Origin of the sequence: Chryseobacterium salviniae (assembly GCF_035819015.1) — a bacterium.
GTDB classification, from domain to species: Bacteria; Bacteroidota; Bacteroidia; order Flavobacteriales; family Weeksellaceae; genus Chryseobacterium; species Chryseobacterium salviniae.
Window position 1 is genome coordinate 1 of record NZ_JAYLAA010000044.1, and the last position, 115,343, is coordinate 115,343.

96 protein-coding genes and 1 pseudogene (1 of these 97 running past the window's edge) are annotated in these 115,343 nt (G+C 37.3%); 73 read left to right on the forward strand and 24 right to left on the reverse strand.

All coding sequences use genetic code 11. The features are described 5' to 3' along the window. Positions 1-128 precede the first annotated feature (128 nt). The 9 genes from SOP96_RS13600 to SOP96_RS13640 all read left to right on the forward strand — a co-directional run bounded on the left by SOP96_RS13600 (position 129) and on the right by SOP96_RS13640 (position 11,938). Positions 129-836, forward strand: a complete 708-nt coding sequence (locus SOP96_RS13600) for a carboxylesterase family protein (protein WP_326321478.1) — start codon at positions 129-131, stop codon at positions 834-836. A 211-nt stretch (positions 837-1,047) separates the two neighbouring features. Beyond that, entirely contained in the window at positions 1,048-3,378 is a 2,331-nt protein-coding gene (bglX, locus tag SOP96_RS13605) for a beta-glucosidase BglX (RefSeq protein ID WP_326321479.1), read from the forward strand. Positions 3,379-3,441: 63 nt separating this feature from the next. After that, positions 3,442-3,822: a hypothetical protein gene (locus SOP96_RS13610; RefSeq protein ID WP_326321480.1), complete on the forward strand. Its 381-nt coding sequence runs from the start codon at positions 3,442-3,444 to the stop codon at positions 3,820-3,822. 147 nt (positions 3,823-3,969) lie between these two features. After that, entirely contained in the window at positions 3,970-5,397 is a 1,428-nt protein-coding gene (purB, locus tag SOP96_RS13615) for an adenylosuccinate lyase (protein ID WP_123851412.1), read from the forward strand. Positions 5,398-5,517: 120 nt separating this feature from the next. Then, the gene (locus SOP96_RS13620; protein WP_326321481.1) at positions 5,518-6,477 is read left to right on the forward strand and encodes a WG repeat-containing protein; all 960 of its coding nucleotides are present in this window, start codon (positions 5,518-5,520) and stop codon (positions 6,475-6,477) included. A 110-nt stretch (positions 6,478-6,587) separates the two neighbouring features. Beyond that, positions 6,588-7,052 carry an IS200/IS605 family transposase gene (gene tnpA, locus SOP96_RS13625; protein WP_326321482.1) on the forward strand — a complete coding sequence of 155 codons (465 nt, stop codon included), beginning with the start codon at positions 6,588-6,590 and terminating at the stop codon, positions 7,050-7,052. Positions 7,053-7,337: 285 nt separating this feature from the next. After that, complete coding sequence (locus SOP96_RS13630) at positions 7,338-11,036, forward strand: phosphoribosylformylglycinamidine synthase (protein ID WP_326321483.1); 3,699 nt, start codon at positions 7,338-7,340, stop codon at positions 11,034-11,036. Positions 11,037-11,129: 93 nt separating this feature from the next. Beyond that, positions 11,130-11,510, forward strand: a complete 381-nt coding sequence (locus SOP96_RS13635) for a barstar family protein (RefSeq protein ID WP_326321484.1) — start codon at positions 11,130-11,132, stop codon at positions 11,508-11,510. Positions 11,511-11,605: 95 nt separating this feature from the next. Continuing rightward, positions 11,606-11,938, forward strand: coding sequence for a gamma-glutamylcyclotransferase family protein (locus SOP96_RS13640; RefSeq protein WP_326321485.1), 333 nt, complete (start codon positions 11,606-11,608; stop codon positions 11,936-11,938). 66 nt (positions 11,939-12,004) lie between these two features. Here the strand turns inward: SOP96_RS13640 and SOP96_RS13645 are convergent, their stop codons facing one another. After that, entirely contained in the window at positions 12,005-12,355 is a 351-nt protein-coding gene (locus SOP96_RS13645; RefSeq protein WP_326321486.1) for a diacylglycerol kinase, read from the reverse strand. A 197-nt stretch (positions 12,356-12,552) separates the two neighbouring features. On the opposite strand from SOP96_RS13645, the gene dnaN reads away from it, so the two are divergent. From dnaN to SOP96_RS13660, 3 genes are all read left to right on the forward strand, one after another. After that, on the forward strand, positions 12,553-13,683 hold the full coding sequence (dnaN, locus tag SOP96_RS13650; protein ID WP_029297223.1) for a DNA polymerase III subunit beta: 1,131 nt from the start codon (positions 12,553-12,555) through the stop codon (positions 13,681-13,683). A 586-nt stretch (positions 13,684-14,269) separates the two neighbouring features. Then, on the forward strand, positions 14,270-16,672 hold the full coding sequence (pheT, locus tag SOP96_RS13655) for a phenylalanine--tRNA ligase subunit beta (RefSeq protein ID WP_326321487.1): 2,403 nt from the start codon (positions 14,270-14,272) through the stop codon (positions 16,670-16,672). A gap of 286 nt (positions 16,673-16,958) precedes the next feature. Beyond that, positions 16,959-17,366 (forward strand): META domain-containing protein, encoded by a 408-nt coding sequence (locus SOP96_RS13660; RefSeq protein WP_326321488.1) that lies wholly within the window; start codon positions 16,959-16,961, stop codon positions 17,364-17,366. Between the two features lie 51 nt (positions 17,367-17,417). On the opposite strand, the gene SOP96_RS13665 is transcribed toward SOP96_RS13660, so the two are convergent. From SOP96_RS13665 to rplS, 7 genes are all read right to left on the reverse strand, one after another. Further along, positions 17,418-17,657, reverse strand: a complete 240-nt coding sequence (locus tag SOP96_RS13665) for a hypothetical protein (protein WP_089790842.1) — start codon at positions 17,655-17,657, stop codon at positions 17,418-17,420. 38 nt (positions 17,658-17,695) lie between these two features. Then, positions 17,696-19,012 (reverse strand): hypothetical protein, encoded by a 1,317-nt coding sequence (locus SOP96_RS13670; protein ID WP_326321489.1) that lies wholly within the window; start codon positions 19,010-19,012, stop codon positions 17,696-17,698. A gap of 73 nt (positions 19,013-19,085) precedes the next feature. After that, positions 19,086-19,976, reverse strand: coding sequence for a 3-hydroxybutyryl-CoA dehydrogenase (locus SOP96_RS13675; RefSeq protein WP_326321621.1), 891 nt, complete (start codon positions 19,974-19,976; stop codon positions 19,086-19,088). 30 nt (positions 19,977-20,006) lie between these two features. Beyond that, positions 20,007-20,414 (reverse strand): hypothetical protein, encoded by a 408-nt coding sequence (locus SOP96_RS13680; RefSeq protein ID WP_326321490.1) that lies wholly within the window; start codon positions 20,412-20,414, stop codon positions 20,007-20,009. A gap of 31 nt (positions 20,415-20,445) precedes the next feature. Next, entirely contained in the window at positions 20,446-21,324 is an 879-nt protein-coding gene (gene bla-A, locus SOP96_RS13685; protein WP_326321491.1) for a CGA/CIA family class A beta-lactamase, read from the reverse strand. A gap of 354 nt (positions 21,325-21,678) precedes the next feature. Continuing rightward, positions 21,679-23,400, reverse strand: a complete 1,722-nt coding sequence (locus tag SOP96_RS13690; protein WP_326321492.1) for a cellulase family glycosylhydrolase — start codon at positions 23,398-23,400, stop codon at positions 21,679-21,681. Positions 23,401-23,578: 178 nt separating this feature from the next. Next, positions 23,579-23,935: a 50S ribosomal protein L19 gene (rplS, locus tag SOP96_RS13695; RefSeq protein ID WP_007846341.1), complete on the reverse strand. Its 357-nt coding sequence runs from the start codon at positions 23,933-23,935 to the stop codon at positions 23,579-23,581. A 282-nt stretch (positions 23,936-24,217) separates the two neighbouring features. On the opposite strand from rplS, the gene SOP96_RS13700 reads away from it, so the two are divergent. After that, on the forward strand, positions 24,218-26,956 hold the full coding sequence (locus SOP96_RS13700; protein ID WP_326321493.1) for a fibronectin type III domain-containing protein: 2,739 nt from the start codon (positions 24,218-24,220) through the stop codon (positions 26,954-26,956). A 108-nt stretch (positions 26,957-27,064) separates the two neighbouring features. Here SOP96_RS13700 and SOP96_RS13705 read toward each other — a convergent pair whose 3' ends face one another. Next, positions 27,065-27,442, reverse strand: a complete 378-nt coding sequence (locus tag SOP96_RS13705; RefSeq protein WP_326321494.1) for a DoxX family protein — start codon at positions 27,440-27,442, stop codon at positions 27,065-27,067. 166 nt (positions 27,443-27,608) lie between these two features. Here SOP96_RS13705 and SOP96_RS13710 point away from each other — a divergent pair, with 166 nt between their 5' ends. Both SOP96_RS13710 and SOP96_RS13715 read left to right on the forward strand, forming a co-directional pair. After that, positions 27,609-28,310, forward strand: coding sequence for a CoA transferase subunit A (locus SOP96_RS13710; protein WP_326321495.1), 702 nt, complete (start codon positions 27,609-27,611; stop codon positions 28,308-28,310). Between the two features lie 129 nt (positions 28,311-28,439). Beyond that, positions 28,440-28,943, forward strand: a complete 504-nt coding sequence (locus tag SOP96_RS13715; protein WP_326321496.1) for a hypothetical protein — start codon at positions 28,440-28,442, stop codon at positions 28,941-28,943. Positions 28,944-29,127: 184 nt separating this feature from the next. On the opposite strand, the gene SOP96_RS13720 is transcribed toward SOP96_RS13715, so the two are convergent. Next, complete coding sequence (locus SOP96_RS13720) at positions 29,128-30,921, reverse strand: ABC transporter ATP-binding protein (RefSeq protein WP_326321497.1); 1,794 nt, start codon at positions 30,919-30,921, stop codon at positions 29,128-29,130. A 122-nt stretch (positions 30,922-31,043) separates the two neighbouring features. On the opposite strand from SOP96_RS13720, the gene SOP96_RS13725 reads away from it, so the two are divergent. Further along, the gene (locus SOP96_RS13725) at positions 31,044-31,697 is read left to right on the forward strand and encodes a CoA transferase subunit B (protein ID WP_326321498.1); all 654 of its coding nucleotides are present in this window, start codon (positions 31,044-31,046) and stop codon (positions 31,695-31,697) included. A gap of 114 nt (positions 31,698-31,811) precedes the next feature. Here the strand turns inward: SOP96_RS13725 and SOP96_RS13730 are convergent, their stop codons facing one another. Next, a complete protein-coding gene (locus SOP96_RS13730; RefSeq protein WP_326321499.1) occupies positions 31,812-32,615 on the reverse strand; it encodes a DUF4197 domain-containing protein in 804 nt (267 codons plus the stop codon). 99 nt (positions 32,616-32,714) lie between these two features. On the opposite strand from SOP96_RS13730, the gene SOP96_RS13735 reads away from it, so the two are divergent. From SOP96_RS13735 to gldG, 12 genes are all read left to right on the forward strand, one after another. Beyond that, the gene (locus SOP96_RS13735; protein WP_326321500.1) at positions 32,715-34,985 is read left to right on the forward strand and encodes a family 20 glycosylhydrolase; all 2,271 of its coding nucleotides are present in this window, start codon (positions 32,715-32,717) and stop codon (positions 34,983-34,985) included. An 81-nt stretch (positions 34,986-35,066) separates the two neighbouring features. Then, on the forward strand, positions 35,067-36,059 hold the full coding sequence (locus tag SOP96_RS13740; RefSeq protein ID WP_326321501.1) for an isoaspartyl peptidase/L-asparaginase family protein: 993 nt from the start codon (positions 35,067-35,069) through the stop codon (positions 36,057-36,059). Between the two features lie 85 nt (positions 36,060-36,144). After that, entirely contained in the window at positions 36,145-36,807 is a 663-nt protein-coding gene (locus SOP96_RS13745; protein ID WP_326321502.1) for a copper homeostasis protein CutC, read from the forward strand. Positions 36,808-36,922: 115 nt separating this feature from the next. Next, the gene (locus SOP96_RS13750) at positions 36,923-39,409 is read left to right on the forward strand and encodes a beta-mannosidase (RefSeq protein WP_326321503.1); all 2,487 of its coding nucleotides are present in this window, start codon (positions 36,923-36,925) and stop codon (positions 39,407-39,409) included. Positions 39,410-39,540: 131 nt separating this feature from the next. Next, a complete protein-coding gene (gene priA, locus SOP96_RS13755; protein ID WP_326321504.1) occupies positions 39,541-41,988 on the forward strand; it encodes a replication restart helicase PriA in 2,448 nt (815 codons plus the stop codon). Positions 41,989-42,147: 159 nt separating this feature from the next. After that, positions 42,148-43,620, forward strand: coding sequence for a D-alanyl-D-alanine carboxypeptidase/D-alanyl-D-alanine endopeptidase (gene dacB / locus SOP96_RS13760; protein WP_326321505.1), 1,473 nt, complete (start codon positions 42,148-42,150; stop codon positions 43,618-43,620). 85 nt (positions 43,621-43,705) lie between these two features. Then, positions 43,706-45,634 (forward strand): M1 family aminopeptidase, encoded by a 1,929-nt coding sequence (locus tag SOP96_RS13765; protein WP_326321506.1) that lies wholly within the window; start codon positions 43,706-43,708, stop codon positions 45,632-45,634. An 87-nt stretch (positions 45,635-45,721) separates the two neighbouring features. Continuing rightward, a complete protein-coding gene (kbl, locus tag SOP96_RS13770) occupies positions 45,722-46,918 on the forward strand; it encodes a glycine C-acetyltransferase (RefSeq protein ID WP_326321507.1) in 1,197 nt (398 codons plus the stop codon). A 62-nt stretch (positions 46,919-46,980) separates the two neighbouring features. Next, positions 46,981-47,418: a hypothetical protein gene (locus SOP96_RS13775; protein ID WP_326321508.1), complete on the forward strand. Its 438-nt coding sequence runs from the start codon at positions 46,981-46,983 to the stop codon at positions 47,416-47,418. Positions 47,419-47,544: 126 nt separating this feature from the next. Beyond that, complete coding sequence (locus SOP96_RS13780) at positions 47,545-48,093, forward strand: CopD family protein (RefSeq protein ID WP_326321509.1); 549 nt, start codon at positions 47,545-47,547, stop codon at positions 48,091-48,093. An 85-nt stretch (positions 48,094-48,178) separates the two neighbouring features. Next, positions 48,179-48,907, forward strand: a complete 729-nt coding sequence (locus SOP96_RS13785) for an ABC transporter permease (protein ID WP_326321510.1) — start codon at positions 48,179-48,181, stop codon at positions 48,905-48,907. 4 nt (positions 48,908-48,911) lie between these two features. After that, positions 48,912-50,582, forward strand: coding sequence for a gliding motility-associated ABC transporter substrate-binding protein GldG (gldG, locus tag SOP96_RS13790; RefSeq protein WP_326321511.1), 1,671 nt, complete (start codon positions 48,912-48,914; stop codon positions 50,580-50,582). Positions 50,583-50,936: 354 nt separating this feature from the next. On the opposite strand, the gene SOP96_RS13795 is transcribed toward gldG, so the two are convergent. The 5 genes from SOP96_RS13795 to SOP96_RS13815 all read right to left on the reverse strand — a co-directional run bounded on the left by SOP96_RS13795 (position 50,937) and on the right by SOP96_RS13815 (position 55,009). After that, entirely contained in the window at positions 50,937-51,176 is a 240-nt protein-coding gene (locus SOP96_RS13795) for a hypothetical protein (RefSeq protein WP_326321512.1), read from the reverse strand. A 240-nt stretch (positions 51,177-51,416) separates the two neighbouring features. Then, positions 51,417-52,079 (reverse strand): hypothetical protein, encoded by a 663-nt coding sequence (locus tag SOP96_RS13800; protein ID WP_051686407.1) that lies wholly within the window; start codon positions 52,077-52,079, stop codon positions 51,417-51,419. A 195-nt stretch (positions 52,080-52,274) separates the two neighbouring features. Continuing rightward, positions 52,275-52,820, reverse strand: a complete 546-nt coding sequence (locus SOP96_RS13805; RefSeq protein WP_326321513.1) for a hypothetical protein — start codon at positions 52,818-52,820, stop codon at positions 52,275-52,277. Positions 52,821-52,828: 8 nt separating this feature from the next. Further along, positions 52,829-54,010, reverse strand: a complete 1,182-nt coding sequence (locus SOP96_RS13810; RefSeq protein WP_326321514.1) for an ImmA/IrrE family metallo-endopeptidase — start codon at positions 54,008-54,010, stop codon at positions 52,829-52,831. Between the two features lie 84 nt (positions 54,011-54,094). Further along, positions 54,095-55,009 carry a helix-turn-helix domain-containing protein gene (locus tag SOP96_RS13815; protein ID WP_326321515.1) on the reverse strand — a complete coding sequence of 305 codons (915 nt, stop codon included), beginning with the start codon at positions 55,007-55,009 and terminating at the stop codon, positions 54,095-54,097. A gap of 366 nt (positions 55,010-55,375) precedes the next feature. Between SOP96_RS13815 and SOP96_RS13820 the strand changes: the two genes are divergently transcribed. The 20 genes from SOP96_RS13820 (at position 55,376) to SOP96_RS13915 (ending at position 74,649) form a co-directional block, all read left to right on the forward strand. After that, on the forward strand, positions 55,376-55,966 hold the full coding sequence (locus tag SOP96_RS13820; protein ID WP_326321516.1) for a Crp/Fnr family transcriptional regulator: 591 nt from the start codon (positions 55,376-55,378) through the stop codon (positions 55,964-55,966). A 72-nt stretch (positions 55,967-56,038) separates the two neighbouring features. Continuing rightward, the gene (locus tag SOP96_RS13825) at positions 56,039-56,443 is read left to right on the forward strand and encodes a VOC family protein (protein WP_326321517.1); all 405 of its coding nucleotides are present in this window, start codon (positions 56,039-56,041) and stop codon (positions 56,441-56,443) included. Positions 56,444-56,467: 24 nt separating this feature from the next. Then, entirely contained in the window at positions 56,468-56,992 is a 525-nt protein-coding gene (locus tag SOP96_RS13830; protein WP_326321518.1) for a DinB family protein, read from the forward strand. Between the two features lie 2 nt (positions 56,993-56,994). Further along, the gene (locus SOP96_RS13835) at positions 56,995-57,771 is read left to right on the forward strand and encodes an alpha/beta fold hydrolase (protein ID WP_326321519.1); all 777 of its coding nucleotides are present in this window, start codon (positions 56,995-56,997) and stop codon (positions 57,769-57,771) included. A gap of 113 nt (positions 57,772-57,884) precedes the next feature. Further along, entirely contained in the window at positions 57,885-58,316 is a 432-nt protein-coding gene (locus SOP96_RS13840; protein WP_326321520.1) for a VOC family protein, read from the forward strand. 62 nt (positions 58,317-58,378) lie between these two features. After that, a complete protein-coding gene (locus SOP96_RS13845; protein WP_326321521.1) occupies positions 58,379-58,792 on the forward strand; it encodes an SRPBCC family protein in 414 nt (137 codons plus the stop codon). Positions 58,793-58,809: 17 nt separating this feature from the next. Continuing rightward, positions 58,810-59,073, forward strand: a complete 264-nt coding sequence (locus SOP96_RS13850; protein ID WP_326321522.1) for a helix-hairpin-helix domain-containing protein — start codon at positions 58,810-58,812, stop codon at positions 59,071-59,073. A 194-nt stretch (positions 59,074-59,267) separates the two neighbouring features. Then, the gene (locus SOP96_RS13855) at positions 59,268-60,134 is read left to right on the forward strand and encodes a VOC family protein (protein WP_326321523.1); all 867 of its coding nucleotides are present in this window, start codon (positions 59,268-59,270) and stop codon (positions 60,132-60,134) included. Between the two features lie 400 nt (positions 60,135-60,534). Further along, positions 60,535-61,368, forward strand: a complete 834-nt coding sequence (locus tag SOP96_RS13860; RefSeq protein WP_326321524.1) for an SDR family oxidoreductase — start codon at positions 60,535-60,537, stop codon at positions 61,366-61,368. Positions 61,369-61,400: 32 nt separating this feature from the next. Beyond that, complete coding sequence (locus SOP96_RS13865; RefSeq protein ID WP_326321525.1) at positions 61,401-61,829, forward strand: SRPBCC domain-containing protein; 429 nt, start codon at positions 61,401-61,403, stop codon at positions 61,827-61,829. A gap of 20 nt (positions 61,830-61,849) precedes the next feature. Further along, complete coding sequence (locus SOP96_RS13870; RefSeq protein WP_326321526.1) at positions 61,850-62,311, forward strand: SRPBCC family protein; 462 nt, start codon at positions 61,850-61,852, stop codon at positions 62,309-62,311. Positions 62,312-62,324: 13 nt separating this feature from the next. Beyond that, positions 62,325-62,783: a DoxX family protein gene (locus SOP96_RS13875; protein ID WP_326321527.1), complete on the forward strand. Its 459-nt coding sequence runs from the start codon at positions 62,325-62,327 to the stop codon at positions 62,781-62,783. A gap of 103 nt (positions 62,784-62,886) precedes the next feature. Beyond that, a complete protein-coding gene (locus SOP96_RS13880; protein ID WP_326321528.1) occupies positions 62,887-64,890 on the forward strand; it encodes a S9 family peptidase in 2,004 nt (667 codons plus the stop codon). 271 nt (positions 64,891-65,161) lie between these two features. Continuing rightward, entirely contained in the window at positions 65,162-65,716 is a 555-nt protein-coding gene (locus tag SOP96_RS13885; protein ID WP_326321529.1) for an RNA polymerase sigma factor, read from the forward strand. 13 nt (positions 65,717-65,729) lie between these two features. Continuing rightward, a complete protein-coding gene (locus SOP96_RS13890) occupies positions 65,730-66,071 on the forward strand; it encodes a hypothetical protein (protein ID WP_326321530.1) in 342 nt (113 codons plus the stop codon). 82 nt (positions 66,072-66,153) lie between these two features. Continuing rightward, positions 66,154-66,423: a hypothetical protein gene (locus SOP96_RS13895; RefSeq protein ID WP_326321531.1), complete on the forward strand. Its 270-nt coding sequence runs from the start codon at positions 66,154-66,156 to the stop codon at positions 66,421-66,423. Between the two features lie 80 nt (positions 66,424-66,503). Next, positions 66,504-66,659 carry a hypothetical protein gene (locus tag SOP96_RS13900; protein ID WP_326321532.1) on the forward strand — a complete coding sequence of 52 codons (156 nt, stop codon included), beginning with the start codon at positions 66,504-66,506 and terminating at the stop codon, positions 66,657-66,659. A 613-nt stretch (positions 66,660-67,272) separates the two neighbouring features. Further along, entirely contained in the window at positions 67,273-67,923 is a 651-nt protein-coding gene (locus SOP96_RS13905; protein ID WP_326321533.1) for a DnaJ domain-containing protein, read from the forward strand. Positions 67,924-68,445: 522 nt separating this feature from the next. After that, positions 68,446-71,304 carry an aminomethyl-transferring glycine dehydrogenase gene (gene gcvP, locus SOP96_RS13910; protein ID WP_326321534.1) on the forward strand — a complete coding sequence of 953 codons (2,859 nt, stop codon included), beginning with the start codon at positions 68,446-68,448 and terminating at the stop codon, positions 71,302-71,304. Between the two features lie 342 nt (positions 71,305-71,646). Continuing rightward, positions 71,647-74,649: a LamG-like jellyroll fold domain-containing protein gene (locus tag SOP96_RS13915; RefSeq protein WP_326321535.1), complete on the forward strand. Its 3,003-nt coding sequence runs from the start codon at positions 71,647-71,649 to the stop codon at positions 74,647-74,649. A gap of 219 nt (positions 74,650-74,868) precedes the next feature. Here SOP96_RS13915 and SOP96_RS13920 read toward each other — a convergent pair whose 3' ends face one another. Together SOP96_RS13920 and SOP96_RS13925 are read right to left on the reverse strand one after the other, a co-directional pair. Then, positions 74,869-75,591, reverse strand: coding sequence for an AAA family ATPase (locus SOP96_RS13920; protein WP_326321536.1), 723 nt, complete (start codon positions 75,589-75,591; stop codon positions 74,869-74,871). Between the two features lie 774 nt (positions 75,592-76,365). Continuing rightward, positions 76,366-77,103, reverse strand: a complete 738-nt coding sequence (locus SOP96_RS13925; protein ID WP_326321537.1) for a DNA-formamidopyrimidine glycosylase family protein — start codon at positions 77,101-77,103, stop codon at positions 76,366-76,368. 131 nt (positions 77,104-77,234) lie between these two features. Between SOP96_RS13925 and SOP96_RS13930 the strand changes: the two genes are divergently transcribed. Both SOP96_RS13930 and SOP96_RS13935 read left to right on the forward strand, forming a co-directional pair. Then, positions 77,235-78,590, forward strand: a complete 1,356-nt coding sequence (locus SOP96_RS13930; protein WP_326321622.1) for a deoxyguanosinetriphosphate triphosphohydrolase — start codon at positions 77,235-77,237, stop codon at positions 78,588-78,590. 152 nt (positions 78,591-78,742) lie between these two features. Continuing rightward, complete coding sequence (locus SOP96_RS13935) at positions 78,743-79,696, forward strand: SPFH domain-containing protein (protein ID WP_326321538.1); 954 nt, start codon at positions 78,743-78,745, stop codon at positions 79,694-79,696. Between the two features lie 24 nt (positions 79,697-79,720). Here the strand turns inward: SOP96_RS13935 and SOP96_RS13940 are convergent, their stop codons facing one another. After that, complete coding sequence (locus SOP96_RS13940) at positions 79,721-80,068, reverse strand: DUF4377 domain-containing protein (protein ID WP_326321539.1); 348 nt, start codon at positions 80,066-80,068, stop codon at positions 79,721-79,723. A gap of 147 nt (positions 80,069-80,215) precedes the next feature. Here SOP96_RS13940 and SOP96_RS13945 point away from each other — a divergent pair, with 147 nt between their 5' ends. Continuing rightward, positions 80,216-82,237 carry a hypothetical protein gene (locus SOP96_RS13945; RefSeq protein ID WP_326321540.1) on the forward strand — a complete coding sequence of 674 codons (2,022 nt, stop codon included), beginning with the start codon at positions 80,216-80,218 and terminating at the stop codon, positions 82,235-82,237. A 189-nt stretch (positions 82,238-82,426) separates the two neighbouring features. On the opposite strand, the gene SOP96_RS13950 is transcribed toward SOP96_RS13945, so the two are convergent. After that, entirely contained in the window at positions 82,427-82,567 is a 141-nt protein-coding gene (locus SOP96_RS13950) for a hypothetical protein (RefSeq protein ID WP_326321541.1), read from the reverse strand. A gap of 68 nt (positions 82,568-82,635) precedes the next feature. Continuing rightward, the gene (gene metG, locus SOP96_RS13955) at positions 82,636-84,672 is read right to left on the reverse strand and encodes a methionine--tRNA ligase (RefSeq protein WP_326321542.1); all 2,037 of its coding nucleotides are present in this window, start codon (positions 84,670-84,672) and stop codon (positions 82,636-82,638) included. Positions 84,673-84,999: 327 nt separating this feature from the next. Between metG and SOP96_RS13960 the strand changes: the two genes are divergently transcribed. From SOP96_RS13960 to SOP96_RS14055, 20 genes and pseudogenes are all read left to right on the forward strand, one after another. After that, complete coding sequence (locus SOP96_RS13960) at positions 85,000-87,735, forward strand: SusC/RagA family TonB-linked outer membrane protein (RefSeq protein WP_326321543.1); 2,736 nt, start codon at positions 85,000-85,002, stop codon at positions 87,733-87,735. A gap of 6 nt (positions 87,736-87,741) precedes the next feature. After that, positions 87,742-89,334 (forward strand): RagB/SusD family nutrient uptake outer membrane protein, encoded by a 1,593-nt coding sequence (locus tag SOP96_RS13965; RefSeq protein ID WP_326321544.1) that lies wholly within the window; start codon positions 87,742-87,744, stop codon positions 89,332-89,334. A 17-nt stretch (positions 89,335-89,351) separates the two neighbouring features. Beyond that, complete coding sequence (locus tag SOP96_RS13970) at positions 89,352-90,461, forward strand: SusE domain-containing protein (RefSeq protein ID WP_326321545.1); 1,110 nt, start codon at positions 89,352-89,354, stop codon at positions 90,459-90,461. A gap of 84 nt (positions 90,462-90,545) precedes the next feature. Further along, positions 90,546-92,702, forward strand: coding sequence for a glycoside hydrolase family 97 protein (locus tag SOP96_RS13975; protein ID WP_326321546.1), 2,157 nt, complete (start codon positions 90,546-90,548; stop codon positions 92,700-92,702). Positions 92,703-92,793: 91 nt separating this feature from the next. Beyond that, positions 92,794-93,234 (forward strand): DoxX family protein, encoded by a 441-nt coding sequence (locus SOP96_RS13980; RefSeq protein ID WP_326321547.1) that lies wholly within the window; start codon positions 92,794-92,796, stop codon positions 93,232-93,234. Positions 93,235-93,237: 3 nt separating this feature from the next. Continuing rightward, positions 93,238-93,591 (forward strand): hypothetical protein, encoded by a 354-nt coding sequence (locus tag SOP96_RS13985; RefSeq protein ID WP_326321548.1) that lies wholly within the window; start codon positions 93,238-93,240, stop codon positions 93,589-93,591. A 21-nt stretch (positions 93,592-93,612) separates the two neighbouring features. After that, on the forward strand, positions 93,613-95,466 hold the full coding sequence (locus SOP96_RS13990) for a glycoside hydrolase family 13 protein (protein ID WP_326321549.1): 1,854 nt from the start codon (positions 93,613-93,615) through the stop codon (positions 95,464-95,466). Positions 95,467-95,563: 97 nt separating this feature from the next. Then, positions 95,564-96,076 carry a nuclear transport factor 2 family protein gene (locus tag SOP96_RS13995; protein ID WP_326321550.1) on the forward strand — a complete coding sequence of 171 codons (513 nt, stop codon included), beginning with the start codon at positions 95,564-95,566 and terminating at the stop codon, positions 96,074-96,076. Beyond that, complete coding sequence (locus SOP96_RS14000; protein WP_326321551.1) at positions 96,076-97,494, forward strand: MFS transporter; 1,419 nt, start codon at positions 96,076-96,078, stop codon at positions 97,492-97,494. Before SOP96_RS13995 ends, SOP96_RS14000 begins: the two co-directional genes overlap by 1 nt. Positions 97,495-97,670: 176 nt before the next feature. After that, a pseudogene (locus SOP96_RS14005) lies at positions 97,671-98,398 on the forward strand (pirin family protein). A gap of 254 nt (positions 98,399-98,652) precedes the next feature. Beyond that, the gene (locus tag SOP96_RS14010; protein WP_326321552.1) at positions 98,653-99,204 is read left to right on the forward strand and encodes an NADPH-dependent FMN reductase; all 552 of its coding nucleotides are present in this window, start codon (positions 98,653-98,655) and stop codon (positions 99,202-99,204) included. A gap of 267 nt (positions 99,205-99,471) precedes the next feature. Continuing rightward, positions 99,472-100,464 carry a phosphoribosylformylglycinamidine cyclo-ligase gene (purM, locus tag SOP96_RS14015; RefSeq protein ID WP_326321553.1) on the forward strand — a complete coding sequence of 331 codons (993 nt, stop codon included), beginning with the start codon at positions 99,472-99,474 and terminating at the stop codon, positions 100,462-100,464. Between the two features lie 214 nt (positions 100,465-100,678). Beyond that, positions 100,679-101,245, forward strand: a complete 567-nt coding sequence (gene purN, locus SOP96_RS14020) for a phosphoribosylglycinamide formyltransferase (protein WP_326321554.1) — start codon at positions 100,679-100,681, stop codon at positions 101,243-101,245. Between the two features lie 504 nt (positions 101,246-101,749). After that, the gene (purH, locus tag SOP96_RS14025) at positions 101,750-103,267 is read left to right on the forward strand and encodes a bifunctional phosphoribosylaminoimidazolecarboxamide formyltransferase/IMP cyclohydrolase (RefSeq protein WP_326321555.1); all 1,518 of its coding nucleotides are present in this window, start codon (positions 101,750-101,752) and stop codon (positions 103,265-103,267) included. Positions 103,268-103,383: 116 nt separating this feature from the next. Then, complete coding sequence (purD, locus tag SOP96_RS14030) at positions 103,384-104,622, forward strand: phosphoribosylamine--glycine ligase (RefSeq protein ID WP_326321556.1); 1,239 nt, start codon at positions 103,384-103,386, stop codon at positions 104,620-104,622. A 271-nt stretch (positions 104,623-104,893) separates the two neighbouring features. Further along, positions 104,894-106,423: a glutamine-hydrolyzing GMP synthase gene (gene guaA, locus SOP96_RS14035; protein ID WP_326321557.1), complete on the forward strand. Its 1,530-nt coding sequence runs from the start codon at positions 104,894-104,896 to the stop codon at positions 106,421-106,423. 923 nt (positions 106,424-107,346) lie between these two features. After that, positions 107,347-108,846, forward strand: coding sequence for a carbon-nitrogen hydrolase family protein (locus SOP96_RS14040; RefSeq protein WP_326321558.1), 1,500 nt, complete (start codon positions 107,347-107,349; stop codon positions 108,844-108,846). Positions 108,847-109,615: 769 nt separating this feature from the next. Further along, entirely contained in the window at positions 109,616-110,053 is a 438-nt protein-coding gene (locus SOP96_RS14045) for a transposase (protein ID WP_326321559.1), read from the forward strand. Position 110,054: 1 nt separating this feature from the next. Then, positions 110,055-110,390 carry a helix-turn-helix domain-containing protein gene (locus SOP96_RS14050; RefSeq protein ID WP_326321560.1) on the forward strand — a complete coding sequence of 112 codons (336 nt, stop codon included), beginning with the start codon at positions 110,055-110,057 and terminating at the stop codon, positions 110,388-110,390. Between the two features lie 212 nt (positions 110,391-110,602). Beyond that, positions 110,603-112,252, forward strand: coding sequence for an ABC1 kinase family protein (locus SOP96_RS14055; protein ID WP_326321561.1), 1,650 nt, complete (start codon positions 110,603-110,605; stop codon positions 112,250-112,252). Positions 112,253-112,262: 10 nt separating this feature from the next. Here SOP96_RS14055 and SOP96_RS14060 read toward each other — a convergent pair whose 3' ends face one another. Further along, positions 112,263-112,610, reverse strand: coding sequence for a winged helix-turn-helix transcriptional regulator (locus SOP96_RS14060; protein WP_326321562.1), 348 nt, complete (start codon positions 112,608-112,610; stop codon positions 112,263-112,265). 135 nt (positions 112,611-112,745) lie between these two features. On the opposite strand from SOP96_RS14060, the gene SOP96_RS14065 reads away from it, so the two are divergent. Next, positions 112,746-113,360: an NADPH-dependent F420 reductase gene (locus tag SOP96_RS14065; RefSeq protein ID WP_326321563.1), complete on the forward strand. Its 615-nt coding sequence runs from the start codon at positions 112,746-112,748 to the stop codon at positions 113,358-113,360. Positions 113,361-113,431: 71 nt separating this feature from the next. Continuing rightward, positions 113,432-114,784, forward strand: coding sequence for a DEAD/DEAH box helicase (locus tag SOP96_RS14070; RefSeq protein WP_326321564.1), 1,353 nt, complete (start codon positions 113,432-113,434; stop codon positions 114,782-114,784). 35 nt (positions 114,785-114,819) lie between these two features. Here SOP96_RS14070 and SOP96_RS14075 read toward each other — a convergent pair whose 3' ends face one another. Both SOP96_RS14075 and SOP96_RS14080 read right to left on the reverse strand, forming a co-directional pair. After that, positions 114,820-115,290, reverse strand: coding sequence for a hypothetical protein (locus SOP96_RS14075; RefSeq protein WP_326321565.1), 471 nt, complete (start codon positions 115,288-115,290; stop codon positions 114,820-114,822). Further along, positions 115,291-115,343 carry the end of a GDSL-type esterase/lipase family protein gene (locus tag SOP96_RS14080; RefSeq protein ID WP_326321566.1) on the reverse strand. 601 nt of this gene lie beyond the right edge of the window, so only the last 53 of its 654 coding nucleotides appear in the window; its start codon lies beyond the right edge, outside the window; the stop codon is at positions 115,291-115,293.

Genomic DNA, 115,343 nt, shown 5'->3' on the forward strand with positions numbered 1-115,343 from the left:
CCCCCCCCCCCCCCCCCCCCCCCCCCCCCCCCCCCCCCAAAAACTCAAAAATGAGCTCAGACAAATGCTCCAATCGGGGCTAATTAAAAACAACAGTTAAATTGGAGGATTTCAAATAAAAATTTCAGATGAAATATAAACTAAAATATGCTTTGTTGCTGCCGTTTTTATTTTCCATAACAGCAAAAGCCCAGGAAATAAAGGCGGAACTAAATAAAGAAATTGAAAGACAGGAAAAGATTTCCTACATTATAGATTATCCTCAGAATGCCAAAGCAAATGTTCCGTTAATCGTGTTTCTACATGGTTCCGGTGAAAGAGGCAATAATCTGGAAAAAGTAAAAGCACACAGTCCGTTTACCTATAAAAATCTGATTAAGGAACCTGTAGCAATTCTGGCTCCACAATGCCCCGAAAATACATGGTGGGATACCGTTACTGTATATGCTCTGATCAAAGAAATTCAGGCAAAATACAAGATCGACCCTTCCAGAATCTATCTTACCGGACTATCCATGGGAGGTTGGGGAACACTGAAATTGGCAATGGAACATCCCGAAATGTTTGCAGCAGTTGTTTCGGTTTGTGCGCCTACAGACAGAGTCATGTATGCCAATATCCATCAGTACAAAAATTTAAATATGAAAATCTTTCATGGCGGGATGGATGATGTCGTATTACCTGAAAATGCGTTTAATTTTTACCAAAAATTGCATCCTGTAAACCCCTCTGCAGAATTAACGATTTTCCCCAATGACAATCATAATTCCTGGGATTCCACCTACTCCAATCCAAAGTTGTACGAATGGATGCTGTCAAAAAGAAAAGAGAAATAATTTTAAGCAAATCTTTGCTGAGTTAAATCGAAGATTCGACGTAGTCAAAAGTCTTTGCGAACGAAATATGCAGGTCATCTTAAAAGAAAAATTTTGCGGACTTTGCGTTTTAAAATCAATTACTAGTAAAAATAAAAAAAGAAACTATAATTAAAGAAGATAGATGTATGAAATCGAAGATTCACGAATTCCTTAAAATAATGAAGAAGTTATGAGAAAAAAGTTAATTGTAATCGCCACATTGGCACTGGCTCCTGTATTTTCTGCACAGGAAATGATATCAAAGCCTGTTCAGTCGTATCAGACGGCTCAATATCAGTCGAAAAAGAAAGCTTTCGTAGACAATCTTTTGTCGAAAATGACCTTAGATGAAAAAATCGGACAGCTCAATCTGCCAAGTTCAGGTGATTTCACAACAGGTTTGGCGAAAAGCTCGGATATCGGTAAGAAAATTGAGCAGGGATTAGTCGGAGGACTATTCAACATAAAAGGAGCGGATAAAATTAAAGCCGTTCAGAAAGTAGCCGTTGAAAACAGCCGCCTTAAAATTCCATTAATATTCGGAATGGATGTCATCCACGGGTACGAAACCACTTTTCCTATTCCTTTAGGGCTTGCTTCTTCCTGGGATATGAATCTCGTTCAGCAATCTGCAAGAGTAGCTGCGAAAGAAGCCTCAGCAGACGGAATCAACTGGACGTTCTCTCCAATGGTGGACATTTCCCGCGAACCAAGATGGGGAAGAGTATCCGAAGGTTCCGGTGAAGATCCATATTTAGGAAGCGAAATTGCTAAAAATATGGTGTACGGATATCAGGGGAAAGACCTTTCCGCAGGAAATACGATTCTGGCTTGTGTAAAGCACTTTGCATTGTACGGAGCCGGTGAAGCGGGAAGGGATTATAATACCGTTGATATGAGCCACGTAAGAATGTTCAACGAATATTTCCCTCCTTACAAAGCCGCTGTTGATGCAGGAGTAGCTTCTGTAATGGCTTCCTTTAACGAAGTGGATGGTGTTCCGGCTACCGGAAACAGATGGCTTCAGACCGAAGTACTGAGAAACCAATGGAAATTCAAAGGATTTGTGGTAACCGACTATACCGGGATCAATGAAATGGTAGACCACGGAATGGGAGATCTTCAGCAGGTTTCCGCATTGGCTCTGAAAGCGGGTGTAGACATGGATATGGTTGGGGAAGGATTTTTAACAACCCTTAAAAAATCTTTATCTGAAGGAAAAGTTACCCAGTCTGAAATCGATATGGCAGCCAGAAGAATCCTGGAAGCTAAATATGATCTTGGTTTGTTCGATAATCCTTACAAACATGGAGATGCGAAATTAGCCGCTAAAGAAGTTTTCAGCCAGGAAAACAGAAATATTGCAAGAAATGCTGCCGCCCAGTCTATGGTTTTATTAAAAAATGAAAACCAGACATTGCCTTTAAAACAGACAGGAACTGTGGCCGTAATCGGGCCGTTGGTAAATAACGCCATCAATATGACCGGAACGTGGAGTGTTGCTGCAAAGCATGAAAAATCAGTAAACCTTGTTCAGGGACTTCAGTCAAATTACGGTAAAAACGTAAAATTCATTTCTGCAAAAGGTGCCAATATTGATGATGATGCCAAACTGGAAGAAATTTACGCTGCTCATGGTAAAAAAACAGACAGAGACAATCGTTCGAAAGAAGCTTTGTTGAAAGAAGCCGTTGACGTAGCCAACAAAGCCGATGTTATTGTTTTAGCAATTGGAGAATCTGCTGAAATGAGCGGTGAATCTTCTTCAAGAACGGAAATTACCATTCCGCAGTCTCAGGTAGACCTTTTAAATGAATTGAAAAAAACAGGAAAACCGATCGCCATGGTATTGTTCACAGGCCGTCCGTTGGCACTAACCAATGTTAAAGATGCTCCGGATGCTATTCTGAATGCTTGGTTCCCGGGCTCTGAAGCCGGAAATGCCCTTGCAGATGTTCTTTTCGGAAAAGCAAATCCTTCGGGAAAATTGCCGATGACATTCCCGAGAAGCTTAGGACAGGTGCCTATTTATTATAATGCCAAAAATACGGGAAGACCTTTGGATCAAAAGCTTGTCGACAAATGCGAATACCAGAGATTCCGTTCCAATTATATGGATGAGTGTAATACGCCGCTATATCCTTTCGGATATGGTTTGAGCTACACCAAATTCAACTATTCCGATATTACGGTTTCCAATGCTAATCCGAAAGGTAATCAAACCATTCAGGCTTCGGTAACGGTAACGAACTCCGGAAATTATGATGGGGCAGAAGTGGTGCAGCTTTATATCAGAGACATGGTGGGAAGCATTACAAGACCGGTAAAAGAATTAAAAGGTTTCCAGAAAATAATGCTTAAAAAAGGAGAATCTAAAAAGGTTACCTTCAGCATTACCCCGGAAAATCTTAAATTCTACAACGGAGATTTGAAATACGACTGGGAACCGGGAGAATTTGACATCATGATCGGAACAAGTTCTGAAGATGTGAAACATTTCAAAATCAACTGGACAAAATAAATAGTAAGCCACTCAATTTGAGTGGTTTTTTTGTACCTTGGATTCTTATAAAAAATTAAACAGATGAAAAAAATTGTATTATTAAGCACAATGTTCTTTAGTATCTTATCTTTTGCCCAGATGGTAGGAAATGACAGAGACGCCCATGGCTGTATACCTTCCGCAGGATATACCTATTCTAAGGTCAAAAATGATTGTATACAGGTATTTGAGCAGAAGATCAAGTTAAAAGGTGTAAAGCCGAAGGAGGGCGCGAATTTCATGGCTACAGTTGTTTTTAGTAAAGACATGATGAAAGTGGAAGTTTTTCTTATGGAAGAGCCGGAAAGTATAATTCTCACAAAACAGCGGAAAAATAAAAGCTGGAAAAACGGAAGTTACGTTTTGATCCCATATAAAAAAACGTATCAGTTAAAAAAAAGCAATGTTGTAATTTATCAATAATTATCACAGAAAAGCCATTCGAAAGATTGGCTTTTTCTATAAATGACCGAAGAGTTAAAGGATTTAAGAAGTATTTTAATTAACCAAACCATTTTCAAATCTCACCCAAAAACCGTATTTTTGCATAGCTAAAAAGTAAAAGAAAGAATGAATTCCTACAAAAATCCATTGGAAGAGCGCTACTCCAGTGAAGAAATGTTATTTAACTTCTCGCATAATAACAAATTCCGCACCTGGAGAAAACTTTGGATCGCGCTTGCTGAAATCGAAAAAGACTTAGGCCTTGAAATCAGTGATGAACAAATTGCAGAACTGAAAGCCAATGCTGAAAACATCGATTATGACAAAGCAGCGGAATACGAAAAGAAATTCCGTCATGATGTAATGGCGCACGTTCATACCTATGGAGATGTGGCTCCTTCAGCTAAAGGAATCATTCACCTCGGGGCAACTTCAGCATTTGTTGGTGATAATACGGATTTGATCCAGATCCGGGATGGACTTTTAATCTTAAAGAAAAAGCTCGTTAACGTAATCAAAAATTTAGCAGATTTTGCTATTGAATATAAAGATTTGCCTACTTTAGGCTTCACACACTTCCAGCCAGCTCAGTTAACGACTGTTGGAAAAAGAGCTACACTTTGGTTACAGAGTTTAGTGCTGGATATCGAAGAACTGGATTTCTTCCTTGAAACATTGCGATTCAGAGGGGTAAAAGGAACAACCGGAACAGCAGCAAGTTTCCTGGAGCTTTTCAACGGAGATTATTCTAAAGTAAAACATTTAGATAAGGAATTATCAAAAAGATTCGGTTTTGAAAAGGTTTTCGGGGTTTCCGGACAGACTTACGACAGGAAGATTGATGCTAAAGTGGTTGCTTTATTAGGAAATATTGCGCAGTCTGCCCATAAATTCACCAATGATTTGCGTTTGCTTCAGAATCTGAAAGAAATTGAAGAACCATTCGAGAAAAACCAGATTGGTTCATCGGCAATGGCTTACAAACGTAACCCGATGAGAAGCGAAAGAATCGGAGCATTGGCTAAATATGTAATGTCTTTAACGACGAGTTCTGCAATGGTAGCATCAACACAGTGGTTTGAAAGAACGCTGGATGATTCTGCTAATAAAAGATTAACAATTCCTCAGGCATTTTTAGCGGTTGATGCAATTCTATTGATCTGGAACAACATCATGAACGGAATCGTAGTATACCCGAACAGAATCAATAAACATATTATGGAAGAGCTTCCTTTCATGGCGACAGAATATATCATCATGGAAGAAGTGAAAGCCGGTGGCGACCGACAGGAAATTCACGAGGTGATCCGGGTTCATTCCATGGAAGCTTCCAAGCAGGTAAAAGTGGAAGGGAAAGAAAACGATCTTATCGAAAGAATCCTGAACGACGATTCATTAAAATTAGATAAGTCAAAACTGAAAGAAGTTTTGGATCCTAAAAACTTCATCGGTTTTGCCCCAATCCAGACCGAAGAATTTATTAAAAACGAAGTGCAGCCGATCATCGATCAAAATAAAGACCTGATCGGGCTTGAGGCTGATCTTAAAGTATAACATCATATGCAGTCTTTCGGGCTGCATATTTACTTTGCCAAAGTTTCAATCTTTGCCAAAGTTTAGAAAAGCAAACCCATACCCATCATGATTTAGGAAGAATCAGGAATTTCAGCTTAAATGAAAAAAATACTTTTAATCATATCATTAATTCCAGCATTTTCTTTTTCTCAAAATACAGAAGTTTTAAAGTATTTTAAATCAAAAGATTCATTGGTTGGGGTTAAAAACAAGGACGGTAAAATTATCGTTCCGGCCCAGTTTAAAATTTTCTCTTACATCAAAGACGGAGATTTAGTGAAAGGAGAAACTATTTATTTTGATGGACCGAAACAAAATGAAGTTGCTGAAAAAAATGCTTGGGGATACGTCTACAACAGAAAAGGAAATTTCCTGTACCGGCCTTTCTTTTATGATAACGGCGCAGATTATTTCTCAGAAGGGGTAAGAAGATTCGTTAAAAACGGAAAAGTTGGTTTTGCAGACAGAAACGGAACCGTAATTATTAAACCGGAACATGATTTTGCATCCCCTTTTCATTACGGATATGCCGCCTATTGCGACGGCTGCGACTGGGAGAAAACAGAAGAAGAACATAAAGCAATCGTTGGCGGAACCTGGGGTGTAATGAACTTTAATGGAAAAACAGTTCAACCAGTTGCAAAATCAGAAAATACGATCGAAATTAACGGGAACCATTATCCGTATCCTTTTTCGTACAATGAAAAAGAAAAGAATGTGCTCTGGTTTTTTGAGAAACAGAATAAAAGGCTTTCCGAAATATATTACGTTAACCATTACAATAAACTGTCCGAAAAAGAGAAGAAGTTGTTCTTTGAAATTGTAGAACGTCCGAAGGAAAATTTTCCTTTTTATCAGGTAAATGCCTATGATTACAGGAAAGCAGAAGCAGGATTGTCAGGATATAAATTTCTGGTTTCAGACGACGGTAAAAAAGTTCTAACGCTTGAATACGATGATGAAAGAGTTCCTTTTGAAAAATGGCTGAAAGAAGAAAGAAAAAATGCGGAGAACTTTCAGAAGGAACACCCGGATAACCCGAATAAACTGGGTAAATGAAAAATAGTGAAATGTTTATTCCTTAGGAATACAATCTGTGTAGGAAATAGAGTAATAGATTATGCATTCCGTAGGAATGCTATCTTTGCAAAAATGATGAAAATAAAAATATGCCGAATACCTATACACAGATTTATATTCAGGTAGTTTTTGCAACAAAAGGAAGAGATGTTAAAATCAAATCTGAAGTAAGAGCTGAAATTGAAAAATATATTTGCGGAATATTTAACAATAAAAAACAAAAAGTTTTAGCGATTTATGTAAATCCTGATCATGTTCATATTTTCTTTAGTTATAAGAATTTGCAGATAACAATTCCGGAATTAATTAAAACCGTTAAAATTGAATCAACAAATTTTATTAATGAAAAGAAGTTGTGTTTTGGTAAATTTTCATGGCAAGAAGGGTACGGAGCTTTTTCTTATGCAAAAAGTCAGAAAGACAAAGTTGTAAATTATGTGCTAAATCAGGAGAAACATCATTCAAAAAAGAGTTTCAGAGAAGAATACATTGAAATGCTGAACGTTTTTGAAATTGAATTTAAAAATAAATACTTGTTTGAATTCTATGATTAAGAAAGATAATTTCTGTAGTTGAAGTAATATTTTGTGATTTCAATGAAAAGAAAATAGCAGTCCTACGGACTGCGCCTTTAATCCTAACAGGCTTTTTCTACACAGCTATGATTCCTACGGAATCACCATTAGAAAAATAACATTCCGGAGGAATGACATCTGTGTAGAAATATGATGTAAATACAACATGCATTCCGTAGGAATGCTATCTTTGCAATCAGAAAAATATGGCAATGCCAAATAAATCTAAAAAATAAAAATAAATCTAATAAAATCTGACATCTAATGTCTCAAAACAAAAGAATTTTCGTAGAAAAAAGAGGAATTTTCGATGTGGAAAGTCCAAAAATTTTTGATGAAGTAAAAGCGGTTGTGCCCGCGGTACAACAGGTAAAAGTATACAATGTGTATGATATTTTCGGACTGAATGACGGGGAATTTGAAAAAGTAGTCAACAGTACCTTCGTAGATCCTGTAACCGATATCCTGCACGAAGAAAATCCGGCAAAAGGAATTTATTTTGCTATGGAGTTTTTACCCGGTCAGTATGATCAGCGTGCAGATTCTGCACAACAGTGTATTGCGTTGCTCACAGAAAATGAAAAATCCAAAGTCAGAAGCGGTAAACTGATAGAATTCGAAGGAATTTCAGAATCTGATCTTGTAAAAATCAAAGATCTGTTGATTAATAAAGTAGAATCACAGGAAAAAGATTTAACCATTTTAGATATTCCTGCCGAAGAAACACCTTCAAAAGTAATTACCCACGAAAATTTTATCAATTTTGATGATACGCAATTGCAGGCATTCTACAATAATCATGGATTTGCGTTAGGATTGGATGATTTAAAATTCATTCAGGAATACTTTAAATCAGAACAGAGAAACCCTACGGAAACGGAACTGAAAGTTTTAGATACCTACTGGAGCGACCACTGTCGTCACACAACTTTTGAAACGGAACTGTCGAACATTGAATTCGAAGGGAAGTTTAAGCATACGCTGGAAACCATTTTCAACGACTATATTGAAAAAAGAAAATTCTTAGGCCGTGAATTAAAACCTATTTCCTTAATGGATTTAGCAACCGTTTGCGCCAGATATTTCCATAAAACAGGCAATCTGGAAAACTTAGTGGTTTCCGATGAAATCAATGCCTGCACCATTCAAATCGAAGCGGAATACGATGGTAAAAAAGAACCGTGGTATTTATTATTCAAAAATGAAACGCATAATCACCCGACGGAAATAGAACCTTTCGGAGGAGCTTCAACCTGTTTGGGAGGCGCCATCAGAGACCCTTTATCCGGACGTTCTTTCGTTTTTCAGGCGATGAGATTAACCGGTGCAGCAGATGTATTGGAACCTGTAGATAAAACCTTACCGGGAAAATTACCTCAAAAAACAATCACGAAACAGGCAGCGAACGGATACTCTTCTTACGGTAACCAGATCGGTTTGGCAACAACCATGGTTTCCGAAATTTATGATGAAGGCTATAAAGCCAAAAGAATGGAAGTCGGTTTTGTTGCCGGTGCGGTTCCTGTAGATTGGGTAAGACGTGAAAAACCTGAAGCCGGGGATTCTGTGATTATTTTAGGTGGGGCAACCGGACGTGACGGAGTTGGCGGAGCCAGCGGAAGCTCAAAAGAGCAGGATGAAACATCTATTCATACCATGAGTTCTGAAGTTCAGAAAGGGAATGCTGTTGAAGAACGTAAAATCCAGAGATTATTCAGAAATCCTGACGTAACGAGACTGATTAAGAAATCAAACGACTTCGGAGCCGGAGGTGTTTCCGTAGCGATCGGCGAAATTGCTGACTCCCTGGAAGTTAATTTGGATGTTTTACCTTTAAAATATGAAGGGTTAAACGGAACCGAATTGGCTATTTCCGAATCTCAGGAGAGAATGGCGGTTGTAGTAGATCCAAAAGATAAAGAAAAATTCATCAAATTCTGTGAAGCGGAGAACATTGTTGCCGTTGAGGTGGCAAAAGTAACCGACTCCGGAAGAATGCAGATGTTCTGGAAAGGTGATAAAATTGTTGACCTTTCAAGAGCATTCCTTGATACGAACGGCTGTTCTAAAAGCCAGGAAGTTAAAATTACTCACCTTGAGGAAGTAAAAGAAGAAACTCAGACATTTAATGAAGAGAATTTCTTAAAAATATTAAGCGATAAAAATGTTGCTTCTCAAAAAGGTCTGTTGGAAATGTTCGATTCCTCTATCGGTGCCACTACGGTTGCGATGCCTTTAGGTGGAAAATATCAGCAGACTTTAATGGAAGGAAGTGTTCAGACCTTGCCGGTTATCGGAGCTAAAGATATCGAAACGGTTTCTTTAGCAAGCTGGGGATTTGATGCCGAAATTTCAAAACAAAATTCATTGCTCGGAGCTTCTTATGCGGTAGTCGAAAGTGTGGCGAAAATTGTAGCCATGGGTGGTGATTATAAAAACATCAGACTAAGCTTCCAGGAATATTTTGAAAAACTAGGGCAGAATCCTGAAAAATGGGGCAAGCCATTAGCTTCGTTATTGGGAGCTTATGATGCGCAGATGAATCTCGGTTTGGCAGCAATCGGAGGTAAAGATTCCATGAGCGGAACGTATCAGGATCTGAACGTACCGCCAACGTTAATTTCTTTTGCGTGTGCCAACGGAGAAAAGAAAAATATCATCTCTCCTGAATTTAAACAAGCAGGAAATAAAATTTATTTCTTCAATCATATTGCCCAGGAAAACGGACTTCCGAATTATGACGCTTTAATAGCCGTTTTTGAGTTGATTTTTGAAAATATCAAAGCCGGAAAAATTGTTTCCGTTAAAACCGTAAAAGAAGGTGGTGTTGCCGTTGCTTTGGCAAAAATGAGCTTCGGAAACAGATTGGGTGCCGAAATTACAGTTGATGATGCTTCTACATTGCTCAGCAAGCAAATTGGTAGTTTAATTATCGAATCTAAAGAAGAATTAAGCTCTCTAAACCTTCATTTAATAGGAGAAGTTGTTTCAGGCGAAGTTTTAACCATCAACAGTCAACCAACAACCATCAGCAAATTATTAGCAGCCAACACAAACACCTTCGAAAACCTTTTCCCAACGATTGAAAAAGAAAAAATCACGGTTGAACTGGATGAAAAATTAAATTCAGTCAACCCAAGAAATATCATCATCAGGAAGCACGGAATTGCCCAGCCCAAAGTATTTGCGCCCGTTTTCCCGGGAACAAACTGCGAATATGACACGCTGAATGCTTTTGCCAAAGAAGGTGTTGTAACGAGCAGTCTGCCTTTAATCAATATCAATCATCAATTATTGGATGAAAGCATTGATGCATGGGTCAAAGAAATTAAAACTTCCCAGATTCTGGCTTTCTCAGGAGGTTTCTCTGCGGGTGACGAGCCGGACGGTTCTGCAAAATTCATCGTTAATGTTTTGAAAAACGAAAAGATGAGAAACGCGGTTCACGAACTGTTAGACAGAGACGGAATGATCATCGGGATTTGCAACGGATTCCAGGCGCTGGTAAAATCCGGATTGCTGCCGTACGGAAGAATCAAAGATCTGGATGAAAATTCACCGACATTGGCTCACAATGCCATCAGAAGACATATTTCCCAAATGGTGAATGTAAAAGTCCTGAATGATGAATCACCTTGGTTAAAAGGTATGAAAGATCAGGTATTTACCATCCCGATTTCTCACGGAGAAGGCCGTTTTATAGCTTCAGAATCAGAAATTCAAAAGCTGTATGAAAACGGACAAATCGCAACGCAATACCTGGATCTTGAAGGAAATATCGCTCACGGAATGCCATTCAACCCAAATAATTCATTATTCGGAATTGAAGGAATTACTTCTCCATGCGGGAAAATTTTCGGTAGAATGGGCCACCCGGAACGTTTTGCTGAAGGGTTGATGAAAAATATTCCAACTGCCAATTATCACAACATCTTTAAAAATGGTGTGGAATACTTTAAATAATATTGAATTTAATTATTTCTCTTAAACTTTTGATAAACCTGACGGGTTTCCAAAACCCGTCAGGTTTGATTAATTTTAGCAGAATAATAAGCAATGAGTAATAATTCAAAAATAAAAATGACTGTCATCAATGGCAGTCATTTTTCAACCCTGGATGGCTTTTATGATGAAGTTTCCCAACTTTTTATAAAAGATGATGGCTGGAAAATCGGAACGTTGGATGGTTTCGATGATATTTTATACGGTTTTCAAGGAGAAATTACATGGAAAGATTCCCAAAAATCAAAAGAAGATTTGGGTTTGGATTTAACCAAAGAATTTTATGAAAATAAAATCAGAATCGGAAAATCTTTTAATGCTAAATTGATTCAGCAAAAACTAAATGAATTAACCGCAGGAAACGGACAAACCTTATTTGAAATTTTAATTGAAATTATACAATCGCATAAAAACATTCAGCTTATTTTGGATTGATTTTTAATTACTATAAATTAAGCAGTTAGTATTAGCATCGTCATGCTGAACCTGTCGAAGAATTTTCATAACAATTAATCTATTATAAAAATCTCATGCCCAACTTATTTTCCTACGGAACACTACAAAAAGAACAAGTTCAAATTGAAACTTTCGGAAGAATTTTACAAGGACAGAAAGACATTCTCACCGGCTACAAGCTTAAAATGCTGGAAATTAAAGATCCTGAAGTTTTACGGAAAAGCAAGCAGAAATACCATCCGATTCTGGAATTTTCAGGCAATACGGAAGATGAAGTGGAAGGCATATTATTTGAAGTTACAGACGAAGAGATTCTACAAGCCGATGAATATGAAGTGGATGATTATAAAAGGGCAGAAAGTATCTTTAAATCAGGAAAATCAGGCTTCATTTATGTCGGAAAATAATCTTATGTAATAATAATTGAGTTAACTTCATAGTACATCTGTTAAAAACATTGTACTTAAAGAAGTTTAAATATATTTCCAGTAAATTAAAACTCCTGTAATAACCGATGCCGCAGCCAGCAGAAGCACCGCTCCGGCGGAAATATCTTTGATAAAACCGATCCTCTTATCAAATTCAGGTTGAATTATATCGCAAATCCGTTCAATTGCCGTATTGAAAATTTCAGCAGCTAAAACAGCAGAAGAAATAATGATAATCAAAACCGCATCAGTGGTGGTTAGTTTTAAGTAGAAAATCAAAAAAAGATTAATAAAAAATGCAGCCGTTTCTATCTGGAAATTCCTTTCGCTTTTCATCATTATGAAAACTCCGCGTAAAGCATTGAAAAAACTGTTATGAATTGGCGGTTTTCTCATGAGAAATTATTATTTGCAAATATAATTATTTGCGTGAAGAAAATCCCTATCTTTAGTCATTATCAATTCAATATCTGTACATGTGGGGAAAATATGCGGAAACAGTCTGAATCTTGATGGTTGTTAATAACTCTCGGGATTATTCTTTTCCATCTGTTTTCTATTTATTATATTTGTAAAAATTTATTTTTAAATCTATGAAATTTATTATTTCAAGTGGTGAACTGCAGAAAGCTTTGCAAACTGTAAGTGGCGTGATATCAAGCTCTCAGTCGAGACCGATTTTAGAAAATTATCTTTTTGAATTAGACGGAACTCAGGTTACCATTACAGCATCCGATGGCGAGACGACTCTTGTTACTTCTCTGGAAGTAAAGTCAGACGATACCGGGAAATTTGCCGTTCCTGCCAAGATTTTTCAGGATTTTATCAAGACCTATGGAGAACAGCCATTAACGCTTGTTGTAAAAGATAATGCAGAAGGCACCGGAAGTCAGCTTGAGATTTTAGATGAAAAAGATAACTTTGCCGTAGCCTTGGACAATGCAGACGATTATCCGGAACTTCCGGAATTTGATGCTGCACAAAGCGTTACCATGTCTGCCGGAGTTTTGTCAGAAGCACTTACCAACACCCTTTTTGCAACAAGCAACGACTCGCTTCGCCCTGTGATGACAGGAGTTTTATTCCAGTTCGGGGAAAATGAAACCAATTTCGTTTCTACCGACTCCCACAGACTGGTGGTCTATAAAAGAAGCGACCTCATGAATGCCGAACCTATGGAATTCATCATGCCGAAAAAACCGCTCAACATTTTCAAGAATATCCTTGCAAGCTCAAACGACGATGTAACCATCGATTTCAACGAGAATATGGCAAGATTTACCTTTGGAAAACATACGTGGATCTGTAGGCTCATTGATGGGAAATACCCAAACTATACGGCAGTAATTCCAAAAGAAAACCCGAATGTTTTAACGATCAACAGAAATCTGCTTTTGGGAGCCATCAAAAGAGCTTCCATCATGTCGAATAAATCGACCAACCAGGTACGATTTAAATTATCAGCCAATATCCTTCACCTTCACGCAGAAGATACAGAATACGCTAACAAAGCAGACATGCAGATTCCATGCGATTATAACGGAGAAGACATCAATATCGGTTTCAGTTCAAAATTCTTAACCGAAATGTTAACAATCTTAGGATCAGATGATATTACCATGAAAATGTCACAGCCAAACAGACCGGGAATTATCGAACCTCTTGACGGTCTCGAGGAAAATGAAAGCATCTTAATGTTATCAATGCCGGTAATCGGGTTGTAATATTAATTTAAAATAGATAAAAGAGGTTCTGGTTTTCAGAGCCTTTTTTATTTTTTAGGAGCTTTTTCCCGCTTTCCACTGTATCTTTTGGGTTACGGGCTCCGCTTTGCTCCGCCCGCAACCCAAAAGGATGCCGTTTCAATCGGGGCTATGGTCCCGGTTCGTGGTCATTGGGATAAACGAAGCGAAGAAGTAATCTATAGAATATGTTCACAAAGCTTTTATTCCGTAGGAATCCAGGCTTGTTTTAGAAATGGGAATGGCAATTTACATTCTGCTATCATTTGCTGAGTAGAACACCTTAGCGAACAAAAATATTCGAAATTTAATAATTCTTTTTTAGCGATCTTCGTTAAAAAGAAGTTTTTTAGATTGCTGCGTCGCTTCGCTCCTCGCAATGACAATGTCTTGCTCCTCCGGTAGGAAAAAGAAAGCTAACTAAATAAACTCTTAAAGTTTCTCTCATATTTCCCTATTTCTCAAAAAAACACGATATTTGTAAACTTAAAATTGAACTTAAATTTTTCAAATATATCAGATGAAACCTTAAGATTACATCTGGCTTAGAAAAAATAAAAATTATCAGATGAAAATATCAAACAACTGGCTTAAAGACTTTATCAAAACGGAATTGAAAACTGAAAGAATCGGTGAGTTCCTTACAGATATCGGTCTTGAAGTTGAAGGGATAGAAAAATTTGAAAGCATACAAGGCAGCCTGGAAGGAATTGTTGTAGGTAAAGTGGTAACCTGCGAAAAACATCCGAATGCAGACAAACTCAAAAAAACAACGGTAGACGTTGGAAACGGGAAAATCTTGAATATCGTTTGTGGTGCTCCCAACGTGGAGGCCGGACAAACGGTTCCTGTAGCGGTGGTCGGAACAAAAATTTATGACAAATCCGGAAATTTTTTCGAAATTAAAGAAGCCAAAATCAGGGGAGAAGTTTCCCAGGGAATGATCTGTGCCGAAGATGAGCTGGGATTAAGTGATGACCACGGAGGAATTATGGTTTTGGATGAAGAAAAATTTGAAGTCGGAAAAAATTTCGCAGATTATTTTGACATGACCAATGACGAAGTTCTGGAAATCGGCTTAACGCCAAACAGAACCGATGCCATGTCTCACTACGGTGTGGCAAGAGATCTTCATGCGTACCTTTCTACAAACAAGCAAAAATCAGATTTCGAGAAAGTTTCTTCCATCGTGCTGAGCAATGAAGGAACCCACGATTTCAAACTGATCGTAGAAGATGCTGAACTGTGTCCAAGATATATCGGAGCAGTCATTGAAGATGTTAAAGTTGAAGAATCTCCGGCCTGGCTGAAAAACAGGCTGAAAGCGATCGGACTAAGCCCCATCAACAATGTGGTGGATATTACCAATTATATCCTTCACGGTTTCGGTCAGCCGCTTCATGCTTTTGATGCAGATAAAATTGCAGATAAAACCGTAAAAGTAGGAACCGTAAAAGAAGGAACAAAATTCACAACTTTAGATGGTGTGGAAAGAATGTTGAACGGTTCTGAAATCATGATCAAAGACGGAAATGACAACCCGATGTGTATTGCAGGGGTTTTCGGTGGTGCAGAATCAGGTGTTTCAGAGGAAACGAAAACCATTTTCCTGGAAAGTGCTTATTTCAATCCGGTAGCGGTACGAAAAGGTGCAAAATTCCACGGACTGAATACAGATGCATCGTTCAGATTTGAAAGGGGAGTGGACCCTAACATTACCAGAACAGCAATTACCCACGCTATAAAAATGATTCAGGAATTAGCGGAAGGAAAATTAGTAGGCGATTTGCTGGAAGAATATCCCAAGAAAATCGAAGACAATTATGTCATCATCAGATTTTCTAAAATTGAGCAAATTTTAGGAACGAAGATCCACAGGGAAAAGGTAAAAGAAATTTTAAAGGCGCTTGATATTCAGGTTTTAAATGAAATTCAGAACGGGTATGAGATTTCCGTACCTGCTTACAGGGCTGATGTTACGAGAGAAATCGACGTTATTGAAGAAATTTTAAGAATCTACGGTTATAATAAAATCGATGCTCCGCAGAAAATATCCTTTACGCCGGTTAAGCTCAATGCAAAAGACCAGGATGAACTGGAAAACAGCTGGGCAAGAACATTGCAGTCTCTTGGCTTCAATGAAGTGATGAATAATTCATTAACTTCCGTGAAAGATGAAACGAACGCCGTAAAACTCTTAAACCCGTTAAGCAGCGATCTTGCATTCATGAGAAAGTCTTTGCTGGAAGGCCTTTTACAGAATGCGATCTACAATATCAACAGGAAAAATCAGGATATCAAGTTCTTTGAATTTGGGAAAATCTATCATAAAAGAGAAAAATACGAAGAGAGAAAGCAGCTTGCTATTCTTGTTACAGGAAGAGAGGTGAGCGAGAACTGGCTGCAGCCGAAATCTGCAACCAGCTTCTATAATTTAAAAGCGTATGTTAAGGTTTTATTGGAACGATTAGCAATTGATTATAAAGAAACAGCGCTTTCAGATGAAAGGTTTTCCGATGCTTTGGCTTATGAGGTTGACGGTAAAGCTTTGGTGAGAATAGGAAAAGTTTCTGCACAGATGCTTAAAGTTTTTGATATCGAGCAGGAATGTTTCTATGCTGAAATTGAATTAGAACTGGCTCAAAAATTGCGTTCCGGAAATGACCTGAAATTCAAGGATATTCCTAAATTCAACAAAATCCGAAGAGATCTGGCTTTGCTGATTGATAAAAATGTGAATTACGAAGATCTTTATCAGACCGCTAAAAAGAATAAATCTCCATACATTAAAAACATCAATCTGTTTGATGTGTATGAGGGTAAAAATCTTCCGGAAGGTAAAAAATCCTATGCTATGAGCTTTGAGCTCCTGAACGAGGAAAAAACGCTTGAAGAAAAAGAAATTACGGCAGTAATGGATTCGCTGATCAAATCATTCCAGAAAGAATTCAATGCGGAATTGAGAGGGTAATTTTCTTGTTATCAAGTTAAAAAATATTAGGAGCGGGCTTTAGCCCGCTTTTTTTAGCTTAAACAGTTCAAATTGGCTTTAGCCTAAACAAAACACAGAACTTTCAATGTTTTTATAAATAATATAATGATTTTGTACTGCGAAATGCTGCTTTTCGGCGGCAATTCCGACTTTATTTTCTTAAAAAATTTCATTAAAAACAGTTGTTAAAAGAATAATAAAATCAAATCAACACTATTTAAATAATAATATTTCCGTAAATTTGATTTAAATCAAAAAGAAAAAAATGAAAAATCTTTTTTTAAGTTTGTGTACTGCAGTGGTTTTGGTTTCCTGCGGAGCAATGTCTGGTTCTGCTTCAAAAGTTGGTAAGGCGCAGCCTTCACTTTCCGGGACAAAATGGGCTTTGGCCGATAATGTAAAAGGCAAAATCCCTACTCTGAATATTGATGGTGAAAAGATCAACGGAAATACGGGATGCAACAACTATTTCGGGACCGCTAAAGTGGAACCTGCCACAGGTAATTTCTCTGCCGGTCAGATGGGGTCTACCAAAATGGCTTGTGAGAATATGAGCGTAGAAAAAAACTTTATGGATATGATGTCGAAAGCGAATAAATATGTTATCACAGGAAATGTTCTGGAATTATATCAGGACAACCTTCTCCTGCTAAAATTCAACAAAGCGGAATAATAATAAAAAAAGGAACTCGTTTTGAGTTCCTTTTTTTATGTTTGGATTATTTTAATCTTCTTCTTCATCGTCGTATTTAGCCAGCTCTTCATCACACCATTTAAAAGCAGCTTCTACCACTTTTGTAGCTTCGTCTGCCATAGTTTCCTCATCATCGCCTTCAAGATCATCCAGCCATTCCACTTCTTCTTCCTCCACATTCAGGATGAATCTCGGATATTCTGTGTGAACTACGAACAAATCTTCTGGAAATTCCGAATTATCTGCTAATAAAAACTTTGGTAATTTCATTTTTTTAATGTTTTAACTTTAAATCAAAGATAATAAAATTATTGGTATTTGTTCTTGTCTATCTTTATTTTTTGTAAAACTTTATACCTCGTTAATGTGGTTTTGTTTAAAGTGTCTTGCGGTTTAAAACTCAGGGTAATGTTCGGATTTATGGTGCTTATCAATTCGGCTACCTGTATCTTATCAAGATCTTCGGCAGTTTCCAGATAAAATTTTAAAGGCACTTTATCCAATTTTTCAGATTGCAGAAACTGTTTCATTTCTTTCCTGTTTTCAAGGTAATTTCCTTTAGACAGCCAGGTAAAAAGCATTCCTGATGCGATACTTAAAAAACCGATTGCATACACTTTACGGTCAAATATCAAAAACAGTTTTCTAAAGTACACCAACCATACAGGAAAACTAAACGGCGCCATTAAACGGTAATCAATAGGATTTACAGAATAAAAGTATTGTATAAAAAAAGAACAGACAATTCCTGAAACGCTGATGAATATAAAGAAAAATTCAGTTTCGGAAAGTTTATATCTGATAAAAAGCCAGCATATCAAAAGAATGTTTAAAAGACCGATACCATAAATTACATAATTGATGGTTCCGCCTCCCGGATTTGCAATATGAATGAAAGGATTGAAAGTGGTGCATAATCCCTGAAACAACTCAGCCAAAAGCTTTGGTGTAGGATGAAGCCCGATTTCCAGAAATTCATTCACGTAGTTTTCATTAAAATAATCGATGAATAAAAATTTATACAAAACCACGAATATTCCACCAATCAACCCTGAAATGATAAAGGGTTTTGAATATTTTCTTCTGATGAAAATCAATCCGAAAAGCCCGGTTCCGACCATCATGAAAAGCGAACTGTATCGTATATTATAGAGCGCAATGAGTGATAAGGAAAGATAAAAAACAGCTTTTTCTTTTTCCAGTTTTCCTTCAATAATCAATGAACAGGTGTAAAGGAATAACAGTACAAAAGGCAATATCAACGCTTCACTCATCGTGTAGGAATAAATCGATAAAAAGCTGAACAACGCACATAAAACCAAAGCTTCTTTAAAGAAAAAGTTCTTTTTCCAGGCGAAAAAAATAATGAACAGAAAGGCTGAAATGCCTACGATTTTACTGCTCCAGAATTCATCAGTTCCAAAAAATGTAAAAAATTTAATGCTCAAAGGATAACCTAATGGAGTAGTGGTATTGTCAATTGTCGGAAAAACATGGGCAAACCGCATGTAGCGGATAGAATCGGGGTTGGTTCTGCCTTTTTCGTTGAGTAAAAAACGCAAAATGATCATCATTAACGTAATGATGATCATTGCTATCTGAATATTTCGTTCTTTACATTTCATGGACCGTGAAATTAATCAATTTTATAAAGCAAATCAACTAAAATTCACAGTTGGCAATTCAACAATACATTTCTTATTTGGAAAACATTTTTGCCACTCTTTCGGCTTTCTTGCTTTCAGAATAATCGTAGAAACCTTCTCCGGATTTTACGCCAAGCTTTCCGGCCATCACCATATTTACCAATAATGGGTTCGGTGCATATTTAGGATTTTTAAACCCGTCATACATTACATTCAGAATCGCCAGACAAACATCAAGACCGATAAAATCTGCCAATTGGAGTGGTCCCATCGGATGAGCCATTCCTAATTTCATCACCGTATCAATTTCCTCAACTCCGGCAACACCGTTGTATAATGTTTCAATGGATTCGTTAATCATTGGCATTAAGATTCTATTCGCAACAAATCCCGGATAGTCATTGACTTCCACAGGAACTTTTCCTAACGTCTTGCTCATTTCATAGATCGCATCGAAAGTTTCTTTGGAAGTAGAGTAGCCTTTGATGATTTCCACAAGCTTCATGATGGGAACAGGATTCATGAAGTGCATTCCGATTACTTTATCTGCTCTTTTGGTAGCGGCAGCGATTTTAGTAATTGAAATAGAGGAAGTATTGGTTGCCAGAATACAATTTTCCGGTGCAAATTCATCCATCTGTCCGAAAATTTTCAGCTTTAAATCCTGATTTTCCGTAGCTGCTTCTACAATAAGGTCCGCTGAGGTTACCGCATCCTGAAGCGCAGTAAATGTCGTAATATTTCCTAATGTTTCCGCCTTTTGCTCTTCCGTAAGGTTTCCCTTTGCAATTATCCTGTCCAGATTGGTGGTAATGGTTTTCAGCCCTCTGTCCAAAGCTTCCTGAGATACATCTACCAGGTTTACTTTAAAACCGCTTTGTGCAAAAGTGTGTGCAATACCATTTCCCATGGTTCCGGCTCCGATAACGACAATGTTTCTGATCATTTTTCCTTATTTAGTTTATTGTTTGTTCTATTTGATTAGGGTTAAATTTCTTGCATTTGAAAGATCCGCTTTTTTCATAATCTGGGCTTCATCAAAACTCACATCACCATCTCTGTTAGGCTTTTTCATTCTGTTTTGGGCGTCAATTGCTGCTTTAAGACCGTTTACAAACTGTATTTTCTGGGTCTTAGAAAAACCATCGCTTCCGATATACAGATTGAATTCACCTTCTCTTCCCAGTCCGTTTTGCCTGTAAATTTCGAAATTTTTAATTTTATTTTTTGCCCTGAACTTCGTAATATAGTCCATTACGGGTTTATCCGAAGGCGTACCGCAGCAGATACTGTGATAACCTATCACAAGATAATTTTCGTTTTTCTGCGCAAAGAAGAATACGGTGCAGAATAATCCTATTGTTACTAATATTTTTTTCATTTTTAATGGTTTTAAAATTAAGCTTAAATTTTTACTTATTAAAATAATCCCAAACCGACTTTGATATGTCCGAAATCATTTTGCAGTTGACCACATCCGTTTCCGTTGAGTTACTGACAAATACAGCTATTGCATAATGTTTGCCATTCGGTAAAGTAACGATGGCAATTTCATTTTCAGCACCCGTTAAACCGGCATCATTCTTCCCGGAAGATCCCGTTTTTCGTGCTGCAGGCGTGTTTTGCGGAAGCTGCTCAATCAGTTTATTTGTACCGGTGGAAGTGGAAAGCATTACCTTCATTAAATAATCCATAGATTTTTTGGAAAGTAATTTTCCGTCATAAAATTTTTTTAGAACATCTGTTGCGGAAGCTGGAGTACTGTAGTTTTGATATTGTGCATTCCGGTCTTTATGCATTTCTGCTTCGTTGAATTTAATCTGGAAACCTTTCACTCCTTTAGCATCCATAAATTTCTGCACGTTTTGTGTTCCTCCGAGAAGTTTGAGCATAATGTCACAACCATTGTTGTCGCTTTTGGCAACCGTATATTCAAGGATTTCACGTAAAGGAACTTCCACATTTCCCTGCGGATATTTATCGCGGAGTGGAGACCAGGTGTCTTCCAGTAAATTGGTCTTGTCTAAATGAATTTTCTGATCCAAAGACAATTTTCCCTGGTCAACATAATCCAGAACGGCGGCAGCAATATGAAACTTGAAAACACTCTGCATGGGAAGTTTCTTCCCGGCATTTTTACCATATTGAAAGCCATCTTCAAAACCAAGAACAGAAACTCCTACCGTTGCTTTTTTATTTTTGATAATTGAATTGATCTTCTGTTCTAAAGCAGATTGCTGTCCAAAAGCAAATGCCGAAATCAAAATAAATAATAACCCGATTTTTTTCATAATATTTTGTTTGATAGTTTATTTACCGCAAAAGAAGCAAAAGACATTCTAAATCTCTTAGTTTATCAAAAGTTGATAAAATAATAAATCAAAGATTTTATAGCTTACCTGTTCTTTTTAGTTATTTACCAGGAATTTACTTGAAATTGTTTAACAGTAAAGCTAAAAAACTCCATGGAGTTTTATCTGTGTAGAAAATCATATTCTGAAGAAGCTTGCGCTCCGTAGGAACGCTATCTTATACTTTAAAACAGTTTTAAGTAAATCATCGTTTTTGTTTCTTTTGCGTTAAAAAAAATTAAAAATAAATCCCTTTCAGATAACTAAAAGGGATTTGCAATTTAAGGTTTTTTCTTATTTCAACTCGAAATAATTCAGGTTTACCCCATCATTCTCGAAATAGATCCGGATTTTATTGTCTCCTTTTTTAAGGCTGATGCCTTTCACAGAAACGGTTTTCCAGTTTTCATTGCCGCCTGTAGATGGTAATGAAACACTCGATAATTGTTTTCCCGAACTATCTTCAACCCTTATTTTTGCCGGCTTGTTGCTCGCATAATTGATGTCAAAAGTATAGGCTTTATCCGCTTTGGCATTAACAGTATATTGAAGCCATTCTCCGCTTTCCGTTTTTCCGACGTAATACTGATTGTTTTTGGTTTTATAAATATCAACACCGTCGTTTCTCAGCTGATTCCCGGAATTCCATTCGGATCTTTTTGCAGGATCGCTTACCCAAAGATTCACGTAGTCTTTATCAAGATAAGCCGAACCCATTCTTCCCAGGTCGTAATCGGCAGAAAAGATTTTTCCGGGAGCCTGAAGGTTTTTAAAAGGTTTTGTGGAAGCATCGGTTGTCTGTCTGAACATCGCATCAATCACATCATTTTTAATCTCAACATTACTGAATTTGTAATTGTCTGCGATCTGCATCAACGCTTTTCTGGCAAATTCCTTAGAAGGCTTTTCTCCGCCGTTCTGCCAGTAGTCCAGGAGTTTTTGATACTCCGGAGTGATCTTTACGTTGGTAATTCCTGCAATATTGTCAATCTTTTTCATAGGCCAGAATGCGTAGCCAATATTGTGCTTATCCAAAAGCTGAATCAGTTCTGTAAACCATACATTTGAGTTTTCTCCTGTTTCTCCCAGCCAAATTGGGATATTATGCTTTTCACGAAGATCCAATGCAAATTTAATAGTAGCATCATCCGTATAATTCCAGTATTTATGGAAGCTGAAGACCATATTGTTATCCCAAATCGGGGTAAGTCCGTTATAATTATTTCCCCAGCCGTTTCCTTCAAGAATAATGATGTGCTTTTTATCAACCGTTCGGATGGCTTCTGTAATGTCTTTCTGGAGCTTCCAAAGCGGTGCGTTCGACATCTCATCTGTTCCGTTCGGATTTTTCCCGGTGAAATTGATATTCGGTTCATTGATTAAATCGTATCCTCCGATCCACGGCTCATCCTTATATCGTTCTGCTAATTTTTTCCAGAGTGCAATTGTCTTTTTCTGATTTTCCTCACTTTCCCAAAGGGAAGGCTTCGATTTGTCGTTATCGGAAATATTTACATCATTTCCCTGTCCGCCCGGAGCAGCGTGAAGATCCAGGATAAGGTACATTTTATTGTCGGCACACCATTTTAAAAGATCGTCGGTCATTTTAAAGCCTTCTTCCAGCCAGGTATTTTGACCTTTTTTAGGCTCTTTTTCTATAGGTAAAGTGTAGAGAATGTAATGCATCGGAAGCCGTATGGAATTGAATCCTGCTTTTTTCAGAAAATCTATGTCCTGTTTGGTAATACCGTTTTTAAGATACGCTTTATAAAATTCATTCATTCCATCTTCTCCAATCAGTTCGGCAATCTTTTCTTTGATTTTATATTGGGGGCCTGCAAAATCTGCGGTCTTCAGCATATAACCTTCCTGAAGCATCCATCCTCCAAGACCCAGACCTCTCAGTTGTATGTTTTCACCTTTGTCATTAACGATTTTTTGGCCGTTGGTTTTTAAAAGCTGTGATGTCCCAAATTGAGACAATAAAAAAGCGGATAATAGCATGGCTCGTTTCATAGTTGTTTTAAATTAAATATTATGGGATAATTTGTAAGAATGATTATTTGATCATCACAAATATATTTAAATTTATTGAATAACGTCAAATATTGTTGCAATATGAATTGGTGTATCTATAAATGAAAAGAGACCGCTTAAAGTAAGCAGTCTCTTTCCGTATGTATTGTTGTCTGAATTATTTCTTTTTGTAAGCAGCGTCTTTAATTCTCGCTTTTTTACCTCTAAGATCTCTGAAGTAGTAGATTCTTGATCTTCTAACTTTACCTCTTCTGTCAACTTCAATTTTCTGAAGCGCAGGCATGTTGATAGGGAATACTCTTTCTACACCTACATCACCAGACATTTTTCTGATCGTAAACGTTTTTGTAGAACCAGTACCTCTTAATTGGATAACTGTTCCTTTGAAGAACTGGGTTCTTGTTTTCTGACCTTCTTTAATTTCGTAGTAAACAGTGATCGTATCACCCGCTTTGAATTCAGGGAATTCTTTTTTTGTAATGTACTTGTCTTGTACGTACTTTAATAAATCCATTATTAATAAAATAAAATGTTAAGGCTAAGCAACTTACACGGACTTCGTCAGAGGTTGAATAACAGGTTGCAAATATACAAATCTTTTTTCAAATATTCCAAACAGTTTATTATTAAAATACAATGAATTTTTAAGAAAATTCCAGACCCAAAATTAATATTTCCTTGAAATTACCATCAGCTACAGTTTACATGAGTATTCTACTTTTGCCGGGTGATAAAAGATCTCTTACAGCTTTCTCACAATCCATAAAATTTTAAAACATTATACAACCACACTCACATGAAACAACTGCTATTCTTTTTCTGCTTTGCCGTCCAGATGACTTTTGGACAGGCTCTGTACCCTTATTTACAGAATCCTACACCCACTTCGATGATTGTCACCTGGAAGACATCATCAAATAACGAAACAACCGTTTTTTACGGAACAAATCCAGCCAGTCTTAATGTAACCTTTACCGGAACCACTAATATTTTTTCGGATACGGGATACAACAACAATTATTATTACCACACAGCCAAGATTACCAATCTCCAGCCCAACACAAAATATTATTATAAAATTAAAACAGGAAACAGCGAATCGGCAGTTTATAATTTCAGGACATTGCCATTACCGGGGCAGGCTGCTACCGCTAATGGAAAAATACGTTTCCTGATTATGGGAGACAACCAGATCAAAGCGGAACCAAGATACGATACGCTTACCTTGAATGCTTACAAAAAGCTGAAAGAAAAGTTTGGCACAACTTCAGATCCTTCTGATAATATTGCGTTGACTTTCATGGTTGGGGATCAGGTGGACGTAGGAACGCTGGATCATTATGAAAATGTTCACTTTAAAAAGAATATCAATTTATCTCCATATCTGCCCATACAGACAACTGTGGGAAATCATGAAACCTACGGAACGCTTGGAATGAATTCGTACTACGCCCACTTTTATATTGATGAAATAAAATACAAAAATATTTCCTCCGGAAATGAAAATTATTACGCCCAACAGGCAGGAAATGTTTTATTCATCAGTTTAAGCTCAGAACATACAGGGTCGGCCCAGATGATGTGGCTGCAACAGATTCTTAACGAAGCCAATAATGATTCTACTGTAGACTGGATCATTTCTTTAAGCCACAGACCGTATCAGGCAGAACAATATGTAGGAGATATTTCAACCTGGGTTAGAAACAGTGCTGTTCCTCTTTTAACGACTTCTTCGAAATACTTAATGCATGTCGGAGCGCATCACCACCTTTATCACAGAGGACAGCTGAAAAATACCCCGAATTATCAGATTATTTCAGGGGGTACGGCATGGGATCAGTATTGGGGAATGTCTACCGAACAGGATTTTGATGATGTTCAGAAAACCTTGACAGACTGGACGTATCAGATTGTGGAAGTAGATGTGAATACAGGAAAAGTAGATATTGAATCCTATTCAATCGGAGGGATTTATCATAAAAAATACAATGAGCTGATTGATACATTCCACCGGTACAAAAATCAGCCTAAACCTGCAAAACCTTCCATTTCAAATATATTTACCGCACCGGTTACCTTGCCGATAACCTTAAACGGAAGTGCATTTTCAAGTTCAAATGGAGAACTACTGAATACCACTCAGTTTCTCATTAGTAAAGCTGCCGATTTTTCTATCATTGAAAAAGAATTTTACAGAGATTACGAAAACTGGTTCGGAAAAGACGGAAACGGAACTCCCGATATCACTAAAAATCTGAATGCAGGTGTAGATATTACCAAAGCAACCATCGCTGCAAACTCCATTACCAACGGAAACTATTACGTAAAAGTGCGTTACAGGGACCGAAATATGGAATGGAGCGACTGGAGCGACATAAAGGAATTTACCGTAACCGGAAGTGTGGTTTCTAATCCTACGTTTACTTTAAACAAAACCGAATATCTTCAAAATGAAGCAATTATTGCTAATTTTACAGACAGCCCGGGAAATAGCCAGGATTGGGTGGGAATTTATAAAAAAGGCCAGAATCCTTCTGCCGTGACTTCCCAGGCGTATGTATATACCAATGGACAAACATCCGGAACGGCCTCTTTTCCGAACGGAATTGCCACCAAAGGCCAGTATTTTGCAGCCTTTTTTGCTAATAATGGTTATACTGAAATTACCCCGAGAAAAAACTTTTACGTAGGACCGAAAGTAGTACTTTCAACAACAGCCGATGTATATCCTGTCGGTGGAACAGTAACCGTTAATTTCTCCAACGGTCCGAATTTAGTTAAAGACTGGGTAGGAATTTATAAAATGGGACATACCCCTGGTAATATAAATTCCACCCAATGGAGCTACGTAACTACGGCTTCAGGAACGCTCAACTTTACAGGTCTTGCGAAAGGGTATTATTATGCACAGTATTTCCTGGAAGACGGCTACACGACAGTAGGAGAAAAAGTTTTCTTTAAAGTTGGAGATATTGTAACCGAACTCTGGACAAACAAGCCTGTGTATACATTAGGGGAAAACATTACCGCTTCATGGACGGATTCCCCGGGAATCATTAAAGACTGGCTGGGAATTTATCCTCAAAGTGTTGCAGTTCCGGATGATAATTTCATTTCCTACACGTATTTCGACGGAGTAACTCAGGGTACAAAAACCATCCAGGGAACAGCAGTTCCTGCAACGCCCGGAAATTATTATATGGTGATGTTTACCAACGATTCTTATACCGAAGTTTCAAACAGAGTTCAGTTTCAGGTAACGGGTCCAACATTGGGAACTGAAGAAACAAAAAGTACTGAGAAAAACGTAATTTTATATCCAAATCCCACAAAACCGGGAGAACCTACTTTTATAAAAAGTGATTATCCTATCGAAAAGATTGAGCTGCTTTCAGCAAACGGAGACCTTCTGTATGAATCAAAAAACGTCAACAACCAACGTTTTTCTTTAGTAAATGAAAACCTTCCGAAAGGTGTTTATTTCGTGAAAGTTCATACCAGAAAATTATTTACTTTAAAACTGATCATTCAGTAAAGAGTCCCGAAGGGATGACCTAAACCAGCATTGGATGCAAATCCAATGAATAAAAATATAAATTCCAAAAAAAATCGGCAAAAATTTTAATTTTTGCCGATTTTATATTTATTCATCAGTAGATTTTAATGCCCATGCAATCAAGGGAGCCTGCATAAAAAGCCGAGCAAATCGCTGGTTATCAGTATTCAACCCGAAAGAATCTCTCCTGTTTTTATATTGGGCAATATTTCCGGGAAGTACCGCAGCAAAAAAGCCCGCTACAATTTTCCCCATTGTTTTCCTATACTTTTTGGGTGTGACAATTACCGCTGTTCCCAATGCGATTTCCGCAATTCCGGAATAAACAACGGTGTCATCTTTATCCAGAGGAACCCATTCAGGAACCTGAGCCTGGAATTCTTTCCTTGCGAATGTAAGATGTCCAATTCCGGCTGTTATAAGAAATGCACCGAGGGCAATTCTTGAAATGTTCTTCGTTTCCATAATACTATATTTAATTGATAAGGTGTAACACAGTTTAACCAAAATTCAGACCATGATAATGATGCTTATGGGTAATCTGGTACAAGAAAAGCTTAAATGAAGACCCATTATTCTGAAATATGAGAAAAAGTATTAAATTTAAGCCAACAGAAAAATCTAATGTTTCATGATAGATAAAAGAGTAAAAAATGCAAAGGAAGCCATCGAGGGAATTAAAGACGGAATGACGTTAATGTTAGGCGGATTCGGACTTTGCGGAATTCCTGAAAACTCAATTAATGCTTTGGTAGAGAGTGATGTAAAAGACTTAACCTGTATCTCGAACAACGCAGGAGTAGATGATTTCGGGTTGGGATTACTGCTTCACAAAAGACAGATCAAAAAAATGATTTCGTCTTATGTAGGAGAAAATGCAGAATTTGAAAGACAGATGCTTTCGGGAGAATTAGAAGTGGAGCTGACTCCTCAGGGAACTTTGGCGGAAAAATGCAGAGCGGCGCAGGCGGGAATTCCGGCTTTTTACACTCCGGCAGGTTTCGGAACTGAAGTAGCGGAAGGAAAAGAAGTAAAAGATTTCAAAGGAAAACCGCACATTCTGGAACATGCTTATGAAGCAGATTTTTCAATTGTAAAAGCATGGAAAGGCGATCATGCAGGAAACCTTATTTTTAAAGGATCTGCAAGAAATTTCAACCATCCGATGGCCGGTGCAGGAAAAATTACGATTGCAGAAGTAGAGGAATTGGTAGAGCCGGGAGAATTGGATCCCAACCAGATTCACATTCCGGGAATCATGATCCAGAGAATTTTTCAGGGCGAGAAATTCGAAAAAAGAATCGAGCAGAGAACCATTAGAAAAAGAGATTAATTATAAGAAAATTATAAACGGTTATAATTTGTTCATGCATATTGCTCAATAATGATACGGCTTATTTCAATCATTGCTTTTCTGTTCATGTTTTCCTGTAAAGAAAACAAGATGGTAAAATATAAGAAAGTGGAAACTTCATTAAACGGCATAAAAAAGGAATCTCAACATCAAATCAAAGAATTTGCAACTTTAGAATTTCGGAGATCATACGTTGGGCACGAGAATTTATCCGATAGACAGCTTAAAGAATTATACAATTTAAATCCGACTTTGCTGATTGAAAGTACTACAGAAATGGTAAGCAATTTAAATCGAGCCGGATTAATGGATAAGCAGGATTTAGTTATTTCAAAATTTGAGAATAAAAAAGTAAAGAAATCATTTTTAGATAAAGAAAACAAATTAGAAATAAATTTTGACTATTATCCGAATCATAATTCTGAAATAAAAATTGTAGTAAAAGATCAGACAAAAAAGATTTATAAAACAATTGAGTTATCAGTAAGCTATCTTATTGGAGTCATTTTAAAAGATATTGATGGAGATAATTTAAAAGAAATTCTGATTGTAAAAGTAGGATATGTAGTGAACGGAGATAATTTTGATCTACAAATTTTAAAATATCAGTAAAGACTTCGTTCAATTTTCATAAAGAACGAGCTGAAGTAATACTCTGGATTACAAAATAATACCCCGAAATCAACATTCGGGGTAGTTTATTTTAGTTATAAAAGCCTAATTGTCATTCTGAACAAAGTGAAGAATCTCACAATCATATAAACTTCCATCATCCAGTTTCCAAATTCCATTTCATCTACACCAAAGTTTTTCTCTCCCCGATCTGCTGCCTCCACATCGCATAATACAGGCCTTTTTCCTCAATAAGATTGAGGTGAGAACCCATTTCTATAATCTGTCCGCGTTCCAGAACGAAAATTCTGTCGGCGTGCATGATGGTACTAAGTCTGTGGGCGATAAGAACCGTTATTTGTTCTTTTTCCTTAGAGATTTCTTTAATAGTTGTGGTGATTTCTTCCTCCGTAATGCTGTCTAATGCAGAAGTGGCTTCGTCAAAAATTAAAAGATGAGGTTTTCTCAGCAAGGCTCTGGCTATCGCAATTCTCTGTTTTTCGCCACCGCTTAATTTTAATCCGCCTTCACCAATAACCGTTTCTATTCCGTTTTCGGCACGTTCCAGAAGAGCCGTACAGCTGGATTTTTTCAATGCTATTTGCAGATCTTCATCTGTTGCGGAAGGATTTACGAACAAAAGGTTTTCCTTAATTGTTCCCGCAAAAAGCTGGGTGTCTTGCGTCACAAATCCGATCTGGTTTCTCAGTTCATCAAAATCAAACTCTTTTCCGTCAATCTTATTATACAATATAGAACCTTCCAGAGGTCTGTACAATCCCACCAGAAGTTTCACCAATGTACTTTTTCCTGAACCGCTTGGTCCTACGAAAGCAATCGTTTCCCCGTTTTTTACTTTGAATGAAATGGAATTCAGTGCTTTATAATGAGCAGTCTGATGCTGGAAAGAAACATTTTGAAATTCAAGCTCTTCAATAGCCCCGATTTTTTTCGGAGTTAAAGGCTTAGGCTCAACTTCTTTTTTCATTACCCTGTCAAAATTGTTCAGAGAAGCCTGCGCTTCACGGTAGGAAATAATGATATTCCCTATTTCCTGCATCGGCCCGAAAATAAAGAACCCGTAAAACATCAATGATAAATACTGTCCCGGTGTCACAATATTTTTAAAAATCAACAACAATAAAGTAAAAGTAATCGTTTGCTGTAAAAAATTAACCAGCGTTCCTTGTACAAAGCTCAGAGAGCGGATGCTTTTTACTTTTCGGAGTTCAAGATTCAGGATTTTGTACGTATTGTTATTGAGACGTTCAACTTCCTGGCTGGTAAGTCCCAAACTTTTTACGATCTCAATATTCCTCAGGCTTTCTGTAGTGCTTCCCGCAAGATTGGTGGTTTCTGTTACAATATTTTTTTGGATGGTCTTGATTCTTTTGCTTAGTAAATTGGTTACCACTGCAATAAGGATGATTCCCACCACGTAAACCGGCATAATCGACCAGTGAAGGCGGAGAGCATACACAGAAACAAAGATAATGCTCACTATAATTCCGAAGAATACATTAATAAAATTATTGATGAATTTCACGGTATCTTCACGCACTTTCGTTAAAATAGAAAGAGTCTCACCACTTCTCTGATCTTCAAATTCCTGAAAAGGAAGCCGCATCGAGTGTTTCAGCCCGTCGGTAAAAATTTTTGCGCCAAACTTCTGAATAATAACACTCACCACATAATCCTGGAAAGCTTTGGCTATCCGGCTTACCATGGCGGTGCCGATTAGCAGGCCTAAAAAGTAGAAAACACCATGATAAATATCAGTTCCGTACAGATATTCGTTGATCGTTCTCGGGAGCGTTTTCTCTTTATCGAAAAAATTGGGGTGCGTTACGAGTTTGTCTAATATATTTCCGGTAATAGCGGGTGCAAATAGAGAAAAAACCTGATTTACAGAGGCTAAAAACAATGAAATAATAATCAGCCATTTGTAAGGTTTAAGATAATGTAATAAAATTTTCATCGGTAAAATTAAAAGCGTACAAATTTACAACAAATTGAGATTCAAAATTTATCATAGGATAAGAAAGAAAGGTATTTTGTAATTCCGTAAAAATGGCTAATTTGGCGGGATAAGATTACGCTATGCTAACGAAAGAACAAATTGCACAAAGAATTTCCAGAGAAGTAAAAGACAGATACTACGTAAACCTCGGAATAGGGATTCCTACCCTGGTGGCCAATTATGTTCCGGAAAATCTTAATGTAGAATTCCAGAGTGAAAACGGTGTGTTGGGAATGGGGCCGTTTCCATACGAAGGCGAAGAAGATGCTGACATCATCAATGCCGGAAAACAAACCATCACTATTTTAAAAGGTGGCTCATTCTTCGATTCTGCATTCAGTTTCGGAATGATCAGAAGCAAAAAAGTTGACCTTACCATTCTCGGCGCGATGGAAGTTTCGGAGAACGGAGATATTGCCAACTGGAAAATCCCCGGAAAAATGGTAAAAGGAATGGGCGGAGCAATGGATCTTGTAGCTTCGGCAGAAAATATTATCGTTGCGATGATGCACGTAAACAAAGCCGGAGAAAGTAAAATTTTGAAGAAATGTACACTTCCTTTAACGGGAGTAAACTGTGTTAAAAGAGTCGTAACCGAATTGGCGGTGCTGGATGTAACGCCTTCTGGTTTCAAGCTTATTGAAAGGGCTCCGGGAGTTTCCGTAGAGCATATCATTAAATCTACAGAAGCTGATTTAATCATTGAAGGAGAAATTCCTGAAATGCAATTCTGATAAAGCAAAAACCTTGTCGCCGACAAGGTTTTTTATTTGAAAATATTTAACGTTTAATATTCAAAAGCTCCAAGTCTTGAACTTTTGTTTCTTTTGTTTCAACACAAAAGAAATTTATTTTCCATCCTGTGCTCCAAAAACCTTCTGCAAAACACTGGTGGTTCTCATTGCGGGAGTATTGCGGATTCCGCTTTCTTTTTCTGCGACCATTTTGAAAACTCCGTTAATGGTTTCTGTGGTTACATATTCATTAAGATCGGTGCTTATGGATTCTCCTGTAAAAGTATTATATTTAGAGATAATGCTGCTCCACACTTTATCCGCACCTACTTTTCCCAATGAAGCTTTTACTTTTGGCTGAAACGCTGTAAACAACTGCGATTGAGTTTTGGCCTGTAAATAGTTGGTTGCTGCATTATTATTTCCCAGTAGAATATTTCTGGCATCTGTAATCGTCATGGAAGTAATCGCTTTCGTAAAGATTGGTGCAGCTTCCGTTACAGCATCTTCTGCAGCTCTGTTCAATAATTTTACACCCTGATCTGCAAGACTTCCCAAACCGATAGATCTCAACGTAGTATCAATTTTCCTCAATTTCTCAGGCATCAGGATTTTTACGGCTTCATTTTTTAAAAATCCATCGGTGGTGCCTAGCTTTTTTACACCCTCGTTGACACCAAGAGTTAAAGCTTCCTTTAAGCCGGAAGAAATCTGCGTTGAGCTAAGACTTCCTAAATTAACGGGGGATTGGTTGGTTGTTGATTTTGAAGGTTTGGTATTTCCTTTTGAAGATTTAGGATTTTTAAGATCAATTCCTGTTTGATCTTTTACTGTAGATGTTATAATATCTGAAATTTGTGCTTGTGCGGAAACAGAGAATAAAAGTCCGCCAACTAATACAATTGTTTTTTTCATCATTTATTTTTGTGAAATTAGATATTTTAAAATTTAATAAGTTAAATCAGCCACTAAGATTTTCAGAAAATAAGTATATTCGCCTAAATCTAAAATCATAAAATGTATCGATTCTTACTGATATTTTCTGTATTGTTTCCAACTCTTTTTTTTGGACAAAACAAATTGAATTTGATTCCTTATCCTCAAAAGGTTGAATTAAAAACAGGGGATTTCGAAATAAGCGAGAATACACTTTTCGTGGGAGACAAAAAATCTAATGAATACAAATATTTTGTTGATAATTTTAAAAAAATCTATCCAAAAAATTCATCTAAAAACATAAAAAAAGCAAAACCAAATTTTATTTCGCTACTGTTAAATAAAGATTTAAAAATTGATAATAAACGAGAGTTTAATTCAAATTACATTATAAATATCAGCAACGAAATGATTATGGTTATTGGAAAGAACCCTGAAGGTCTTTTTCAAGGCACTCAAACTCTTTTACAATTAATAAAAAATTCAGAAGACGGAAAAATTCCCGCTCTCGAAATCCAGGATTCCCCAAAATTTCAATGGCGCGGAATGCACCTTGATGTTTCCAGACATTTTTTCACCGTTGAAGAAGTGAAACAGTATATTGATTATCTTGCCATGTACAAACTAAATACGTTTCACTGGCATTTAACCGACGACCAGGGCTGGAGAATTGAAATTAAAAAATATCCGAAATTAACGCAGATCGGTTCAAAACGTAAAGAATCAATGATCGGAGCGTATGTTGACAATACCTTCGACGGAAAACCTTACGGACCTTATTTCTATACGCAGGATCAGATTAAAGAAGTCGTAAAATATGCTCAGGAAAGACATATTACCGTAGTTCCCGAAATTGAAATGCCGGGCCACGCTTTAGCTGCACTTTCTGCGTATCCCAATTTAGCCTGTACAAAAGGGCCTTTTGAACCAGCCACAAAATGGGGCGTTTTTGATGATGTCTTCTGCCCGAAAGAGGAAACTTTTACCTTTTTAGAAAACGTTTTAGATGAAGTAATCGCACTTTTTCCTTCGCAATACATTCACATCGGAGGTGATGAATGCCCGAAGACCAGATGGAAAGAATGCCCTCATTGTCAGGAATTAATCAAAAAAAATAACCTGAAAGATGAACATGGCCTGCAAAGCTATTTTATCCAACGAATTGAAAAATATGTAAACTCAAAAGGCAGAAAAATTATCGGCTGGGACGAAATTCTGGAAGGCGGACTGGCCCCGAATGCCGCAGTAATGAGCTGGACAGGAATTAAAGGTGGTGTGGAAGCTGCCAAATCCGGTCATTTTGCCGTCATGACTCCCGGTTCTTACTGTTATTTCGACCATTATCAGGGAGATCCGGCAACTGAGCCCAATGCTTTCGGAGGATTTACCCCTTTAGATAAAGTGTATTCTTACAATCCAATTCCGGAAGAACTGAATGCACAACAGTCAAAATATATTTTAGGCGTTCAGGCAAATTTATGGACAGAATATATTCTTGATTTTAAGCAGGTTCAATACATGATTTTCCCAAGATTATTCGCTCTTTCTGAAGTTGGTTGGGGAACATCTGATCTCAACAATTATAAAGAATTTGAAGGAAGAGTAATTCATGAGTTTAAAAATCTTGACAAGTTAGGTATTAATTATGCCAAAAGCATTTACAATGTTTCAGGGAAAGTAATTCCTTCTGAAAATCATGTAGCTTATCAACTTTCAACCTCACAAAATCCGGATGGGATACGATATACAGTGGACGGAAAAGATCCTTCAGTAAACTCTGAGAACTATAAAAATCCTATTCCGGTTTCAAAATCAATGACGGTAAAATCTGCCTATTTCGAAAACGGACAACTAAAAAGTGCCCTATCTTCACAAACTTTCACCATATCCAAAACAACAGGTAAAAAAATTACTTTGTCAGAACAGCCAAACGAAAATTATTCTTTCGGAGGTGCTTTCACTTTAGTTGACGGAATTATCGGGAATCAAAAGCAGTTAGGAAAAACCTGGCTCGGATTTCAGGGAAAAGATGTGGTGGCAACCATTGATTTCTCACAGAAAACTCAGTTTTCGGAAATTTATTTCAATACTTTAGATAACAGAGGAAGCTGGATTCATTTCGCAAAATCAGCCCAGATTTTTATTTCTGACAACGGAACGGATTTTAAGCTCATCAAAAAAATCGGAAAGGAAGAAATCCTTTCAGCAAAAGGAAAAATCAGGTTGAATATTGGGAATCAGAGTGCAAAATATGTAAAAGTCAGAATTGAGAACGCAGGAATTATTCCGGCTGGAAATCCCGGTGCAGATTCTAAAGCATGGCTTTTTGTTGACGAAATCGGAGCAAACTAAATAAATAAAGGTTCAATGGTTATCTTTATTTCAGACTTTCAACTGAAATTAAAAAACTCAAAACTTTAAACTTACATTGAAATGAACTCACGCAGAAAATTTCTGAAAAATACGGCGCTTGCCTCTTCTGCCTTATTATTGAATCCTTTGGATTTAATAGCTAAAGAGACACCCGAAAGTAATAAAATAATTAATAAGCCGATTGTTCTTTCCACCTGGAACTTCGGTTTAAAAGCCAATGAAGAAGCATGGGCGATTCTCGGAAAAGGAGGAAGAGCTTTGGATGCCGTGGAAAAAGGGGTACGTCTCATAGAAAATGATCCGAATGAAAGAAGTGTCGGTTATGGCGGTCGTCCCGACAGAGACGGAAGAGTAACGCTGGATGCCTGCATTATGGATGAAAATTACAACATCGGCTCAGTAGCCTGTCTTGAATATATTAAAAATCCGATTTCCGTAGCAAGGGCAGTAATGGAAAAAACGCCTCACGTGATGTTGGTTGGAGACGGAGCCTTGCAATTTGCCATTTCTCACGGCTTTAAAAAAGAAAATATTCTCACTCCCGAATCTGAAAAAGAATGGAAAGAATGGCTGAAAGACAGCAAATATCAGCCGATTGTAAACATTGAAAATCATGATACTATTGGAATGATCGCAATGGATGGTCAGGGAAACCTTTCCGGCGCCTGCACCACCAGCGGAATGGCTTTCAAAATGCACGGAAGAGTGGGAGATTCACCGATTATCGGAGCCGGTTTATTTGTAGACAATGAAGTAGGAGCCGCAACGGCCACCGGTCATGGAGAAGAAGTCATCCGAACCGTGGGAACACATCTCGTTGTAGAATTAATGCGGCAGGGAAGAACCCCTCAGCAAGCCTGTAAAGAAGCCGTGCAAAGAATTGTACAAATTACGAAAAGACGAAATAAAAATTTAAAAGATATTCAGGTAGGTTTTATTGCCCTCAATAAAAAAGGAGAATACGGCTCATACTGTATTCAGGACGGGTTTAATTTTGCCGTTTACGATCAAAATGGCAACCGTCTGGAGAAACCGGATTTCGCCCTGAAATAAATATAAAGATCAATAGGAACGGGCTTTAGCCCGTTTTTCAAAATAAAAAAACCATTGGCTTTAGCCCAAACTTAAATTACAACGAATGTCAAAAATAGAAATAGCGTGTTTCAATCCCGAATCTGCAATCATTGCTTTTGAAAACGGAGCAGACCGGATAGAATTGTGTGACGGGTTAAGCGAAGGCGGAACTACACCTGCTTTTGAAACCGTACAACAACTTAGAGAAAAAATCAACATCCCGATATTTGTGATGATTCGTCCTCGCGGTGGGGACTTCACTTACAGTGATGAAGAATTTGAGCAGATGAAGTCTGACCTGATTCAATTGAAATCTTTAAACGTTGACGGTTTCGTGTTCGGAATTTTAGATAAAAATGATGAGGTGAATATTGAACGGAATAAAATCCTGGTTGAACTGGCAAATCCTTATCCCTGCACTTTCCACCGTGCCTTTGACCGTGCAAAAGATTTAGAAAAATCTTTGGAAAAAGTCATTGAATGCGGCTTTACAACAGTCCTTACTTCCGGACAGAAACCCAATGTGTCCGAAGGAAAAGAAAATTTGAAAAAATTAGTGGATTTATCTAAAGGCAGAATCGAAATTCTTGTCGGCGGCGGACTTCGTTCATCCAATATCGAAGAAATCCGCGAGTTTACAAAAGCAGCATATTTTCATTCTTCAGCAATTACGGATGGCGGTGCTTTTGCGAATTCCGAAGAGATTGTTTCTTTGAAGAATAAATAAATTTTTCAACTAAAAATATACGTCAAGTTTATCATTCTGAAGAAGGAAGAATCTCAAAACAATATATTTTCAGAAAGACAAATCGTAAAAATGTACATCTTAAATAAGTTTATTGATGAAAAAATCTATACTTTTCACTTTCCTTTTCATACAAATCTTAGCCAACGCACAATTCTATGAGCGCAATTTATCCTCGGAAAAATGGAGTTTTAAAAATGCCAAAGAAAATAAATGGCTCACGGCCTCCGTGCCGGGAACAGTACATATAGATTTGATGAAGAACAATATCATTCCGGATCCTTTCAAAGATGAAAATGAAAAAAAAGTGCAATGGATAGAAAATGAAGATTGGGATTATCAGACTACATTTAGTATTTCTCAAAAAGAATTAAACAATAAGAATATTGACCTTGTTTTTTTAGGATTGGATACCTTTTCCGAGATTTATTTAAATGGGAAATTCATTCAGACAACGGATAATATGTTCAGGAAATGGACAATTCCTGTAAAAGACTTTTTACAGGCCGGTGAAAATAATTTACAGGTAAGATTCAAATCTTCTGTGAATGTAGGAAAAGAATTAGCAGAAAAAGTTCCGTTCACCATGCCGGAATCACCCCGAAGCTTTGTAAGAAAAGCGCAATACCATTTCGGGTGGGATTGGGGTCCAAGACTTGTTACCGCAGGAATCTGGAAAGACGTAAAATTAAATTTCTGGAATAATGCTAAATTTCAAAATATCGCAATAGAGCAGGAAAATCTAAATTCTAAAAAAGCAGAATTAAAAATTTATACTGAAATTGTAGCCGATGAAAGTGGAAAATACAGCATTTCAATTAACGGAAAATCTCAAAATATTTCTTTAAAATCCGGATTGAATTTAATTTCAATTCCTTACCAGATCAACAATCCGAAACTCTGGCAGCCGAACGGTTGGGGAAATCCGAATTTGTATGACCTTAAGATTACTTTACAAAAGAATAAAAGAAATATTGATGAAAAATCCGAGAAGATTGGATTAAGAACAGTCGAATTAATTCAGAAAAAAGACGAACAGGGAAAATCTTTTTATTTCAAAGTGAACGGAAAACCCATGTATGCCAAAGGAACCAACTGGATTCCCGGTGACAGCTTTTCTCCGAGGATGACCAAAGAGAAATACCAAAATCTCATCAAAGACTGCAAAGAAGCCAATATGAATATGATCCGTGTCTGGGGTGGTGGAATTTACGAAGACAATGAATTTTACAAAGCCTGTGACGAGAACGGAATTTTAGTCTGGCAGGATTTTATGTTTGCAGGAAGCTTTTATCCCGCAGATGAAAAATTTCAGAAAAATGTTGAACTGGAAGTGAAAGATCAGATTGAAAGGATTCAGAATCATCCGTCGCTGGCTTTATGGTGCGGAAATAACGAAATAGATGAAGCGATCGTCAACTGGGGGTATCAGAAGCAGTTTAAATATTCAAAAGAAGATTCTTTGCAGGTCTGGAAAGATTATAAGACCATTTTCCATGAAATAATTCCCAAAGCTATAAAAAAATATGCAACAACTGACAAGCAAATCTATTGGGAAAGTTCGCCTTCTATCGGATGGGGACATAAAGAAAGTTTAACGGAGGGCGATTCTCATTACTGGGGCGTTTGGTGGGGCGAACAGCCATTTGAAATATACAATGAAAAAGTTCCGAGATTTGCTTCGGAATACGGATTTCAGGGAATGCCGACACTCGAAGCCACAAAATCGATGTTTTCAGGAAATCCTGAGTTAGATTTGCAAAATGGAATTATCAAAGCGCACGAAAAACATTCAAGAGGTTGGGAAATTATAGAAAATTACATGAAGCGGGACTGTATTGTTCCGAAAGATTTTGTAAAATATAATTACGTTTCCCAATTGCTTCAGGCCCGCGGAATGCAGATTGCCATTGAAGCGCACCGCCGCGCAAAACCTTATAATATGGGCACGTTGTATTGGCAGCTGAACGATTGCTGGCCGGTGGTTTCCTGGTCGTCTATTGATTACCTTGGAAGCTGGAAAGCATTATATTATAAGGTAAAAAGAAGTTTTGAAAATCAGGTGATTTTCACCGAAGAAAAAGACGATGTGCTTGCTTTCTATGCGATAAATGATAATTCGGAAAAGTTTCAGGATCTCTCATTGGATATTGATATTATAAAATTTAATGGAGAAAAACACGGTTCGGCAGGAACAGCGGATAGTGAGACATTAGAGCCAAACAGTATTCTGAAATTTCCTTTTTCGCTGGAAGAAATCATCGGTGATGCAGAAAAAAATGAAATTTTTTTACATGTAACTTTAAAAGATAAAAAAGATGAAAAAATAATAGCAGAAACCAACTATTTCTTCGCAAAGCCAAAAGATTTAAAACTGCCAAAACCCAATATTCAAATTAAGAAAATTTCTTCCACAGAAATTGAAATTTCCACCGATGTTCTGGCTAAAGATGTGTACTTAATAGGTAATACCCATTTCAGCGACAATTTCTTTAATCTGCTTCCCGGAGCTTCCAGAAGAATTAAATTGTCAAAACCGCTTGAGAAAATTGAAGTGATAAGTTTGTGGGATACGATGAATTAAAATAAGCTGAACAACCAAATCAAACCTTCAAGGTTTCAAAAACCTTGAAGGTTTAGCTTAGAAATTGTTAAAATAAAAAAAATTGCAGTTCACAAAAGAATCAATTAATTTTACACTTTAAAAATTTCCCTTTGCAGTACGCCCAGATTGTTTTACCGTTAAATTTAAAAGGATCTTTTACCTATAAAGTTCCTGAAGAACTGCAATCCGAAATCCAGGTCGGAATGAGGGTTTTGGTTCCGTTCGGCGGCAAAAAAATTTATACCGGGATTGTATTTGAGCTTCATGATGACGCGCCGGAAACATTTATTGCAAAAGAAGTCATCAGCCTTTTGGATGATCAGCCGATAGTTCCGCACGAGCAGATCAGCTTTTGGAACTGGCTTTCAGAGTACTATTTATGTGGGTTAGGTGAAATTTACCGTTTTGCATTTCCTTCTTCATTAAAACTGGAAAGCGAAACCTATTTAAAATTAAAACCGAACATTACCGTTGATTTTGAAAACCTCGACGTCAACGAAATGTATCTCATCCAGGCGCTGGAAGTCCGGCAGCTGATCAACCTCACAGACATTGAAGCATTTATCCCGAAGAAAGATATCATCCGAACCATCAATTCTTTAATTGATCTTCAGTATATTGAAATTGACGAAAAAATTGCTGAAAAGTACAAGGCAAAAGAAGTGGCTTATGTAAAAATAAAAAATGAAGTTTTACAAAACCAGAATCTTACGGAAATTCTTTTAACCTTAAAAAGATCGCAGAAGCAGAAAGATCTTTTTCTTCATATTCTCGAAAAGCAGACAGAAAATCCGAATCTTCATATCAAAAAATCAGAGCTTTTTGAAGACGGTTATTTTGGAAGTTCACACTTTAAAAGTTTAGCAGATAAAAATCTGGTCGAAGAATATTACATGCAGAAAGACAGGCTTGAAAGCTATGAAGGCGAGATAGAAGAAATAGAGGAGCTTTCGGAATCCCAGAAAACTGCAAAAATTGAAATTGATGAAGCCTTTGAAGAAGGAAAAAACGTGCTGCTTCACGGGGTTACATCATCAGGAAAAACCCATATTTACCTTGAGAAAATAGAAGAATGCATTAATGAAGGCAAAAATGTATTGTTCCTGCTTCCTGAAATTTCTTTAACCAAACAGATTACCCAGCGATTAGAAAAGAAGTACGGCAGGCAGCTTGGTTTTTACCATCAGAAACTCACCGATTTTGAACGCGTGGAAGTCTGGAGAAGAATCCGCCAGAATGATATTAAAATCCTGATCGGAACCCGGAATTCACTATTCCTGCCTTTCCGGAATTTAGGTTTGATTGTGGTGGATGAAGAGCACGATTCCGCATACAGGCCGCGCGAAGTTTCCCCTTATTTCAATGCTAAAGATGCAGCATTGGTGTTGGGGGATTTCTACCATGCACGTGTTATTTTAGGCTCCGCTACACCTTCTGTTGAAAGCTATTACAATGCGAGGAAAGATAAGATGGCGTATGTTTTTCTCGAAAAACGCTTTGGAAATGTAAAGCTGCCGGAATACGAGCTGGTCAATTTCAAAGAAGCCCAGGATTCCAAAAAAGTTTCCGGGAATTTTTCTTTGCATCTTGTTGATGAAATTAAAAAAGTTCTCGAAGAAAAAGACCAGGTTATTGTGCTTCACAACCGCCGTGGTTACGCCAATGTGGTGGAATGTGAAACTTGTGGCTATGTCAATTACTGCTCGAATTGTGATGTGGTGATGACTTACCATAAAGCAGCCAATGAAATGAAATGCCACTACTGTGGTCAGAGAGCTTCCAAACCTAAAACCTGTCCTAAATGTTATTCTGAAAACCTCAATGAAAGAGGAGTGGGAGTGGAACAGATTCATGAAGAAGTTTCAAAACTTTTTCCTGATCATGAAGTCGACCGCATGGATGTTGATTCCATGAGGAAAAAATTCGCCTACGAAAGACTGTATGAAAAAATCGAAGACCGTGAAACGGATATTGTTGTCGGAACACAGATGATTTCAAAAGGACTGGATTTTAATCATATTGAACTTGTAGCAATCCCTAAAGCGGACTCAATGCTCTATGTTCAGGATTTCAGGGCAGAAGAACGCGCTTATCAATTGATCACGCAGGTATCCGGAAGAGCGGGAAGAGTTTCGGGAGAAGGAAAAATCATCATTCAGACATATCATCCGGAGCATTCCGTTTTTCAGCTGATTAAAATGAATAATCCGGCAAAAGTGTACAAATACATTTTAACGGAACGTAAGAAATTCCATTATCCGCCATTTACAAAACTTATCATGATTGAGTTGAAACACAGAAGGGAAGACAAGGCCAACAGAGCTTCTCAATTTCTCGGCTCTATCTTGAGAAAATATCTTCCGGAAGACTGTGTATTGGGACCGGAAAAGGCACAGATTGGAAAACTTAACAATTTATACCAGTTTCAGATTCTCCTTAAACTTCCGAGAGGAAAAAAATATGAAGAATATAAACAACTGGTTTTAACAAGTTTGAAAGAATTTGATGAAGTTACAGCATACCAAAGCATAAAAAAAGATGTTTTTGTGGATTTTTAACAAATTTTAACAAAATTTATAGGGTTTTATTACAGCGGCCCGTATCTACTTATAGCAATATTTTCTACATTTGGTCGTTGATTATATGTTTGGGGTTTAACTTTTGATTTAACCGATTGATTTTTAATCCATCCAAACTATAGCAAAATGAAAAAATAGATGGTAAATTTCAGAAAGTATATTTCAGGTGTTGCGGTGCTGGCCGCAGGATTTTTCTTTGCCCAGTCCACCGTTTCTACAGTGCTATATGCTCCGGGTTACGAAAATCAGAACAACAGTTTGAATCTGCCCTCACCAATCACATCGATGGTAGAAAAAACGGTTCTTTCGGCAAAAGAGCTTGTAGACATTAATGTAAACACAATGATGACCGATCCGGTGCTTAAAAATGCAACCTGGGGATTCGTAGTGTACGACCCGAAAACGAAGAAGGTAATCTCTTCGTATAATGAAAATACTCCTTTAGTTCCTGCCTCCACCACAAAATTACTCACCACTGAAACGGCAATGAGCATGCTGGGTGAAAATTACCGCTGGAATACACAGCTGGAATATTCAGGAAGTATTGATGAGAACGGAGTTCTAAACGGAAATCTTTATATCGTGGGAAGCGGAGACCCTTCTTTGGGTACCAATAAGGCAGGAGCTTGGGCTTACAGAGATATTATTTCAGATTTTAAGGAAGGACTTTCCCGGGAAGGAATCAAAAAGGTAAATGGTGATATTATCATTCAGACAGCGCTTTTCAAAGGCAATATTACAAAGCTTCCGGAAAATGTTGTATGGCTTGAAAACAATAATTATTATTTGCCTGCAGGTACTACCCGTGAGATCAATCCTGCCAACGAAAAACTGATTGTAAAAAAATCATCCAGCTTCTCTACAGAGAAAAGATTTTTCTACGTTTCTCCTTATAACAACCAGATGGTGTATGCCGACAAATATGAAGGAGACGGCATTTTAACAACAAAGTTGCCAGATGCACCTGCTTATCTTGCTAATAGCTTCAGAACAACTCTGGTGAAAAGTGGAATTCCTGTAACAGGAAAAGTAATTCCGAAAATGACGGATGCCAATCCTGAAAACAGAAAGATGGTTTCAATGTATAAATCTCCTACTTTAGCTGATATTATTTATTACACCAATCAGCACAGTGATAACGGTTTAGCGGAAGCATTATTGAAAACCGTTGGTTTCCAGGGGGTAGGAGACCAGACTACGGAATCCGGAAGAAAAGTAGTAACGGAACATCTGAGGAAAGAAGGTTTTGATATGATGGGATTAAACTACATCGACGGAAGCGGGCTTTCACGAAGCAACAATGTTACGCCGATATCACAGGTAAAGTTTTTAAGTTCCTTAATGGACGAAAAATATTATACAACGTATTTCAATTCATTACCCGTAGGAGGCCAGTCCGGCACATTAAAAAGAATGTTCAACGGAACCGGAAACGGACAGGTTTTTGCGAAAACTGGAACTTTAAACAAGGTAAAAACATTAGCCGGATATATGAAAACCAACACAGGGAAAACTTTAGTTTTTTCTTTAATGGTTAATAATTATGCAGGGTCTGTAGACATGGTGAAGAAAAGAATGGAGAAAATTCTTGAACCGGCTTTGGATTTATAAAATTATTAAAATTTAATTAACATAATAACCTTTTGATCAATGATTGAAAGGTTTTTTTATATCTTTGATATAATTTTTACTAAGTATGAAAAAATTCTATTTTTTGTTAATAAGCATCTTCACCATACAAATGTTGTATGCTCAGAAAAACACAGACAATATTGAAAATAAAGGATTGATTGCAAAGGAAATGAAGTCTTTCGCAAATAAGATGGCAGCCGGAAATATCAATCCGAATACCCTTAATTACGATCTGCAGTACCAGAGGATGGATGTTACCGTAAACCCCGCAGTGTACAGTATTGCAGGATCTGTTACCTCTCATTTTAAACCAAATCAGAATATGAGCAGCATCTATTTTGATCTTGATAATCAGATGACAGTTTCACAGGTTTCCTATCATGGAAATAACCTTAATTTTCAGCAGCTTTCTACAAAGGAAGTAAAAATTGATTTTGCTTCTCCACTGGCTGCCAATGTGCTGGATTCTCTTACCATTACTTATTCCGGTGCGCCTTCACCTTCAAATAATGCTTTTTTTAACGGAATACAAGGCGGAACTGCGGTTTTATCTACACTAAGCGAACCATATGGAGCACAGGACTGGTTTCCCACCAAGCAGAGTTTAAATGATAAAATCGAAAAATTCGATATAAAAGTAACAACCCCTTCACAATATAGTGTGGCAGGTAATGGTAAATTGATGTCTGAAACCCTTCTCGGAAATGGGCAAAAGCTTACTTTCTGGCGAACACATTATCCTACCACAGCCTATCTTATCGCATTTTCAATTACCAATTTTGTTAAATTAAATGACACCATAGGAAACCCGCCTTTTCCTTTTGTGAATTATATTTTTCCGTCTACTTCCACCAATACAACAAGCATGAGCAATATTGAATGGACCAAAACAGTGATGGATACTTTTGAGACCTATTTCGGGCCTTATCCTTTCCGGAATGAAAAATACGGACACATGGAATTCCAGGCAGGCGGCGGAATGGAGCACCAGACCATGTCATCCATGGGAGGATGGTCAAGAGGATTAATTGCCCATGAGCTCGCCCATCAATGGTTTGGGGACAAAGTTACCTGTGGTGCATGGAACGATATCTGGCTTAATGAAGGATTTGCAACTTACGGGGAACACTTAGCCAACGAAAAACTGCTGATGAACAACACCGACTTTTTAAATTACCTGTTGGGCCAGAAAAACTATATTACCAGTTCAACCGGAGGAAGTGTGTATGTGGCCGACTCAAACTTATGGAGTGTAGGAACTATTTTCAACGGGAGATTATCGTATGCAAAAGGAGGGTATGTATTAAGAATGATTAAATGGATTCTGGGAGATGCAGCATTTTACCAGGCTATTAAAGAATACCATTCCAGGCCGGCGCTTGCCTACAACTATGTAAGAACGCAGGATCTGAACGCTTCTTTATTAACTTCAACCGGTAAAGATTTTACAGAATTTTTTAATGACTGGATCTATGGACAGGGATATCCCACCTATAATATCCGTTGGAAACAGGCAGGAAATACATTAACCATTAAAGCTTCACAGACGCAAAGCAACCCTACGGTAAGCTTTTTTGAAATGCCTCTGCCGATCAAAATAAATGGAACCGGTGGCCAGGTTGCTTATTTGGCATTGAATAATACGACCAATGATCAGTATTTCATACAATCCATAGCTTTTCCGGTGGCGAGTGTAGAATTTAATTATGAATACCAGATTCTGGAAAAAAATTCAACGGTCGTGCAGGACAATTCATTATCAGCAGCAGAAACAGTTAAAGATGAATTTGCGCTGTATCCGAATCCTGCTAAAAATGAGATCAATATAAAAGGAATTGACAGACCTGCGGAATTTACAATTTATTTTATAGACGGAAAACTGGTAAGAAAAGGAATGTACCAGCCCGGAAAACCAATCAATATCTCAGAATTTGTTCCGGGGACTTATATTCTCAACATTAATGACAAGAATGTGAAGTTTTTAAAGAAATAAAGTACATTGCATTTAAATAACAAAGCTGTTTCATCCTTGTGAAACGGCTTTTTTTATTAAATTAGCAAATCTTAAAAAATATTAGAAATGATCTCTAAAAAGTATCTTGAAAATCTACAGAACGAACTGCAAAATATTGAAAACGACGGGCTTTACAAAAGAGAAAGAATAATAACTTCTCAACAGAGTGCCGAAATTGAAGCTAACAGGAAAAGACTGCTGAACTTCTGTGCCAACAATTACCTGGGATTATCCAACCATCCGGAAGTGATGAAAGCTTCCCAGGATATGATCGAATCTCACGGGTACGGAATGTCATCCGTTCGTTTCATCTGCGGAACTCAGGATATTCATAAGCAGCTGGAGCAGAAGATCGCCGATTTTTTAGGTCTTGAAGATACGATCCTCTACGCAGCGTGTTTTGATGCCAACGGAGGAGTTTTTGAACCATTATTCACAGAAGAAGATGCGATCATTTCCGATGAGCTGAACCATGCTTCCATTATCGACGGAGTGCGTCTTTGCAAGGCTGCAAGATACCGTTACAAAAATAACAATATGGAAGATCTGGAGGCCCAGCTGATTGCAGCTTCTGAAAAAAATCACCGCTTTAAAATCATCGTTACAGACGGTGTTTTTTCAATGGACGGAATTGTTGCCGATCTGAAAGGTGTTTGTGATTTAGCCGATAAATATGACGCTTTGGTAATGGTAGACGATTCGCACGCCACAGGTTTCATCGGGAAGACAGGCCGTGGAACGCACGAAGCCAACGACGTAATGGGTAGAGTAGACATCATTACTTCCACTTTAGGAAAAGCGTTGGGAGGTGCATTAGGTGGATTCACATCCGGTAAAAAAGAGATTATTGATATGCTGAGACAGCGTTCAAGACCGTATTTATTCTCAAACTCACTCGCTCCGGGAATTGTAGGAGCAGCCTTGAAAGTGTTGGATATGATCTCCGAAGATACTTCTTTGCGTGATAAAGTAATGGAAAATGCAGAATATTTCAGGACAGAAATGAAATCGAAAGGTTTTGATATTCCGGATGGAGATGCGGCGATTGTTCCGGTAATGCTTTATGATGCGCCTTTAGCTCAGAAAATGGCAGAAAAATTAATGGATGAAGGAATTTATGTGATCGGGTTCTTCTATCCGGTAGTGCCGAAAGGAAAAGCGAGAATCAGAGTTCAGCTTTCTGCAGCGCATACAAGAGAACATTTGGACAAAGCGATTGCAGCTTTTGAAAAAGTAGGAAAAGAACTTGGGGTGATTTCTTAATTATAAAGAACTACATGCTGATAAAAACAGGATTTCTATATTTAAGGAAATTCTGTTTTTTTATGCAAAAAAAATACATCATATTACTGCTTATTTTATCTTTAGTTTCATGCAAAACAAAGATCAATCAATATATTAAAGACGAAAATAATGTTAATAAAAGAAATGGCAGATGGAAAGAAGAATATTCCTCAGATGAAGGGATACTTACTGCTTTCGGAAAGTATAAAAAAGGAGAAAAAGTAGGAATCTGGAAAACTTATTTCAACGGAAAGCTAAATGAGAAAAATAAAATTAAAAATACAATTACTAAAACTAAAAAGTATTTTCCAAACGGGAAGTTAATGGAGATCGGACAGTCAAAAATAAATGTGTCTAAGAATGAGCGTCATTGGTTTTACTTTGGTGACTGGAAATATTATGATCAAAAAGGGAATCTCCGCTATATAAAAAAATATACAGATGGAAAAAAAATGGACAGTGTCTCTTTTATAAAATAGGAGATCTTAAAATCTTCAAAACTTTTAATAATAACAGCAAACATAACAAGAAAAATGATAACATTTATTATGTTTTCTATCAAATATTTTTATCATTAACATTATATTTGTCATTATTTTTTTACGATGCTTTACACCATAATAAAAGCGCTTCATATCATCTTCATGGTAAGCTATTTTGCAGGGATCTTTTACCTTGTAAGAATATTTGTTTATTATAAAGATACCGACGAATTTGCCGAGGATAAAAAGAAAATTTTAAGAGAACAGTATACCTTCATGGCGCGCAGGCTCTGGAATATCATTACCGTTCCGGCAGGTGTAATTATGACGCTCTGTGGAATAATAATGATCTTCCTGAATTTAGGATTAATGAAAACCCCTTGGTTTCATCTTAAACTAACATTTCTGATAGGGCTCGCGATTTACCATTACTGGTGCTGGAAGAAAGTCTTGAAATTAAAAGAACTCAACGGTAATACCTTAGAAACCGCCAATATAAAACTAAGACAGGCGAATGAAATCGCAACATTTATTTTATTTCTTGTCGTGTTCACGGTGATTTTAAAATCTCAGGTTATTGAATATTGGTGGCAATTAATCGCCGGATTTTTCGTTCTGGTATTTTTAATTATGATGACCGTGAAATTGGTTAATAAAAAAAAGAAAAAGTAATGATTGGTTAATGGTTGTTGGCTAATGGTTGATCGTAACCTAACAACTAACAACAATCAACTAACAACATTTGACAATAAAAACTATGATTGCAATTTTAAAAAAAGAACTTTGGAGTTACTTCGGAAACTGGAGCGCATGGGTGATCATTGCCGTTTTCAGCCTGATCGCAACCCTGTTTCTGTTTTTTTTCGACAACGATTCCAATATTTTTGAGATCGGGATGGCTTCTTTACAAAGCTACTTTGTTTTGGTTCCCTGGCTGTTAATGTTCATCATTCCGGCGCTTTCGATGAAAACTTTTGCGGAAGAACAGCAGACCGGAACATTAAACTGGCTGTTTTCCCAACCCTTAAAAATTTCAGATTTAGTATTCGGAAAATTCTTATCCGTTTGGGTTGTCGGGATTTTATGCCTGATTCCATCACTGATTTACTTATACACCGTTTATGTATTGGGCGTTCCGGCCGGAAATATAGATCTTGGGATGACGTTCGGAAGTTATATCGGGTTAATTATTTTAATTGCAGCATTTTCAGGAGTAGGAATACTGGCTTCTTCACTTTCCCAGAACCAGATCATGGCTTATCTGTTAGGTGTTTTCATGTGTTTCATCATGTATTTCGGAATCGAGCAATTGGCAAGCTACAAATTGCTCGGCGGCGCAGATTTTATTTTGCAGAACGTAGGTTTTTACCAACATTTTCTTGGCTTTACAAGGGGGCTTATTGACTTCAAGGACGTTGCTTATTTTGTTCTGATTATTGGGATTACCTTAGTTTTGTCCAATCATTTTATTAACAAAAAAAAGTAGAATTATGAAGAAGATATCATTTAAATCTCCGCTGGGAATTTTACTTTTCGTCATACTACCGTTGGTTATTATACTCGCGTTTTCAGGCATCAGATTAGATTTAACCAAAGAAAAAAGATATACGCTTTCAGAAAATACCATCAAAGTATTGGAATCCGTCAATAAACCGTTGATGGTGGATGTTTACCTGGAAGGCGATTTTCCCGCCAGCTTTAAGCAGCTTCAGAGCGAAACGAGGTTCATGCTTGAAGAATTCAGAAAGATCAACCCTAAAATCGATTTCAAATTTATTGATCCCATCAAAACCAAAATGTCTCAGGATACACTGATGGCGATGGGAATGCAGCCTTCCGTACTTCCGGATATCAAAGACGGGAAAGTTTCGCAGATCATGCTGTTTCCGTATGCGGTGGTGAAGTACGATAAAAGGGGTGTTTCCATTCCTTTGGTAGTGCAGCAGACGGGAATTGATGCCGATCAGCAGCTAACGAAATCCATTGAAAATTTAGAATACAATCTGGTTTCCAACATCAAAAATATTTCGGCAAACAGAAGAAAAAAAATCGGTATTCTGATCAATCAGGACGAGCTGAGTCCTACCGAATTTCAGGGATTCATGCAACTGGCTACCGAAAGTTATGATGCAGGACCCATCATTCCAAAAAATCAGACGGAGCTTACACTGGCTGATGTTCCAATGCTGAAGCAGATGAGCGCACTTGTTATTGCAAAACCCAGAAAAGCTTTTACCGACGGTGAAAAAGTGATTCTTGACCAATACATCATGAACGGTGGTAAAACGTTGTGGATGATCGATGCGGTAAATGCGGAAATGGATACGCTGATGAGGTCACAAAAAGTGATGCCTTTCCCGGTAGATATCAACATGACCGACTTCTTCTTTAATTATGGAATAAGAATCAACCCGGCTTTGGTAAAAGATGTAAAGAAATTTGCGTTGTTAAGGTTAGTGACCGGTGAAGTGAGCGGAAATCCTCAGTACACAAGCCTTCCGTGGCCGTATTTTCCATTAGGAATTGCAGAAAATAATAATCCAATTACCAAAAATATCAATCCGGTAAAATTTGAATTCCCGACTTCCATTGATACGTTGGGTGGAAGAAAAAATATTAAAACGAATGTCCTTTTTGAATCCAGTGAAAGAACATTGCTGAAACAGGTTCCGAATTATGTGGATCTGAAGGAGATTTCCAGTGTCGACAGTCTCGGGCAAATGGAAAAGCCAAGCACCCCGAAAATTTATGCAGTTGCGCTGGAAGGAAAATTCAACTCAGCCTATGCTTCAAGGATTGAAAGAAAATCGTACCCGAATTTCAAAAATTCAAGTCCTGAAAATAAAATGATCGTCATCGCCGACGGAGATGTAGGCCGAAATAAGGTTTTGAAAGGCGAGCCGCTTCCTTTGGGTGTAGATCTGCTCACCAATGAACAGTTTGGTAACGAACAGTTCCTGAGAAATGCCTTAGATTACCTTCTGGACGACAGCAATTTGATGGAGCTTAGAAACCGAAACATCGAAGAAAGGCTTCTGGACCGACAGAGAATCACCGAGGAGAAAAGCAACTGGCAATGGTTTAACTTGCTGCTGCCGCTACTAATCATCGGGATTTTAGGAGGCTTGTTCTTCTGGCTGAGAAAGAAGAAGTTTGGATAGATATAGAAAAAGAGAAGTTTTTGGCTTCTCTTTTTTATTTTTATTGCGTTGATCGTCGATCATTTTAATTGGATTTTGTCTTGTGTCGAAAATGTCACTGATAACTATATAATTTCCATTTACTTTATAAATAATTTTAAAGTTCTTACTAAGAATATAACGGTATTAATCATTTAGTTTTTCAAGATATATTTCAATTTGCCCTGATTTTGGATTTTGAATGAGTTGCTTTGTTGAGTGTAAAATCTGTTTTCTGATTTTATGTGCAACTTTTTTATTCGTTTTTTCAGCGTAATATTCAAAAATTATTTTTAGATTTTCAATAGCAAAATCTGACTATATAATTTTCATAGATTACCAATTTGTAGATAGATTTTCTAAATCTTCCTGAGTCTTAAATCTTCCATTTTTAAAGTCATCTTCAGACTTTTCGATCCGACTTATTAATTCCTCCATAGTAAAAGGAACAAAATCAGAATGATCTTCTTTCTCCATTTTAGATAAAATATATTCCTCAATTTTCTCAAATAAACTTTCATCCTGCAGTTGAGCGAGATAGGTAATTAAGTTTAATTTTCTGGTTTGAATATCCATAACTGAAATATTTAACTCAAAATTACAAATTAAATTTTAATACCAAACGCATTTAAAATGGTAGTATTAATCAAAAAAGTAACAGATAATTGTTTTAATCAATGACGAAGCAACGTACGTACGTCAGTTTGAGTGTTTTTCGCAGCACAGCGGAGAAAAATGTATCGAGAACGTTTAAAACAAAAAATGACCGGATTTCTCCGGCCACTCATAAGATTCTATATTTTTCTACCTCTGAAATTAGTTCAGCTTAATAACTCCCGAAGCAGGAGCACCACCGCCTGATGGAGGAGGGCCACCCGCAGAAGCGCTATCCGCTAACATACGGTATTGTGCGGTTCCTTTCTCCGTTTTAATGGTTCCGGAAACGGTGTATAAATAAAGATCCCCGGAAACGGAATAAGGATTCGCCGAATTGTTGATGTAAAAATTAATTTCCACGGTTGACATTTTCTTTGCCAGCTCCAGGAAAGCGTCCATCAATGTAGTGATCTGAGCTTCTGTAAGTCCTTTTGACAACATGCTCTCTTTTGTTTTCTCGTAGGAAGCAGAAGCGCCTCCGCCACCGAAAAACCAGGTCCACACCGAAAGGTTGGCGCTGGCTGCAGTTTTTTCAAATTCTTTCACCTGAGTCTGAGCACTTGCATCCAGCATGCCCATTGCAAGGTTATTCAATTTCTGTACATCTTCGCTGGACATGGCAGAGATCTGAAGCTTGGCTTTGATTCTTCCTTCAGCGTGAGCCGGAACGGTGTAAGATAGCCCGGTAAGCTGTCCCTGTCCGGATACTTCAATCGAGTATGCTTCTGTAGCGCTGCCCGATGATCTTGCGGCGTCAAAGATTACGCGTTCAAAAGGATCGTTGATCCCGACTCCTGTTTTGGTGATTTCAATGGTTTCCATTTTTTCTTTTGTTTTTTGGTTAGTATTAGTTTTTACCCTTTAACAGGTAAGTGATTTTGATAAACCAAAGTAACAAAGAAAAAAACAGGAAGGGTAGCGTAGAAATTACCAAATATTGGGTTGGGTGTAAATACTTAGTAGTGTGGTGGTTAAAGGATTGATTTAAAAAAGAGAAGTTTTGGCTTCTCTCTTATGTTATTTTTTACCGAGGGACAGCATTGCATTTGCAATATTTAATGTACTCTTATCATATTGCTCGTGTCCATAGTTATGTTTTTCATTTAAGTCATAAAAAGCTCTATACAGATCAAATGGATTTTGAGATTCCCCGACCCATTTCACTATAATTTCTAAAATCTCATTCATGACAGGTTGATAAGTCATTCTGCCATCAGATTTTCTAATTCCGTTATTATCTGATTTCTTTTTTCCCAAATTCAAGAAAACATTTTTTTCATCATATATAATATCACGTAGTTGTTTAAATTCTTTACCTTTTGGAAGATAGTCAATTAAAAGCTTTCTAATACCATTATAATATAACTGATATTTTTCTTCAGGGTTTTCAAATTCCTTACTAATTATTTGTTTTAGTTCATCAAATTCCTCTAAGTTACCAGTTTCAGAATTTATAGTTAACTGGCGGCCAATCTTTTGGTTAGCTTTCTGTAAAAGCTCTAATCTTTCCATGTCTTCTGATGAAAGACTTTCTTGTTTTTTTGCATCTTTTTTATTACTCATAATTTGTATTATTTTAATTCTAAAACTAACTTAATCTTTTCGCTTGCTTCTTTAATGCTAGCTTCATTCCATGTTATAGGATTTAATTTGGTAATTGCATTACTGTAATCTGGATAGAATTCTTTAAATGCAGCATGATAATTTTTTTCATATAATTCTTTCTGGTACCATATGAAAAAAGAATAAACTATTGATGGATGTACTTCTATTTCATTTGCAAATTTTGAAACTAAGTAAGAATTATTTATATATCTTTTTATATAATGAAATTTATCTTCAGACATAAAAAAGTTTCTAGCAAATTCATTTGCTTTATCTTCTATTAAAAATAAATCTTTATCATCGGATAAATGATAACTACTCTTCTCAATTAAATCAAAATCAAATAGTACATGGTTTAATTCATGCAATAAGGTAAACCATAATGTAGGGTAATTTTTATTAAAGTCAGTAATAACAATACAAGGTTTTTCATTAATAATAAAAGTTGCTCCTCTCACTTGTGTTGTAGATAAGTAGTTTTGAAAAATAACAGTTACCCCTATATTATATAATGCTCTAGTTACTGTTAAGAGTCCATTGCTAACATCTTGACTATAAGGTTTTATTTTAACGATTAAATCTTTTAGCCTTTCACGATTATAATTATTAGGGTTATTAATAATACGAAAAGTTTGGTAAGCTGACTTTATCCAAAAATCTTTCATTTTATCTGAATGATTTTTTTTAACTCGACTGTAAAGAGGTTCATTCAATTGCTGTTCAAACTCACTTATTGTTAAATAACCAAAATAATTTAAAACTTTTTCAACAAGGTTTTCAGTGTTGAAATCCGAAGCAAAAAAACCTAATTTAGTTAATGCTTTTACATCGAAATTTTTTACAATAAATGTTGCTTTTCTGGCATTATCGATAGAAGCTATATTTTCTATACTTTGATTTTTTAAAACAACATTAATAAAATTATTTACATCAACATCTAAGAATTCAGCTATTTTAACAATATGTATTAGATTTGGCTGTTTTGCTGTACCGTTGAGAATTTCTTCAAAAACATCTTTATCGATATTAAGTAGTTTTAAAGCTTTTGTCTTACTTAAATTATATTCGGATATTTTTTTGTCAAAAACATCCTTTATATTAATTTCAGAATCTGAAAATATTGCATTTAATAAATTTTCTATACTCATATTTTAATAATAAAGGGAAAATTCCCTTACAAATATAGGTAAAATTTAAATATAAAAACATTTTTGAGGGAAATTACCCTTTATTTAATTAAACGCCCTCCTAAACTCCCCGGGCGACTGATTCACCTTCTGCTTAAACAGCTTGCTGAACGACTGCGGATGCTCAAAACCCAGCTCATACGCAATTTCACTCACTGATAAGCTGGTTGTGCTCAAACGCTCTTTAGCATGATCGATCAGCTTGTTCTGAATATGCTGTTGTGTGTTTTGCTGCGTGTGAATCCGTAATAAGCTGCTCAGGTAATTTGGGGAAATATTCAGCTGTTCGGCGATGGATTTTACCGAAGGAATCCCTTTTTCCAGAAGATTTCCGCTGCTGAAATACTGCGAAAGCACTTCTTCAAATTTCTCCAATAATTCGTGGCTGGATTTTTTGCGGGTAAAAAACTGGCGTTCATAAAAACGTTCGGCATAAATCAGGAACAGTTCGAGCTGGGCGACAATCAGTTCCTGCGTGAATTTATCCGTATTATTTTGGTATTCCTTTTCAATATTCCGGAAAAGCTCAACAATAACCTTCTCCTCCTTATCCGACAAAAACAATGCTTCATTGATCTGGTAGCTGAAAAACTCGTACGACTTGATTTTCCTGATCAGCGAAGTTCCCCACAGAAAATCGGGGTGAATAAGCAGCAGATAGCCCGTGGGTTCCACCACGACATCAGGTTTCATTTCCAGGCTCAGAAACTGAAGCGGCGAAACAAAGCACAGCACGCCCGAATCAAAATCATATTCCTGCTGTCCGTAGTTGAACTTCGCATTGATATTCCGTTTCAGTCCAACCGAATAAAAATTCTGGATCCATTTCAGCTCCGTATCGTTCACCGGATACTGTATTTTGCTGTAATCAATAAGGCTGATCAGCGGATGTTCCGGATTCGGAAGATTACAAAACGCATGAAAATCTGAAATCGAATTAAATCTGAAAGTCTGTTTCATACCGCTAAATTATTAATTATTTTGAATCATTGAGCATCAGTTATTTACCTTATTTGAGAAATTAACGAAATTCTTTAACAATAATATTTAAATCGATTATTTTTTCAACATTAAACATCAATCATCAATCATCAATCATCAACCATTATCTTTACCCCGAGGCTTCGACAAGCTCTGCCTGACAATATGTACCCATAGCAAGCAGTATTAGCGCTGTCATCCTGAACCTGTCGAAGGATCTTCAATTACTTAAGCTTAATTTCTTAATGTTAAAATAAAATTATCAATTTAAACAGGTTCTTAAAAATATCTCTTCAACAGTTCCCGGAAAAATTCTATTTTTAAAACCACAAAAACAATTGTCTGATGATCAGTAAGGCTCTCGAAATATGCTACGATTTCCCTTTTTTCTTACCCGAAGAACTGCAGGAAATATTCAATGCCCATGAAAAAATAACTTTTCATAAAGGAGATTTTATCCTTGAAGAAGGCAAAACGGCGAATGAATATTACATTCTGGAGAAAGGCCTTGCCCGGTCATTTGTAACGGATTTCAATGGCAACGACGTCACCACCAATTTCTTTGTGGAAAACGAAATCATTATTGAGGTTTCTTCGCTATTTCAAAGAATTCCTACCCAGGAAAACATCGTCTGCATCACCGACTGCGAATGCTGGAAATTCAATTTTGAAACCTTTCAGGAGCTATTTCATAAAATTCCTAACCTTCGGGAATGGGGAAGAGCATGGATGTCGCAGCAGCTTTTTATCGGGAAGCAGCGCTCCGTGGAAATGTTTACCCTTTCTGCCACCAAACGTTACCTTAATCTTCTGGAGCAAAAACCTTACGTCATCCAATTTGCGCCGCTAAAGCAGATTGCGTCCTATCTCGGTATAACCGATACCTCTTTAAGCCGGATCCGTAAAGAATTGGTTTCACATCCGGGGAAAATGTAAATCTTGTCTTATGGCAAGCTGATTTTCGCAGCAAGTTGATAATTTTGGGTACAGTTAACAAGTCATCACGCTATGAAAATCAATCAGATCTATGTCAACCTTCCCGTAAAAAATATTCAGAAAACAAAAGCGTTCTGGACGAATGTAGGATTTTCGGTTAACGAACAGATTTCCGATGAAAGGGCAGTCTGTATCATGATGAATGACACGATTTCCATTATGTTTTTAACGGAAGAATTTTTCGAAACTTTTTCAGAAAGGCCGGTTCCGAAAGGCGATACTACACAGGTATTGGTCGCGATCGGCTTAGACAGCCGCAAAGAAGTGGATCAGGTAGTAAATGCAGCGGTCGCCAACGGCGCAACCCAACACGAAGAACCACAGGATCATGGCTGGATGTATCAAAATTCCTTCTGGGACATCAACGGCCACGGCTGGAACGTCATCTTTGCAGACCCTTCTCAGATTCCATCATAATTAAAACATCAAAAACATAAACTTATGGACACACCAACCTCAAAAAAATTAGACATCATCATTCCTGCATTCCGTGGTCACAGTCAGAATTTCCTGATGGTGCTTGACGGAATTTCCGAAGAAGACGCCCTTAAAAGAATAGAAGGAAAAACCAATCATATCATCTGGATGGCAGGAAACTTCTTAGACATGAGATATGCTTTAGGAACTCTTCTCGGAATTCAGGAAGAATTTGAATTTAAAGATCTTTTCTTTGAGGGAAAAAGCCTTGATGAAAGTCTTGCCTATCCTTCTTTACAACAGTTAAAAGATGCTTTCCACAAAATTTCACCTCTGGTATATCAGAAATTGCTGGAAGTATCGGATGAAGAATTAGACAAAGCCTTTCCGATGGGAATGAACATCGAATTTTTCCCGGAAACGGTTCTGAATTTCATAGGAATGTGTATCGGGCGGGAAGATTACTTGTGCGGACAAATCGGACTGATGCGGAGAATCCTCGGCTACGAAGGAATGAAATATGAATTCGATAAAGATTTAAAATATTAAAAATGAACCCGGTTGAAAAAGGCTATCAGCACATCAACGGAATTGAGATGTATTACGAGATCTACGGTTCCGGAAAACCTTTGGTGCTGATTCATGGCGGAGGAAGTTCCATTTTGTTTGATTATAAAGACGTAATTGCACGACTGGAAAATAAATTTCAGCTTATCGGAATTGATCTTCAGAATCACGGAAGATCCGGTCATCGCAATATTCCGGAAACTTTTGAACAGGATGCACATGATATTGCTGCACTTCTGAAAAGTATTAACATTGAAAAAGCTTCATTTTGGGGATTCAGCAACGGTGGAAATACGGTTATGCAAATTGCTCATCTGTATCCTGAAATAGTGGAAAAACTGGTTGTTGCATCGGCATTCTACAAAAGAAACGGAATGATGGACGGTTTCTTCGAAAGCATGAACAATGCTACCCTCGATTTCATGCCCGAACCTTTGAAAGCCAATTTTTTAAACCTGAATCCTGATTTTTCTGCGCTGGAAAATATGTTTGATAAAGACGGTAAAAGAATGCAGACCTTCGAAGACTGGGACGAAAATGTATTAAAAAACATATCATCTCCAACTTTATTTATTTCAGGCGATAAAGACGTCATGAAGCCGGAGCATGCGGTGGAAATGTGGCGGCTGGTGAAAGATTCGCAACTCATGATTCTTCCGGCAACGCATGGCTCTTACATGATGGCAGATTTCAACGGTAATACCAATGAAAAACTCATCGACTTTACGGTAAACGAAGCAGAAAGGTTTTTAAACAATTAAAATTTTCCGCAAAACTTTTGCTGAGTGAAACGCCCTTGCGAACTTAAAAAAAGAATAGTAGTAAAAAAATCTTTGTGGTCCTTTCGTTAAAAATAAATTTAAAATAAAAAATCATGGCTAAATTAAATTCTTATCTAAACTTTGACGGGAAAGCCGAAGAAGCTTTCAATTTTTACAAATCCGTTTTTGGCGGAGAATTCCTCGGTGAGATCTACAGAATGGGAAATGCTCCCGGAACCGAAAACCTTTCCGAAGAAGAAAAAAACAGGGTAATGCATATTGCGCTCCCTGTCGGCAACGACCTGCTGATGGCTTCCGATATCGTTCCAAGCTTCGGACAAACCCTCACGGTAGGAAACAGTAATTACGTATCAATATTTCCTGAATCCAGAGAAGAAGCAGACAGGCTTTTTAAAGGACTTTCAGAGGGCGGAAATATAGAAATGCCTATAGAAGACCAGTTCTGGGGAGATTATTTCGGAAGTTTTCAGGACAAATATGGTATTTATTGGATGATCAACTATAATGAAGAATATGTAAAATAAGCTTATCTTAGTATAAACAAAAGTGAACAACGGCACTTTTAAAACACCAAATATATATTGATATGGAACCTATAAAAATTGAGATTACGATTCTCGCACCCGTTCAGAAAGTATGGGAATATTTCAACAGCCCGGAACACATCACCCAATGGAATTTTGCCAGCGATACCTGGGAATGTCCTTCTGCTGAAGTAGATTTAAAAGAAGGAGGGAAGTTCACCACAAGAATGCAGGCAAAGGACGGAAGCTTCGGGTTTGATCTTATTGGAATTTACGACGAGATAATCCCTGAAAAAAGCATTCGTTATCACATGGAAGATCAAAGAAAAGTAGAGGTAATCTTCGATAAAATCGATGAAAATACCACAAAAGTAACTGAGATTTTCGATCCCGAAAAGCAGAATCCTGTTGAAATGCAGCGTGACGGCTGGTACGCGATTCTCAATAACTTTCATAAATACGTTGAAAATCATTAAATAATACTTTTCCGGTCATGATCAATTTGGTAATAATGGCAAAATGCCTGAATTCGATTTGCGCCGTAAGCCACACTGCAAAAGGTAATTTTTTGCAGGGAATTATTTCCGCTCCGGCAAGAAGAGCCCTGGAAAAAGAAAAAATAAATTCCCTCGAAAAACTTTCGCAATATTCTGAAAAAGAAATCCTTCAAATGCATGGCTTTGGTAAAAATGCAATGGAGAAACTGAAAATTCACATGATGGAAAATGATAGGTATTTTAAAAATAATCAAAGCTAATTGTTGCGTTTAAGATTAATTAGTAATCAATCAAATAACCCTTTTGTTTTACTTATTTAAATGAAATGCCTTTGTTTACCTTTAAAAGATTATTGTATTGCAAAAACTTTGTCTAGCCTTGCGATAATAAAGTGTAGCAATAAACGATGGATTAAAACTTACATTTAACCGCTAATTCGCATTAAATTAAAACTATGAACAATAATATTTTTCCGTGCCTCTGGTACGATGAAAATGCCAAAGAATCTGCCGAATTTTACTGTAAAATATTTGGCGGAAAAATCACTGCAGACACCCCGGTCGTCATGAACATCGAACTTTTTGGTCAGAAAATGATGCTCCTGAACGGCGGGCCGCAATTCAAGAAAAATCCGTCGGTTTCTTTTATGGTAATCTGTGAGACCGAAGATGAAGTGCAGCAGTACTGGGATCAGCTGATGGAAGGCGGAATGGCCTTAATGCCGCTGGATTCCTATTCCTGGAGCAAAAAATACGGTTGGCTGAAGGATCAATATGATGTTACCTGGCAGATATTTCTGGGAGAAAAACGGGAAGAACAGAAGATCATTCCGACCCTGATGTTTATGCATGGAAACAACGGCAAAGCAATGCAGGCCATGGAATTATACACTTCCACATTTCCCAATTCCAAGATTGGAAATATTTTAAAATACGGACAAGGAAGCGAAGGACATCCCATTGCAGAACCGGCTGAAAACATTCAGCATGCGCATTTTGTGATTGACGGTTACAGCTTTTTCTGCATGGACAGCTCCTACGATCATCAGTTTGATTTTAATGAAGCGATTTCCATGGTAGTGATGACCGACGATCAGCAGCAGACCGATCATTACTGGAACAGCTTAACCTCAGACGGAGGAAGGGAAAGCATGTGCGGATGGTTAAAAGATAAATTCGGGTTCAGCTGGCAGATTGTTCCTAAAAGATTGATAAAACTCATGAATGACGCTGATCCCATGAAAGCCCAACACGTAGTGCAGGCGATGATGAAAATGCAGAAAATTATTATAGAAGATCTGGAGAAAGCTTATCATTCTTAAACAAATCAATCCGATTGATTATTAATTGAATAACCTTTAACACACTTAAATTTTTAAGGTTAAAGAAAACTTTATTTAGAAGTTGTTTAAAATAAAAAGATAAAACTCTATGGAGTTTTATCTGTGTAGAAATCATTTGCAAGATGCCTGGCGTTCCGTAGGAACGCTATCTTTAAAACATTTATCGTATTATCAAGATGATTTCTACGGATTGATTGACTGATTTATTCTTATTTTTACACTGATTCTGCTCCTAAAGGAGCAATTTATTTTTACTTTAACAATCTTTTAATTAAACTCAAACAACTTTAAATCTAATTTGAAATGTAATCCATATTTTAAGATACCATATTTTTCGGCTTCGGCTTGCTGTTTGATGCTGTAAAGGAAAATGTTTTTTATGAAAACACACAACAAGTCACAATCTAAATCAAAAGTACCCGAAGAAGGTGTTTTACCGGAAATTATCCGGGAAAATTATAAAGGAAGCGAAAAGCTGTTGGACAAAAAAGCGGTTATTTCAGGAGGAGACAGTGGGATAGGACAGGCCGTGGCCGTGCATTTTGCCCGTGAAGGCGCAGATGTTGCCATTATCTACAAAGAAAGTGATGATGATGCGGAAGAAACAAAAAAGCTCGTAGAAAAAGAAGGCCGCAAATGTATTTTGCTGAAAGGTGATATTTCAAAAAAGAATTTTCAGAAAAAATGCATTGAAAAAATAAAAAAAGACTGGAAAACTTTAGACATACTGGTGAATAACGCTGGAATACAGTTTCCGAAAAATAATATTGAAAGCATTACCGACGAACAGATTCATGAAACATTCAATACCAATATCATCTCCATGATTTCCTTTACCAGAGACTGCCTGGAACTGATGAAAAGCGGATCCCGGATTATCTGTACAACCTCTGTAACAGCCTATCGTGGAAGTGATCACCTCATTGATTATTCATCCACGAAAGGAGCCATAGCAACATTTATACGCTCTCTGGCGACCAATATTGCAGAAAAAAATATTCTGGTAAACGGTGTTGCGCCCGGCCCGATCTGGACACCTCTGGTGAAAGAAACCTTTGATGACGTTTCAGATTTCGGAAAAGACAATCCGATGAAAAGAGCAGGGCAGCCTTCGGAAGTTGCGCCGGCTTATGTATTTTTGGCATCACAGGATTCAAGTTTCATTACCGGTGAAATCATCCACATCAATGGAGGAGATTATGTAGGAGGATAATTAATATACAATAACAGCTACTTTATACAATTATGGAAATATTACATTTTGATATTCAGATTAATGCGGAAGCAACAAAAGTATGGACGGTACTCTGGGACGATTTCTCTTTCAGACAATGGACATCGGCTTTTACAGAAGGTTCTTTTTATCAGGGAAATCTCGAAAAAGGAAGTATTATAAAATTCCTCGATCCTAAAAACAATGGAATGTACAGTAAAATAGTACAGCTCATTCCAAACGAGGAAATCACTTTTCTTCATCTCGGAGAAATTTATGAAGGCGTAGAAACACCCCGCGACTGGGGAGAAGCGACGGAAAGATACATCCTTAAAGAGCATGAAAATACAACGCATCTTTACGTTGAAATTGCAACGACGGAAGAATTCAGATCATTCTTTGAAGAAAAATTTCCGAACGCATTATCCAATGTTAAAAATCTTTCAGAAAATCAGCTTTAAATAACAAATAAACATCAGCTATGGAAACATTATCTTATGAAATCGTTATCAATGCTCCCAAGCAAAAAGTCTGGGACGTTCTTTGGAATGAAAAAACATACAGTGAATGGACGAAATTTTTCAATCCCGCTTCTGCTTCTATAATGAAATCCGACTGGAAAGTTGGTGGAAAAACGTACTTTTTGAATACGGAAGGAGAGGGAATGGTTTCAACCATTGATAATTTGGAAGAGCCTGATCAGATTATTTTTAAACATCTCGGAATGGTGGATAAAGACGGAAATGAAGATACCGAAAGCATGGAAATAAAGCAGTGGAGCGGATGTTTTGAAAAATATTTTTTAATTGATTTTGATGGAAGAACCAAGCTTCATGCTGAGGTTCAGGTTGATAAAAACTGGGAAGACCATATGAATAAAGGCTTTACACAGGGGCTTGAAGTTGTGAAACAATTAGCGGAAAGTAGTAACTTGCAGCCTTAAGCAATACAATTCTATGAAACTACTAACAATTCTGTTTGTAACATTCGTTCTTGCGTTAGCAGGAACGAAAATTTTTCAGGGTGACTGGAACTTTTTATTTTCCGGAAACTTGGGAATGGCCGTATTCATCATATTTACAGGTTTTTCACATTTTAAATTTCAGAAAGGGATGGTTATGATGATCCCGGAATTTATCCCTGCTAAACTATTTTGGGTATATTTTACAGGAGTTATAGAAATTGCTGCCGGAATTGGTCTTATGATTCCTTCAATCCGTGAGCTGACTGCTGTTTTACTGATAATTTTTTACGTATTGGTATTTATTGCCAACATCAATTCGTCAAAGAAAAACATCAATATTTTTAAAGCAGATTTTACCGGCCCGGGAATGGCTTACCTATACAAAGAAAGAATCCCGATGCAGATTATTTTAATAGCATGGACGTGGTATTTCGGGATTTATCTGAATTAAATTATTGAATTAAATTTTTCAAAATATTTTTACCACCTGGATGTAACAATTCTTTGGGTTAAGTCGTCTTATTATTACAGAATCTTAACACAAAACCATGAATATGAATATCACTGCTAAAATCTTCGGAATATCACAAGTGGTAATAACCGCCTTAATGATGAATGCACAGACCAATACCGCAAAACTGCCGGGAGATCCTTCCCTGGTTTCTACAAAAGCAACATTCGACCAGCTTATTTCTTATGACAAAGGAAACTTTAAATATAAAGTGGAGGATTACTTTGCAAGGCCGAAAGCTTCACAATTTAAAATTTCGCCGGACGGACAGTATCTTTCCTACAAGGAAAAAGACAAAGACAGTAAAAACCATGTCTATGTAAAAGACCTGAAAACCGGAAAAATTACCAAAGCGCTCGAAGAAAAAGACGATCTGATCAGAAGTTACGGCTGGCTGGATAAAAAGCGTCTGTTCTACACTCAGGATCGTGGCGGAAATGAAAACCTGCATCTGTATGCCGCAGATATCGATGGTAAAAACCTAAAGGATCTTACCCCTTTCGAAGGAATTACATTAGGAACCGTAAAGCTTATCAAAGATACCCCGTTTGTGGTAGTTACCATGAACAAAAACAACAAACAGATTTTTGAGCCGTATAAAATCAATTTCAACACCGGGGAAATTACCCAATTGTATGAAAACAAAGATGTTAAAAGTCCGATTGATGATTATATTTTCGATAAAGACGGAAACCTTCGTGCGTACGTAGTTCTTGAAAACGGTTTAACTTCAAAATTATATTACAAAGATCTGCAGACCGGGAAATTCAACCTCCTGAAATCTACAGACTGGAAAAATACCTTCTACATCGCAAGCTTTAATGAAAATTCCAAAAACAAAGATGAAGCGTACGTCGTAACCAATCTCGATGGTGATAAATCAAGAATTGTCCTGTATGATTTAAAAAAAGACGCGGTGATTAAAGAAGTTTATTCCCATCCTGATTTTGACGTAAGTTCCATCGGTCTTGCCGGGAAAAACAGAAATTACGAGCTGGATGAAATCAGCTATAACGGGATTAAAAATGAAACGATTCCCGTAAGTAAATTCTATAAGGAAGTCCACGAAAAACTGGCGTCAGAATTCGGTGACAAACAATTCTATGTTGTTTCTTCTGATGACAACGATGAAAAACTTTTAATAGTCGTAGACAGCGATAAAATATACGGGAAGTATTATGAATACGACACCAAATCCAAATCCATTAAGCTTCTCTTCGATCTCATGCCTCAATTGAAAGAAGAAGACATGGCGGAAATGCGCCCAATTGAATTCAAAAGCAGGGACGGATTAACCATCCGTGGTTATATCACACTGCCAAAAGAAGCGCTGCAGGGCAAAAAAGTTCCTTTAATTGTAAACCCTCACGGCGGTCCGCAGGGAATCCGTGACGACTGGGGCTTCAACCCGGAATCGCAGTTGTTTGCCAGCAGAGGATATGCCACACTGCAGGTAAATTTCAGAATTTCCGGTGGATACGGCAAAGAATTCCAGCAATCCGGTTATAAACAAATCGGGAGAAAAGCAATGGATGATGTGGAAGACGGTGTAAAATATGTTATTGACCAAGGCTGGATCGATAAAGACAAAGTTGCCATTTATGGCGGAAGTCACGGCGGATATGCGACTTTAATGGGATTGATTAAAACGCCGGATCTGTATTCCTGTGGGGTAGATTATGTAGGCGTGTCCAATATTTTCACATTTTTCGATTCCTTCCCGGAATACTGGAAACCGTACAAAGAAATGGTAAAGCAGATCTGGTACGATTTGGATAATCCCGAAGAAGCCAAAATTGCCAAAGAGGTTTCCCCGGTTTTCCAGATTGATAAAATTAAAAAACCTCTGTTCGTGGTTCAGGGAGCCAATGACCCAAGAGTGAACATCAATGAATCTGATCAGATCGTAAAAGCACTAAGAGCCAAAGGCTTTGAAGTTCCGTATATGGTAAAGTATGATGAAGGCCATGGATTCGGAAAAGAACCCAACCGCATCGAATTCTACAAAACCATGATGGGTTTCTTTGCCAAAAATTTTAATCAGTAAATCCAATACATTTTTATAATTAAACTACGGAAAGTCCTTAGGGCTTTCCGTTTTTTATTTTGAATGAGAAAAAGTATTGCGATGGATTTTCGGGTACTGATAAAAAAAGGTATTCTTTTAAAAGTCCTCTCCTTGTGAGAGGGATTTAGGGAGAGGCTATACACGATTAACAAAAGAAAATCCGAACTTCCCGAAAAATATTTTAAATTTATTAAAGTAAAACAAAAATTTCAACCGTCATAGCAATATGGAGGTTGTCGAAAAAATAACAATGCCACAGAAGGAGAAGGATAATATCATCTCGCAAACCGTTTCAAAGTACGGAGGAAAGCTGATGTCTTATATTCGTCCCAAAGTGAAAAATGCGGAAGATGCGGAAGATATTCTGCAGGAAGTATGGTATCAGTTCAGTAGCATTACCAATCTTTCCGAGATTGTAAACGTGGGCGGCTGGCTGTACCGGGTAACGGCCAATAAAATCACCGACAAGTACCGGAAGAAAAAAACCGAAAACCTTGAAGATTTTGTCTACGAGGATGAAGACGGTGACTTTTCTATTAAAGATATCCTCCTGATGGATGAAAGTGCCGGTCCGGAAGTAAAAATGTTTCAGGATGAAATCTGGAAAAAATTATTTGAAGCACTGGAAGAGCTGCCGGAAAAGCAAAGACTGGTATATGTTGAAAACGAACTCAATGATAAAACCCTTCAGGAAATAGCCGATGAACACGGTGAAAATATCAAAACCATCATCAGCCGAAAAAATTATGCAGTAAAGCACTTGAGAAACCGGTTGAGGAAATTATACGAAGATTTAAATAGTTAGTAAAAAGAAAAATATGAATCATAAACATAAAAAAGGCTGGATCTTTTTAATATTATGTCCGCCATTAATTTTTTTAGGAGTTACATGGATCGTAATGGCCTTGTGGAATCATCTCCTTCCGGAAATCCTTGGCGTGAAATCGATTACGTACTGGCAGGCCATGGGAATCCTCATCTTATGTAAAATTCTTTTCGGAGGCTTCCATTTCGGAAAAGGGATGAGAGATTTCAAGGAAAGAAAAATGAGAGAGAAAATGATGCACCTTTCACCCGAAGAAAGGGAAAAATTCAAGGAAGTCTGGAAAAGCAGGTGTGAAAGCGGCTTTTTCGGAAGAAATAAAAAAACAAACGAATAATTGAAATTTAAGAAGTAGTAAAGTAAAGTTCAATACGATTCGTCTTTATAAAAAGAAGTAGTAAAATTTAAAATTTAAAAAAATGAAAAATTCAGTATTAAAAGGGGCTCTCGGAGCATTAGCCATTGCAGGCGTTGCCATGATCGTAAAAAAAGCAGCACAAAGAAAAAGATTTGTAAAAGGTATTTTTGAGGAATACGGAATCAAGGAAAAATCACCTTTCGGACTGGCCGATAAAATCAGGGAAATGGATGAAGAACAATATCAGGAACTGAAGGGAAAGTTTAGAAAAGAATTTGCTTCAAGATGCCATCACCGTTTTGAGAAGAAAGAAAATATGACGGAAGCATAATAAAGTAACTAAATTGAAATTGTTTATTCCGGTTCGGGAAGCTTCGCTTCCCGAACCGGAATTTTTTTATAGTCATTGCGATGAGCGCAGCGAAAAAGCAATCTCAAAAAGCATCAATTCATGAAAAACTTTCCAAAAGGCAATTTTTAAGGAGCAATTTCCAGCTTTCCGCACTCGCTATTTTGTATGATTTCGGGGCGGCGGCTCAGCCGCCGCCCCGAAACCATACAAAATGAGCTCAGACAGATGCTCCAATCTGGGCTAGGGTAGCAGTCGGAATAATACTATTTCACTATAATTTGTCATGCTGTAAGCATCTAAAAATAATTAAAATAGCTTTTGTTGAGGTTCTAGGCATGATAATCTCATATTCAAATAAAACATTTAGCCTTGCTGAGTGAAGCGCCATTGCGAGCGAAAAATAATTGCAAACATTTCAAAAAACCTTAGCGGACTTTGCGTTAAAATGCTTAATAAGATACTTCCAGCATGAAAATCACGGTAAAATAAAGCGCTTAGCCTTTAACGTTTTAAAACAGTTTGCAAAATAAATCTGCGCAATCCGTGAAATCTGCGGGATAAAAACGTTGCATTTATTGCATATCTATTTTACGAACTCTGCGTTAAGGATGGTTGGTGAGATGCTTCCGGCATGAGAAAATGTGTAAATTAATCGCTTACGTAATTTAAAACAAAACGTACCCCTTTGTTGAGTAGAACGCCTTTGCGAACGAAAATATTCTCAATCATTACAAAAAATCTTTGCGGACTTGGCTTTAAAAATTTAGGAGAAAAATGAATTCCCTCACTTTGCCCGCAATAACAAATTCCTTACTTTTGTATAGCTCAATGAAAGATTACTACTATTTTCTCGGAATTCCGCATGATGCTTCAGAAGAAGACATCAAAAAAGCTTATCGAAAACTGTCCTTAAAGTACCATCCCGACAAAAACCAAAACGATGATTTCTTTGCAGACCGATTCAGAGAAATACAGGAAGCATATGAAACTTTGAGCGATAAAAGCAGGAGATATGCTTACGACCAGAATTTAGAAAGTCAGCAGAAAAGCTTCCGGTATACAGTTCCGCCTTCCATCAAGACATTTTCAGCCAATAAAATCCATGCAAAAAAAGGAGAGGAAATCATTGTGACTTGGCAGACACAAAATGCAGATGTAGTAAAAGTTTTACCTTTCGGCTTGGAAAAAGCGTACGGAGAAAGAATATTTAAAATAACCGAGTTTAAAGATGGTAAATTTCAGATTCTGCTTCATGCTACCAATTCATTGCTGCATAAAACAGCAGTACAGGGAATCACCATAACCGAAGTTTTTGAAAATGATAAGGAGAAATTCAAAGACAAAGCGGAAGAATTATTCAAGTCACAGCCGAGAACAGCTACAAATCCAAACGGACAGCCAAGAATCATGAAAATCATAGTGGCTGTTGGTTTATTGGTATTGGCCCTGTATTTTTTAATAAAGAGCTTCGGGCATTAAGCCATCTTCTTTCTTCCCGGACACTTCTTGCATCGTTTTCCCTTCTTAAATTTCTTGCAGCATGATTTTTTATCTCCACAATACATTTCTTCGGAGTTGCCAGAATATACGGGCGCTAAAGGCGGTACTTTAAATGGAACGATCATATTCATGATGCAAATATATTAATTTAGAATAAATACAGATAATAAAATTTCATGAAATTCATTAGGTTGAATAATAAAAGGTTAATGAAGAAATGAAAAATTCATTCCGGAAAATAAACGAGCATAGAAATTTATTCATCATTACATGTTTTCAAGTTGATTTTTACAAGATCATAAACATATAAAGCTTAAAATAATTTATGTAAAATTGAGTAATTGTTTTGTTTTTATTTCAAAATGACAATAAAAGCCATTTAATTTTGAACAGCATAACATACTTTTTGTGATTTCCGTACGTTCTTAATTTACTTGTACAATTTTCTAAAAAATCGTAATTTTACGAATCTTTTTTACAACAAAAATCTAATAAATAAAAATGAATACAGAACAGTTTGTGAGCCGCCACATTTCCGTAAATGAAGCCGATAAACAGGCAATGCTGGAAAAAATTGGCGTTTCAAGTGTTGAAGAGCTCATCTCTCAAACCATTCCTTCTTCTATCCGCTTAGAGAAAGATCTTGACATTTCAGAACCGCTTTCAGAATACGAAATGCTGAATCATTCCAAAGAGCTGGCCGCAAAAAATACGGATTACACCAGCTATATCGGTTTTGGATATCACAATACCTTGCTGCCTTCGGCTATTCAGAGAAATATCTTTGAAAACCCGAGCTGGTACACTGCCTATACCCCTTATCAGGCGGAAATAGCACAGGGAAGACTGGAGGCTCTTCTTAATTTCCAGACTGTTGTATGTGACCTTACAGGTTTTGCCTTGGCAAATGCCTCATTATTGGATGAATCTACGGCAGCAGCAGAAGCCATGCACATGTTCTTCAACAACAGAACAAAAGATCAGAAAAAAAGCGGAGCCAATAAATTCTTCGTTTCCGATCTTGTGTTACCGCAGACGGTATCCGTTTTAAAAACAAAAGCGGAAGGACTGGAAATCGAAATCGTAGAAGGAGATCATGCTTCTCATGAATTCGACGGTTCTTACTTCGGGGTGTTATTGCAATATCCGGGAAAAAACGGAATCGTTTTAGATTATACTCAAAATATTGCAGAATATAAAAAATCAGATCTTCAGGTAGTCGTTGCCTGCGACCCGATGGCTTTGGTTAAATTAAAATCTCCTGCATCCATGGGAGCCGATTGTGCCGTCGGAACCACACAGAGATTCGGTATTCCGTTAGGTTACGGCGGGCCTCACGCAGCATTTTTCTCTTGTAAGGAAGATTATAAAAGAGATATTCCGGGAAGAATTATCGGGGTTTCTCAGGATGCTTATGGAAAACGTGCCCTCAGAATGGCATTGCAGACCAGAGAGCAGCACATTAAAAGAGAAAGAGCAACATCAAATATCTGTACCGCTCAGGTTCTTTTGGCAGTAATGGCTGGAATGTATGCTGTCTATCATGGCCCGAAAGGATTAAATTATATCGCTGACCAGATTCACTTTAAAGCAAATGCGCTGAAAAACGGATTGAAAGCGTTAGGGTACGACATCGTTGAAGAACCGATTTTCGATACGGTAAAAATCAACCTTAATGAAGATGAGAAAGGAAGACTGATGAGAATGATGCTTGATCACAAACTCAACCTGAATTATTTCACGGAAGGGGTGGTAAGTATTGCGATCAATGAAAGTACAACATTGGATAAACTGAATTATCTGATGGCTTCTTTTGCTCAGTTTAAAGACAAGCAAAGTTTCAAATTAGAAATAAAAGAAGGATACAGCATTCCGGAAGAGAATTTAAGAAAAGACGAGATTCTTACGGAAGAAGTATTCAACAAATACCATACGGAAACAGAATTGATGCGTTACATAAAGCGCCTGGAAAGAAAAGATCTGTCATTGACGCACTCTATGATTTCTTTAGGTTCTTGTACAATGAAGCTTAATGCAGCAACGCAGATGCTGCCGCTTTCCTGGGAAAACTGGGGAGCAATTCACCCTTTCGTACCGGTAAACCAGGCAGCAGGGTATCAGGAAATGATCCGTGAACTGGAAAAAGATTTAGCTGAAATCACAGGATTTGCAGGAACTTCTTTACAGCCGAATTCCGGAGCTCAGGGAGAATATGCAGGATTGATGGTCATCAGAGAATATCATATTTCAAGAGGGGAAGGCCACAGAAATGTAGTGTTGATTCCACAATCTGCACACGGAACAAACCCGGCATCTGCAGCAATGGCAGGAATGAAGATCGTGGTAGTGAAAAACCTCGAAAACGGTGAAATCGACTTCGATGATTTAAAAGCTAAAGCAGAACAGCATTCTGAAAATCTTTCCTGTGTAATGATCACATATCCGTCAACCTACGGATTCTTCGATGCCAATATTAAAGAAATTACTTCTTTGATTCATGAGCATGGCGGACAGGTATATATGGACGGAGCCAACATGAACGCTCAGGTAGGATATACCAGTCCGGGGAATATCGGGGCAGACGTTTGCCACCTGAATCTTCACAAAACTTTTGCAATTCCTCACGGAGGAGGAGGTCCTGGTGTTGGGCCGATCTGTGTGGCTAAACATTTAGTTCCTTTCTTACCTTCCAATGCAAATATCAAAATCGGTTCTAAAGAATCGATCGAAGGAATTTCCGCAGCACCTTACGGTTCCGGATTGATTTTGAATATTTCTTACGCTTACATCAAAATGTTAGGAACTTCAGGATTGAAAAAAGCAACGGAACACGCTATTCTGAACGCAAACTATTTAAAAGAAATTTTGGCGGAGCACTTCCCGATTTTATATTCCAACGAAAATGGAAGAGTGGCCCACGAATGTATCGTAGATTTCAGACAGTTCAAATCCTTAGGAATTGAAGTAGCTGATGTTGCGAAAAGACTAATGGACTACGGATTCCACGCGCCAACCGTTTCCTTCCCTGTTGCGGGAACATTGATGATTGAGCCTACAGAATCGGAAAGTAAAGCTGAAATCGACCGTTTTGCAGAAGCATTAATCGCGATCAAGCATGAAATTGATGAGATTGCAAGCGGTGATGCAGATCCGGCAAACAACGTGTTGAAAAATGCACCTCACACGGAACAATTGGTAATCTCTGATTCATGGGATAAACCGTACAGCAGAGAGAAAGCAGCTTATCCGCTGGAGTGGGTGAGAGATCATAAATTCTTTGCCTCTGTTTCAAGAGTAGACGAAGCATACGGAGACAGAAACTTAGTGTGTACTTGTGAGCCGATTGAAGCGTATATGTAATTAAAATTTTTTTAAATATAAAATCCCTTTCAGTGATGAGAGGGATTTTTTGTGTCATTGCGAGGAGTGAAACAACGAAACAATCTTGTCCAATGAAAAATGAAGAAGTCTACATTCTAACATTCAATTTAAGTTTCATAAAAAGTAAAATTTATTTTTTTATTTAAAATCGATTATTTTTCTATTAATCATTTTGTGGTTTTCAGAGTATTGATCAGATTTTAACTTAGTATAAAACCAATGATTTAATTGTAATTATTTGATTTTTAGATTTCAGCAGGATGCAGCAGGATGCCTGTGTTTACGTTTGTGTTTAGATTAGTTAACATAAAATTAATCAACATGATAAGATCATTACTACCTAAACGCACTCTTACGGCTTTGCTGTTTTGCGGGTTAACCTATTCCACATTCGATGTACAGGCACAGACATTAGCCTTTCCGGAAGCCACCGGTTTTGGAAGATATACAACAGGAGCAAGAGGTGCTGCCAATCCTCAGATTTATTTGGTCACAAACTTAAACGACAGCGGACCGGGCTCATTCCGTGATGCGGTGAGCCAGCCGGGAAGATTTGTCATTTTTAAAGTGGGTGGAATTGTGAATTTACAGTCCGTGGTTGCTGTTGCAGCAAACACAACGATTGCAGGCCAGACTGCTCCCGGTGAAGGAATTGTCTTTTTGGGACCGAGAGTTTCCTTTACAGGAGCCAATAATACCATTGCGAGGTATCTCAGAATCCGTTATGGTGGAACTTCACAAAATCAGGATGCTTCAGGAATTGCCAACGGAGCAAATATTATTTTAGACCATATGACGTTCACCTGGGGAACAGACGAAGTTTTCTCGGTGAACTGGGATAATAACGGCACAGCTCCGGATAATATCACCATTCAGAATTCTATTATCGGGCAAGGAATGCACCGCCATAATCACTCTGCCGGCGGACTGATGCAGCCTCCTCCGGGAGGTAAAATAAGCCTGATCGGAAATTTATATATCTGTAACAAAACACGTAATAATAAAATAAAAGGCATCAATGAATTTGTAAACAATGTGGTGTACAATTGGGGAAACTACGGAAATACTTACGGACATACCCAATCCGGTGAAGCTTATATTATGGGCGGAGATTCTGCAGGAAGCTCTTTTGCGAATATCATCAACAATTATTTTATTGGAGGGCCAAACACAAGCAGTACGGTTTCTACGCCTTTCAGTGTTGGAAATGCTAACTTTAATTTGTACGGATCCGGAAATTATTTCGACAATAATAAAAATGGAATATTGGATGGTACTCTGGTTCCTCAGAATTTAACAGGGTATCCGGTGGGAGATCCTGCAGCAATATTGGCTGCTCCATATGATTATCCTATGAAAAACCCGGTGTTAACGGCGCAGGCTGCTTTTGATCATATTGTTTCGGGTGTCGGTGCATCTTATCCGAGACGTGACCAAGTCGATAATTTAATGATTTCAGATTTACAGTCGAAAGGAACAACTGCTACTTATGTGTATGTACAAGCTGATTTAGCTAATCAATTTGGCTTTACGAATGGGGGCGCAGGACACGTATATGGTGCTCCGGCTCCATTAGATACGGATAATGACGGTATGCCGGATGTATGGGAAGATGCCAATGGAACCAATAAAAATGTTTTCGACGCTCTACAGGTAAGTGCCACTAATGCACCGTATCTGAATATTGAAGTGTATATAAATGGTTTACCTAATACCGCACCTGCGGATTTTATTATTCCGCCAACTAATCTGAATTTCACCAATGCTTTGACAACAACGGGAAATCCTTCTGTGAGTTCTTTAACGGTCAGTTGGAACGATAATGCCACGAATGAAACAGGGTATGTTCTGGAAAGGTCAGACAACGGAACAAATTTCACCGTTATTGCAACATTAGCTGCAAATGCTACAACGCATAATGAAACGGGTTTGATACCCAATACCCAGTATTATTACAGGGTAAAAGCAATCAATGCTTCACAATCTTCCGTATATACTGCAAATGCTTCAGTAACGACACCGCCGATTCCTTCACCTCCTACAAAAGCAACTAATCCGGTACCTGTAAACGGAAATAATAGCGCAGAATTAAGCAGCGGAAATCTGCTTTTAAAATGGAATGGAAGCGCAAACACCACAACATATTCCGTTTACTTTGGAACGAATCCGGGAAATCTGAATAATTTAGGAACCGTATCTTACAGCGCGTCACCTTCTTATCAATTAAATAACCTGAATCCGGCAACAGACTATTACTGGAGAATTGATGCCACAAATGCTTTGGGAACTGCAACAGGTGATGTTTGGTCTTTTAGGGCAATAACACAGACATTAGTCGGAAGCTGGCCTTTTTCAGAGACTCCTTCTTCTGGTGCACAAATCACCGATATAACTTCATTTGCCAATCATGGAGTTTTAAATACGTCTTATGATAATGCTGCTGTACGGGTTCCCGGAAAAGAAAATTATGCCCTTGATCTGGCTACTTCTCCGAATAATACCTATATCGCAAGCATTCCGCATCAAGATCAGATTTTATTTAATACTAATTCTTTTACGGTATCTTATTGGATGAAAGCGCCCACAAGTATGATCCCTTCATCTTCCTCTACGAGTTTGTACGTATTATGCAAAGGTTCGATAACGGCTAATGCTTCAACAGGAGCCACCGGAAAACGTTTTAATGTAGAAATTAAAGGAGGACAGTTACGATATGCGATTGACGATAATGTGACGAAAAAAGAGATTACTTCACCAATTGCTAATTATTTCACTAATAACTGGGTACATGTTGTAATCCAACGGGATATTATCGCTCATAAAATGAGAATTTATACCAATGGCGTTTTAAGTTCCGAAGGAGATGAAACCGCTGTTACAGGAATTGGAGAGGCAAGTGATTTTGTAATCGGAAATATCGGCGAGCTTGAATTTCAGGCAACTGCCAATGCTTCTGCACCGTACAAAGGGGCATTTGATGAGCTTAAAATGTATAATTATGCATTAACTGCGGCAGAAGTCTATTCGTTATACAATCAGGCTGTATTGAGTAATAATGAATTCAGCATCAGCAAAAATGTGGGAACAGTATACCCGAATCCTGTTAAAGATCAGATTTCCATTAAACTTCCTGAATATAAGAAGTCAAGCCTTACAGCGACCGTTATTGATATGGCAGGAAAAATTATCATTAAGGAAAAGATTAATGCCAATGGAAACGGAATTTTTAATCTGAATATGGCAGGCAGAAAAGCTGCAGGAAATTATATTCTTAATGTTTCCGGGGAGAATTTAAATAGCAATTTTAAAATTTTAGTGCAATAAATAAGAACATACTTAGTTCATTCATATTATATTAGAAGAAGTCCCTTTCAGTGATGAAAGGGCTTTTTTTGTGGATTGATTTTACATTTGTCACTTTGAGTAGATTTTGGAAAAATCGTATCGAAAAGCTAATGCTACCAATGTTTTTCTTCACTGGTTCTCAATACATTTTTCTCTGCTTTGCTCCGAAAAATACTCGAACTGACGGTGATGGAGTAATTACTTAAAGTTTTGTATTTTATCACCTTCAAGCTTTTTGATGAGATTGCCTTTCACCACCGTAAAAGCATAATCCTTCGCTTCGGCAAAAGAGATGTTGTATTTTCGGTCAATATTTTTTAAATCTTGCGGAAACTTATCAAGGATTTTATCATAAAATGAATCCAGATATTCTTCAGAAGGCATTTCATACTTAATTTTAAGCTGAAAGCGGCGAAGTATAGCGGTATCAATAATTTCAGGATGGTTGGTGGCGCAGATCAGCAAAGCGTTTTCAGGGTAATAATCGATCAGCTGGATCAGGGTATTTACCAGTCTTCTCATTTCGCCCACATCTTTATCGTCGCTGCCTCTTGCTTTTCCGATCTGGTCGAGCTCATCAAGGAAAAGCACTGATCTTTCCCTGGCTGCTTTGTCGAAAATCATTTTGATATTTTGCGAAGTTTCGCCGATTCTTGAAGAAACAATATTGCTTAAATTAAGAATAATAATGCTTTTACCCAATTCATGGGCAATCGCTTTTGCGGTCATGGTTTTTCCGCAGCCTGAACTTCCTTCAAGCAGCACTTTATTATTTACCGGGATTCCATATTCCTGTAATTCAGGAGCATAGGTATTTTCTTTAATAAGCTGTGTGATCAGTTCCTTATTATATGCATCAAGGAAAACATCGTTGAGTGCTATTTCTTCTTTATCCTGAATAATAAGGTTGTAGAGGTTCATGGGAGGAATTTAACGCAAAGATAAGGGTATTCAATAAAAAAGCCGAACAAATACATGTTCGACTCTATCGGCTATTATAAAAATTAAAAATTGTCCTTAGTGTAAATTGTCTTATGTTTTGGGTGCCCTTTTACTCCATTGAGTAAAAGAGCAGTCAACCTTTACAGATTGAAAACACGGACAATCTCATTCATTTGTGCATTCATAGGCTTTTCTCAGCCACAGAATTAAATTAGTTTCTTTCTTTCTTAATAGTTGCGAAATAAGAAGAAAAAACGACTAAACATGTTGCGATTCCGATGTAAGTGATCATTTTATTGTATTTTTAATTATTTGATTAATTATTGTTAATTTGACATTGCAATATTACGACAATAAAATAATACCTACAAGTAAAAATTATGATGTATATCAGTGTTTTAAGTGTGTTAAATTAACTTTTGCGCTAAAATATGTTTACAAATATTTAATATAAATCTAAAAATTAATTTGTGAATTTATTAATTTTTATTCAAATTTTTATTAATATTTCAATATAAGGAATTTTAACTTCAAAACTCAATAATTAACATGCAGCGCATAGTATCAAGGTAAACCTGATTTAAATCACCTTAATTTGATTAATTAAGTTCAATATGAATAAAATTTAATTTTTAAATCCTGTTCAGGTGAAAAGTATCTCTGCGTATGAAATTAAAATATTACTGTAAACGTGTTATTTACGCAGGTGATTACAATACGAACGGAAAAAATATAATTAAAGAATACGCAGAATTAATGATATAATTGCTGATCTGTCTCACAGAAAAAACTTCGTCTTTTTCCTTTACCAGTCTGCTTTTTGACAAGCTTATTGCCGCATTTCGGGCAAACTTTTTTGGTGTGCGCCAGCCAATGTTTCTTTAGGGTAAAATCTCGCTTCCATTCCAGAAAATCGAAGCTGTAATTTCGGGCTTCTTTAATCAGTTCCTTTATTTTTTTATCCGGCATTTTTCCTAAAAAACTTTCCGGTTGTACTCCGATTCGGAATAAAACTTCATTTTTAATAATATTTCCGACTCCGGAAAAAATATCCTGATCCATCAAAGCATCACAAACCATCATTTCGGGATTTGATTTGAGCTTCTTTTCAGCTTTTCCAGGATTCCAGTTATCACTCATCACATCTGCTTCCCAATCAATGCCGGTTAAGAATTCAGAATCTACCATTTTTACATGGCAGGTATAAAAATATATTCCGCCATCCGGAAAAAGTAAAGCTAATCTGAGCTGGCGGTCGGGTTTAGTCTGTTCATCAACACTATGAGAACCGAACATCAGGAGATGAATTCTCACTGCGACATCATCGAATACGAGGTAGGTTTGTTTTCCGAAGGTTTTTATTTTTTTTAGTGTTTTTCCAATCAGGATTTCTTTATCAATCTTTGCGTTTCCGGAAACTTCAAGAACGTTACCGCCTTCAAATTTCTGAATGCTTTCTTTCATTAAAAGTATGGAAGGACCTTCGGGCATGCTGTGATTTATATCCGAGATAACAATAATTCTGCCATAACAAATTTTTTAAATACCGATAAGGTCGGCATGCGATAAAAAATGATTCTGATGTACGAAAAAAATAAAATTTGAAGTAATTTTGGCGCATGATGAATTTAAACCAGATTTTTACGAATCAGCGTACAGGAAACAACCCGAATACAAAAGCTTCAAGAACAGATTTCCAGAGAGACTTTGACCGAATCATTTTCTCGTCGCCATTCCGGAGACTTCAGAACAAAACGCAGGTTTTTCCGTTACCCGGTAGTGTTTTCGTGCATAACCGCCTTACCCATTCTCTGGAAGTTTCTTCTGTGGGACGAAGTCTGGGAAGCGTGATGGGGGAGTTCATTCACAATCAGTATAAAAATGACCTTACCGAGGAAGCCAAAAATTTTTACCTTCATAATTTAGGAAACGTTATTGCTGCGGCGTGCCTTTGCCATGATGTGGGCAACCCTGCTTTCGGACATTCCGGGGAAGATGCGATTGCAAGCTATTTTGAAAGGAATGAATCTGACCTGAAACCCAAATTCAACGAAAAAGAATGGGCAGACCTTATGAATTTTGAAGGAAATGCCAATGCTATAAGAGTTTTGGCGCAGCAACAGCAGGGAAAAGATGCCGGAGGAATTCAATTGACGTTTTCAACGCTGGCAAGTATTGCTAAGTACCCTTGTGAAGCTATTGCTAAAAAGAAAGGGTTTATTCATCGTAAAAAATTCGGTTTTTTTCAAAATGAAAAAGATATTTTTCTTGAAATTGCCAAAGAAACCAACCTGATTTTAGAAAGTGAAGATCCTCATATTTTCAAAAGGCACCCTTTTGTTTGGCTGGTAGAAGCTGCCGATGATATCTGCTACAATATTATTGATATGGAAGACGCGCACCGCCTCGGAATCGTCTCTACCGCCGATTGCAAAAACCTGTTTTTTGAGCTGGTAAAATCTGAAACGGATGATGTGCAAAGAATTGAAACCAAGCTGAGCTCAATTTCCAATGAAAATGAACAGATTTCATATCTGCGTGCAAAAGTGATCAACGCATTGATTAATAAGTCTCTGGAAATGTATAAGCAAAACTTCGGCAAAATTCTGGAAGGAAACCTCAATACAGCACTTTTAGACCTTTACAAATCAGAGAATAAAACGTTACAGGATATTGAAACTTTCTCCATTGAAAAAATCTACAACCATAAAGCGGTGGTTGAAATTGAAAATGCCGGCTATAATGTAATGTATGAATTGCTGGATCATTTCATTCCTTCCATTCTGAAGCATGAAGATGAAAGAAAAGCCTATGACAAAAAAGCATTAAAGCTTCTTCCGCAACAGTTTGTCTATCAAAACGGAACCGATTACCAGAAAGTCTTGGGCGTTATTGACTTTGTTTCCGGAATGACGGATAATTACGCAACCGATCTCTACCGTAAAATTAAAGGAATTGATATAGGAATGACGATGTGATGTATTGCTAACTTTAAAAGAGTATTCAAACTTTTTTTAAAAATTTACATAAAATTAAATTAAACCGGCAGCAATATAGCTTTCGGTTTTCTTTTTAACGCAAAAACCATATCTTTATAACAAATACAATTTGAAATTAAAAAATTAAAACTATGAGTCTTTTTCTAATACCTATTATTTTTATCGGATTAATTATTTTGTTTGCCTCATTTTTTGTGGTTAAACAGGAAACAGCAGCAATTATCGAACGCTTCGGGAAGTTTCAGTCCGTAAAGCATTCCGGGCTTCATCTTAAATTACCGATTATTGACCAGATTGCCAAAAGATTAAACTTAAGAATTCAGCAGCTGGATGTAATGATTGATACCAAAACACTGGATAACGTTTTTATCAAAATGAAAATTTCGGTTCAATATCAAGTGATCAGAACACAGGTGGGAGACGCCTATTACCGTCTTGAAAATCCGGAAAACCAGATCACTTCTTATGTTTTTGATGTCGTGAGGGCAGAAGTTCCCAAGCTCAAACTGGATGATGTTTTCGTGAAGAAAGATGATATTGCCATTGCGGTGAAGGGTGAATTGCAGGAAGCTATGCAAAGCTATGGTTACGATATCATCAAAGCATTAGTTACAGACATTGATCCGGATGAGCAGGTGAAACATGCGATGAACAGGATCAACGCGGCAGAAAGAGAAAAGACCGCAGCAGAATACGAATCTGAAGCACAGAGGATCAGGATTGTTGCCGTAGCAAGAGCCGAAGCAGAATCTAAAAAGCTTCAGGGACAGGGAATTGCAGACCAAAGAAGGGAGATTGCCAAAGGCCTTGAAGAATCCGTACGAATGCTGAATAAAGTAGAAATCAATTCCCACGAAGCTTCTGCGCTGATTGTAGTTACCCAGCATTATGACACCCTGCATTCCATTGGAGCAAGCAACAGAAGCAACCTTGTACTTTTACCCAATTCGCCAACGGCTGCAAGCAATATGCTGAATGATCTTGTCGTAGCCATGACTGCTGCCAATACGGTAGGAGAGGCTACTAAAGGAAATTACCCGAAACCGCCAAAGAATCATAATCACGATACGAATAATGATCTTTAAACTAAAACCTCAGTTTTTCTGAGGTTATTTTTTTGTTCTCGAAATCTCCCGGATAAGGCTGTATTGTATGGAAGAACCATCCGCAGGCGGATTTTTGATTTTTTCTTCTTTTACTTTTATCACATATTCATAACCGGGTTCGTAGGTAAAGCCTTCGATATTAGTGTATAAATTGGTCCAGCTTCCATTAGCATTCTCTTTTACCTGAAGGCATTTCATCGGCATAACACCGGTACAGTCCGTAGTTTCCGGAGCTATGATCAGTATTTTCTCCCCATTTCCCGAAGCATTGGCAGATGCGGTACATTGTAGTATCCCGAAAGTACAAGCCGCTGAAAATAAATATCGTATGTTCGCATTAAGTTTTTTCATATTGAATTTTTAAAACAGAAGAGTCAATTTTGGTGCCGGATTTTTTTTAAGTGATCTTAACATTTTCCGGTCTTGTTTTTAAGTTTTTAAATACCTAATTTAACTTAAAATTTTTTTATCACCAATACACAAATTAGTAAACATAATATGGATAATCAGATCGAAATTGAAAATTACAGAATCCGGAAACCGGCAGAATGGACGGGAAATATTGATGATCAGGAACTCATAAACAGAATACAGGATTCCGATTTTGCCAGACAGCAAAATAACGACGGGAAGGATTTTTGTTATTTCCTGGATAAAAAATACCACACGAGCAATATCGAAAACAGTGAATATGTTTGTATGGCCTATACTTTAAATGAACCTGCCAATCTTGAAAGGGCATCCGTCTCCGATATCATAGTTGAGGAAAATGAAGTCTACCATATCCATCGCATCAGCGTTTTAAGAGACGGAGTTTTAATGGATAAGATCCCGGATACGAAAATTAAAGTTCTGGACAGTGAGAACCACAGCAGCGGCGGAATTTTAAGCAGCAATAAAAAAATCAATATTACCATAAAAGATCTCAGGCTCTATGATATCCTGATCCTTGAAGATTCTCGAGTAAAACCTTTTACCGAACGCGATTTTCTTCGTAAAGTATTTTCCAAATATGTGTGGGTAAGCCCCGACAATTACTGGGCGTACGGCAGCTATAAATTTACCTTCATTAATGGACGTGATGAAAAAATCGCCTATAAAAAAACATTTTTCAGGGATGAAAACGGCAATGTGCTGGAACCGGAAGTAAACTATCTTGAAAAAGGCGAACAATTTGTTTTTGAAGAAAACAATTATATCAATCCGGTAGACGCCAACCGTGAAATTTTCCCTTTTATAGATTTTGCGACGGACAACAACTGGAAGGAACTTTCTAATTATATTGCGCCGATTTATCAGGAAATCTTTAATACTGCTTCTTTAAAAGATTTTGCACCTAACCTTATTGAAAAGCTGGACGCTTTACCAGATCAGGATGATAAGATTCAGTTTGCCATTGAATATGTACAGAATAATATTTATTATATCTTTAATGCCGATGAAATGAATGGCCATAAGCCACAGGAACCTGCCATAACCTATCAAAACAAGCAGGGCGACTGTAAAGCTAAATCAGTTCTTCTAAAGGTTATATTGGATTATATCGGCGTGGAAGCTTCAATTGTTCTGGTAAATTTCCATACAGATTTTTATATTAAATATTATCTGCCTTCTCTGCTCACATTCAATCATGCGATTGTTAAGATCACTCATAAAGGAGAAGATTATTTTGTTGATGCTACTATACGGGATGAATTCGGAACGCTGGAAAACCGCGGATTCATTTATTTCATGCATTACTTGGAAGTAAAACCTGATCAGGAACTGAAACAGAGAAAACCGTACCGATATCCTTATTTTTGTGTGGATGAAAAAGTGGATTTCCAGGTTCAGGGTACAATAGGAAAACTCACGCTTACCACGACGTATAAAGGAAACCGGGCTAATGCCATGAGAAGGTATTTTAAAAATACCAACCGGAGAGAAGTGATCGACAGCTGGAATAATTTCCTTTTTTACAGCCTGAATTATTCGGGTGACAGAAACGGTACGGATATCAGGAATATATTTAAAGATGCTGCAATAGACATCGTAAGTGACGATAAAAAACAGAATGAATTTAAAATTCAGTATCAGTCCATTATAGAAAATCCGTATTATGTGGATCCTAAAAATAATCGTTTTTTGATGTATTTCGACCGAAATTTGGTAAAAGCGAACGTACGGGATTATGTGCATAAAGATCTCCCTTTCTGGCATAACTTTGACAGTGAGAAATATGAAATCAACCTATACACCGACCAGAAAATCGATACGGAAGAGAAATATACGGTTCAGGAAAGCACCATCGTCAATCCGTATTTTGATTTTAAAAGCCGGAAGAAAGTAAGCAAAAACGGGGCAACGGCATATATTGAATACAGTCCGCTCGTCAATCTAGAAATTCCGAAAGATGAATTTGAGAAATTCAGAGCCGATCATCATACAGTTGCAGACAGCAATTTCGGTTTGGGGATCGATATTATTGAGCCTGGACTAATGAATTTGCTAAAATTTAATTTTAAGAAAAGATTTAAGTAAGGTGGAGGTAAAATTTCGGGCGGGTTTGCTTTGCAAACCCGCCCGAAATTTTAAAAAATAATAACAGATCCGGGAATAATGCCAAAGTCGTATTGCGAGAATACAATTGTATAGCAGAAGGATCTTGTGTGATATAATCTTTCCATACCTCTTTTTCAGCATTTGTAAGGTTTTCTTCTTCCTGTTTGTTTAGAAAGAATTATTTCCTGTATTGATATTTTTTTCGGAAGTACTGGAAAAGCGTCCTCTTTCTTGAAGAATTTCAAATGCAGCTTCTATAGCTCCAAGGGGAAGGGTTTCCGGTGATAAGATATTTCTCCAATTCTGCATCCGACAGGTTTCTCAAAACATTTTTACTAAACATATCTAAAAATAAAAACCTTGAAGGTTGGCTTTATTTATCCAATCTCAATTCCGTTTTCTACATTGCTGTCATCCGGAGTAACAAACGATAATTTTCCGTCTGGTTTTGTCGTCAATAACAACATTCCCTGCGACTCAATACCTCTGATCTTTCTGGGAGCAAGATTTAATAAAATCATTACCTGCTTTCCGATTACTTCTTCCGGCGTAAAGCTTTCTGCAATCCCTGAAACAACGGTTCTTACGTCAACACCTGTATCAACAGTCAGCTTTAATAATTTGTCGGCTTTTTCTACTTTTTCAGCTTCCAGAATTGTGGCTGTTCTCAGGTCGATTTTCGTAAAATCATCAAAAGTGATTTCTTCTTTCATAGGATTGGCGTTAGGATTTGTTTTTTTATTATTCTGTTTGGTTTGTTCTAATTTCTGAATCTGGGCTTCAATTACATCATCTTCAATTTTTGAGAAAAGGAGAGATGCTTCGTTGATTTGGTGACCAGTTTCTATGAGTACAGATTTTGTTTCAATATCTTTCCATCTTTGCTTTTCAACATTAAACATATTCAGTAATTTATCAGAACTGAAAGGCATAAATGGTTCACACAATTGTGCCAACGCCACTGCAATCTGTGCGCCGACGAATAGCGAATGCGCTGCTTTTTCAGGATTTTCCTTAATGGTTTTCCAAGGCTCTTCAGTCTGAAGATATTGGTTACCGAAACGTGCTAAATTCATCAAAGCTGTCAAAGAATTTCTGAATTCATAATTTTCCAGGAAACCAGAAATTTCCTTTGCTGATTTATTGATTTCCTCTAATTCGGAAGCGTTGGCATCTCCCTGAGGAACGACTCCATTATAATATTTATGAATCAGAACGGCAACTCTGTTGATAAAGTTTCCGAAAATCCCTACCAATTCAGAATTATTTTTCGTCTGAAAATCTTTCCACGTAAAATTATTATCTTTCGTTTCCGGAGCTGATGAAAGAAGGGCATATCGCAGTACATCCTGCTGTCCCGGGAAATCTTCAACATATTCATGAGCCCACACCGCCCAGTTTCTTGAGGTTGAAATTTTGTCATTTTCAAGATTCAGAAATTCAAACGCAGGAACATTTTTCGGCATAATGAAATCACCGTGCGCTTTCATCATGCTTGGGAATATAATACAGTGAAAAACAATGTTATCTTTTCCGATAAAATGAACAAGATCAGAATTTTCGCTTTGCCAGTAATCTTTCCAGTCTTTCCCGTTTTTCTCTGCCCATTCTTTGGTGAAAGAAATATACCCAATTGGTGCATCAAACCATACATACAATACTTTGCCTTCTGCGCCCGAAAGCGGAACCGGAACCCCCCAGTTGAGGTCACGGGTCATGGCACGAGGCTTCAGACCGTCATTTAACCATGATTTTACCTGTCCGTACACATTGGGTTTCCAGTCATCTTTATGGCCTTCAATAATCCATTCATTCAGGAAATTTTCGTATTCATTTAATGGTAAATACCAGTTTTTTGTTTCTTTTAAAATTGGAATATTTCCGCTGAGCATTGATTTCGGGTTAATCAGCTCAGACGGGGAAAGGGTAGAGCCACAACGTTCGCACTGATCGCCGTACGCATTTTCATTGCCGCAATTCGGGCATGTTCCTACAATATAGCGGTCTGCAAGAAATTCTCCGGCCTGCTCGTCAAAATACTGCTCAGAGATTTCCTCTGTGAACTTTCCTTTTTCATAAAGTACCTTAAAGAAATCCTGACTGGTTTCATAATGGTTTTTAGAAGTAGTCCTTGAATATTCATCAAATGAAATTCCTAAATCCGCAAAAGATTTTTTAATAATTTCATGGTATTTGTCTACAATATCCTGAGGAGTAACTCCTTCTTTTTTTGCTCGTATGGTAATAGGGATTCCGTGTTCATCTGAGCCACAGATAAACGCTACGTCTTTTCCCAATCTTCTCTGAAATCTTGCATAAACATCCGCAGGTATATATACCCCTGCCAAATGTCCTATATGAACCGGCCCGTTTGCATAAGGCAAGGCTGCCGTAATCATCTTTCTGTTCGACATTTATAGTAAGTTTTAGTCTGCAAAGATAGCGAATATCTGCGGAATACCGTGTGGTACTAATTTTAAGAATTTTTAGTCTATCAAGACGGTCGGATATTATATTTAGTTAAACTAATGTTTAACTTTTTGTTAAATTAATATTGTATTATGTAGTGCATATTTTATGATAATATACTGATAATTAGTATAATAGGTTTAAATGATCGTTTAATTTACATAATTTTATTAAAATTTTTAAAAATTTTATGATAATTATGTTTTTTTTTTAAATTGCAGCAGGCTCACGCCAGTATGATGAAAAAAAGTAACTATATAAAAAATAATATTGTGAGAAATTTTACAACGGTATTAAAAATTGCACCTGCCTTTCTATTGGCAAGTGCAATGGTTCATGCACAAACCAGTGATTCTGCAACAAAAGAAAAAAAAATTGAAGAAGTAGTACTCATTGGTTATGGTAAGCAAAAGAAAACGGATCTTACAGGATCAATATCTTCTATTACTTCTAAAGATTTTAACGCAGGTGCTTCAACTGCAGATCAGTTGATAATCGGAAAAACACCGGGAGTACAAATTACCGGAAACAGTGGTGCTCCGGGAGCTGGTTCAACCATTAGAGTAAGGGGAGGGTCTTCATTTATCAATAATGATCCTTTGATTGTAATTGATGGAGTTCCTATTGATTTCAACAGTTTAAGCGGAGCAACCAATCCACTATCCTTGATTAATCCTAACGATATCGAAACGTTTGATATTCTTAAGGATGCATCTTCTGCTGCCATCTACGGAAACAGGGCATCAAATGGGGTTATCTTAATTACTACCAAAAAAGGAACTACAGGGAAATTTAGGGTGAATTTTAACACTAACTTTTCGGTTTCAACGAAAATGGGTAATGTTGATGTTTTAGATGCTGATCAGTTCAGAAGCTTTGTAAATACCTACGGAACTGCTGCACAAAAATCTTATTTGGGAAATGCAGATACTAATTGGCAGGACCAAATCTATCAACAAGCATGGGGAACCGATAATAATGTCGCTTTTTCAGGCGGTGTAAAAGGCTTGCCGTATAGAGTTTCGTTAGGCTATAATGAGCAAAATGGTATTGTAAAAACAAATGAATTTAGAAGAACGTCATTAGGTTTCAATGTATCACCTAAATTTTTTGATAATCATTTAACAGTTAATGGTAACTTTAAAGGGACTTTCTCCGAAAACAGATTTCCAGACGGAGGTGCTATCGGAGCTTCAATTTATTTTGATCCGACACAACCTGTTTACTCCGGAAATTCCAATTATGGAGGTTATTATGAATGGTTAGATCCTGCTAACACGGCAACAGGTTTGAATGTTAACGGAACAAGAAACCCGCTTGGTTTACTATACAGTAAGAGAGATCTTTCTTCGGTGTTCAGAGTTATTCCAAGCTTACAATTAGACTATAAATTTCATTTTTTACCTGATTTAAGACTAAATTTAAACGGATCTTATGATTATGCAAAAAGTGACGGCTCTGTAAATGTTTCTAAAGATTTTGCTCAGGGAATAGGAACGCTGGGATCTTATAGATCTTACTCTCAAGAGATTAAAAGTAAATTGTTTGAGTCATATTTAAATTATGTAAAAAAGATTCAGGCTATCAATACTACTGTAGATGTAATTGGGGGTTATTCTTATCAGGATACTAATACAATTACTCCTGAGGCACCCACTTATTATGGAAACGGAAGGAAAACGGATTTCTCGACTCCTGGCGATACACGAAGAACATTAGTTTCTTTTTATGCAAGAGGTATCTTTACTATTGCAGATAGATACGTTATTAATGGTTCAGTCAGAAGAGATGGTTCTTCAACATTCTGGAATGGAAACAGAGATAATGTATGGGGTAATTTCCCGGCTGTTTCGGTTGCATGGAAAGTTAATGAAGAAAGCTTTTTGAGAGATGTTTCGACAATTAATTCATTGAAGGTTAGAGCAGGTTGGGGTAAAACAGGCCAGCAGGAAACGGGAACTTTCTATCCTGCATTTGGTTCTTATTCTTACAGTAACAGCAGTACTGCACAATATCAATTTGGGAATAATTTTTATACACTATTACGACCTGATGTTTATAATCCCAATCTTGTCTGGGAAACCACAACTACAAAAAATTTAGGATTAGATTTTGCCATTTTCAATAACAGAATCAGCGGTTCTTTTGACTATTTTGATAAAAAATCAGAAAATCTTATTTCAAGAGTGCCAACCTGGGCTGGTGATTTAAGTAATTTCAATGTTAAAAATGTTGGAATTATTGCAAACAAAGGCTTTGAAGTAAATTTAAATATAGTTCCTGTTAGGAAAGATAATGTAACTTGGGATGTTAATCTTAATGCTACCAGATTTAATCCAAAGGTAACAAGTTTATCTCAATATGTGGATGAATCATATAAAATCGTCGCGGGAAGTATTTCTGGAATCAATAACTATATTCAAGCTATAACTGTTGGCCAACCCTTAAATGCATTTTATGTATATCAACAGGTTTACGATACTAATGGAAATCCAATAGAAGGTATTTATGTAGATCGAAATGGTGATGGAAAATCTACTGAAGATGATAAGTATTTTTATAAATCTCCGAACCCTGATGTAATATTAGGTTTCTCTACAAAAATTAGCGTTAAAAAATGGGAATTTAGTACTGCGCTTAGAGCTGTATTAGGAAATTATGTTTATAACAATTCAGCATCTAACAGCTCTATTGCAAATATTCAGGCAAACAATTTTCTAAGTAATACAAATGTAAGTGTTCTAAGTACTCAGTTTGCTACTACACAGCTTTTCTCTGATATGTTTATAGAAGACGCTTCATTTTTAAGAATGGATAATTTCTCAATTGCTTACAATGTAGGACAATTTATGGGTAAAGGAACAAATTTAAGAGTAAATGCAATGGCACAGAACGTATTTGTCATTACGAAATATAAAGGAATAGATCCTGAAGTTTTCGGAGGTGTTGATAATGGATTTTATCAAAGACCTAAAGTGTATTCAGTTGGCTTTAACTTTCAATTTTAATTTATCATGAAAAATAAATATTTATATAAAAAGATTATTATAGGATCTATTACTTTCGGGACACTGTTTTTTGCAGGCTCATGTACACAAGATCTTGAGAGAGAACCTACTTTGGGACTAACTTCTTCCGTTTTATACAAAGATTTTAGTAATTACAAACCTGCTTTGGCAAAAATTTATGCCGGTCTTGCAATCGGAGGGCAGGGAGATCAGAATAACGGTGATGCAAATACCGATATTGGAGGTATTGATGGAGGGTTTTCAAACTACCTTCGTCAAATGTACAGTATGCAGGTTTTAACAACAGATGAAGCAGTTATTGCATGGGCAGACGCAGGTCTTCCGGAAATGCATAGCATGACTTGGAATGCTTCCAATCCGTTTGTAGCTGCAATTTATTATAGAATATTCAATGTAATTGCTGTAAGTAATGAATTTATTAAGAATACAACAGACGAAAAACTTTCTTCAAACGGTATTACAGGAAATGATCTTACAGAAGCAAAATATATGCGTGCCGAAGCCCGTTTTTTAAGAGCACAATCATACTACCATGCATTAGATCTATTCGGAAATGTACCCTACGTAACAGAAACGACAGATATCATTAATACGCCGCCTCCAAGAATTGTGAGAGCTGAGTTATTCAAATATGTAGAGTCAGAACTTTTAGCATGTGCTAACGAATTAAAAGATGCAAAAACCAATGAATATGGTAGAGCAGATAAAGCAGCAGCTTGGTCATTATTAGCAAGATTGTATCTTAATGCTCAGGTGTATACAGGTACCGCAAGATATACAGACTGTATTACTTATTGCAATAAGGTTATAAATGCAGGATATTCATTAAAAACGAACTACGCATCACTTTTTATGGCAGATAACAATGTAAACAATCCTGAAGTTATTTTATCTGTGAATTATGATGGTATAAGTACCAGAACGTATGGAGGATCAACCTTCATGGTACATGCTGCAGTTGGAGGTTCTATGCCTGCTTCCCAGTTTGGAATTAATGGTGGTTGGGGTGGTTTAAGAACAACAAAAGCATTTGTCAATCTGTTTACTCCCAATGATCAAAGAGGAAACTTTTATACCAGCGGACAAAATTTAGAAATAAATAATGTAAGTACGTTTACAGATGGATATGCATTTATAAAATATAAAAATATCAAATTCTCAGACGGAAAGCCTGGTTCAGATGCTTCAGGTGATTTTGTAGATTCTGATATTCCTTTATATCGTTTGGCTGATATATATTTAATGTATGGTGAAGCAGTTGCGAGAGGAGGTTCCGGTGGTAGTGCTGCTACCGCCTTGGGGTATGTGAATGCTTTAAGAACAAGAGCAGGAGCAAATACCGTTGGATCTATTAACACAGACTTCTTTTTGGATGAAAGAGCGAGAGAGTTATCTTGGGAAGCAACAAGAAGAACTGACTTAATTCGTTATGGTAAATTTACATCCGGATCATATTTATGGCCATGGAAAGGTGGCGTGAAAGATGGCAAAGCAGTTGAAGATTACAGAAGTTTATTCCCGATTCCTGCTAATGACATCGTTGCAAATCCTAATTTGGTTCAAAATCCGGGATACTAATATTAAAACACTTTACAATGAAAAATATATTTAAATTTTTAGTTTTTGGACTGATTGCAGTTATGCTTTTTTCATGTGAGAAAGATGAGGATCAGGCTGTTTTGCAAAATCCGTCCGCATCAAGTCTTAAAGCGGATAAAACTACTTTAGTTTTAATAAAAGACAATGCATCTCAGACAGGCATTACATTCGACTGGAGTAATCCTGATTATGGTGTAGCGGTAGCACAAAAAAACCAATTGCAAATTGCAGTTAAAGGGACAAACTTTGCCGCTCCAAAAAATGTTGATTTGGTAGACGGGACAAAAAAAGTTTCTTACACAGTTGCTGAATTTAATAATGTATTATTAGATGCAGGATTGGCACCTGGTGTAGCTACCGATGTAGAAGTAAGATTATCTTCAAAGTTAGGAAGTTATGATGCTATTAAATCTAACGTTGTGACTATTAAAGTCACTCCTTACATCACAGAATATCCATCTTTCTACATTGTAGGAGATGCATCGGCTGTAGGTTGGAATGCGGCAGGATCTCAAATGCTTTATAAGAAAGACAACCTTTCAACCATTTACACGTATCTGGAAAATGGTAAGTATTTTAGATTCCTAGGACAGCAGGATTGGAATCCGCTTAACTACAGCTTGGATGTTGCCGGAATGAATGCAGGAAACAGATATTTTAAGACATGGTCTACTAATCTATCCCCTTCGACACCTGAAAACATGCAGTTTACCGGCGCTTCCGGAATGTATAAGATTTTGATAGATGCAGATGCTACTGTAAAGTCAATCACTGTTTCAGCTTCACCTATTAACAATTGGAACCCTGCAAATCTATACTTGGTAGGTACCATAAACGGATGGAGTTCTACAGCAGCTATTCCCATGACTAATTTAGGAAACGGAAAATTTGAGCACACTATCGCTCTTCCGGCTGCTTCAGAATTTAAGTTCTTAGGACAACAGAGCTGGGGGGATCTTGATTGGGGAAATATTTCTGCTGATGGAAATACAGGATATTTAGGCCCAAAAGGAAGTAATGGAAATATTAAATTTGACGGAACAGGGGGGAGTTATAAGATTTCTGTGGATCTAAAATTAGGAACTTATAAAATACAGCCTTTGTAGTATGAATTTAAATTAAATTTACATAGCAAAGTGTTGCTGAAAAGCAGCACTTTCTTTATTTTTAAAAGTTAATAAATAATCATTATGAAGAAAATTACAGTGGGAGCGTTATTGTTCTCGACAATGTTTGTTGGTATTAATGCCCAATCCTTAAAATCGCCGGACGGAAAGTTTGAGATGAACTTTCAGCTGAAGCAGGGAATTCCGTATTACAATCTGAAATACAACGGTGATGTTGTGGTGGAAGATTCCAAATTAGGGCTAAGATTATTTAAAGATACCGCTATTAAATTTGCTTCGGAAATTGCAAAACCCGAAGATGCCAAATTTGATCTGAGCAACGGCTTCACCAAAACAGACGAAAAAAGGAATGCTAAAAATGAAACCTGGCAGCCTGTTTTAGGAGAAAAGAAAAATTATATCAATCATTATAACGAATTGGCGGTAACGCTTCACCAGGATGCGACAGATAGAAATATCGTTGTTAAATTCAGGTTATTCAACGACGGATTAGGATTCCGATATGAATTTCCACAACAGAAAAATCTTAATTATTTCGTAATTCGCGAAGAAGATTCGGAGATTGATTTTCCTACCGATATGAAAGCATGGTGGATTGCAGCCGATTACGATTCTCAGGAATATCAGCCGCAAACCACAAAAATTTCCGAAATTCCGGCAAGATGGCCCAACTCATTCGACAGTAACGCCTCGCAGCAAATGGTGCCGAACACAGTTCAGTCGCCTCTAATGCTGAAAAAAGAAGGGAAAGACCCATTATATGTAAATGTTGGAGAAGCTGCGGTTCTGAATTATCCTGCATCTCACCTTGAAGTGGATCCTGTTAATTTTAAATTTAAAACGCATTTAACTCCCGACAGACAGGGGGCAAAAGGATATATCCAGACATCTTCCGTTTCCCCATGGAGAACAATTATTGTCTCCCCGAAAGCTGAAGAAGTATTAGCATCCAAAATGATGTTCAACCTGAACGAGCCTACAAAATATACCGATACGTCTTACATTCATCCTACAAAATACATGGGCGTTTGGTGGGAAATGATCATCGGAAAATCACAATGGGCCTATTCTACGGCCGAAAACGTTCATATCGGGGTAACAGATTTTTCTAAATTAACACCGAATGGAAAACATGCCGCAAATAATACGAAAGTTAAAGAATACATCGATTTTGCAGCGGCCAACGGTTTTGGAGGGCTGTTGATCGAAGGCTGGAATGTCGGCTGGGAAGACTGGTTCGGACACTCCAAAGAATTTGTTTTCGATTTCATCACCCCTTACCCTGATTTTGATATCAAAATGCTCAATGATTATGCACAATCTAAAGGAATTAAATTGATTATGCATCATGAAACTTCAGGTTCGGCAACGAACTATGAAAGATGGGCAGATAAAGCGTTCAAATTAATGAATGATTATGGTTATGATGCCGTGAAAACCGGGTATGTAGGTGACATTATTCCGAGAGGAGAACATCATTATTCACAGTGGACGATCAACCATTTTTACAGAATTGCTGAAAAAGCCAATGAATATAAAATCATGGTAAATTCTCACGAATCTGTAAGACCGGGAGGAGAAAGCAGAACCTATCCGAACTGGATTTCCGCAGAAGCTGCAAGAGGAACAGAATTTGAAGCTTTTGCAGGAAATAATCCGGATCATCAAACTATTCTTCCATTCACAAGATGGATGGGAGGGCCGATGGATTATACGCCGGGAATTTTCCAGACCAAGCTGGATTATTACTTCCCGGGAGACAATCGTTTCGTGAAAACAACATTGGCAAAACAATTAGCTTTATATGTGGTAATGTATATGCCGCTTCAGATGGCTGCAGATTTACCGGAAAATTATCAAAGACATATGGATGCTTTCCAGTTTATCAAAGATGTTGCTGCAGACTGGGATGATACGAAAATTTTATCAGCGGAACCAGGCGATTATATCATTACGGCAAGAAAAGCAAAAGGTACGGATAATTGGTTCGTGGGAGGAATTACCGATGAAAACAAACGTGACTATACGGTAGATTTTTCATTCTTAGATAAAGGAAAAAAATATGAAGCCACGATTTACGAAGACGGAAAAGATGCAGATTATATCAATAATCCGCAGAGCTACAATATCTACAAAAAACAGATTACCAGCAAATCCAAGATCAACCTTAAAATGGTGAGAAGCGGTGGTTTTGCAATTTCTGTAAAGCCTGTACAATAAATAATTTAACCATCAAAACCTTACAGTTATTATGCTGTAAGGTTTTTTTACACACAACCTTATGATAAAAAGAATTTTTAAACCCATTCAAATGCCGTTTTGGTGGCAGGATCTGCTGTTGGCTATTCCCAGAATAGTGTGCGGGTATTTACTTACAATTGATTTTGGAGCAGCAAAATTTGGTTTGCCCTGGTCTCCTGAAGATAATAATTTAAGCTTTTTTGAAGTTGCTTATTGGTTTCCGAATGACGTTGCTGAATACGGAGGTATCTTTGCCATGTTTCCGGCATTTTTTGCCTGGATGGGCGCTTTCAGTGAAGGAGTGGGCGGAATTTTTTTGTTATTAGGATTGCTTACAAGACCTTTCGCAATACTTGTTTTTATAACCATGTTTGTAGCTGTATTCTTTCAGCAGTTCAATCAGGGGATGTGGAATATGCTTCCTGCGATGGGCATTATGTGGGTGAGTTTATTCTATATTATTTTGGGTTCAGGAAGGTTTGGTTTAGATTATTTAATTGCTAAAAAATGAGCTATGAAAAAAATACTATTTTTTATAATATGCTGTTTTATATTGACGGGCTGCGTTCAGAAAGCGTATAAGCAAACAGTAATTTATACTTTAAAGGTTCCTGCACGGGAAGAAATTAAATCCGTGGGAATCAGAGGAAATGACAAGCCTTTAAGTTGGGAGCAGGATACTGAACTTAAAAAGATAAATGACAGCGATTTGTACCAGGTGAAAGTCACATTTGTAACCGGATATAAATTCACAGAAGTAAAATTTACGATAAACGGAGAATATGAACTTCAAAATATGCCCAATAGAAGAGTTGAATTTAAAAACTCAGGAATCACACACTATAATGCCGTGTTTAATCAACCTTAAATAAGTAAATCATTATAAATTATGTCTCAAAAACTTATCTATATCACTGCGATTTTTGCATCAACATCATTTTTTTCTCAGATTCAGAAAGTAGAACCCGCATTCTGGTGGAAAGGCATGAAAAATCCCGAACTCCAGATTCTTGTTTACGGAAAAGACATTGCCAAAAACGAAATTGAACTTTCAGATGGCGTTCAGATTAAAAACATTCAGAAAGTAGAAAACCCGAATTATGTTTTTGTAACGGTTAACACCAATGAAATTAATGTTCCGAAATTTAACATCAACGTAAAAAACGGAAAGAAAAATATCGGTTCTTATAGCTATGAATTAAAGCAGAGAAATCCAAATTCTGCCAACAGAGAATCTTATACGTCAAAAGACGTGATGTATCTTATTATGCCGGATCGCTTTGCCAACGGTGATGAAAAAAACGATTCCAGTCAAAATTTGATAGAAAAAGCCAACAGAAATCTTCCTAACGGACGCCACGGTGGCGATTTACGCGGAATCATCAATAATTTAGATTATATACAAAATCTTGGAGCAACCGCAGTATGGCTCACTCCAGTGAATGAGGACAACGAAAAGGTGTATTCTTATCATGGCTATGCCCAGACCGATTTATACAAAATTGACGAACGTTACGGAACCAACGAAGAATACAAAGAGCTTTCCCAAAAATTAAATCAGAGAAATATGAAACTTGTGATGGATTATGTAACCAATCATTGGGGAGTTTCACACTGGATAATCAAAGATCTGCCTACAAAAGACTGGATTCATTGGTTTAACGATGGCGAAAACGGATTCAAACGTTCCAATTACAAAACAACAACGCAGTTTGATACCAATGCCTCCGAAATTGATAAAAAGTTGGCTTTAGACGGCTGGTTTGATACTACGATGCCGGATATAAATCAAAAAAATCCACTGGTTTTAAAATATTTAACACAAAATGCAATCTGGTGGATAGAATATGCTGAATTAGGCGGTTTCCGGGTAGATACGTATCCTTACAACGACAAAGAAGCAATGGCAAAATGGGCTAAAGCCATTACCGATGAATATCCCAACTTCAATATCGTGGGTGAAGCTTGGCTGTATTCCAGCGCACATATTGCAGCCTGGCAAAAAGATTCTAAAATAGGAGAGGCGGCTAATTACAATTCAAATCTCCCTTCTGTAATGGATTTTACCCTTTATTCCGACCTTCCTAAAGCTTTGAAAGAAAAAGAAGGCTGGGATGGTGGAATGGCAAAATTATACAATGTTTTCACCAGTGATTTTCTGTATCCGAATATCAACAACCTCCTTGTCTTTTTCGAAAATCATGATACAGAAAGATTCAACGAAATTTTCAACGGAAATCCGGCCGAATACAAACTGGCAATGACCTTGATTTCAACAGTTCGCGGAATTCCGCAGCTTTATTACGGCTCAGAAGTCGGGATGCGGGGCGACAAAAACAAAGGCGGCGACGCAGATATCCGAAGAGACTTTCCGGGCGGCTGGAAATCAGACAAGATCAATGCTTTTAACCCTTCATCACAGACTTCAGAGCAAAAAGAATTTTACCAGTTTACGCAGAAATTGCTGAACTGGAGAAAAGGTAAAGAAGTAATTCACACAGGAAGAACCAAAAATTTCGTTCCACAGAATAATGTTTTTGTATATTTTAGATATAACGATAATGAAAGCATAATGGTTATTTTAAATAATAATCAAGCAGAGCAGGCAATTGATGTAAAACATTTCGCAGAATCTTTAAATGGTTTTTCAAAAGGAAAAGATGTTATTTCCGGCAAAGAATTTTCAGTAAAAGAAAACTTTAAAATTCCGGCAAAATCTTCGATGGTAATTGAATTAAATTGAATAAAAAATAATGATCCTGAAGTAAAAATATAAGTGACAAACCTAACAGGTTTCTAATACCTGTTAGGTTTAAATAGGATTATCCAAACAATCAAACATGAAAAAAACAACAATATTCTTTACACTGATTCTATTCATATTCAGCTGTACCGCTATTTCAGCTCAGGCAAAATATGAAAAAGAAAAAGCAGAAATTTCAGCTATGCTTGACGGATTCAATGTCGCCGCGGCAAAAGCCGATTTCACCACTTACTTTAATTATTTTGCTGAAGAATCTACCTTTATAGGAACCGATGCTACCGAAATTTGGGATAAAAAAGCCTTTATGAGCTGGGCAAAACCTTATTTCGATAAAAAGAAAACCTGGAATTTTACTTCCGTGAAAAGAAACATTTGCTTTAGCAAAGACGGAAAATTAGCATGGTTTGACGAATTGCTCGATACCCAAATGAAAATTTGCCGTGGTTCCGGTGTGGTTGAAAAAATAAACGGACAATGGAAAGTGAAACAATATGTTCTTTCCGTAACGGTTCCCAATGAAGTAGTAGATAAAGTAGTGGAGATAAAAGCTCCAATAGAAGATGTATTAATTCAAAAAATGAAGCAATAATGGCAGAAATGACAGGAAAATTCGATACAAATAAATTTGGTAAAATAAAAAAGCCGGAATTATCAATGCTTCAGATCATCAACATGAGCATGGGATTCCTGGGAATACAGATGGCTTTCGGTTTGCAAAACGGAAATGCAAGCCGGATTTTGGCAAACTTTGGAGCAGATGTTCATGAATTATCATGGTTTTGGCTGGTAGCGCCGGTTACCGGGTTAATTGTTCAGCCGATTATCGGACACATGGGCGACAATACGTGGAGTCCTCTTGGAAGGAGGAAACCATATTTTTTAATGGGAGCCGTTCTTTGCGCCATCGGATTGGTAATGCTTCCGAATGCAGCTTCTGCAACACAGATGATGGCAGCAAACGTCTTGTTGATGGCTGTGATTTTTCTTGCCATGATGGACGCATCTATCAACGTAGCCATGGAACCTTTCAGAGCTTTAGTAGGAGATATGCTGCCGAAACATCAGGCAACCATTGGCTTTTCGGTTCAGACGATCCTCATAGGAATCGGTGCTGTTATCGGATCGGAGCTTCCCGGATGGCTCACAAAATTGGGTGTTTCCAATGATGCACCCAAAGGATTTGTGGCAGATAATGTGATCTATTCTTTCTATATTGGAGCAGCTGTTCTCCTGATATCAATTTTGTATACCATTATTACCACCAGAGAATATTCTCCGGAAGAATTTGCCTCTTTTGAAGGCGGTAAAGAAATTGTACAGGAAAAATCTAAATTTTCAGATATTTTTAAAGACTTTGGAAATGTACCTTTACAAATGAAAAAATTAGGAATTGTTCAGTTCTTTTCCTGGTTTGCACTGTTTACCATGTGGGTCTTTACAACAAGTGCTTTGGCAACGCATCATTTCGGGCTTTCACCGGATGATACGCATTCTGTGGAATTTAACAAAGCAGGAGATCTAACAGGAAGCTTATTCGGAAGCTATAATTTATATGCCATATTCTTTGCCTTCGCCTTGACACCAATTGCCAAATTTATCGGGAAAAAACAAACACATGCGCTTGCTTTAACGTGCGGTGGTTTAGGGCTAATTTCTATGTATTTTATCAAAGATATAAGTTACCTTTGGATGTCCATGGTTGGGTTAGGTTTTGCCTGGGCAAGCATTCTGGCAATGCCTTATGCAATGCTTATTGATTCAATTCCGCAAAAGAAAATGGGCGTTTACATGGGAATTTTTAACTTCTTTATTGTAATTCCGCAAATCATTAACGGACTTTTTGGCGGCCCAATCGTAAGCAGCATTTTTGGCAAAATGGCCATAGATTATATTGTGGTAGGCGGAGCCTGTATGCTGCTGGGAGCAGTTTTAACGATGATTTTCATTAAATCTGAAGATGAAACACCAAAAGAAATTGAAGAAGAAATTCAGCAGGTGCATTTTTAAGATATTATTACTTTAAATATCAATAGGAGCGGGCTTTAGCCCGCTTTTTATATATGCTCTGAATGGCTTTAGCCAAAATTTAATAATTTAAAAAAATTACGGTTTTTTCATTCTTACCTTACATCAATTCTTCTCTGGTTTATTGAGTGTACATTTGTATTATAAATAATCACATCATGAAAACAGTTTACCATAAAGCAGATACAAGAGGCCACGCCAATCATGGATGGCTGAATTCTTACCATACTGTCAGTTTTGCCAATTATCAAAACCGTGAAAGAACACATTTCGGAGTTCTCAGAGTTCTGAATGACGATACCGTTTCCCAGGGAATGGGCTTTGGAACGCATCCGCATAAAAATATGGAAATCATTTCAATTCCGCTGGAAGGAGATTTGGAACATAAAGATTCCATGGGAACAACAGCAGTTATCAGAAAAGGAGAAATCCAGGTGATGAGCGCCGGAACCGGGGTAATGCATAGCGAATACAACAAAAATAAAGATGAAGAGGTGAAATTTCTGCAGATCTGGGTATTTCCAAGAGAAGTTGATGTTGAACCGAGATATGATCAGAAAAGCATTAAAGAAGGGAAAAAATCAACGGTTTCCAGCAAATTTTATCGCCGGATAAAAATGACGACGGAGTATGGATTCATCAGGATGCATGGTTTAATCTGGCAAACTTTACCAAAGGAAACGGTAAAAATTACATGCTTCATAAAAAAGAAAACGGTGTCTATGCCTTTGTGTTAAAAGGAAGTGCAAAAATCGGCGACAGGATCTTAAACCAAAGAGACGGAATGGGAATCTGGGATACTCAAAGTTTTAATCTTGAAGCAATCGAAGACACAGAAATCCTTTTAATGGAAGTTCCAATGGAATTGCCGTCATATCTAAAATAAACCTTTAATTTTGCACAACAAAAATTCCCCGCCTTTGAAGAGTGTCAAAAATTCAGAATGAATTTTTAACGGGTGGTTAAGCAAAAATTTAGTCGGACTTCCGATCTTTGCTGAGCACAAACTGAAGGTTTACGAACGTAGTTCAGTCTGCGAACGAAAAAATAGAGGTTTGTCAATAAATAAAATATTTGCGGCCTTTACGTTAAAATTCTGACAAAATAACAAAAACATACTTTAAATTAGATACAAAAACAATGAAAATTTTAGCAATAGCCGGAAGCAATTCCGATACATCCATCAATAAACTATTAGTTTCGTACGCGGCATTACTTATTCAGAATGCGGAAGTGGAAGTTGTGGATATGAACGAATTTGAAATGCCCATCTACAAACACCAGCGAGAAGTGGAAAGCGGCGTTCCGCAGGAAGCAAAAAATTTTGCGGCGAAAATTGATGCGGCAGATGCGCTTATCGTTGCCTTATCCGAACACAACGGAACCTATTCTTCAGCATTTAAAAATGTATTCGACTGGACTTCCCGAATCAAAGACAGAGCAGTCTGGAATGAGAAGCCTATGCTATTGATGGCAACGGCTCCGGGAGCAAGAGGCGGATTAGGAGTTTTGGAAGCAGCAGCCAAACGTTTTCCGCTTCATGGCGGTAATATTGTGGATACCTTTACCCTTCCTTTCTTTAATGACAATTTCGACAAATCGGCTCAGAAAATTGCTAATGAAGAGAAAGAAAATGAATTGAAGGAGAAAACAGCAAAACTTTCGGCAGTAGAAATTATCCTTGAAAAATAGATTTGAATATTAATTTAAAATTAATATCTTTGCAAAAAGAAAAAAAGATGAATATTCAGACCACTTTTAAAGAATGTTTCTCAAAGAAAGGGAATGTTGTGGGCTCTGAAATTATCAGATAAAATATCGGCCGATAATCTACCAAGATTGTCGGCTTTTTTATTTTAGAAAGTAAAACGTAAACGCAGAAATAAATTGTGCCAATTTAGCACATTAACAATTAAAATCATTGTTACATTGTTAAACTGATACTGTTACATTAATAATATGAGCAACACTTACAAATCCGCAGGAGTAGACAAAGAAGAAGGATACAAAACCGTCGACAAGATCAAAAAGGCAGTGGGAGAAACTCACAATTCCAATGTACTCAATCATTTGGGAAGTTTTGGTGCTTTCTATGAAATAGCAGGATACAAAAATCCGGTCCTCGTTTCAGGAACCGATGGCGTAGGAACAAAACTTAAAGTAGCTTTAGACTCAAAAAAATACGATTCTATCGGGGTAGACTGTTTCGCCATGTGTGCCAATGATATTCTTTGTCATGGTGCAAAACCTTTATTCTTTCTGGATTACCTGGCTTGCGGGAAACTCGATTCTGAAATCGCTGCCGAAATCGTTTTAGGAATGGTAGAAGCATGCAAAGACAATAACTGCGCATTGATTGGTGGAGAAACTGCCGAAATGCCTGGAATGTATCAGCCGGGAGATTATGATGTAGCAGGATTTTGCGTGGGAATCGTGGAGAAAGACCAGATCATTGACGGATCAGATATAAAAGCCGGAAATAAAATCATTGCCCTGCCAAGTTCAGGATTCCATTCAAACGGATTCTCTCTGGTGAGAAAAGTGTTCCCGGATTTCAACGAAGAATTTGAAGGAAAACCTTTGTATGAAACCCTTTTGGTGCCTACCAGATTATATTACAAAGATATTCACAAAGTTCTGGAAGAAGTAAAAGTCTGCGGAATTGCACACATCACCGGAGGCGGGTTATACGAAAACGTACCGAGAATTATTCCTGAAGGATTATGTGCTTCCATTGATGCTTCAAAAATACAGATTCCAGGCATCATGCTGGAGCTGGAAAAAAGAGGAAACGTTGCCCGTGAAGAAATGTTCGGAACATTCAATATGGGTGTCGGAATGATCATTGTAGTAGATGCAGAGCACGCAGAAAAAGTATTGCACCTTTCGGATGATGCGTACGAAATAGGAGAAATCACGGAAGGAAACGAAAAAATAAATCTATCATTTTAATGTACCAACATAGCAATATAACAGTTTATCAATTGGAAATACTGTGATATTGTTAGAATGATACATTGTTACATTAATTTAATTTTAGAAGCTTAATCCCGCTTTCCACTATATCTTTTTTGTTACGGCCTCCGCTTCGCTCCGGCCGCAACAAAAAAGGATGCCGTTTCAATCGGGGCTAGGAAAGAAGCCGGTTTAGCAAGAGTGTATTGTAATGAAAAATATTGTCATTTTAGTTTCAGGGTCAGGAACCAATCTTCAGAGGATTATTGATGCCATTGAAAATGGAGAAATCCCGAATGCCGGAATATCAATGGTGGTGGCCGACAGAGATTGTTACGGATTGGAAAGAGCAAAAAAGCATAATATAGAAACCCTTTTGATTCCGAGAGGAAAAAATTTCAGCAGCCAATTGGCTGAGGTCATTCCTGAAAACACAGACTTAATCGTTTTAGCAGGATTTTTATCCATCCTCAAACCTGAGTTTTGCGAAAAATGGAACGGAAAAATTATCAACATTCATCCGGCACTGCTCCCGAAATTCGGGGGGAAAGGAATGTGGGGCCATCATGTTCATAACGCTGTGATTGAAGCCGGAGAAAAAGAAAGCGGAGCTACCGTACATTTCGTCACTTCAGGAATCGATGAAGGAGAAGCCATCCTTCAGAAATCATTTGAAATTACGGAAGATGATACTCCAGAAACCGTAGCGGAAAAAGTTCATCAGATTGAATATGAAATTTTCCCACAAGCAATAAACAAAGTATTGAATAATAAATAAACATTAACGTATTAGCGATACAAAATTCCCCTCCTTTGGAGGGGGGGCAAAAATTCAGAAAGAATTTTTGACGGGGTGGTTAAAAAACTAACAGCAATGAAAGGCTTTGACAAGCTCAGCCTGACAACGCTACAAAGAAAAGATAGTATTAGAGGTTATGCTGAATCTATAGTTTATCCTGAGCTTGACGAAGGAAAGCATCTCTTTACTAATAGAAAGCACATTTAGATTTAAATTATTTCGAAAAAATTGAAAATCTAAGTAAAAATAAAATCAGTTCCGGAAGTGAAAGACCCGGTTCACAGTTTGAAATAACTGTAAAAAGTAAATTGAAAGTAAAAATTCTTAAGTGGTGGAGTCCTGCAAGGACGACCTACATCAGGATAGGATGAAAATCCTATCAGATTGCAAAATGAGAATCCTGAAGGGATGATCTATATCAGGATAGGATGAAATCCTATTAATTGATATAAGAATAATTACAAAGAAAAAATCGAAAGTAAAATGAGCAAAAAAAGAGTTTTAATCAGTGTTTCTGACAAAAGCGGGTTGATTGAATTTGCACAATTTCTGGAAGCCCAAAACTATGAATTAATCTCTACAGGAGGAACATTCAAACATTTGAAAGACGCTGGCTTAAATCCGATTCAGATTGATGAGGTAACCAATTTCCCGGAGATGCTGGACGGAAGAGTGAAAACATTGCACCCGAAAGTTCATGGAGGATTGTTGGCAGTACGTTCCAACCAAGAGCATATGAATACCGTGCAGGAACATGGAATTGGCTTGATCGACATGGTGATCGTCAATCTTTATCCTTTTTTCGAAAATGTGAACAAAAATATTTCTCTTCATGAAAAGGTAGAGTTTATTGATATTGGAGGCCCTTCAATGCTTCGTTCTGCGGCTAAAAATTTTGATTCTGTTACGGTAATTACCGATGTGGAAGATTATGCATCTGTAAAAATTGAAATGGAGCAAAACGGTGATACGTATATCGAAACCCGTAAAAAACTGGCAGGAAAAGTATTCAATCTTACCTCTGCTTACGATGCTGCCATTTCAAGAATGCTTTTAGACGAAGAATATCCAACGTATCTGAATGCTTCGTACAAAAAAGTTTCAGACCTGAGATATGGAGAAAACCCACACCAGACAGCAGCATATTATGTTTCTACCTTCGAGAACGGAGCAATGAAAGATTTCGAACAGTTGGGAGGTAAAGAATTATCTTTCAATAACCTTCGTGATATGGATCTGTGCTGGAAAGTAGTAACTGAATTTAAAGAAGAAATGGCATGTTGTGCCGTAAAACATTCCACACCTTGTGGAGTGGCGATTGGAAAATCAGCATTACAAACCTATCAGAAAACTTTCGAATGCGACCCTGTTTCTATTTTTGGCGGAATTGTTGCAATGAACTACAAAATTGATGCGGCAACAGCTGAAGAATTAAACAAAACCTTCCTTGAAATTGTAATGGCTCCTGAATTTGATAAAGAAGCGCTTGAAATTTTAAGAAAGAAAAAAAATCTGAGAATTATAAAAATCGTAAATCCGGTTTCTGATAAACAAACCTGGGTGAAAATCGACGGAGGTATTTTAGTTCAGGATAACGACAGCATCTTCTCCGAAGACATCAAAGTCGTTACGGAAACACAGCCTACGGAAGAACAAAGAAAAGCATTATTATTCTCTCAGAGAGTGGTAAAATATGTAAAATCTAACGCGATCGTAGTATCCAACGGAATTCAGGCTTTCGGAATCGGAGGCGGACAGGTAAACAGGATCTGGGCAACCCAGCAGGCAATTGAAAGAGCAAAAGAGAAATTCTCCGGAGATTTAGTACTCGCTTCTGACGCATTTTTCCCTTTCCGTGACGTGGTAGATTTCTGCGCTCAGGAAGGAATCACGGCAATTATTCAGCCGGGAGGAAGTGTAAAAGACCAGGATAGCATTGATGCTGCCAATGAGCATAATATTCCGATGATGTTTACCGGAATTAGACATTTTTTACATTAATTGTAAAGCAATTGGCCATCGGCTATTAGCAATTAGCTAAAATTATATTTTGAGATTGTATTTATAGCATTCAAAATTATATATTTGTAACATTAGACTAGATAATTAAATAAAGTATGAGAATATTAATCATAGGTGAAGGTGGAAGAGAATCTGCTTTGGCTGCAAAACTTCAGAATGATCCGAGAATTTCCAAGATGTTTTTTGCCAACGGAAATGCTACCACTGATGTAATAGGAAAAAATGTTCATTTGTCAGAGATTAAAGAACTTAGAGATTTTGCGATCAAAGAGAAAATAGACCTTACCATCGTAGGGCCTGAAGCTCCTCTTGTAGCAGGCTTAAAAGACGAATTTAAAAGACATAATCTTAAAGTTTTTGGTCCGAACCAGAAAGTGGCAAGTTTAGAAGGAAGCAAGGCTTTCTCTAAAAAATTCATGCAGACCTATGATATCAAAACGGCAAAAGCAGAAGTATTTGATTCATATAATAATGCTAAAGAATATGTTCAGAATCAACAATATCCGTTGGTTATTAAAGCAAGCGGCTTAGCTGGTGGAAAAGGCGTGGTGATTTGTGATACATTGGAAGAAGCTGAAGCAACGATTCATGATTTCATGATCAGAAGAATCTATGGTGATGCCGGAATCCGTTTGGTTATTGAAGAATATTTGGAAGGTTTTGAAGCTTCCATCATTGCTTTTTCAAACGGAGAAAAATTATTCCCTTGCATTGCAGCGAAAGACTATAAAAAAGCAGGAAATGGCGATACTGGGCCGAATACCGGAGGGATGGGAACAGTTGCTCCAAGCCCTGAATTCACCCAGGAACACTATGCAGACTTTGAAAAAAATATCTTAGAGCCTACCCTTAAAGGCCTTAAAGCAGAAGGTTTCGGTTTTAAAGGAATTATTTTCTTTGGATTGATGATAACCAAAAACGGAACTTATCTTTTAGAATACAACATGAGATTCGGAGATCCTGAAACACAGGTATTAATGGCCTTAATGGAAAACAATCTTTTGGATGTAATCCAGGATTGTATGGACGGCAAAGACATCGAGCTTAAATTTAAAGATGAAAAAGCGGTTTGTCTGGTAATGTGTTCTGGAGGTTACCCAAGAAACATCGAAACAGGTTTCGAAATTGTGGGTGAAGACAAAATAAAGTACAGCAAGCTTCTATATGCCGGAGCCATCAGAAAAGGGGATAAAGTAGTTTCAAACGGTGGTAGAGTACTCAACATCGTCGCTACAGGAGCAACGTATGAAGATGCCCGCAAAAAAGTATACGAAGATGCAAGCCATGTGCATTTCGATTATGGCTTCTACAGAGAAGACATCGGAAAGTTTTAAAATAAATCACTTAAAAAGATTTGGAGCAATCCAGGTCTTTTTTTGTAAAGATTTTATCAGTAGGATCGGGCAATGCCATCTGAGCTTGTCGAAGGAAGGCCTATTAATAAAAATAAATTAGAATAAGGCTTTAGCCAAAACTTAAAACTTAGAGTGAGCCCTGAAAGGGCGAAACAACAATAGCGCCGGTGCAGTCCGGATAACCGAAAATATTGTAGAATATTTAATCAGTATATTAATCATTTATCAATCATCATTCATCAATTATAAAATGAACAACGGTATTATCATATTAGATTTCGGATCACAGTACAACCAGCTTATCGGAAGAAGAATCCGTGAAATGGGCGTTTATTCTGAAATTTTACCATTCAGTACACCATTAGAAACCATCTTAGAAAAACAGCCCAAAGGAATCATCCTTTCCGGCGGGCCAAGTTCCGTAAATGCTGAAAATGCACATCTTGTTCAAAAGGAATTATATGAGCAGGGAATACCTGTATTGGGAATCTGCTACGGGATGCAGTTAACGGCACATCTTTTAGGCGGAAAAGTGCACAAAGGCATAAAAGGAGAATACGGAAAAGCACATTTGGAAATTGTAAAAGAATCTTCTTTGTTAAAAGGCGTAACCAATAATTCCATTGTCTGGATGAGCCACTTTGATGAAGTAGGACAGTTACCCCCTGGTTTTGAGCTCAATGCGCAGTCCGGAGTGATTGCTTCCATGTCAAACGAAGAAAAGAAAATCTTCTGTGTACAGTTTCACCCGGAAGTTTCCCATACGGAAGAAGGCGGAAAAATGCTGGAAAATTTCGTTTTCGGAATTTGCAACGCAGAGAAAAACTGGAAATTAACAAACTACATCGAAAAAACAGTTGCAGAAATCCGCGAAAGAGTAGGTGACCAGAAAGTGATCCTTGGACTTTCCGGAGGGGTCGATTCATCTGTTGCAGCCGTTTTAATTCATAGGGCAATCGGCGATCAGCTGACTTGCATCTTTGTTGATACGGGACTTCTCAGAAAAGATGAAGGCAAAAAAGTGATGGACAATTACGGAGAGCACTTCCACATGAACATCAAATTAGTGGATGCTTCCGAAAGGTTTTTATCTAAACTGGCCGGAGTAGACGATCCTGAAGCAAAAAGAAAAATCATCGGAAACGAGTTTATTCACGTTTTTGATGAAGAATCTCATAAAATTGAAGGTGCTAAATTCTTAGCGCAGGGAACAATTTATCCGGATGTTATTGAAAGCCAATCGGTCAACGGTCCGTCTGCTGTAATTAAATCTCACCACAACGTGGGTGGGCTTCCCGAAGAAATGGAATTTGAATTATTGGAACCTTTAAGAGAATTATTCAAAGATGAAGTAAGAAAAGTAGGAGAAGAGTTGGGAATTCCTCATCATTTGGTTCACAGGCATCCTTTCCCTGGTCCTGGTCTTGGAATCAGAATTTTGGGAGCTGTTGACGCTGAAAAAGTGAGAATTCTTCAGGAAGCGGATGATATTTTCATTGAAGAATTGTACAAAAATGATTTGTATGAAAAAGTTTCTCAGGCTTTCGTTGTATTGTTGCCCGTAAAATCTGTCGGAGTAATGGGCGATGAAAGAACCTACGAATACACAGCCGTAGTTCGTTCCGCAAACACGATTGATTTCATGACGGCAACATGGAGCAGACTTCCTTACGAGTTTTTAGACACCGTTTCAAGCAGAATCATCAATGAGGTAAGAGGAATCAACAGAGTGGCGTACGATATTTCAAGCAAACCGCCTGCAACCATCGAGTGGGAATAATTTTTCTTGAATTTTACATATAAATCCTGCCTTTTGAGCGGGATTTTTTATTGTAATAAGTTTTTATTGGAAGCTTTTTCCTGCTTTCCACTGTATCTTTTGGGTTACGGTCTCCGCTTTGCTCCGACCGCAACCCAAAAGGATGCCGTTACAATCAGGGCTAAGATATCAGTCGATCTTTCAATTTTTTACAATCAAATTCAATGATCATTCAGTTTGAAAAGCTGTGGATAGACCCTTTCACGATGACAAACCGTGCGTTAAACTTATGTATTAACTAAAAATAGTTAATAGCTGAAAATCTTCGTAATCTTTACGATTAAATTGTTTAAGGTAATGTGAGTTCGATATAAAAACAGTACAAAAATATCAGTAGAAATGGGCTTTAGCCCATTTAATAATTAAGAAGACAATTGGCTTTAGCCCAAACTTATACTAAATTTCGGTTAAATCAATTTCGATTTGGAATCTTTACAACGAACTAAAGCATAACATGCAATTAGTTAAATACATGGGTTGATTATCAATTAACTTTCATCGAACTCACGTTAAAGTAAAAAGAGTTTTGCTCCTTTAGGAGCAGAATCTGTGTAGAAATAAGAATAAATCCGTCAATCAATCCGTAGGATTGATATCTCTAATGAGACAACTGTTATAAAGATAGCGTTCCTACGGAACGCCGAGCTTATTGTGAATATAACTTCTACACAGATAAAACTTTAGAATTTTTCTAACTTTTACTTTAAACAATTTTCATTAAAAAATAAGGACTAATTCAAAATTGAGATTTAGATTTCCAGCAATGTCTGGTGAATTGCTTTTGCGTTCAACGCTCAGTTAAACATGAAAATCTTTTGTGCCTTTTGCGGTTAAATATAAAATAAGTCTCAATTTTTCCCTAAATTTAAATAAAATTACATCAAATGCAAATAGAAACAAGGCCATTGAGAGTTGAAGATTATCCCGGTTTGGTCGAGACCATGAAGAGAGCTTATCCTCAAATGTCCGAATATGTATGGTCTAAAAAAAGCATCGAAAAACTTACCCGAATATTTCCTAAAGGGCAGATATGCATTACGGTTGATGGAAAACTCGCCGCCGTAGCACTTTCCATCATTGTCAATTATGATGAATTTGGGGACGATCATACCTACAGCGATATTACAGGAAATTACACCTTCAATACCCATACTTCCACAGGAAACGTACTTTACGGAATCGAAGTTTTTGTAGATCCCGAGTTTCGGGAACTCCGGCTGGGAAGAAGATTGTATGATGCCCGGAAAGAACTTTGCGAGCTGCTCAATTTAAGATCAATTATTCTGGGAGGAAGAATCCCCAATTACCATAAACACAGCGAGCTTTCACCAAGAGAATACATCAGAAGGGTGAGGGATAAGGAAATTTATGATCCTGTTTTGTCATTTCAGCTTTCCAATAATTTTTTGCCGATCAGGGTGCTGAAAAAATACCTTCCCGAAGACGAATCGTCCAAAGAAAATGCCGTCCTTCTCCAATGGAATAATATCTATTACAGCAAAAAACCAAACACGATGCAGGACAGCATCATCCGTCTCGGACTGGTGCAGTGGCAGATGAGGCATTTCAAGGATATTGATGCTTTTTATGAGCAGGTAGAATTTTTTGTGGATGTAATGGGCGATTATAAGGCAGATTTCGTACTCTTCCCGGAATTGTTCAATACACCTTTATTGGCTCCTTTCAATAAACTTTCAGAAAGAGACAGTATGATTGAGCTTGCTAAATTAACGGAAGAAATCAAGATGAAAATCTCCGATTTGGCCATCAGTTACAATGTGAATATCATCTCCGGAAGCATGCCTGTTTTCGAAAACAACGACTTGTACAATGTAAGCTATCTGCTTCATCGGGACGGAAGGATTGATGAATACAGGAAGATTCATATCACGCCAAACGAGAAAAAGTATTATGGGATGAAAGGCGGCAGTGAAATCAGGGTTTTTGATACCGATTGTGGGAAAATTGGGCTGGTCATTTGCTATGATGTTGAATTTCCAGAACTTCCAAGGATTTTGGCAGATCAGGGAATGAAAATTCTTTTCGTACCGTATCTTACTGATACCCAAAATGCTTACATGAGAGTCCGCCATTGTGCGGCAGCAAGAGCCATAGAGAACGAATGTTATGTAGCAATTGCAGGTTGTGTAGGAAATCTTCCCGGAGTTAATAATATGGATATTCAGTTTGGGCAGGCTGCCGTATTTACTCCTTCTGATTTTGCCTTTCCCTCAAATGCCGTCAAAGGAGAAGCAACACCCAATACGGAAATGACACTGATTGTAGACGTCGATCTGAATCTCCTGAAAGACCTCCATCATAATGGCTCCGTGCAGGTGATGAAAGACCGTAGAAAAGATCTTTATGAAACCTATTTAAAGTAGTTTCGCGATTGACTGCAGATTTTAACACTGACAAAAGAAGTTGCACCTCTCTAAAGATGAGGTGTTTTTTTATAAGAACAAGCCTGCATGCAGTTGATAAATAATCATCAATAGCTGTATATATAAAGAATATATGGAAGAGAAAATGGGGAAGAAATTTTTACAAATTTAATAGCCTTACACAGTAAAAAATTATGCAAAATTGCCTTTCTGAATAATAAAACGATGTGATAAACGTTACCTCAAAAAACTTTGTGAAAATTTACAAGTAATATTTAATGTTTTATATAAATCAAAAAAATAACTCTAATATTAATATTTAAATGTAAATGATTTAAATATATTGTATTATTGTTTGGTTTTATCTAAATTTGTAAAAATAGTTTAGTTTAAATAAAACTAATAATTGCCATTAAAAAAACTTTAACCTGACAACCCCTGAATTATAAGAATATTCATGAAAAACCCGGACTTGAATAAATCTTTAAGCAATGACCAGAGATTTTATACCGTCTTAAAATTCCCTCAATTCTTAAAAAGACAAACTGCTGAAATTGATGTTATTGTGCGAAGGATTAACATAATAAATGCTCCCCATTAAAAGAGCGTGAAGCAATACAATAAGCTGATAATGAATAATCCATTGCACATAGATTGTAAAACTCCGGTTTCTGGTATTTTAAGTAGTTTTTTCGCTTTTTATCCGGGAATATAGAATTTATTCAGCCAAAACATTAACACCATTTATTTCACATATAATACTAAAAGGATGAAATTTGACTACAAAGAAATACACATAGGAAGTATCATAAAGACTCGCGTAGAAGATACCGGTACTGATCTTGAAAGAATTTGCAAGTTCCTGAAAACCACAAAAGATAAGATTGAAGAAATGTACCAGTCTAAAAGTTTAGACAGCGACATTCTCATGAGATGGAGCAAACTTCTGGAATATGATTTCTTCAGAATATACTCCCAGCATCTTATCCTCTACGCGCCACCTTCAAAAGTAGACAAGCAGGTAGAAAAAAAATCGCAGCTGCCCAATTTCCGCAAGAGCATTTATACCAGGGAAGTAATCGATTTTATCGTCGAACTTATTGAAACTGAAGAAAAAACAATGCCGCAGATTGTAAAGGAATACCGCATTCCGAAATCTACGCTTCACAGATGGACAAAAAAATACGGCAATCTTAATAACGGATAACATGAAGAAGAATAAAATATCACAGCCAGATTTTAAAAAAATATACACAGACATCCTGCAAAAGAAATTTCCCGAGAAAAAAGAACTTTGCGATAAAATTTTAAGCAAAAAGACCCTCTCCGAATTGGATGTCATTGCGATTAACAATATCATATTTACCCCTGTTTCAGAAGATATCATCAAATCCAATCAGCAGCACAGGTCATACAGTAAATCTACCATCATTAAGATTCTTGAATTCCAAAAAGAACATGGGCTTAACAATACCAAACTGGCACTGCATTACAAACTGAGCCGCAATACAGTTTCAAGATGGAAAAAACTTTTTATCGTTTAAAAATAATGACTGCCTGCTGAAGTGCCTTTGCAAACTTAAAAACTTATAGTGTTAAAAAAAATCTTTGCGAACCTTTGAGTTAAAAAGCATAATGATTAATAGCGGATACCTAATAAAAAAATACAGCTTTGTCTTTCCGGCAAAGCTTTTTTTGTAAATCAGGAATAATTTTTGAATACCTTTAGCCTGTTTTTTCACTACTTTTATACATTATGTTCGATAAACAGCAAAGAAAACTTAAAAGATCTGCAAAACTCATTTCCGTACTGAGCAAGTACGGTTTTAAAGACCTTCTGGCAAGAATGAATGTCGGTAATAAGCAGGTTGAAATTTCTTCCGATCCCAATGAAATTATCTCAAAAGGAACAGTTTATGAAAGAATAAGGCTGGCTCTGGAAGAGCTGGGGCCAACCTTTGTAAAACTCGGCCAGACGTTCAGTAACCGGGAAGACCTTCTTCCTCCGGAACTCATCCAGGAACTGCAGAAACTTCAGGATAAAGTAGATAAAGTAGAAATGAATGTTGCCGAAATCCTCGAAAGTGAATGCAATATTTCCGTTTCAGAACACTTTTCTGAAATTCAGGAAGAACCATTGGCTACCGCTTCCATCGCACAGGTCTATAAAGCCGTACTGACAGATGGAACGCAGGTTATCCTTAAAATCAAAAAACCGGATGTTCAGAAAATTATAGAAGATGATCTTTTGTTAATTAAAGATCTTGAAAAACTCATTTCATCCTATTCCGAAATCGGGGATAAGCTCAACCTTAAGCAGGCAATTTCAACATTTGAAAAATCTTTGCTGGAGGAAGTTTCGCTCATTAATGAAAAAGAAAACATCCTTCAGTTCAGAAGAAATTTTAAAAACAGCAAGGAAACATATGTACCGCAGGTTTACGAAGAGTTTTCCAACAACAATATCCTCTGCATGGAATTTGTGGACGGAATTAAAGTTACCGATAAAGCCGGATTGCTTGCCAATTCCATCAGTCCCGTGCATGTTTCGGAAGCCGGTTTACGTCTTTTTGTTTCACAGATTCTCGATTACGGTTTTTTTCATGCAGATCCTCATGCCGGAAATATTCTGGTGAAAAAAGACGGGAAAGTTGTTTTTATAGATTTTGGCGCCGTAGGTAAAATTCCGCCGAATGATAAAGAAATCCTGGAAGATCTCATTGTAAGTTTCGTTGCAAAAAATCCGCATAAAATTGTGCGTTACCTTAAAAAAATGGCAGTCAGCTACCAGATTCCGGACGAAAGAAGATTTGAAGGAGACGTGGAAGATATCCTGGATTTTGTTCACAGTACCTCACTTAAAGAAATTGATCCTCATGCGGTGATGAACAAAATGAAAGATGTATTGAAAGACAACCGTCTCTACATGCCGGATTATTTTTATCTCTTATTCAAAGGAATCGGATTGATTGAAGGAGTAGGGCGCACGATTAATCCTGACCTGGACGTGGTGAAAAGCCTGCATCCGTACACAAAAAAAATATTCGCTAAAAAGATAAGTCCGCAGAATATTTTAAAAACCGGAATGGATAAAATGATGACCTTTACTGATAATGTAGATGAAATCCCGAAAGAACTACGCTCCGTGCTTCAAAAGCTCGACGAAAATAAATTCACCGTTACCAGTGAAATTAAAAATATTGATAAAACCAATCAACTTATTAAATCAAGTGTAGTTAATCTCATTCTTACGATGATCCTCGGAGCGAATATCATTGCCACCACCATTATCTTTGTCTCAGATTCCGGGCCGAAAGTTGGAGAAATGTCGCTGGTAGCCGTTCTCGGATTTATATTTTCAGTGGTACTCACTATTATCATTCTACTGAGAATCACCAGAAAATAACAGATTTGAATTAATGTGATTTGATCCCGTACTCCTGCATAAGTTCTGCTCCGTAATTCCTGAGAACAGCAACTATTTCTGAAGCCTTCCTGCCCCTTTCGGTTATAGAATATTCTGTTCTGGGCGGTACTTCCGGAAAAATTTCTTTAGTGATAAATCCGTCTTCCGTCAATTCTTTAAGACATTTGGAAAGCATACGGTGAGAAATGTGCGGAATACTGGCTGCAAGCTCGGAATACCGCCATGGTTTGTCTTTTATACGCCAGAGAATAGGCATTTTGTAGGTTCCTCCTATTTTGCTCATCGCAAATTCCACAGGATTATGAAAAAGATGATTATCCGAAATAAAATTTGGCATACTTACATTTTTGTGTGTTTCTCACAAAGATAAACATTATCGCATTTTATCCAAATATGAAACTATATTTGTTCTATTGATCTGAAAATGATAGCATTCAGCAATCATAATTTAACCCTAAAATAAAAAATCAATATGAATATAGCAATTATAGGTTCGGGAAATGTAGGTGGAGCGCTGGCTCAACAATGGATAAAAGCAGGACATCATGTTTTAATAGGAGCTCAGTTTCCTTTAAGTGAAAAAAATATTTCTCTTGCAACGAAAATAGGAGAAGACCGTTTTGCCGTTATCGAAAATGCGGTAAAACAATGTGAAGTCATTCTCATTGCAACACCTCCGGAAGCCATTTTAGAAATTTTGGAAAAATTAGGTGATGTAACGGGAAAAACAATCATTGATGCTACCAATGCTATTATGAAAACCCCGGAACCATATAAAACAGTTTACCATGCGTTGGCAGATAAAACAAATGCTGAAATAGTAAAGTGTTTTAACACAACGGGTTTTGAAAATATGCTGAATCCTTTATATCAAGGCGAAGGAATTGATATGTTCATGGCCGGTGACAGCGATAAGGCAAAAGGAGTGGCCAAAAAACTGGCGCTTGATTGTGGTTTCGGTTCATGTATCGATTTCGGAAAATCAGATAAGGTAGAGCTGCTGGAAAAATTTGCCCTTTCCTGGATCAATCTGGCAATCATGCAGGGAATGGGACGAAACCTTGCATTTAAAGTCTTACACAGATAGTTTAAAATTAAACCAAGCTTGTTCAATTAGTCAGCCCATTTTCTCAAAAATTATTTGCCTATCTTTGCAAAATGGAAAAACTCACTTTTGCAGATTTTGACCTTCCGGTTAAAATCCTTGATGTTTTGGCAGATCTGGAATTATTCGAGCCTACTCCCATTCAGGAGAAGAGCCTTAAACCGATACTTTCAGGACGTGATGTAATGGGTATTGCACAAACCGGTACGGGAAAGACACTTGCTTACCTTTTACCTGTCCTTAAAACATGGAAGTACAATAAAAACGGAAATCCTACGGTTCTTATTCTTGTACCCACAAGAGAACTGGTAGTGCAGGTAACGGAAATTCTTGAAAAGCTTACGGAAAATATCACAGCAAGAGTGATCGGAATTTACGGAGGTAAAAATATCAATACGCAAAAACTTTTATTTGATGGAGGTTGTGATATCCTCGTAGGAACTCCCGGAAGAGTAATGGATCTCGCAATCGACAATGCCATTTCTTTAAAAGAAGTTCAGAAATTGATTATTGATGAGTTTGATGAAATGCTGAATTTGGGTTTCAGGCCGCAGCTGACGCATATTTTTGAAATGATGAAAGAAAAAAGACAAAACATCCTTTTTTCTGCTACCATGACCGATGCCGTGGATGAAATGCTGGACCAATATTTTGCCACTCCGGTGGAAATTTCCCTGGCGAAATCCGGTACGCCGCTTGAGAAAATTGATCAGACTGCCTATAAAGTTGAGAATTTTAATACCAAAATCAACCTGCTGGAATATTTGTTAAAACGGGATGATGAAATGTCGAAAGTATTGATCTTCAACAATAACAAGAAAAATGCAGATCTCCTTTTTACTAAAATTGATGAGCTTTTCCCAGGTCAGTTTGATGTGATTCATTCCAATAAATCACAGAATTACAGGCTGAAAGCCATGAAGAGTTTTGAAAATGAAGAAATAAGAGGACTTATTACGACAGATGTTATGGCAAGAGGTCTCGATATTTCGGATATTACCCATGTCATCAATTTTGAAACGCCCGATATCCCGGAACAATACATCCACAGAATCGGTAGAACGGGTAGGGCGGATAAAGACGGAAAAGCGATAACCTTCGTTACCAAAAAAGAGCAGCCTCTGATTCTTGATATCGAATTGCTGATGGATAAAGAATTGAAATTCATCGATTTCCCTACGGAGGTTAAAATAAATCCTAAGAAAATTGCTTCCGAAGAAGAAGTAATTTCCATGAAAAATCCGGCTCAGGTAAAGCTGAATGAAGGCGGAGGTGCATTTCACGAAAAGAAAGATAAGAATAAGAAGGAAAACTGGGGTGGCCCGTCCAAAAGAAAAGCTCCTAAAAAATTCGGAGCCAACAGAGCCCAGCAGAAAGCAATCTCAAAATCCAAAAAAAAGAAATAAAGAAACTCCCGAATTTTCGGGAGTTTTTGTTTCAGTTAAAGATCATCTTCTTCATCAAGAAAATCAAGTTCATCGTCGCTTTGAATATAATCGGGTGATATTCCCGGAGGATTAAACAATCCCCATTCATCTACAATAAAATGTTTCGGATTAAAATTGGCTACCCATTCCACAAACAAGATCCGGAATTCTTCGATCAGATTTCGGATCAGTTTATAATATTTTGAATCGGTAAAGCCGAACATTTCAAGACTATGTCCGCTTACCATAATATCTCGTGCAGCTTTACGGATGATTGCCGCATTTTCCATCTTAATGTCGTAAAGCTTTACAGCTTCAGCACCGGATATTTTAGCCATAATTACCATGATGTCTTCAAGCAGGTTCATCTTCAGATGCTGAAGGTGGTCATTATCTTCCGGGAAAAGGCCTATAATGATTTTTAACGTGTTATAAATTTCTTCGGCCTTTTGATAAAGCGGTAGATTTTTAACGGAATCTCTCATTTATTTCATATAAGGATTCATCACAGAAGTCCATAATTTGTACCCTTCCGGGG

What these genes read in the sequence shown, in the direction of transcription:
- SOP96_RS13600 (WP_326321478.1), top strand. Translation starts at nt 129, where the DNA reads ATGAAATATAAACTAAAATATGCTTTGTTGCTGCCGTTTTTATTTTCC.
- bglX (WP_326321479.1), top strand. Translation starts at nt 1,048, where the DNA reads ATGAGAAAAAAGTTAATTGTAATCGCCACATTGGCACTGGCTCCTGTA.
- SOP96_RS13610 (WP_326321480.1), top strand. Translation starts at nt 3,442, where the DNA reads ATGAAAAAAATTGTATTATTAAGCACAATGTTCTTTAGTATCTTATCT.
- purB (WP_123851412.1), top strand. Translation starts at nt 3,970, where the DNA reads ATGAATTCCTACAAAAATCCATTGGAAGAGCGCTACTCCAGTGAAGAA.
- SOP96_RS13620 (WP_326321481.1), top strand. Translation starts at nt 5,518, where the DNA reads ATGAAAAAAATACTTTTAATCATATCATTAATTCCAGCATTTTCTTTT.
- tnpA (WP_326321482.1), top strand. Translation starts at nt 6,588, where the DNA reads ATGCCGAATACCTATACACAGATTTATATTCAGGTAGTTTTTGCAACA.
- SOP96_RS13630 (WP_326321483.1), top strand. Translation starts at nt 7,338, where the DNA reads ATGTCTCAAAACAAAAGAATTTTCGTAGAAAAAAGAGGAATTTTCGAT.
- SOP96_RS13635 (WP_326321484.1), top strand. Translation starts at nt 11,130, where the DNA reads ATGAGTAATAATTCAAAAATAAAAATGACTGTCATCAATGGCAGTCAT.
- SOP96_RS13640 (WP_326321485.1), top strand. Translation starts at nt 11,606, where the DNA reads ATGCCCAACTTATTTTCCTACGGAACACTACAAAAAGAACAAGTTCAA.
- SOP96_RS13645 (WP_326321486.1), bottom strand. Translation starts at nt 12,355, where the DNA reads ATGAGAAAACCGCCAATTCATAACAGTTTTTTCAATGCTTTACGCGGA.
- dnaN (WP_029297223.1), top strand. Translation starts at nt 12,553, where the DNA reads ATGAAATTTATTATTTCAAGTGGTGAACTGCAGAAAGCTTTGCAAACT.
- pheT (WP_326321487.1), top strand. Translation starts at nt 14,270, where the DNA reads ATGAAAATATCAAACAACTGGCTTAAAGACTTTATCAAAACGGAATTG.
- SOP96_RS13660 (WP_326321488.1), top strand. Translation starts at nt 16,959, where the DNA reads ATGAAAAATCTTTTTTTAAGTTTGTGTACTGCAGTGGTTTTGGTTTCC.
- SOP96_RS13665 (WP_089790842.1), bottom strand. Translation starts at nt 17,657, where the DNA reads ATGAAATTACCAAAGTTTTTATTAGCAGATAATTCGGAATTTCCAGAA.
- SOP96_RS13670 (WP_326321489.1), bottom strand. Translation starts at nt 19,012, where the DNA reads ATGAAATGTAAAGAACGAAATATTCAGATAGCAATGATCATCATTACG.
- SOP96_RS13680 (WP_326321490.1), bottom strand. Translation starts at nt 20,414, where the DNA reads ATGAAAAAAATATTAGTAACAATAGGATTATTCTGCACCGTATTCTTC.
- bla-A (WP_326321491.1), bottom strand. Translation starts at nt 21,324, where the DNA reads ATGAAAAAAATCGGGTTATTATTTATTTTGATTTCGGCATTTGCTTTT.
- SOP96_RS13690 (WP_326321492.1), bottom strand. Translation starts at nt 23,400, where the DNA reads ATGAAACGAGCCATGCTATTATCCGCTTTTTTATTGTCTCAATTTGGG.
- rplS (WP_007846341.1), bottom strand. Translation starts at nt 23,935, where the DNA reads ATGGATTTATTAAAGTACGTACAAGACAAGTACATTACAAAAAAAGAA.
- SOP96_RS13700 (WP_326321493.1), top strand. Translation starts at nt 24,218, where the DNA reads ATGAAACAACTGCTATTCTTTTTCTGCTTTGCCGTCCAGATGACTTTT.
- SOP96_RS13705 (WP_326321494.1), bottom strand. Translation starts at nt 27,442, where the DNA reads ATGGAAACGAAGAACATTTCAAGAATTGCCCTCGGTGCATTTCTTATA.
- SOP96_RS13710 (WP_326321495.1), top strand. Translation starts at nt 27,609, where the DNA reads ATGATAGATAAAAGAGTAAAAAATGCAAAGGAAGCCATCGAGGGAATT.
- SOP96_RS13720 (WP_326321497.1), bottom strand. Translation starts at nt 30,921, where the DNA reads ATGAAAATTTTATTACATTATCTTAAACCTTACAAATGGCTGATTATT.
- SOP96_RS13725 (WP_326321498.1), top strand. Translation starts at nt 31,044, where the DNA reads ATGCTAACGAAAGAACAAATTGCACAAAGAATTTCCAGAGAAGTAAAA.
- SOP96_RS13730 (WP_326321499.1), bottom strand. Translation starts at nt 32,615, where the DNA reads ATGATGAAAAAAACAATTGTATTAGTTGGCGGACTTTTATTCTCTGTT.
- SOP96_RS13735 (WP_326321500.1), top strand. Translation starts at nt 32,715, where the DNA reads ATGTATCGATTCTTACTGATATTTTCTGTATTGTTTCCAACTCTTTTT.
- SOP96_RS13740 (WP_326321501.1), top strand. Translation starts at nt 35,067, where the DNA reads ATGAACTCACGCAGAAAATTTCTGAAAAATACGGCGCTTGCCTCTTCT.
- SOP96_RS13745 (WP_326321502.1), top strand. Translation starts at nt 36,145, where the DNA reads ATGTCAAAAATAGAAATAGCGTGTTTCAATCCCGAATCTGCAATCATT.
- SOP96_RS13750 (WP_326321503.1), top strand. Translation starts at nt 36,923, where the DNA reads ATGAAAAAATCTATACTTTTCACTTTCCTTTTCATACAAATCTTAGCC.
- dacB (WP_326321505.1), top strand. Translation starts at nt 42,148, where the DNA reads ATGGTAAATTTCAGAAAGTATATTTCAGGTGTTGCGGTGCTGGCCGCA.
- SOP96_RS13765 (WP_326321506.1), top strand. Translation starts at nt 43,706, where the DNA reads ATGAAAAAATTCTATTTTTTGTTAATAAGCATCTTCACCATACAAATG.
- kbl (WP_326321507.1), top strand. Translation starts at nt 45,722, where the DNA reads ATGATCTCTAAAAAGTATCTTGAAAATCTACAGAACGAACTGCAAAAT.
- SOP96_RS13775 (WP_326321508.1), top strand. Translation starts at nt 46,981, where the DNA reads ATGCAAAAAAAATACATCATATTACTGCTTATTTTATCTTTAGTTTCA.
- SOP96_RS13780 (WP_326321509.1), top strand. Translation starts at nt 47,545, where the DNA reads ATGCTTTACACCATAATAAAAGCGCTTCATATCATCTTCATGGTAAGC.
- SOP96_RS13785 (WP_326321510.1), top strand. Translation starts at nt 48,179, where the DNA reads ATGATTGCAATTTTAAAAAAAGAACTTTGGAGTTACTTCGGAAACTGG.
- gldG (WP_326321511.1), top strand. Translation starts at nt 48,912, where the DNA reads ATGAAGAAGATATCATTTAAATCTCCGCTGGGAATTTTACTTTTCGTC.
- SOP96_RS13795 (WP_326321512.1), bottom strand. Translation starts at nt 51,176, where the DNA reads ATGGATATTCAAACCAGAAAATTAAACTTAATTACCTATCTCGCTCAA.
- SOP96_RS13800 (WP_051686407.1), bottom strand. Translation starts at nt 52,079, where the DNA reads ATGGAAACCATTGAAATCACCAAAACAGGAGTCGGGATCAACGATCCT.
- SOP96_RS13805 (WP_326321513.1), bottom strand. Translation starts at nt 52,820, where the DNA reads ATGAGTAATAAAAAAGATGCAAAAAAACAAGAAAGTCTTTCATCAGAA.
- SOP96_RS13810 (WP_326321514.1), bottom strand. Translation starts at nt 54,010, where the DNA reads ATGAGTATAGAAAATTTATTAAATGCAATATTTTCAGATTCTGAAATT.
- SOP96_RS13815 (WP_326321515.1), bottom strand. Translation starts at nt 55,009, where the DNA reads ATGAAACAGACTTTCAGATTTAATTCGATTTCAGATTTTCATGCGTTT.
- SOP96_RS13820 (WP_326321516.1), top strand. Translation starts at nt 55,376, where the DNA reads ATGATCAGTAAGGCTCTCGAAATATGCTACGATTTCCCTTTTTTCTTA.
- SOP96_RS13825 (WP_326321517.1), top strand. Translation starts at nt 56,039, where the DNA reads ATGAAAATCAATCAGATCTATGTCAACCTTCCCGTAAAAAATATTCAG.
- SOP96_RS13830 (WP_326321518.1), top strand. Translation starts at nt 56,468, where the DNA reads ATGGACACACCAACCTCAAAAAAATTAGACATCATCATTCCTGCATTC.
- SOP96_RS13835 (WP_326321519.1), top strand. Translation starts at nt 56,995, where the DNA reads ATGAACCCGGTTGAAAAAGGCTATCAGCACATCAACGGAATTGAGATG.
- SOP96_RS13840 (WP_326321520.1), top strand. Translation starts at nt 57,885, where the DNA reads ATGGCTAAATTAAATTCTTATCTAAACTTTGACGGGAAAGCCGAAGAA.
- SOP96_RS13845 (WP_326321521.1), top strand. Translation starts at nt 58,379, where the DNA reads ATGGAACCTATAAAAATTGAGATTACGATTCTCGCACCCGTTCAGAAA.
- SOP96_RS13850 (WP_326321522.1), top strand. Translation starts at nt 58,810, where the DNA reads ATGATCAATTTGGTAATAATGGCAAAATGCCTGAATTCGATTTGCGCC.
- SOP96_RS13855 (WP_326321523.1), top strand. Translation starts at nt 59,268, where the DNA reads ATGAACAATAATATTTTTCCGTGCCTCTGGTACGATGAAAATGCCAAA.
- SOP96_RS13860 (WP_326321524.1), top strand. Translation starts at nt 60,535, where the DNA reads ATGAAAACACACAACAAGTCACAATCTAAATCAAAAGTACCCGAAGAA.
- SOP96_RS13865 (WP_326321525.1), top strand. Translation starts at nt 61,401, where the DNA reads ATGGAAATATTACATTTTGATATTCAGATTAATGCGGAAGCAACAAAA.
- SOP96_RS13870 (WP_326321526.1), top strand. Translation starts at nt 61,850, where the DNA reads ATGGAAACATTATCTTATGAAATCGTTATCAATGCTCCCAAGCAAAAA.
- SOP96_RS13875 (WP_326321527.1), top strand. Translation starts at nt 62,325, where the DNA reads ATGAAACTACTAACAATTCTGTTTGTAACATTCGTTCTTGCGTTAGCA.
- SOP96_RS13880 (WP_326321528.1), top strand. Translation starts at nt 62,887, where the DNA reads ATGAATATCACTGCTAAAATCTTCGGAATATCACAAGTGGTAATAACC.
- SOP96_RS13885 (WP_326321529.1), top strand. Translation starts at nt 65,162, where the DNA reads ATGCCACAGAAGGAGAAGGATAATATCATCTCGCAAACCGTTTCAAAG.
- SOP96_RS13890 (WP_326321530.1), top strand. Translation starts at nt 65,730, where the DNA reads ATGAATCATAAACATAAAAAAGGCTGGATCTTTTTAATATTATGTCCG.
- SOP96_RS13895 (WP_326321531.1), top strand. Translation starts at nt 66,154, where the DNA reads ATGAAAAATTCAGTATTAAAAGGGGCTCTCGGAGCATTAGCCATTGCA.
- SOP96_RS13900 (WP_326321532.1), top strand. Translation starts at nt 66,504, where the DNA reads ATGAGCGCAGCGAAAAAGCAATCTCAAAAAGCATCAATTCATGAAAAA.
- SOP96_RS13905 (WP_326321533.1), top strand. Translation starts at nt 67,273, where the DNA reads ATGAAAGATTACTACTATTTTCTCGGAATTCCGCATGATGCTTCAGAA.
- gcvP (WP_326321534.1), top strand. Translation starts at nt 68,446, where the DNA reads ATGAATACAGAACAGTTTGTGAGCCGCCACATTTCCGTAAATGAAGCC.
- SOP96_RS13915 (WP_326321535.1), top strand. Translation starts at nt 71,647, where the DNA reads ATGATAAGATCATTACTACCTAAACGCACTCTTACGGCTTTGCTGTTT.
- SOP96_RS13920 (WP_326321536.1), bottom strand. Translation starts at nt 75,591, where the DNA reads ATGAACCTCTACAACCTTATTATTCAGGATAAAGAAGAAATAGCACTC.
- SOP96_RS13925 (WP_326321537.1), bottom strand. Translation starts at nt 77,103, where the DNA reads ATGCCCGAAGGTCCTTCCATACTTTTAATGAAAGAAAGCATTCAGAAA.
- SOP96_RS13930 (WP_326321622.1), top strand. Translation starts at nt 77,235, where the DNA reads ATGAATTTAAACCAGATTTTTACGAATCAGCGTACAGGAAACAACCCG.
- SOP96_RS13935 (WP_326321538.1), top strand. Translation starts at nt 78,743, where the DNA reads ATGAGTCTTTTTCTAATACCTATTATTTTTATCGGATTAATTATTTTG.
- SOP96_RS13940 (WP_326321539.1), bottom strand. Translation starts at nt 80,068, where the DNA reads ATGAAAAAACTTAATGCGAACATACGATATTTATTTTCAGCGGCTTGT.
- SOP96_RS13945 (WP_326321540.1), top strand. Translation starts at nt 80,216, where the DNA reads ATGGATAATCAGATCGAAATTGAAAATTACAGAATCCGGAAACCGGCA.
- SOP96_RS13950 (WP_326321541.1), bottom strand. Translation starts at nt 82,567, where the DNA reads ATGCAGAATTGGAGAAATATCTTATCACCGGAAACCCTTCCCCTTGGA.
- metG (WP_326321542.1), bottom strand. Translation starts at nt 84,672, where the DNA reads ATGTCGAACAGAAAGATGATTACGGCAGCCTTGCCTTATGCAAACGGG.
- SOP96_RS13965 (WP_326321544.1), top strand. Translation starts at nt 87,742, where the DNA reads ATGAAAAATAAATATTTATATAAAAAGATTATTATAGGATCTATTACT.
- SOP96_RS13970 (WP_326321545.1), top strand. Translation starts at nt 89,352, where the DNA reads ATGAAAAATATATTTAAATTTTTAGTTTTTGGACTGATTGCAGTTATG.
- SOP96_RS13975 (WP_326321546.1), top strand. Translation starts at nt 90,546, where the DNA reads ATGAAGAAAATTACAGTGGGAGCGTTATTGTTCTCGACAATGTTTGTT.
- SOP96_RS13980 (WP_326321547.1), top strand. Translation starts at nt 92,794, where the DNA reads ATGCCGTTTTGGTGGCAGGATCTGCTGTTGGCTATTCCCAGAATAGTG.
- SOP96_RS13985 (WP_326321548.1), top strand. Translation starts at nt 93,238, where the DNA reads ATGAAAAAAATACTATTTTTTATAATATGCTGTTTTATATTGACGGGC.
- SOP96_RS13990 (WP_326321549.1), top strand. Translation starts at nt 93,613, where the DNA reads ATGTCTCAAAAACTTATCTATATCACTGCGATTTTTGCATCAACATCA.
- SOP96_RS13995 (WP_326321550.1), top strand. Translation starts at nt 95,564, where the DNA reads ATGAAAAAAACAACAATATTCTTTACACTGATTCTATTCATATTCAGC.
- SOP96_RS14000 (WP_326321551.1), top strand. Translation starts at nt 96,076, where the DNA reads ATGGCAGAAATGACAGGAAAATTCGATACAAATAAATTTGGTAAAATA.
- SOP96_RS14010 (WP_326321552.1), top strand. Translation starts at nt 98,653, where the DNA reads ATGAAAATTTTAGCAATAGCCGGAAGCAATTCCGATACATCCATCAAT.
- purM (WP_326321553.1), top strand. Translation starts at nt 99,472, where the DNA reads ATGAGCAACACTTACAAATCCGCAGGAGTAGACAAAGAAGAAGGATAC.
- purN (WP_326321554.1), top strand. Translation starts at nt 100,679, where the DNA reads ATGAAAAATATTGTCATTTTAGTTTCAGGGTCAGGAACCAATCTTCAG.
- purH (WP_326321555.1), top strand. Translation starts at nt 101,750, where the DNA reads ATGAGCAAAAAAAGAGTTTTAATCAGTGTTTCTGACAAAAGCGGGTTG.
- purD (WP_326321556.1), top strand. Translation starts at nt 103,384, where the DNA reads ATGAGAATATTAATCATAGGTGAAGGTGGAAGAGAATCTGCTTTGGCT.
- guaA (WP_326321557.1), top strand. Translation starts at nt 104,894, where the DNA reads ATGAACAACGGTATTATCATATTAGATTTCGGATCACAGTACAACCAG.
- SOP96_RS14040 (WP_326321558.1), top strand. Translation starts at nt 107,347, where the DNA reads ATGCAAATAGAAACAAGGCCATTGAGAGTTGAAGATTATCCCGGTTTG.
- SOP96_RS14045 (WP_326321559.1), top strand. Translation starts at nt 109,616, where the DNA reads ATGAAATTTGACTACAAAGAAATACACATAGGAAGTATCATAAAGACT.
- SOP96_RS14050 (WP_326321560.1), top strand. Translation starts at nt 110,055, where the DNA reads ATGAAGAAGAATAAAATATCACAGCCAGATTTTAAAAAAATATACACA.
- SOP96_RS14055 (WP_326321561.1), top strand. Translation starts at nt 110,603, where the DNA reads ATGTTCGATAAACAGCAAAGAAAACTTAAAAGATCTGCAAAACTCATT.
- SOP96_RS14060 (WP_326321562.1), bottom strand. Translation starts at nt 112,610, where the DNA reads ATGCCAAATTTTATTTCGGATAATCATCTTTTTCATAATCCTGTGGAA.
- SOP96_RS14065 (WP_326321563.1), top strand. Translation starts at nt 112,746, where the DNA reads ATGAATATAGCAATTATAGGTTCGGGAAATGTAGGTGGAGCGCTGGCT.
- SOP96_RS14070 (WP_326321564.1), top strand. Translation starts at nt 113,432, where the DNA reads ATGGAAAAACTCACTTTTGCAGATTTTGACCTTCCGGTTAAAATCCTT.
- SOP96_RS14075 (WP_326321565.1), bottom strand. Translation starts at nt 115,290, where the DNA reads ATGAGAGATTCCGTTAAAAATCTACCGCTTTATCAAAAGGCCGAAGAA.